Below are 115343 nucleotides of genomic sequence, written 5' to 3'. Positions count from 1 at the left end.
TTTTGTTTCGGCCGCACGGGACATAACGGAACGGATCGAGCGCATACGTGCGGTTTTACAAAACAAAGCGTATATAAACGAACTTGAACGTAAAATCGAAAACTATAAAACCGAAAAGCAGCGCCTCGAAATTCTGTGCGGCGAAAAAAAAGCTTTGCTTTCCGGCAGCCTCGAAGAAATGCAGGCGGCACGGGAGCGGCTTTCGCTACAAAAAAACGAAACGGAAAAAGACCTCGGCGAAAGCGAAAACGCCCTTGCCGACATTCGAACAAAACTTTCGGACGCAAAGGCAAAGGCTGGCGAATATGAACACTTGGAAAAGCGCCGCAAAGAACTTTTTGCCGAGCTTGCCGATTACGAAAAAATCTACAATGCCGTCTCGGGTAAAAATCCGAAAAAAATTCAGCTTGAATCGTGGATACTGCAAATGTATCTCGAAGAAGTTTGCCTGTATGCGGCCAAACGGCTGGAGCGCATTTCCGACGGCCGGTACACGATGTACGTAAAAGATGCCGACGGCGGCCGCGGATACCGCGGGCTGGATTTGGAAATCTACGACAGCTATACGGGAAAAAGGAGAGCCTGCTCCACCCTTTCCGGCGGCGAAACGTTTATGGCGTCCATAAGTTTGGCGCTCGCGGTAAGCGATACCGTTCAAGCGAAAAACGGCGGCGTGCAGCTCGATTCGCTTTTTATCGACGAAGGATTCGGCTCGCTTGACGATACGGCTTTGGAAAAAGCCTTGAGCGTTCTCGACGAAATTCGCGGCAGCCGCTGCATCGGTCTTGTGTCGCACGTTGCAAGTTTAAAAACGCGTATAGGCGCGCGGCTCGAAATAGAAAAAGGCTTAACCGGCAGCCGCATAAAAACCGTACAGGGTTAAACACGATGAAAAATCAAACGACGATTCAAGAACGGCTTTTTTCGTTCAAAGATGAAGCGTATAAGGATTTTAACAAAAAACTTATCCCCACCGTCGACGAAGATACGATGATCGGCATACGCATGCCGGTTCTAAAAAAATTCGCAAAAGATTTTTTTAAAACCGAAAACGCCCAAGCCGCCGACTTTATGAAAAATCTTCCGCACCGCTATTTTGAAGAAAACAACCTTCACGCTTTTTTTATCGAAAACATAAAAGATATCGATGCCGCTCTTGCGGAAACTGAAAAGTTTTTGCCGTTTATCGATAACTGGGCAACCTGCGATTCATTCGCCCTGCCGATTTTTAAAAAACATCCGGATGCCGTGTATAAAAAAATCCTTGAATGGATCCGCTCAAAGCACGCGTACACCGTCCGCTATGCGATTGGCCTTTTGCTTTCGAACTATCTTGACGAATTGTTCAAGCCGGAAATGCTTAAAATCGTTTCAAGCGTGGAGTCGCAAGAATATTACGTCAACATGATGATCGCCTGGTACTTCAGTTTTGCATTGATTAAACAGTACGACGCGGCCGTCCCGTACATCGAAAAAAGGACCATGGCACCGTTTACGCACAATAAAAGCATTCAAAAAGCGCTGGAAAGCAGAAGGATTCCCGACGACACCAAAGCCTATCTTCGAACGCTGAAAATAAAGATGTAAGCCAAGGCGCGCTCCGGCACAAAGGCAAAAAATACCGGCCGCTTATCGTCTTCGATACGGCGATGCGACGGGTCGCTTGTCGTCGCGGACTGTCCAGTCCGTTTCGGCGTCGGGATTGACGACGGGCATAAACCGTTTGACCTTCACTTCTTCCATCGTTTTGCCGACGGTGATCGCGTCGTACCACCAATCGTAAATATGCATATTGGTTTTTATCGTAAAAAACTCATAGGTATCGTCGAGGGAAACAAAACCGACCGGATCGTATTCGTAAAATTTCAGCCCGGCGTCTTTTGTGTTCGGCGCGGTTTCATATGCCTGCCAGCTCAGCGGAATATAATTATTGCCGATGACTTTTTTAAAGTCGGTCGGCATGCCGTATGAGTACAGCAGCTTGGTATGCGTATCGAGCGCGTACAGATAATTGTCAAGGCGGTTTTCAAAAAGGCCGCCCTTATCGGCGTAAGCCGTAAATTTAAAGAATATAAAGCGCTCGAGCATTTGCGCGCCCTCGCCTTCTTCATACATCGGCAGCGCGCACGGATGGACGCCCTCGCATTTGTAATAATACACGTCGTTGATTTTATTCGTAATCGAAAAAATTATAGGCGTGCCGGGGACAACCTCTTCATAATAACGAAGCGTTTTGCCTTCTCTGCCCCAGCCGTTTGAACTCTCGGCCTGTTCCCACACAAACGGCGCATAAAAAAGCATTTCTATTGCGGGTGCCGAACCTTTAAATGGGGACGTAATTTTTTTCATATGAATGATGCAATCGCCGAGCAACGCTTTATCGTATATGCAATCCGGATTTTCCGCATCGGCGGCAGCGGGAAAATCTTCGGCATTGTCCCGATCGGTTGCCTGCGCAGGGGAAAAGCATAAAACAAAAAAACACAAAACGGCACACAGCGAATACTTTTTCATGTCGGTTTCTATTTTAAATTATTTTTAATTTTTAGGCAAGAGCCGTTCTTTTTGTACAATTTTATACAAAAAAGCTTGATTAAAACGGAAAAAAAATAGATACTGTGCCCATGTCATATTCAACATATTGCGCTGCCGAAATCGTTATGCTTGTTTTGGGATTGATGTGCTTTTTTGCCTTGTATTTTATTCCCGCAGGATACGGCAAACTTATCGATAAAAAATGGGGATTCAGCTTTAACAATAAAACCGCATGGACTCTTATGGAGTGTCCGACGCTCATCGTTATGTTTTATTTGCTGTGCACGCTCGACTATGAACACAAGCCGGTGCGCGTACTGCTCGCATCTTTTTTTATCCTTCACTATATACAGCGCACGCTTATTTTTCCGGCGCTGCTTAAAGGCAAAAGTAAAATGCCGATTACAATCGTGCTTATGGGAATGCTGTTCAACAGCATAAACTCGTTTTTAATCGGCTTGTGGATTTTTTACTTTTCGCCCGCTGAAATGTACGATCGCGGCTGGCTTTCCGATCCGCGTTTTATTGCCGGCGCGGTTTTATTTTTCGTCGGTATGATTATCAACATAAGCTCAGATTCCTATATCCGCTCGCTGAGAAAAAACGGGAGCAGCAAGCATTACTATCCGTCCCGCGGAATGTACCGCTATATTACGAGCGCAAACTATTTCGGAGAATTGGTCGAATGGCTCGGCTTTGCCGTTTTAACGTGGTCGTCGGCGGGCTTTTTATTTGTGTTTTGGACTGCATGCAATTTGGTACCGCGCTCCGACGCGATTTACAAAAAATACGCCGAAACCTTCCCCGACGAAGTAGCCCGATATAAACCGAAGCGCATCATCCCGTTCCTCTATTGATACTATGCATAAACTCGCATATTTAAAGCTTTTCCGACATCCATGTCGACATAATCCCGGCACGGATGCCGGAAAACTTTATGTAACCGAGTTTGGCGAAGACAAACTCGAGGTAAAAAACGTACAGGGATGTACGTTTTTTACACCTTGACATATCCCCTCTTTTCGTCCATATTTATGTTATGGCGAAAAGACAAATCTCGAAAAAACCGGGACTTATAGAGCGTTTGCTCAATTTATTTTCACCTTCCGACGAAGAATCGCAAAAAGCGCGTTTTCTGAAAGGTGTCAATAAAGAACTTTCAAAAACGAAAGTCAAATTTTATAAATACGGCTCGGGAGAAGCGCTTCCGCAGCTGGCAAAGTTCTTTTTCGACGTATACAAAACAGTCGGTCCCGCTCAGCCGGTTTTCAAAAACACGCCGAACCCCAACGCCTTTAAATACATGGTTATCGACTATCATCTGTCCGATGTTCAAAAAGAGCTTGCCGAATCGCTCGAAGAAGAATCGATCCTTGAGCACGCAAAAAACATGCCGATTAAGGATTTGGCGGTTCAAGTTAAAAGCGAGCTTGCCGCATATATGAACGGCTTCGACGTGGATAAAATCACCAAAATCGATATGGTGTACACAAAAATGTCTTTACTTATCGCCTTTTGCACCTTCGATTATTACTTTTTGCTGAAAAAATTCGATTCGGGAATGCAGGAACAGAATTTTTCGTATGTGCCGCATTTTGAATCGATCCGTGCCGAATATATTTTGGAAGACTTAAAAGATTTCACGGCGGTCGCATGGGCGCTGCCTTTGGATGAAGACTGGTCGGAAGTGTTTAAGATTTTAAAAGAATACCGCAACGTACAGCCCATTGTGCCGAACACATGGAATAAATTGCTCAACGTATTGCGAAAATACCGCGACAAAGCGGTATTCGAAATGATTATTCAGCTTATTTCAAAAGATCCGGGTTATCAAACCGTTATAGAAGTGCATCAGGAACATATCATAGACGATCAGTTCGATAAAATGCGCAAAACGGTCGACACGACGCTTCAACGTATACAGACGGAACGCAAAAACTCGAAAATCGACGAAATCCTGCACAGCATTTTCGGCTCGGATACGGTTTCCAAGCTGAAAAACTATTCGGAAGAAGGCAATAAAAGTTTTGAAAAGCGCAATTTAAGCGGATACGTATACTGCGCGCCGTTGGGTTATTTAAAGTCGTTTTTGCTCGATTACGTAAAACGCTATATCCGCGAATTTTGCGATTTGGTGCTTGTGCGCGGTCAGTGGGTTTCGGCAGCCCTGTCGACCCCGATGTCCGACGCGTACCACGAGTTGCTCGCCGTTTCGAATCGGATAACCGAATTCGACACCGCCCTATCCGACGACAGTGAATTAGGGGCAAAAATAAAGGTGTACCTCGTACGCGCCGAACGGGATATCGAGGCAAAAAATATTCTCAAGTCGGTTACCAAAGACATTAACGAAAAAGCATACAACATGCTCAGTTCGGCAACGCGGAATTTAATCGTTTTAGGCAAAAATACGAAAAATCTTCTTGAAGATATTGACAAAAAAGAACCCGAACTGATTATCAACTGGCCGGAACTCATACACTTTGCCGATCAGTCGATAAAAGAAATGGGCATCAATATTTATAAAAAAATCTATCTTTTTGTAAACCTCATGAAGTGCTTTTTAACGAACGAAGAGTAATCGCGCTTTAACGTGCTGCGCGCGATGCTTCAACGGCAAGGCGGTCGCACAATTCATTGTACGTACTGCCCGCATGGCCTTTAACCCAGCGCCAGTCTATATCCAGCTGCGAAACGCACGCATCGAGCCTTTCCCATAAATCCTTGTTTTTTACCGGTTTTTTATCGGAGGTTTTCCATCCGTTTGCCTTCCATTTGAGTATCCAGCTTGAAATGCCGTTTTTTACGTATTGACTGTCGATAAAAAAGGTTATTTTCTTTGACCGCAGCTGCGGATCGGCGAGAATTCCGGATAAGGCGCCGATTGCGCCGCACAGCTCCATGCGATTGTTTGTCGTGAGCGCTTCGCCGCCGCTGAGCCTGCGCTCGGCACCGCCGTATAAAATGACGGCGCCCCAGCCGCCCGGTCCGGGATTCCCGGAACAAGCTCCGTCGCTGTACACGGTAACGCCGTCAGTAACATTTATCATACAATCCCCTTGCCGTTTTAGTTAAAAATCAGTATCTTAACAGTATAACACAAATTTATTGATATGCCAAATAGATAAGGAGATGACAAAAATGGCTAAACAACTGCTGTTTAATGACGACGCCCGGAAAAAAATGCTTTCCGGTGTGGAACAGATTTCCCGCGCCGTCAAAGTAACGCTCGGTCCGAAAGGCCGCCTGGTAATGCTGGATAAAAAATTCGGCGCACCGACGATCACAAAGGACGGCGTTTCGGTCGCAAAAGAAATCGAACTTGAAGACCCCTACGAAAATATGGGCGCCCAGCTGGTAAAAGAAGTTGCGTCAAAAACAAACGATGTTGCCGGAGACGGAACGACGACCGCAACCGTACTCGCCTACTCTATGGTTCGCGAAGGCCTTAAAGCCGTTGCGGCGGGCATTACCCCCATCGAAATAAAGCGCGGTATCGACAAGGCGGTAAACCTTGCCGTTGAAGAAATCAAAAAAGCTTCAAAAGAAATTAAAGGTTCCGAAGAAGTCGAACACGTGGCAACGGTTTCGGCAAACAACGATAACGAAATCGGTAAAATTCTTGCCGACGCGATTCAAAAAGTCGGAAAAGACGGCGTTATCACCGTTGAAGAATCCAAAACGATGGATACGACGACCGATTTTGTCGAAGGTATGCAGTTCGACCGCGGCTATATTTCTTCGTATTTTGTAACCGACCGCGACCGCATGGAAACGGTCTTTACCGATCCGTACATCCTTATTCACGATAAAAAGATTTCCAGCATGAAGGACTTATTGCCCCTGCTCGAAAAAATCGCGCAAACGGGCAAGCCGCTGGTCATTATCGCCGAAGACATGGACGGCGAAGCACTGGCAACCTTGGTTGTAAACAGTCTGCGCGGCACTTTAAAAACCTGCGCGGTAAAGGCGCCCGGTTTCGGCGACCGTCGCAAAGCCATGCTTGAAGACATTGCCGTTCTTACCGGCGGTCAGGTTATCAGCGAAGAGTTGGGCTTAAAACTTGAAACGACCGAACTCAACATGCTCGGAACTGCAAAAACCGTTAAAATCGATAAGGACAACACGATTATCGTAGACGGCGCCGGCAGCGGCAAAGCGATTAAAGAACGCGTTTCTCAAATCAAAACGCAAATCGACGCTTCCACATCCGATTACGACAAAGAAAAGCTTAAAGAGCGCTTGGCAAAACTTTCCGGCGGCGTTGCCGTTATCAATATCGGCGCGGTAACCGAAACCGAAATGAAAGAAAAAAAGCACCGCGTAGAGGATACCCTTGCGGCTACCCGCGCGGCTCTTGAAGAAGGAATCGTTCCCGGCGGCGGCTTGGTTTTGATTGAATCGGCCATCGCGCTGGAAAAGACGGACATGAGCAAATTGACCGACGACGAAAAAGTCGGCTTTAAAATCGTTAAGCGTGCCCTTGAAGAACCCATGCGCCAAATTGCCGAAAACGCGGGCGTTGACGGTGCGGTTATTGCCGACCGTGCAAAGCACGAGAAAAAAGGTATCGGCTTTGATGCCGCAAAGATGGAATGGAAGGACATGATGTCGGCTGGAATTATCGACCCGGCAAAGGTTACCCGCTCGGCGCTGCAAAACGCGGCGTCCATCGCAGGTCTTTTGCTGACAACCGAAGCGGCCATTACCGAACTTCCCGAAAAGACCCCGCCGGCTCCGATGCCCGGTGCAGGCGGAATGGGCGGTATGGACGGCATGTATTAAAAAACGCTTGATGTAGACATAAAGGGTTGTCCCGGAAGTTATTCAAAACTTCACGAAGGACAGCCCTTTTTTTATTTTAAATCACGAATAAGCGCGCACAAAAATACCTTGACACAAAGGGCGGCCTTTCATACACTCGAATTATGCACAACAAAACGCTTGATGTTGCCGCCCTGGGCGAACTGCTGATTGATTTTACGCAAAACGGTTTAAGTGCCGAAGGGAACTGGATTATGGAAGCAAATCCCGGCGGCGCTCCCTCGAACGTCCTTGCAATGCTCAAAAAACTCGGACACCCGGTTTCGTTTATCGGCAAGGTCGGCGACGACATTTTCGGCCGGCATTTAAAAAGCGTTCTCGACGATTTGGGAATCGGAACCGGAAACCTTATCGTAAGCAACGAATTCAATACAACGCTTGCTTTTGTGCATACAAAGCACGGCGGCGACCGCGACTTTTCGTTTTATCGAAAAACGGGAGCCGACACGCAGCTTACCGAACAGGAAGTCGACATACGGATTGTGCAAAATGCGAAAATCTTTCATTTCGGTTCCGTTTCCATGACAAGCGAACCGGCAGCTTCGGCAACCGAGTATGCGCTTTTGCACGCAAAAAAAAGCGGCGCCCTGTGTTCTTTCGACCCGAACCTGCGCGTGCCGCTGTGGGACAATCTGCAAAACGCAAAAGAGCGCATAAAATACGGCTTGTCGCAGTGCGATATTTTAAAAATCGCCGAAGAAGAATTGGAATTCGTAACCGGCTGTACCGACATCGAAAAAGGCGTGCGCGCGCTGCGCTCGAATTACCGCATTCCGCTTATCGGCGTAACCTGCGGCAAAAAAGGCGCCGGTCTGTTTTATGCGGACGAGCACTGCACCGACGGTTTGGGCATAAGCGCAAAAGAACCTACGTTCGAAAAAGTAAAAACCGTCGACACGACGGGAGCCGGCGACACCTTCGGCGCATGCATTTTGCACGACGTTCTGGTACACGGTTTTACGAATTTTACACCGGAACGCCTGCACTCCATGCTCCTTTTTGCAAATGCGGCGGCCTCTCTCGTTACGACAAAACGCGGCGCACTTAAGGTTATGCCCTCCGAAGCCGAAATCCGCGAACTGATACAAAAGGGATTTTAAATAAAAATTAATAAAGACTGTCGATAACTTTGAAAATGTCGAGCGGTAAAATAGTAGACAAGGCTGCAAAGTTTTGCTAGAATGCGACAAAATTGAATGCAAGCGGAGAGAAACTATGAGAAAACAAAGTAAGTTTTTTATCTTTTTTTTATTGCTGGGAGTGTTTCCATTACAAGTCAATGCCGATACTCCCGCCAAGGTAGACGCTAAAGCCGGAGCGACAACGAAAGTCGATGTTGTATCGACTCCGACAGTGAGTCAGGTTGATAAATGGAAAACGCTTATCAACTTGGAAGACTATGTATGTAATAATAAAAAACGGGAAAAAATAAATTACACTCCGAATTATTATAAATACATTGATAAAAACTCAAACGAAATCGTCATAAACGGCAGAGTGTATGATTATGACGCATCGAGCGGAGCATCCAGAACCGTTGCCGATATGGTAAATCATTCTCAAACATTAAAATACGACGGTAAAAACGGAGCCTCCAAAGAATTGGAAGCCGACCCTAAAGTTAAAGAAGCTATGGAACTGGCAAAGAAGAAAACAAAAAAAGGTCAGGAAAAAATTAATGCCATGTACTGGTCGGTTCAACCTCCCAAGGGAATCATCGTAGGCGATTATTATTCCGGCAAAAAAGTGTTTGACGGCGGCTATGAAGCATATGCGGAGGTTGTGGTTAATAATAACGAGATCGTACACATAGAGCTGAATGAAAGACCGCCCGTTACGTACTATGCTTCCGAATGGGCGGGAGAAACGAAGCGCCGCTCCGGTTACGGCTTTTTTCAGGCGAAAAGTCCGAGAACCGACTATACTCTGGCTACGCTTATAAACGGAATGAGCTATTTGGAATGGCAGGTTCTAAAGAATCAAAAATTGGATTTTGATTATAAAACACTGTTCGGTTCATCCAACAGTGCGAGAAACGGGTTTGTTCCTTTACTCAAAGAAATGGCGAAGGAAGTTAAAGAAAAAGCGACCGATAAAAGGTATGTGGGAATAACGCAGCCCTATGATTGCGGTATAAGCACGAGGCTCGAAGTAATATATGAAAAAGGGAAAATTGTCGATTTGAAATACGATGAGATTTTTGCCGACGACAAAGAAGATATAAAAAATCCTACATTGAAGGAATTTTATCGTCAAAGCAAACTCGAATCGGTAGAATATAACCGTATTACGAATAAAAGCTTCAGAACATTTGTAAACACGCTTCGCAGAGAAGTTTTGCGTTCACAATCGCTTACCGAATTTCCGACCGACGCTATTAAATTGGATATGCCTCATATAAAAGAAGCGTATGAAGATTACTTATTCTTGGCGGGAAAAATAAAAAATATAAAATAGTACACTATTCTATCAAACACTTGCAAGCGGCGTACAAAAACGGTTTTATCTGTATTGCCGGTACGCCCGATGCAAGTCTTGAAAATTCGTTTTGCGGCGTTAGTCGCAGCAACGCAGTGCTAGCCGCAAGGCGTAATGCGAATCTATTCCGTTTTTGTGCGGTACTTTTGTGCAAGGCGCCGCGCTTTTTCGGCGGCAATCCCGCGATAGCGTTCAGGATGCGCAAAAAACGATGAAGGTTCGCTTACGCCGAGTTTTTCCAGCTGTCCGCTTATGCGCTTAAAAACTTCGGCGTGTTTTTGCAAAACTTCAAAAAAAGCGGCGCCGCTTTTTTCGGCTTCCAGCGTAATTAAGCGGATAATCTCGTGCGCGTTCGATTCGCCGCTTTCGGCAAGCAAAAGGTAGGCCGGCTCCGCAAAAATGCCGCCCTTCACTTTTCCGCCCGCTGCAGCCAAATTGCGCATCATGCCTTCCGTATCGGGGCGCAGCGCCGATACGACCGACCTCATGCGTTCAGCGGCAAAGGCAAAACCGGCTATATACTCGGCGATAAAACGCTGGCTTGCCGAATTGGTTAAATCCCGCTGATGGTCGGAAATCTGGTCCATAAAAAAAGTGATAACGCGCGGCGCAAAAGCCTTCCATAACGATTTTACGTGTTCGCTGTTCCACGGGTTGCGCTTATGCGGCATCGTCGAAGAGCCGACTTGTTTCTCCCCGAAATATTCGAACACTTCGCCGATTTCGCTGCGCTGCAAATTGCGCAAATCGTCGGCGAGGTTTGCAATAATACCGAAAGCGACGTTGTATTCCAAAAGCAGGCGCAAAAGATATTCGGGTTCGGCAAGCTGCGTCGAATACTCGGAAGGCTTGAGTCCCGCGTAATCGAGGTAGCGCCGTTCGAGTTCTTCGGGATCGCCCACCAAAAGCGATGTCCCGTTGTATGCGCCGACGGGGCCCGAAAGTTTGCCGCGCAAATCGCGCGAAAGCCGGTCGATTTCGATAATCGATTTACCCAAGCGGCTTACGTATTCGGCAATCGCAAAGCCGAAGGTTATCGGAACCGCGTGCTGGCCGTGCGTGCGCCCTATTTGCGCCGTTTCGCTGTCGCGTTCGGCAATCGCGCACAATTCGTTTTCGAGCGCGTGCAAAACGGGTAAAACCGCCTGCTGCGTACAGTCGCGCATACGCATCGCAAGGGCCGTGTCCAAGATGTCAACGCTGGTTGCGCCCAAATGCACAAACGGCGCGATATTTTCGCCGACCGTTTTTTTAAACACGTTCACGAGCGCGCGTATATTGTGTTTTGTTTTTTCTTCTTCGGCGTATACAAGTTCCGGATCAATGTTGTGCGCCGCTTCATCGAGTGCGCGCTCCGTGTTTTCGTCAAGAAGACCACGCAAAGAAAGGTGAGCCTTAACCAAAGCGGCTTCGGCCTTCGCGCACGAAACAACCGATGCTTCTTCGGAAATAAACGAAGACAGCGTATCGAAAAGCTTTTCTTCCGACAGCGAATATCGGTGATCCAGCGGAGAAATATTCAAAAATATATCGCGCGTTCTCATGACAAAAGTATAACAGATAAAAAACGTTTTGCAAAGAATGCTATTGATAAAGCATAAAAAAGAAGCCGTTCAGGCAATTCGCTCCGCTCACAAGCCGTTCACGGTTTCTTTTTTATGCTCTCCACTCATGCAAAATACCTTTTCTTTAAAAAGAGTACGAATTGCCGAAATTTGTGAAATGACCGGCCTCACTAAAAAAGAAGTGGAAAGCGTTTGACAATCGGACAGTGAAAAGACTGTTTTTCCCGAGGCCGGGCTGTCTAAAAACTTTGATTTTCGGACACTTTTTCCGGTGTGCTTACTTTACAAATTTCTGTTTTCTTACTTGAAAATATGGCAATAACGTGCTATAAATACAATCAAGGTTATTAAAAACGAGGATCCCATGCCCTATTGTGAACCGACAAATCTGGCCGTTATCGCCTGCCCCGGCGGTCAGGCATTCGCCGAAGCGGTAGTTGCGCACTTGCGTCATATTTGCAAACACCGTTTCAATTTAAAGCGCGAAGCGGTTTCAAAACTGTATAAAACCGACAAAGACGCTCTTATCAAAGACATCAATTATTACAATGATTTAATGACGGCCGATATACACGCGCGCGGCGATGCGGAAAAGTACCGGGCGCCGAATTTCGTAACCGAAGCCGAATTCACTTATTTTATGAACGGCGAATTCAAAACCGAAATAAAAAGTTGCATCCGCGGAAAAGACGTGTACATCTTTCAGGACGTGGAAAATCATCAGGTTTTAAAATTAAACGGCGGCAAAAACGAATGCTCGCTTTCGGTAAACGACCACGTTATGTCGCTTTTGGTTACGGTCGACGCGGTACGGCAGGCCGGAGCCGCAAAAATCACGCTCGTGCTTCCGGTGTATCCGTACAGTCGCCAGCATAAAAAGAAGGGGCGCGAAGGCCTTACGGCAAGTCTTCTCGGCCACATTTACGAAAACATGGGCGTAAATCGCATTATTACGCTCGACATTCATTCGCGCGAAATCGAAAACGCGTTTTCGCGCATTAATTTGGAAAACCTGCACGCAAGCTATCAGATTATCCGCGAGCTTACAAAGCTTGTAGACCTTACCGGCGGTACGGAAGATATCGTCATTGTCGCCCCCGATACGGGCGCCGTTGACCGCAATAAGTTTTATTCGAACGGTTTGAAAAAGCCGCTTGCAATGATTTACAAAGAACGCGATTATTCGGTTGTTACGCAAAACGCAAAAGACACGAATATAAAATCGATAAACCTGCTCGGCGACGTGCGCGGAAAGGTTGCCTTTTTGGCCGACGACATGCTCGGAACCGGCGGCACCCTGCTTAAAGCGATGGAATTTTTAAAAGAGCAGGGCGCGACAAAAGTTATTGCGGCGATCAGCTTGCCCTTTTTTACGGGCAACGCAATCGATTTGTTCGACGAAGCCTATGCGAAGGGTCAGTTTTACCGCATAATCGGAACGAACGCGGTGTACCACGAAAAACTTTTGCAGTGCGAATGGTATATCAATACCGACGTCAGCGGCCTTTTTGCGAACATAATCGCGCGGCTTCATCACAATCAATCTTTAAGCAATCTTTTGGACAACCGTAATATTATCGAAAAATTGGTAAAAACCGATTCCGATTAGCGAAGACTAAGGAACGTCGACAATCGGCGATTTTTACGCGCTGCACTTGCGCGCCAACAAGGAGGATGCACGTGACCGTTTACGGAATACCGGAAAAGCCGGCGGCAATCATCTTTGATATTGACGGCACATTGTACACAAACGAAGAGTACATACAAAATCAAATAGACAGTCAAATACGGCGGTTTGCCGAAACGCGCGGCTTGGAAGGATTAAAAGCGCGCAATATGATATTTTCCTACCGCGACGAATGGGCGAAGCTGAACGGAGGCAAACGGCCTTCGCTCGGAAACGTGTTAAAAGATTTGGGTGTGCCGATAAGCGAAACGATCGAGTGGCGCAAAGAATTGATTCATCCGGAACGCTATTTAAGCGCCGATAAAAAATTGGCCGAAACGCTTGCCGTGCTGGCGGCGTCGTATAAGCTTGTGTGCCTTACAAACAATCCCGTTTCGGTCGGCCGCAAAACGCTTGAAGTTTTGGGCGCCGACCCCTTTATCAGCGGCATTATCGGGCTCGATACCTGCGGCATTTCAAAGCCGGATCAGAAAAGCTTCGAACTTGCGGCAAAACGCGCGGAGGCCTCGGTGGACCGGTGTATCAGCGTCGGCGACCGTTACGACATCGATTTGGCCGTTCCCGTTGAAACGGGGATGGGAGCGATTTTGGTAAACGGCGTGCATGACGTGTACGAGCTGCCCGCAATTTTAAAAAAATAAATTTTTTCAAAATTGCGCTAGTGAAAAAAAAAGCATATTGTGATATAATAAACGGTATGAAAATAAAACCGCTCGGCAAAACGGTGCGCTTTGAAAACGACGGAGAACTCGAATTCTTTTTTGTCGGAACGGGCAGCGCCTTTTCAAAAAGATTTTTTCAAACAAACGTACTCATCATCAAGGGAAAGGATCACTTGCTGGTAGACTGCGGAACAATGTGCCCTTACGCGTTTCATACATATAATTCGAGCGTTGAACACGTGCGCAATTTTTTAATTACCCATTCGCACGCCGATCATATGGGCGGTTTGGAAGAAGTCGGCTTGTTGAACAGGTACGGTGCGAACCGCGATAAGTATGCAAAGCCTTCCTTTATTATAACCGATTTTTATAAAAAAATTTTATGGGAACAATCGCTGCGCGGCGGCATGGCTTACGGCGAATTTACAAACGGCCGCCATTTAACCTTTGAAGATTATTTTACGCAGATCAAGCCGGAGCACATTTCCTCTTCTCCCCGCCCCCTGTACAAAAGCCGCTGCGGAAGCATAGACTTAAAAATTTACCGCACAAAGCACATTCCCGACAATACGGGAAGCTGGCGCACGGCCTTTTATTCGTGCGGGATTTTAGTCGACGAGCGCATTTTGTTCCCCGGCGACACGCTTTTCGATATTGAACTGCTCAACATGATGCTGAAGCGTTACCCGTCGATCGAATGGATATTCCACGATTGTCAGTTTTTTCCCGGCGGAATCCACGCGTATTACGGCGAATTAAAAACGCTGCCGGAAGACATAAAAAAGAACATGTTCCTGTGCCATTACGGCGACAATATGGAACAATTCAACGCCGAGGCGGACGGTTTTGCGGGCTTTACGCACCGGGGCTGTTACTATAATTTCGGCTGAAAACAATCGCCCGGGAAAACCGGTCAGTTCCATTCGTCCTCTTCGTCTTCTTCATCGAATTCGTTGTTGAATTTTTCGACTCCTTCAAAATACGCTTCTTTAAAAACTTCCACAACGTCGGGGTCGGCATCTTCGGGATAATTGAAATTTTCAACCGTACTTTCGGAATCTATGCCTTCGGAAGCTTCTTTGTAGCCGAGCTTAAAGCCGTATTTATGGGCCGACTCTTCGTAATAAAAGGCTTCGTCGGGAATATCGGCGTAAAAATCTTCTTCGAAAGAATCTTCGTCATCGTCAAAATCGTCGTCAAACATAACTTTAAAGTAACGCACAAACAACGAATCTGTCAAGCAATTTATGGCCCATACACGAGTCGAACGTGCGACCTGCTGCTTAGGAGGCAGCCGCTCTATCCTGCTGAGCTAATGGACCGAAAAACCGGCTGCCGCAAAAGCCGATCGTTTTTACGACAGCCCGCCGATTTTAAAATTACGGAAAACGCCTCAGCGTTTCCACACGGTAAACAGGGCGCCCAACACAAGCAAGTGCGCCGAAAGGCTTTTCAGGAACGTTAAAAAGGCGCCGACGGAAGCCAAAGCCCCGTGCAAAAGACCGCCGCGTCCCATTACGTCTACAAGGGCGATAACCAAAAGCCACATAACGATGATGATAAATACAAAGGTATTCGTGATTCTTCCGGTATCGACAAAAAAGTTCGCAAGCAAAAATATACCCGCAATCAGTTCGCAGATTCCCAAGGCGATTATGACAATAGTCGCAGGATCTCCCTTTAAAAATCCGTATACGGCCGAAGCAAGTTCGTTACCGTTAACGCCGGCTTGTATTTTGCCGAAAAATCCTCCGTCGAGCTGGAGGGTTACGATTCCGGATACGATTAAAAAAAGCGAAAGCGCAAGCTGCAGTACGATTCCGCCCAATGTTCTTTTTGATACAGCCATACATACTCCCATAAAAAAATATACAAGTTTGCGACGCAAACTCGGCATTGAAGCGTGCAATTAAAACGGTCTGCCCGCTTCAATCAAACTCCGCAGCATGAGTATAGCCGAGAATAAAAGACATTACAATATGCACCGCGGATATTTTTTTTACAATATTTTCGGTTAAATTTTACCGTATTACTTGAAATAGAAACAAATGTAGGGTAAAATAACGGCACTGTTTTTTTCAGGAGGATACTTATGAAGAAAAGTGTTTACACCGCTATTGCGCTGTTGTGCACGCTTATGCTGACTTTGGCATCGGCAAGCTGTGCAGGCGGCGGCGGTGCCAAGGGTGCCGAATTTATTTTTAATAACGGTACCGAACCCCAGTCTTTGGATCCGTCCAAAATCGAAGGCGTTCCCGAACATCGTCTGTACATGGCGCTGTTTGAAGGTCTGGTATGCTACGACCCCAAAACAAGCCGCCCCGTTCCCGGTGTGGCGGAAAGCTGGAGCCGCAATGACACGCAAGACGTTGTTACCTTTAAACTCCGCGACTGCACGTGGAGCGACGGTACCAAAATTACCGCTCAAACCTTTGTGGATTCATGGCTTTACTATTTATCTCCCGAAACCGCGGCGACCTATGCATATATGCCCGCAATGGTTATCAAGGGTGCCGCCGAATACAATGCCGGAACCGCCGGTAAAGAAGCGGTCGGAATCCGTGCCGTTGATGAAAAAACTTTTGAAGTAACCTTGGTGGGTCCGGTTCCCTATGCGGTTGACATGATGGCTCACTATTCGTTCTCTCCGCTTCCCATGCACGCCATTCAAAAAAACGGCGCCGATTGGATTAAACCCGGTAAATTCGTAGGCAACGGTCCTTTCGTGCTTGAAAAATGGATTCCGCAGGATAAGATTACCCTCGTTCCGAATAAAAAATACTGGAATAAAGATAACGTACATATTTCGCGCATTACGGCACTGCCGATTGAAAACGACACTACCGCTTATCAAAAATTCAAAAGCGGTGAAATCGATTGGGCAACCAATATTTCCATCGAAATGCTCGATGAAATCAAATTGCGTGACGACTATCATCCGGCACCCATGACCACGACCTATTACTACTATTTGAACATCAACAATAAGGTGTTGAGTGATGTGCGCGTACGCAAAGCTTTAAGCATGTCTTTTGACCGAAAAGAATTGGTTGAAAAAGTAACCCGCGCAGGGCAGATTCCCACAACGGCTCTTGTACCTCCGATGGAAGGTTACACGGTTGCAAAAGGGAACGATTTTAATGTTGCCGAAGCTAAAAAATTGCTTGCACAGGCCGGCTATCCCAACGGAAAAGGCTTCCCGAAGATGACCGTTATTTACAATACGAACGAAGGCCACAAGAAGATCGCCGAATTTATGCAACAGCAGTGGAAAACCAACTTGGGTATCAATATTGAGCTTGCAAACCTGGAATGGGCAACTTTTATCGATAAGCGGCAGGCAAACGATTTTGAAATCGGCCGCGCAGGTTGGAGTGCCGACTATCAGGATCCGTCGAACTTTTTGGAACTGTTTTTATCGACCGGAGGAAACAACGATGGCCGCTACAATAACAAAGAATACGATGCTTTACTCGACAAGGCTTCCAAAATGCCCGCAGGTTCCGATCGCATGGCGGTTTTAAATGAGGCCGAAGAAATGGTAATTACCCGCGATCAAGCCGTTATTCCTTTCTATTACTATGTTTCGCCGAATATGATCGACCTTACTAAGTGGGACGGCTGGTATGTAAATACCATGGATATCCACCCCTGGGTCGGGTTGAAGAAAAAATAAGTTGTGTTCGGGCTGTCTGAAACAATTGATTTCGGACAGCTTTGAGCCGTAAATGCGGGCGGGGTCGGGTTGAAACTTCGGTTTCGAGCTGCAAGCTGTGCGTACAACATCGCACTTAAAATAAGGGAGCAGGCAGCACTGCCCCGCCCGCTCTTTTTTAACACAATGTGTTTTTGCAAGATCGGCTCCGGTTTGAATAAACCGCTTCCGCAAGAGGAGGCTTATTCGAACTGAAAACACAACAAATGAGGAAAAAATGGGAAAATTCATATTCCGCCGGATTTTAGGTTTGATTCCGACGATGTTTTTAATTGTAACGCTCAGTTTCTTTTTAATACGGTTGGCTCCGGGAGGTCCTTTTTCGCGCGAAAAAAAGGTTCCGCCCGAAGTAATGCAAAACCTCCTAAAAAAATACCACATGGACGAACCGCTCTTTAAACAGTATTTGCGCTATATGGGCGATGTTTTACGCGGAGATTTGGGACCGTCTTTTAAAAACAAGGATTACACCGTTAACGAACTCATTTTTACCAGTTTGCCGAATTCTCTGATTCTCGGTATTGTTTCGCTTTGTGTCGCTCTGATTTTAGGGGTAACCGTAGGAATTATATCGGCTTTAAATCGGAATACGCGGATTGATTATGCCGCAATGTCTGCGGCCGTTATCGGTATATCGATACCGCTGTTCGTCGTGGGACCGGTACTTATGCTCGTTTTTGCGATGATTTTAAAATGGCTGCCTACTTCCGGGTGGATAACCGGCCGCGCGGGGTTAAAAACCCTGATAATGCCCGCAATTACGCTGTCTTTTCCGTATTTTGCCTACATAGCCCGCTTAAGCCGCGCAAGCATTTTGGAAGTACTGCGCTCGGACTACATCCGCACGGCGCGGGCAAAGGGCTTAAAACAATCGGTCGTCATATGCAAACACGTATTAAAGGGAGCGATGCTTCCGATTGTCAGCTATTTGGGACCGGCTTTTGCCGGCATCGTTACCGGTTCGGTAGTCGTGGAACAAATCTTTCTCGTCCCCGGCTTGGGTAATTTTTTCGTAAAGTCGGCTTTAAACCGCGACTACACCCTTATTATGGGAACGGTTATCGTATATTCACTCATTTTGGTCGTGATGAATTTAGTCGTTGATATTATATACGGATTGCTCGATCCGCGTATTTCATATAAATAGCAGGAGGTTTACGGTGTTATTTAAAGCACGCAAAAAAAATGCGGAACAGGCCGTAAATGAATTTAATCAGGTTATGAAACCCGTTTCTCTGTGGGACGACGCATGGAAACGGCTGCGAAAAAATAAAATGGCACTGATCGGATTGTATACAGTCGGCTTTTATATTTTGATGGCGCTTTTTGCGCCGCTTTTACCCGTCTACCCGTATGAAGAACAATACCTTGCGCATATTTATCTGCCGCCGTCTTTTAAACCCGCAGGAGAAGTGCTGCTTTCGCAAAAGCGCGCATATACGGCAAAACTTATGGCAAAAGAAAAACGTTCGGAATATACCGAACAGGAACGCGCGGAATTCGAAGCACTCGAACGCGACATACAGACCAACCCTATGCACAAAAGGCATTACCTGCTCGGAACCGACAGCCTTGGACGCGACGTACTTTCGCGCACTATTTACGGAGGACGCATTTCGATCGCGATAGGACTTTTGGGAACGGTAACCGCCCTGTTTATCGGCGTTACACTCGGAGCGGTCGCGGGCTATGCCGGCGGTTGGATAGACAGCGCGCTGATGCGCTTTGTAGACATTATGTACGGCTTGCCGTACATGCTTATCGTCATCATCATGATGGCGATTTTGGGGCGCAATATTTTTATTTTGTTTATCGCCATAGCGCTTATTTCGTGGTTGACGATCGCGCGTGTTGTTCGCGGACAAATTATCAGTTTAAAAAATTCGGAATTCGTCGAAGCTGCCCGCTCGATGGGAGCAAGTTCGGGCCGGATTATTTTTAAACACTTGCTGCCGAACACGCTGGGCATCATCATCGTCTATTCGACGCTTTCCATGCCCTCGTTTATTATGAGCGAAAGCTTTTTGTCTTTTTTGGGCTTGGGAGTTTCGGCGCCGCTTGCGTCGTGGGGATCTTTGGTATCGGACGGCGTAAAGGGAATGGAATTGTACCCGTGGCTGCTTTTGGTTCCGGCAATCGCGATGACCGTCTTTTTATTCGCGATGAATTTTTTAGGCGACGGCTTACGCGACTCTTTCGATCCGCAAAGCAAAAACAAGGTTTGAGGCAGTGTGAATGGAAAAGACACAGATAAAAGGCGAAGTTATTTTACAGGTAAAAGACCTGAAAACCTATTTTAATACGGACGAAGGAATCGTAAAAGCCGTAGACGGCATTACTTTCGATTTGCATAAGGGCGAAACGATGGGAATCGTCGGCGAATCGGGATCGGGAAAAAGCGTTACAAACCTTTCGATTATGAACCTGATCCCCGACCCGCCCGGAAAAATTGTCGGCGGCGAAGTGTTCTTCCACGGCGAAGACTTGCTCAAGTTGAACGAAAAGCAAATTCAAAAAATTCGCGGGAACAAAATATCGATGATCTTCCAAGACCCGATGACCAGCTTGAATCCGTTTTTGCGCATTTCCACACAAATGACGGAAACCATTGTTTTGCATCAAGGTTTGAATAAAAAAGAAGCAAAATTGAAGGCGATAGAAATGCTCAAACTGGCCGGTATTCCCGCCCCCGAAAAGCGCATAGACAATTACCCGCACCAGTTTTCAGGCGGCATGAGGCAGCGCGTTATGATTGCGATGGGACTTTCGTGTAATCCTGAAATCCTTATCGCCGACGAACCGACTTCCGCGCTCGACGTAACGATTCAAGCGCAGATTCTCGAACTTATGCAGGATCTTTCGAAGCGTTTGGGAACGGCCGTCATTATGATAACCCACTCGCTGGGCGTCGTCGCCGGCATGTGCAATACCATCTGCGTTATGTATGCGGGGCGCATTGTGGAGCGCGGCAACACCGAAGACATTTTCAAAAACCCCAAGCATCCGTACACGTGCGGTCTTATTCAATCCGTTCCCCGCCTCGACAAAGAGAATACCGAACGATTGTATTCGATACCGGGACAGCCGCCGAACGTTATAGACCTTCCGCCGTGCTGCCCCTTCTTTCCGCGCTGCAGCAAGGCGATGGACATATGCAAAAAAAAGTACCCGCCGCTTAAAGATTTCGGCGGCGGACATTGCGCGTCTTGCTGGCTGTATGCCGATAAAAAAGCCGAATAAGGCCGCGACAATAGCGACAGTAGAGGAGAACAGCGATGCAAAACCTGCTTGAAGTAAAAAATCTTAAAATGCATTTTCCGGCCGGAAGCGAAGGTTTATTCGGCAGAAAAAAGAATTATATATATGCGGTTGACGGAATAGACTTTAACTTAAAAAAAGGCGAAACGCTCGGCTTGGTCGGAGAGTCCGGCTGCGGAAAATCGACCGTTGCGCGCGCAGTTGCCCAACTGTATAAACCGACCGCGGGTTCCGTGCTTTTTAACGGCAAAGATCTTACAACGATGAACAAAAAAGAATTGCTGGAAGCGCGCAAAGATATACAGATGGTTTTTCAGGATCCGTACGCCTCTTTAAATCCGCGCATGACCACGGCTTCGATTATCGCCGAACCGTTGCGCATCTACAAACAGCGCGGCATTATCGACATTTCCGAAAACGAAATCGACCGGCGCGTCGAAACCCTTATGGAAATGGTCGGCCTTTCGAAGTTCTTTAAAAACCGTTATCCGCATGAGTTTTCCGGCGGACAAAGACAGCGCATCGGCATTGCCCGCTCTTTGGCTTTGCGTCCGAGCCTTATTTTAGCCGATGAGCCGGTTTCGGCTTTGGACGTATCGATTCAAGCGCAGATTTTGAACCTTTTTAAAGATGTGCAAAAAGAAATGGGCTTAACCTATTTGTTTATTGCCCACGACCTGGCTGTCATTCAGTATATTTCGGACCGGATTGCGGTTATGTATTTGGGAAAGATTGTAGAAATAAGCGACTACAAGGATTTGTACGCAAATCCGCTGCACCCGTACACAAAGGCTCTGCTTTCGGCCGCTCCCATTCCCGACCCCGAAATCGAGGCGAAACGCCACCGCATTATTTTAACCGGAGACGTCCCCGCCCCGGACAAACAGCGCCCCGGCTGCTATTTTTACGACCGCTGCCCCGCGCGCATGGAATGCTGCAAAAACGCTCAGCCGGCTTTAACGCAAAAAGGAGAGGCGGGAACCGACCATCAAGTCGCGTGTTTTTTGTACAAGTAGCTTGAGCGGCGGAGTTTTACAAACGCACACTAAAAGCGTTTTCGGATCAGTGCAAGGACAAAGGCAATCACGTAGCATAGCTGCGGGACGACGGCAAAAAACAGGGTAATAAGGTTTATGCCCGCGATTTCAAGCGAAGCGTTTTGAAACGCGGCAATGCCGAATACGCGCAGTACGTCGTACAAAATGCCGGCATAAGAGGTAACGGTGCCCGCTATAAGCGCCATCCACGCGCTCTCGCGCGTTTTCGACCACAGCATTATAGCTAAAAAAGCCGCTATTCCGCCCAGCACCAGTTTTATACACTGTAAAATCATTTCGGACTGCATACCTTCTCCTATAAAGAGTTTTTAAGGAAGCGTAAACTTCCGAAAAAACTTTTCAGCTCAATATTCAAATACCGCGCGTTTTAACTGCGAAAAATCGCCGAGCGATGCTCCGACAGGCACAATCGCCGGAAGCGCGCACAGGGGCGGCAGCAAAAGCGCGCAATCGAGGCAGTGCAAAAAAAACTCCCGATACCGGTTTTCGCCGACCTTCGGAACAAGATAGGCGCCGCGCCGCGTAAAATAACGAGCGAGTACCGAATCGAAGAGCGCAAAATCCTCTTCGCCGCGGAGCGGAAGTTCGTGCGCCAAATCGTACAAAGCGCGGGAAGCGGCATTGAGCAGCGCGGGAGAACACTCGTCGGAAGACGGCGGAAGCGTCCCGTTTTTATCTGTAAACAACACAGCATAGCCGCTGCCGCACAAAGCAAAGGGTATGCATACGGCAACGGCATCCGCTTCAATCAGCTCATCATCGCGGCCGCTCCAGGGTCGCCACACCGCGGCGGCAGCCCACGGACTTTCAAGTACGGCGCGAAAAAGCGATTCTTCGGAAGCAAACCAGCGCGCATGAGCAAAGCCCTTTAAAAGCGAAAGGGCGGCTTTTTCAAAGCGCGTTTCGTACATGTTCGGAAACGAACCCGTTTGGCCGCGATCGATTGTGTTTTTAAAAACTTTAAACGCCTTTGAGGCGGAACAACTGCGGCCCAAAATCGCCCGGCCGCCGTCCAAATACAAGTCGGTAATGCGCACGCCCTTTTGCGTATACAGATAGCAGCCGCGCGCGCGGCTTACCGTACCGTAACGTTTTACGAACTCTTCTTTATACCGATCGTACGCATCGTTTTGCATTAAAGTTTTTCCAATTCGGCTTTTAACAAAGCGGCCGCAGCTGCGGGAGTCGCCTTTCCGCCGGATTTTTTGATAATTTGCCCCATAAGCCAGCCGAACACGTTCGTTTTTCCGCCCTTGTAGTCGGCGACCGCTTGAGCGTTTTCTTTTATAACGTTGGCAACAAAGGCCGAAAGTTCGGCGCTGTCGGAAACGACTTCCATTCCCTTTTCTTTGATTATGTCGTCGGGCATTTTGCCGCTTTCAATCATGCACGAAAAAACTTCTTTCGCCTGCTTTCCCGTGATTTTTTTATCGGCAACCGCATTTACGAGCGAGGCGATATGCTTCGGCGTAATATTGATGTCGTCGATGCCGATTTCTTTTTCGTTCAGCACCGCAAGCAATTCGGCCAAAATCCAGTTTGCCGTTTTTTTTACGTCTTTGGAAAGCTGTGCCGCCTGTTCGAACCACAGCGCAAGGCTCCTTGTCGACGTGAGCGTTTCGGCGTCGAACGAAGAAAGTCCGTACTCTTTTTTAAACCGGGTACGCTTTGCTTCGGGAAGTTCGCCGACTTGACCCGCGGCTTGCGCGATAAATTCTTCCGACAGGCTGAACGGCTTTATGTCCGGCTCGACGACAAAGCGGTAATCCACAAAGGAATTTTTTGTGCGCTGAATGACCGTTTCGCCTTTAACGTCGTCCCAGCCCATTGTGTTTTTATAGCCGGCGTTAAATTCCTTCCGGTTCGTTTTAAATTCTTCAAGCTGTCGGCGCACTTCGTATGCGCAGGCGTCTTTTACCGAACGGAACGAATTGAGGTTTTTAATTTCGGAAATAGGCGTGTGGTATTCTTTGCCGTCTTCAAAAACGGTCAAATTGATATTCGCATCGCAGCGCATATTTCCTTCTTCCAAATTGCCGTTCGTAACACGCACATAGCGCAGGATTTCCTGAACCGTCTGCATAAACAGCGCCGCTTCTTCCGGAGAATTCATATCGGGCTTCGTAACGATTTCGATGAGCGGGGTGCCGGAGCGGTTGTAATCGATGTAGCTGTGCGCGCCTTCCAAGTGAAGACTTTTGCCGACGTCTTCTTCCAAGTGAATGCGTTCGATGCGCACGCGTTTATACGCGCCGTCTATATCGTTGTTTTCTCCCGAAAAAGTTTTGCCGTAGTAATCCTTGCCGCCCGGACGCGCATCTTCGCTCAAATGACGGTAGGGAATGTCGACGTAGCCGTTTGTACACAGGGGCATATCGTATTGGGTTATCTGATAGCCCTTGGTTAAGTCGGGATAAAAATAATGCTTGCGGTCGAATTTCGTAAAGTGTGCAATCGAGCAGTTGAGCGCGGTTCCCGCAATAACGCCCATTTGCACATAGCCCTTGCTCACGCGCGGCATGGCGCCGGGAAGTCCCAGACACACCGGGCACACGCGCGTATCGGGCATGCTGCCGTAACGGTTTTCGCACGCGCAAAAGGCCTTTGTTTTTGTTGTAAGCTGACAGTGTATTTCGCAGCCGATAACGACGCGGTAATCCAAGCTCATTTTGTACCTCCGTTGCCGCGTTCGTACCAGGCTTGAGCCATGGAAAGAAGACGTTTTTCACTGAACATGGGACCGGCAAACTGAACGCCGACGGGAAGCCCTTCGCTTGTAAAGCCCGCAGGCACATTTATCGATGCGGTGCGGCTCAAATTGACAAATACGGTAAACATATCGGACAAATACATTTCCATGGGATCTTCCGTTTTTTGCCCGAGCTTAAACGCGGCGGTCGGACAGGTCGGGCACAAAATACAGTCGTACGATTCGTACAGTTTTGCAATATCGCGCTGAATGCGGGCGCGAACGCTCATCGCCTTTTTGTAACAGGAGCCGGAAAACTGCTCGGAAAGCACGTAATTGCCGATGATAATGCGCCGCTTTACTTCGGCGCCGAAGCCTTCGCTCCGCGTTTGAATGTACAGTTCGTCGTAGCCTTCGCCGCTGTCTTTGCGGTTACCGTAGCGGATGCCGTCGAAGCGGCTTAAATTGCTCGCCGCTTCGCTGAGGGCGATAACGTAATATGAAGCAATCGATGCGTCCAAAACGGGAAGGTCCGCAAGCTCTATTGAAGCGCCGCGCTCGGTAAACCACGCCTTTGTTTTTTCGAATACCGACGCGACTTGCGGATCCAAGCCCTTCGCTTGGGCAAATTGACACGGAACGGCGATTTTAAGCGAAGCGATGCGCTCGTCGGTTAAGGCGCTGCACGACGGCGAGAGTTCGCTGCCGGAAGGAAGATCGCAGGACGTATCGTCGTACGGATCTTTACCCGCCATAACGGAAAGCGGAAGCGCAATGTCGGCGGGGCTCGTGCCGAACACGCCGACCTGATCGAGGGAACTGCCGAAGGCGACGACGCCCCAGCGGCTCAACAGGCCGTAAGACGGCTTTAAGCCGTATACGCCGCAATAAGACGCGGGAAGGCGCACCGAACCGCCCGTTTCGGTACCTAAAGCAAAGGGCACCAAACCTGCGGCCACCGCTGCGGCCGAACCGCCGGAAGAGCCGCCTGCAACATAGTCGCGGTTTATCGGGTTGCGCGTGGGCCCGTAGACCGAATATTCGGTCGAAGAGCCCATCGCAAACTCATCCTGATTGCAGCGCCCCAAAGGAATTGCGCCGGCGTCGGTTAAGCGTTTAATAACCGTCGCGCTGTACGGTGCGGTGTACCCCTGCAAAATGCGGCTTGCGCAGGTAAGCGGCTTGCCTTTTACCGAAATATTGTCTTTTACGCCGAACGGCACGCCCAAAAGCGGTTTTTTTGCCGAAAGAGCGTCCAGCGTTCCCGAAGAAACGGCGTTTTTGCGCTCGTCGTCGTATTTCTGCGCGATTTGCGCCGCATCAGGATATATGTCCAAAAAAGCGTTTAACGGAGAAGCGCTTTTTGCGTCTTCTTCAAAAGCGGCGGCGGCTTTTTCCGTTAAAGCGCGGCAGCTGATCGTATTGTTTTTAAAATCGCGCAGCGCCGATTCAATCGTGTACGGTTTCATAAGTCCTACGCTCCTTCGCCCAATACTTTGGGAACGCGGAAATAGCCGTCCATAAATTCGGTCGTCATCTTTTTTATGTCGGGGATGTCTATGCCGGGTACGGGAACATCTTCGCGCAGCGCATCGGCGCAGGTCGAAGGATACGCATCGTAGGGATTTTCGCTATCGTCGAATTCAGACAGAACGTCAAAATATTCGACAATGCGGTCTACTTGATTTTTTAAAGTTTTTAAATCAATAGACGAACCGGCCAAGCGCGACAGGTACAACAGGGCCTCCAGCACGCTTTCGTCGATAATCTTTTTTTCATCGTTTGCCATACCGCATAATACTCCATTACGCGCTTTTATTCAATGATTTTTCATATTTCCTATTGACAATACCCCGTATTTTTTGCATTGTACAAGTTGCTCCAAGCATAATGAAACGGGGGGAACAGGAAAAACATTGAAAGGTAGCACGGTATCCATCAACGGCGTGTCGAAACATTTCGGCAGCTTTCATGCTTTGAACAATGTGGATGTATCCATAAAAAAGGGCGAATTTTTTTCCCTGCTGGGACCTTCCGGCTGCGGTAAAACGACCCTGCTCAGAATTATCGCGGGTTTCGAATTTCCCGACGAAGGCTCGGTTTTATTTAACGATAAAAACGTCACGACCACGCCGCCGAACAAGCGCGGCTCGAACACCGTTTTTCAAAATTATGCGCTGTTTCCGCATTTGTCGGTGTACGACAACGTCGCCTTTCCGCTCAAATTAAAAAAGCTGAATAAATCGGTTATAGACGAACGCGTGTGCGAATACTTACGCATGGTGCAGCTCGACACGCACATGAACAAAAAACCGAACCAGCTTTCAGGCGGCCAGCGTCAGCGTGTCGCCATTGCCCGCGCGCTTATCAACGAGCCGGACATTTTGCTTTTGGACGAACCGCTGTCGGCGCTTGATGCAAAACTGCGCTCGAACCTTTTGATCGAACTCGACAAATTGCACGATAAAATCGGCATCACCTTCATCTATGTAACGCACGACCAATCCGAAGCGCTTTCCGTTTCGGACCGGATCGCCGTTATGAATCAGGGAAAGGTGCTGCAAGTGGGAACGCCGTTCGAAATCTACGAAAGCCCCGCAACCGAATTTACGGCACAGTTTATCGGCGAAACGAACATCTTTGCCGCACGCGTCGAAGAATGCAGGGACTGGCCGGTCGAACAGGGAAAAGATCCCGAATTTATGTGCACGCTCGACATTCCCGAATTGTCGTCGAATATTAAAGTAACCGACTACGAGCGCACCGAAGAAGGACAGCGCGTGTGCTTTACCGTGCGCCCCGAAAAAATCCGCATTTCGCTCGATCCCCCGCCGGAAAAACCGAACATCAACGTGTTTACCGGCATCGTCGAAGAACCGGTGTATTCGGGCTTTCAATCGAAATTCTACGTGCGGCTCGAAAACGGCACCATCATAAAAGTATTCAAACAGCATACCAATTATTTGGACGACGGGCCCGAAATCGAATGGAAAGATACCGTGTATATTTCGTGGAGCGCGAACGACGGCTATATCGTAGAGGACATTGAACAATGAACGGCCTTACGAACGCCAAAGGCGAAAAGCCCCTGCCGGCTCAAGCGCAAAACGATTTGCTCCTGCAAAAACGGAACAAGCTGGGTTTGCTGTACGCGTGGCCCATGGGCATATGGTTCACCGTTTTTTTTGTAGCGCCGCTTGTCATCATCACTCTGTACAGTTTTTTAAAAAAAGGCTTATACGGCGGCATCGTACACGAATTTTCGCTCGATGCGTACCGGCAGCTTTTAAACCCCGCATACGCGATCGTACTGATGCGGACGCTGTGGATATCGCTTCTTTCCACAGTCATAACCATCGCCGTCGCCCTGCCCTGCGGGTATGCAATGGCAAAAAGCCGCAGGCAAAACCTGCTTTTGCTGTTGGTTATCGTACCGTTTTGGACAAACTCGCTCATCCGCATTTTCGCGTGGATGTCCATTTTGGGCAGCGACGGACTTTTAAATACCATGCTTATGCAGCTTCATCTTACCGAAGATTCCGTGCAGTTTTTATACAACAAAAGCGCCGTCATCATCGTATCGGTATACATGTATTTGCCGTACGCGATTTTGCCCGTTTTTACTTCGATAGACAGGTTCGACTTTTCGCTTTTGGAAGCCGCCCGCGACTTGGGCGCAACGAAGGTCGGTTCGATGATCAGAATACTTTTGCCGAATATAAAAAGCGGTATTACGACGGCGGTTATCTTCACCTTTATCCCGATATTCGGTGCGTACACCGTTCCGCTTTTGGTCGGCGGCAAGGATTCGTATATGATAGGAAACCTCATCGTCGATCAGGTAAACAAAACGCGCAATTGGCCGCTTGCCGCCGCCTTTTCGATGATTATAACCGTTTTAAGCACCGCCGCCGTATTGTGGATGCTTGCATCGGTACGCAAGGATGCCGCGCTTAAAAACGGCGCAAAGACCGAAACCGCAGCAAAAAGAGGCGGCATATGATTGTGAATCCATTTAGAGCCTTGGTGAGCCGCTTAAATAAATCACGTCCTCGCTCGGAACCGGCGCGGCATGCACGGCGTGCGTTCCAAAAACGGAGCCGTTTTTCGTTTTCGCTTACCGTACTCGTGCTTACGCTCGTATTTTTGTTTTTACCGCTTTTTGTCATCGTCGTCTATTCATTCAATGCAAACAAAGGAAGCGATTTTACCGGCGTCTCTTTAGTGTGGTACAAAGCGCTGCTGTTCGATTCGAAAAACCTGTGGCGCTCGCTTTTCAACAGCCTGCTCATCGCCTTTTCGTCGGCAGCCGTTTCGACCGTGTTGGGCACACTTGCCGCCCTCGGTATCAGCTGGTACAAATTCAAAGGGAAAACATATATTCAAACCATCAGCTTTTTGCCTATGGTTTTGCCGGAAGTTATCATCGGCGTATCGACCGTGATTTTCTTTTCGGGCATAAAGCTGCCGCTCGGTTTATTTTCGATTTTTGCCGCGCACACAACCTTTTGCCTTCCCTTCGTTTTTTTGATGATTCTTGCGCGCATAGACGAGTTCGACTTTTCGATTGTGGAAGCGGCGTACGATTTGGGCGCAAACGAGCGGCAGGCGATGTTTAAAGTTATCGTTCCGGCCATCTTACCCGGAATTTCGTCGGGATTTTTAATGGCGGTAACCATGTCGCTGGAAGACTTCGTCATCACCTTTTTCGTGTCGGGACCGGGTTCCACCACGCTGCCGCTGTACGTTTATTCGATGATCCGCTTCGGCGTGTCTCCGGTTATCAATGCGCTTTCTTTCGTTATGATTTTGGGAACCGTACTGATTGCGTTTTTGATGCGGAAGTTTTTAAAGAATTTTGCGGCGGCAAAATAAATGGCACGAGGAGAAATCACATGAAAAAGCACGTCCCGTTTTTTGCAAGCGCGATTGCAATCGCCTGCACCTTTGCATCGCTCTTTTTTTCATCGTGCACCGCAAAGCGCGGCGGCAAAACGCTCTACCTTTTCGGCTGGACGTATTACATTCCCGATGCCGTCGTCAAACAATTTGAAGAAGAATTCGACGCGAACGTATGGATAGACAGCTACGCTTCCAACGAAGAAATGTTTGCAAAATTGCTCGCGGGCGCCGCATCCTATGATATCGTCTTTCCCTCGCAGGATTACGCATCGATTATGATAAAGCTCGGCATGCTCAAAAAAATCGATTTGACAAAGGTCCCGAACGCACAAAACATAAGTCCCGCGGTTTTGGAAAAAGCAGTCTACGATCCTGCGATGGAGTACTGCGTGCCCTATTACATGGGAGCGGCAGGCGTCGCGGTGAACAAAACAAAAGTCGAGCGCTACGAAAAAAGCTGGAACATCTTTGCCCGCACGGATTTAAAAGACCGCATGTGCATGATGGACGACATGAGAGAAGTTATCGGAGATGCGCTCGCCTTTGACGGAAAATCGGTCAACAGCTTAAACGACGCCGACCTCGCGCAGGCGGAACGCCTCATCATCGACAAATGGAAGCCGAACCTCGTCAAATTCGACGCGGAAGGCTTCGGAAAATCCTTTGCTTCAAACGACTTTTGGGTTGTACAAGGTTATGCCGAAGCCGTTTTCGGCGAAGTGCCGGAAGACAAGTGGCACACCGTCGACTTTTTTATTCCCGAAGAGGGCGGGCCCATGTACATAGATTCCATGTGCGTGTTAAAAGGCGCGCACAATTACGATTTGGCTTTGGAATTTATAAACTTTATTCACCGCCCCGAAATCTACGCGCAGTTTTTGGACTCCTTCCATTTTCCCGCCTCCGTAAACCCGAAGGCCGCGCAATTTACGACCACGACACCCTTTTACTCCGCCGATGAACTTACAAACTGCCAAATAAAAGAAGACTTGGCCGAAGGCTTGGCAAAATACAACGCCGTGTGGCAGCGCATCCGCTTTATAGAATAAAAGATAATTATTATGCTCTTTTATTCATGCAGGATGTGAACCGCTAGTGTGTTTAGCGTACTTCCCGCCGCGGATACCGGTTGCTTAGTCCCGGCAAGGATGCCGGAAACGCTTCAATTATGCGATGTTTAAAATTAAGTCATTACAGATAAAGACTTAATTTTAAACTCGGGGGCTGGCAAAAAAGTAACAGACTTTTGAGACAGCCCCGGTTTTCATAACTGTTGACAAAAATCCGATATCACTCTAAAGTAAGAACCTATGTTTAATTTTGCGCGTATATGCGGCACCGTTACGGCGGACGCTTTGAATAAGTTGGCGGAAAGCAAAAATCTTTCCGTATCGAAAATCGATGTTTCGTCTTTGCTTTTGGAAACACCGCCCGATCCTAAAATGGGCGATGTGGGTATTCCGCTTTTCGGTTTTGCCAAAACTTTTAAACAAGCGCCGGCGCAAATCGCAGCCGATGTTTTAAAAATCATCAATACGGACTTTGTAAAAGAAGCCGCGCAAGCCGGAACCTTTTCGGCGGTCGGGCCGTACATAAACGTACGCTTAAACAAAGCAGCCGTCGCCGCTTCCGTTTTGCGCACCGTACTTGAACAGGGTACATCCTACGGCGCTTTGAACGAAGACGGAAAACCGCAGCGTAAAGGCGAGCGCATCATGATCGAATTTTCGAGTCCGAACACGAATAAGCCGCTCCACTTGGGGCATTTGCGCAACGACGCAATCGGCGAAAGCGTAAGCCGCACCATGCGGTTTTTGGGCGCCGACGTTTTTAAAACCACGATCATCAACGACCGCGGCGTTCACATTTGCAAGTCCATGCTCGCCTACCAAAAGCTGCACAGTGCCGAAGCCCACGCACTTGCGGGGCACCCGGAACTTCCCGCCGACACGCCCGAAAGCGCAGGCGTAAAAAGCGACCGCTTTGTCGGCGACTGCTACGTCGAATACAACGATTATGCAAAATCACATCCGGAAGCCGAAAAAGAAGCGCAGGACATGCTCGTGCGCTGGGAAAACAACGATAAGAGCGTGCGCGAATTATGGAAGCTTATGAACGATTGGGCGATTGCCGGCATCAAGCAAACGTACGACCGCACCGGGATTTCGTTCGACAAAATGTTTTTTGAAAGCGATACCTATTTAAAAGGGCGCGAAGAAATTTTGCGCGGATTGGAAAAAGGGATTTTTTATAAAGACGCCGACGGCGCCGTGTGGGTAGACCTTGCCGAAATCAATTTGGACAAAAAAGTGCTACTGCGAAAAGACGGCACCACCGTCTATATAACGCAGGATATCGGGCTCGCGATAAACCGCCATGCAGAATGGCCCTTCGACAAACTCATTTATGTTGTCGCGACCGAACAGATTTATCATTTTAAAGTCCTGTTTTATATAATGAAAAAACTCGGCTACGATTGGCACTCAAAGCTGTACCATTTGGCTTACGGTATGGTCAATTTGCCCGAAGGCAAAATGAAAAGTCGCGAAGGGACGGTTGTGGACGCCGACGATCTTTTGAACAACCTGCGCGATGAGGCCTTACAGGAAATTACGGCGAAGGGGCGCGAAGAAGCGGTCGGCAATCCGCAAGATGTTGCCGAAAAAGTTGCGCTTGCCGCCGTCCACTATTTTTTGCTGCAAGTGTCCCCTTTTAAAGATATGATTTTTAACCCGAAAGAATCGCTGTCGTTTAACGGCAACACCGGCCCCTATTTGCAGTACATGGGCGCGCGCATGTGTTCCGTTTTGGCAAAGGCCGAAAAAGAAGGACTTACCGGCGCGCACCTGCGGTCGCAAGCCGAATTTGAAAAAGCATGCACGCTTTTACAAAGCGACGCCGAATGGGATTTAATAAAGCTTATCGGTTCTTTTCCGCGCGTTTTGCAAAAAGCGTCCGAGGCGCTCGATTCGGCATCGATCGCAGGCTATGCGTACGATACGGCAAAAGCTTTCGGAAAATTCTACCACGATTGTCCGATCGTAAATGCCGACAACGCCGACTGCGCCGCTGCGCGCTTAACGCTGACCTGTGCCGTTTTAACCGTGCTTAAAAACGCGCTTAATTTGATTTTGGTTCCCTTTCTTGAAGTTATGTAAAAACTCAAAAGTCGAGCGCCAAAGCGATATTTTTTGAGCGCGCATAGCTTTTAAGCCAGCGCTTAACCGGAACGGTCCAATCGTTTTCGTTTGCGCCTTCCAAAAGCAGGCGTTCAAACATAAAATGGAGGTGCGCACTCAGCTTTTTTTGGTCCCGGGCGGAAAGCGTTTCATCATCGGTAAACAGACTGTTGATAATATCGACTCCCGCGCTTATCGTAAATCGGTCTTTAAGGACATACAGCATCATATACATCGCCGCGGGAATGCAGTTTACACTGTGCTGTTTTACATACAGCACGCTTTCGATAATGCGCTGCGCGCCTTCGCGCAGTTCCTCCGTATAGGCTTGACGCTCCGCTTCGGTAAAGTCGTCTTTTTTAAAAACTTCCGCATAATACACGGATGCAAGAATAACGATGGAAACGTGCAGGCTCGGAACACACAGCAAATGCGGATCGAGGGCATGAATCATTCTGAACGCTTTATCCTCTTTATAATCGGGGCGCTCCGTCGTCGTCATACAAAAACGGTACACCCGTGCGGCATCCGAATACGCCTTTTCGATAAGGGAAAGATATTCGGTACAGTACGGCAGCGCTTTTTTTACGCCGAGCCGGCGGAACAAAAAAGTCATCGGCCGGATCCAAAAATTGGTAAAATTCAAATAGATTTGCACTTTGCCCGGCGTAAAGGGAATCAAATCGTCCAAAGGATGCGACACGTCCAAAACGGGAATGCTCCTGAAGCGCCACTTTACCGAAAACTGCAGCCAAAAAAAATCGCGCACAACGGTACGCAAAAAACGGAAAAGCACTTGTGCGCTTTTAAACCGGAACGGAATAATCACATACGGAAGAAACACGCCGTAAGAACCGATCGGCCGTATAGCCGGCTCTTTTTTCCGGGCAGAACTTTTTGTCATAACGGTTATTCTAACGGAAAGGGCAAGTCTGCACAAGTACGCTACCCGCACACCGGGAACGCACATGCAGACTTCCACAAAAACGCTTTATAATTTATACTTCGGTTTATGTTATCGGATATCGAAATCGCGCAGGCAAACATTCCGGCGCCCGTTGCCGAAATTGCCGCAAAAATCGGCTTAAGCGCTCAAGACTGCGAATTCTACGGGAACTATAAGGCGAAAATCGGCTTAGAGACGATGTACCGGCTTTTGTCCCGCCCGAAAGAAAAGCGCGGAAAACTGATTTTGGTGACGGCCATTACGCCGACAAGTGCGGGAGAAGGAAAATCAACCGTTTCGATCGGCCTTGCCGACGCGCTGCGTTTAATCGGAAAAAACGCCGTACTCGCGCTCAGAGAACCTTCTTTAGGCCCGTGCTTCGGCATAAAAGGCGGAGCGTGCGGCGGCGGACGGGCGCAAATCGTCCCGATGGAAGACATAAACCTTCACTTTACGGGCGACATACACGCCGTGTCTGCCGCAAACAATTTGATCGCCGCCCTCATCGATAATCACATTCAGCAGGGAAACGCTTTGCGTATCGAGCCGCGCAGTATATCATGGCGGCGGTGCCTCGATTTGAACGACCGCATGCTGCGCAGCGCCGTTATCGGTTTGGGCGGTACGGCAAACGGCGTTCCGCGTGAAGAACATTTCGATATTGCCGTCGCAAGCGAAATTATGGCGATTCTCTGCCTTTCAAAATCGATAGATGAATTAAAACAAAAAATCGGCGCCGTTTTTGTCGGTAAAACGGATACGGGCGAAGCGGTCTATTTGAAATCGCTCGGAATAAGCGGAGCGGCCGCCGCCCTTTTAAAAGATGCGATACGGCCGAATCTCGTTCAAACGCTCGAAAAAACGCCCGCCTTTGTTCACGGCGGCCCCTTTGCCAACATTGCGCACGGCTGCAACAGCATAAACGCGACGCTGTGCGCCCTCGCTTTAAGCGAATACACCGTAACCGAAGCCGGCTTTGCCGCCGATTTGGGCGCCGAAAAATTCATGGACATAAAATGCACGGCGGCAGACATCGCCCCCGACGCGGCGGTCGTCGTTGCAACGGTACGGGCGCTTAAAATGCACGGCGGGGTTCCCAAAGCAAAACTCGGCGAAAACAACATTCCCGCTCTTTTGCGCGGTTTTGAAAATCTGAAAGTACACGTCGAAAATGTACGCAAATTCGGCGTACCGGTCATCGTTGCGGTAAACCGTTTTGCCTCCGACACGCAGGAAGAACTCGACGCGCTTTGCGGCGCCTGCCGCAATCTTTCAGGAAACGGGGAATATAAAGTTGAAGCGGTCGTATGCGAAAGCTGGGAAAAGGGAGGACGCGGCAGCGAAAAACTTGCCGAAGCGGTTGTCGCTTTGTGCAAAACGGAAAAAAGCCGCTTTAAACCGCTTTACAAGCCGGAAGATTCGTTTATCGAAAAACTTGAAAATCTTGCGTTAAACATTTATCGCGCCGACAAGCTCGACATTGCGCCTGCGGCGCTGAAAAAAATGCGCGAATATACCGACATGGGCTTCGGAAACCTTCCGGTCTGCGTCGCCAAAACGCAAAACTCCATAAGCCACGACAAAAATCTCATCGGCGCGCCGGCGCACTACACCTTTCCGATTCGGGACGTGCAGCTTAAAAGCGGGGCGGGCTTTTTGGTTGCCTATGCCGGCGACATTATGAGCATGCCCGGCCTTCCCAAAATTCCGGCAGCCTGTTCGATAGACGTGGACAACGGCGGACATATATCGGGCCTTTTCTAGGAGCGCCCACGCGGGCGGCGGCCTGCCTTTTTTGAGCGCGGCGAAGCACACTGCGGCTCACCGCGGCACTTGCAACGAGAAAGCGCGTGTTTTCAATTTTCCGTTTCCAAAACCCGGGTGATTTCGTTCAGCAAATCGCCGTATTCGGTAAAAGCGGGAATAGCCGGATTTTCGGATACAATATGTTCGGGAGCGCGGAATAAAAAGCCTTTTTGACTTTGCTTTATCATCGCAAGGTCGTTAAAAGAATCGCCCGCAGCGATCGTATTAAAACCGATGGACTGCAAAGCGCATACCGCGTGATATTTTCCGTTTTGTTGGCGGAGCTTGTAACCGCTTATCATACCGTCCGGTCCGACAATCAGTTCGTTGCAAAAAATCGCGGGCATGCCGAGTTTTTTCATAAGCGGCAGCGAAAACTGCGTAAACGTGTCGGACAAAATAATCACTTGACAGCGTTCGCGCAGCGCATCGAGAAAATCTTTTGCGCCGGGCATCGGATCGATTTGAGCGATGACATCCTGAATCGCTTTTAAGCCGAGAGAATGTTCTTTTAAAATCCCCAACCGCTTTTTCATAAGCACGTCATAGTCGCTTATATCGCGCGTCGTAAGGCGGAGTTCACTTATGCCCGTTTTTTCGGCGAAGGCGATCCATATTTCGGGAACGAGTACCCCTTCCAAATCAAGACAGGTTACATACATACCGGCACTGTAGCACAAAAAACAGACGTTGTCAAAACGGTTTTATCCCCATTTTCTACACTTTAAACTTGTTTACTTCATGGGTTAAGTTGTCTATACTCATCTTGTTCTTTTGTGTAATCTCGTTTACTTCCTGCACGGCATTGTTGATTTGTACGGCGCCCGACGCCATCTCGTTCATGCTGTCGGTAATAAGCCGGGTAAGTTCATCCAGCTTGCGCATTTCTTCGGCAACCCCTTCACCGCCTTTGAGCATTTCTCCCGATCCGGACTGTACCTCCATCGTTACCGTATTGATGCTTTTAATTGCCGCAAGCACTTCTTTACCGCCGCTTTCCTGCTCGCGCATCGCTTCGGTGAGGCGGTCGCTCATCGATTTAACCTGCTCGGCCAAATTGAAAATAACGTTGAATTTTTCCTCCGCGGTTTTTGAAGAACCCGACAGCTCTTCAATTTCGCCGGACAGCGTTTTAAGCGTGTTTGTTATTTTTTTGCCCTGTTCCGCCGAATCTTCGGCAAGTTTTCGAATCTCGTCGGCAACAACGGCAAACCCCTTACCCGCCTCTCCTGCGTGAGCCGCTTCGATTGCGGCGTTCATCGCAAGCAAATTGGTTTGACTTGCGATATGCTGAATCACATTCGAGGCTTCCAAAAGGCTGCCCGCTTTTTCGGCAACCTTTTGCGTGACGGCATTGGCACCGACAACCGTACTTTTTCCGCCGGCGGTTGCGTCCGCAAGTGCTTTGATTGCCTCGTCGGTTTTTTCGAGTGTCTGTCCGATTGAACCGATGTTTGCAACCATCTGTTCGATAGCGGCCGAAGACTGCGTGACGCTTGTTGCCTGCGTTTCGATACTGCGGTTAAGCTGATTGATTGTGCGCACAATCTCTTCGACCGTTGCCGCCGTTTCGGTAACGCTTGCCGCCTGCGTCAATGCCTGCTTTTTTACCCCGTCGATATTCGCGCTTATTTCGTGCACGGCACTGGCCGTTTCGGTCATGTTACTGGCAAGCTCCGAGCCGATGTTGGTCATTTCGGCACTGCTTTCTCCTACACTTTTAATCGACGTACCGATCTTTTCGATTGTTTTATTGAAGTATTTTGACAGGTCGGTTATTTCGTCGTTACCGCGTACGGGCAAACGGACGGTCAAGTCGCCTTCGCCCTGAGCGATGTTTTTAAGGGCAAGAACGGTCGAGTCCAGTGCTTTTGTCATATACAATACAAATGTAAAAGCGATAATTAAAAAGATTATCAATAGTGTGAAGCCGATGATCAATATATATCGTAATATCCGATAGAATTCCGAAAAAACCTCATCTTCTTGCATCAGTGCTATCAGCTTCCAGTTTAAACTATCAATGGTATATAGTTCAGCAAACCATTTTTTATTATCCATTTTTACACTCATGCTTCCCGAGTTTGCCGTTGCAAATTCTGTAAAAGCGGGAACGTTTAGATCTTCCATTTTTTTGAAATTAAAAGAATCGTTTTTCGGATCGGCAAGTATGGTCCCGTCTCCCTGCACCAGCATAATATAACCCGTTTTACCTATTGCCAGCGATTTTAACATGTCGGTCAGCGTTCCCAACGACACCTCTATACTGACATTGCCGATATGTTCATTTTGAAAAGAAAAAACCCCCTGTGAAAGGCAGATGACCGTATCGCCCGCCGTAGATTGATAGGCTTCCGTAACAACCGGCTTTTTAGGAGTTCGGGAGGCAGCCTCATACCATGGTCGTTTTCTCGGATCATAACCGCCCGGAAGCGCCATATCACACGTTGACGTGTAGCCGCCCCACTTTGTTCCCATAAAAACACACATATAATACGGATAGCTTTTATGAATATTTTTGAATAAATTAAACACGGCTGCTTCCGTTGCGCTTTTTTCTATGGTATCGATATTGGATATTCCGGTCTTTGATATATATTCATTAAGAGAAGTATCAACGTTCCGTACGGCTGTATGGTTGGATAGCATACGCAACATATATTTTGTATTGTCGAAAAACGAATTGATATCATATTCTATTAATGAGATATCTTGCTGCATATTTTTATGAAATCGCTCCCGATCGGTTTTTCGAATTTGAAAACCGATAATGGTAATAATACAAAAAACAAGCGTTATAATGGAAACAACAAAAATTGAAATGAGTTTATAACGGATTGAAAACCTGTTCTTCATTGTGGTACTCCTATTGAATGCTTGTGAACGTTCGAACTTTTTTTCGGGGAGGAGATATCAAAGAATCTTTTGCAAACATATTGATGTTTCCTTCTACTACAGTTTATTGTACTTGTGCTATAAATAGCATACTTCTCTTAGCATACTTCTATATGGAAAATATTGCAAGTAAAATTCTCATCGTTTTTCCTTTATTCTTTTTTGTTCTTGTGGTATACTGGCGTGCGAGGAGGAATCCGATTGTGCCGCATGCGGCCCGATCGGCACTTCCCGAAGTTAATTTTACAGGAGTCTGTATGAAAAAGAAAGTGTTTGTATGCTGTGCCGTGCTTGCTTTGTTGGGCATGGTCTTTGCCGAAGACGCCGAGCCGAAAAGCCCGTGGGATTTTTCGGTTACGACCGATTTCGCCTATTATCCGAAAAGCGATGCCATCCCCTCGGCCGGGGGCGTGCATTTTGCGCCGTTAACCGGCGTATACAGCGGAGTGGAACTTCGCGCAACCGGAACTGCCGGTTACACAATTCCCGTTCCTTTCGGCGACAACCCGCTCGTAAGCGGAAACAAACTCAGATTGTACGGCCAGTTTGAATTAAGCCCGGTATCGATTGCGCCCGCCGTGGGAGTCAGTTTTTCGCCCATAGCTTTTTTAAGTTTTTCCGCCGGCAGTTCGATCGGTGCCGGATGGACGATTAAAGCCGGTCCGCTTAATCTGCAGGGTCTTGCAACATGGAATTCCGCAACAAAAACATACGACGACCTTGTCTTTAAGAGCGCGCGCTGGGAAGCTTGGTTTCAGGGCGCCTTTATGTTCGACCTTGCCGCAGTCAAGCCCGGCGATTGGAACCACGTTGTCACCTATGCATCCTATAAATTAACGTATCAGGGCATCACCTCCGGCGGCGAAAACGGCAACCCGTGGCTGTGGCAGCTCGGCGGCGAAAAAATAAACGGCTGGCAGTATTCGGCTAATTTTATTGTCGCCTATCAAATGCCGATGGTACTGCAAACGGTCGGCGTACAAACCGAACTGAGCGGCCAGCTGAACGGCAAAAAAGATTTTGCACCTCAATATCATTTAATGAACCCGGATTTTATGGGCATATCCGTAAGTCCGCTTATGGTATTTGAATTTTCAAAAAAAGACGCTTTGACCGTGCAATTTAAATTCGGAAGCCGCCGCAGCTATACCGAAAAAGCCTCCGCTTCAAAAGGCGTGTTGACCGGCTTGAAGCAAAGCGGCCGCGAATGGTATTTTAACCGCGTTGCCCTCAGTTATAAACACAGCTTTTAATTTTCCTTTTTAATGACCGAACAAATCAGTCATCACTGGCGCTCCGTAACGGAGCGCCTTACAGCCGCACAAGGGGTTTGGGCACGGCACGCTTTGAGCGCGCTGACAAAACAGCTTGCAGCATCACCCGATGAACAGACGGTGTTGCCGTATGAAAACGCCGACCCTTTGGGCGCCTCCTTATATATGCCCGCCGCTTCCGGCGGCAAAAACGCCGGCACAAGCAACGAACGCCTCATTCACCAATACAAAAACCGCTGCCTTTTTTTGTCAACGGGAAAATGCTTTTGCCGCTGCCGCTACTGCTTCCGAAGAGAAAGTTCCGTTTTGGACTATTCTTTCGCATCCGCACAGGACATCGGCTTTTTGTGCGATTATATTGGCGCGCATGACGAAGTTCGGGAACTGCTTGTTTCCGGCGGCGACCCGCTTACGGGAACGGACAGGCAGCTTGAAACGCTGTTTTCGGCGGTGCGCTCCGCACGAAAAGATGTTCTGATACGCGTATGTACCCGCGCGCCCGTTTTTGCACCCGAACGCTTTACGCCGCATTTAAAAGCGCTGCTTAAAAGTTTTAAACCGCTGTGGATTATTCCGCATATCAATCACAGCGCGGAATTTTCGCCGCGTTTTTCCCCCGAATCGTACCGCGTGCTCAACGACCTTATAGACTGCGGCCTTCCGATGCAAAGCCAAACCGTTTTGCTTCGCGGCGTAAACGACAACATCGAAGCGCTTGTATCGCTGTTCCAAGGTTTGGCCGAAATCGGCATAAAACCGGGCTATCTTTTTCAAGGCGATTTGGCGCCGGGCACTTCGCATTTCCGCGTTCCGATCGACGAAGGCATCAAACTGTACGAAAGACTGCGCTGCGAATTATCCGGTTTGTCGCTTCCCGTGTATGCCGTCGATATTCCCGGCGGAGGCGGAAAATTCAACTTGCTCAATCTTGATCCGGCTGCAGCCGGCGTACGCGCCGAAAAAACCGAAGACGCGTATGTTTTTACAACCGAACGGGGCGCTTCATACGCCTATCCGAGAGAAACGTAAAAGCGTATACAAAAATAGACAGTTATACCGTATACTTTTATATACACCTGCGTCAAACTTCACAAGCCCTGTTCCGTAATTCAATATATTATAATAAATAAAACCTCGTTATTTTTTTAACTGCGTTTGGCACGATTCCTGCATATAATATCTCGGAGATAAAACGGAGAGGTTGTATGGATCGGTATGTCTATGAATCATACATAAAACGGATACGCAAATTCCCGCTGCTTTCGGCCGAGCGGGAAAAAGAATTGGCGCACAACATAAAAAACGGCGACTTGCGCTCGCGGCAAGAATTGATCAATGCCAATTTGCGGTTGGTTGTTTCGATCGCGTTTAAGTACGCCGTGCCGACGATCCCCGCAATGGACATTATACAGGAAGGCAACTTGGGGCTCATGGCTGCCGCCGAAAAATTCGATCCGGCTTTTAATACGCGTTTTTCAACCTATGCATACATATGGATAGTGCAATATATAAACAGATATATCCGTTTAAAAGACACGGCGATTCCGCTTCCCGCGATGAAAGAAGAACTGGTACGCGCGGTTACGAGCGCATCGGAGGAATTGCGCCGCCATTTCCGCAGAGAACCGACGGTACGGGAGCTTGCCGTTTTTTTAAATATCAAAGAATCCGACGTGCAAAAAGCCCTGCGTTATAAATACGCGTTTGTAAGCTTGGAGGAAAAAGTCAATTCGTCGAGCGACACAACCTTTTCCGATTTTCTGACCGATTCGGCCGCATCGCCCGAAATGACGGTTTTGGACGGAATTGCCCGGCAGGAATGCGAAAACTTAATTCGGCAACTGCCCGAACGCGAATGTTTTGTATTGCTGAATAAATACAGAGCCAACATGAATCGGGAAAAAGTTACCTTACACCAATTGGGCCGCAAACTCGGCCTTTCGACCGAAGCCGTGCGGCAAATTGAACTGCGCGGTCGCGCAAAAATGCGCCTCGTTTTGAGTGACTGCGAAGTCCTTCAAAACGCATAGGGCCGATTGACAGCGGTTTTATAAAAGGTTAGTATAAAGCGCTGTATGAAAAAAAAATCTCCGCAGGTAAAAGTTCCCCTTAAAAAAATCGTATTTTTTTCGCTTATCGTTGCACTGGCAGGATTCGCCCTGCTTTTTTTCAGCATTGCCTTCGGCGGAAAAACGCCGAAGACGCCGGCTCCTCCCGCTCCGGCCGAAAAACCTTCGGAAAGTATTCCGCCGGACAGCGTTCCCCAAAAGCCGCAGCCTTCAAAGCCGGCTCCTGCCGAACCCGCGCCCGCAGAGCCGGGCCCCCAAAAACCTCAGCCTTCCGAGCCTGCGCCGGTAAAACCTTCACCCGGCGAACAAAAGCCCGCGGCGCCTTCGAAGCCGGCACCCGAGCGACCGAAACCGCATCCCGCACAACCGCAGCCTTCCGAACCCGCCCCGCAAAAGCCGGTTCCCGCCGCTCCTCAAGTGCCCTCGCCTGCTAAAAAAAGCGGCAAATTGATATTTATTTTCGATGATGCGGGAAACAGCTTAAAGCAAATCAATCCCTTTATAAGCCTCCCCTTCCCTATAACGATTGCCGTTCTGCCCGGCCTTGCCGATTCGAAAGCGACTGCGGACAGCATTCGGAAAGCCGGCAAAGAGGTTTTTTTACATCAGCCGATGCAGGCGGTCAATCGAGCCATAAATCCCGGCCCCGGTTCGATCCAGCCGGAGATGAGTACGGGAGAAGCGGCACGCATTGTGCATGCAAATATTGCCCAAATCGGCCCCATTGCGGGAATGAACAATCACGAAGGCTCGCTGATTACCGCCGACCGCAATTTGATCGGCGCCGTGCTCGACGTATGCTTGGACGAAAAAATTATTTTTTTGGATTCCCGCACCAGTTCTCAAACGCAGGCACCGCTTGCCGCCATGGAAAGGGGCATGCACATATGGGAACGCGATATTTTTTTGGACAACAATCCCGACCCGAACGAAATGCGGACTATGATCAACAAAGGCTTGGCGATTGCGGATAAAAAAGGCTATGCGATTATGATCGGGCACGTGCAAACGCCCGCCCTTGCAAAACTGCTGCGCGAAATGTATGCCGATTTGAAAACGCAAGGCTATGTATTTACGACGCTGAGCCGCATGGAAAAACGGTAAAACGGCTTCTTAATAAAACGGAGTTCATATGAAAGTTTTGGGAATAGAATCTTCATGCGACGAAACCGCGGCTGCGGTTGTGGAAGACGGCCGCACGATTTTAAGCAATGTCGTTGCAACGCAAATTCCCTTCCACGAAATGTACAGCGGCGTCGTACCGGAAATCGCGAGCCGTAAACATGCCGAATGGATTTTGCCGGTAGTACGCCGCGCGTTGGACGAAGCGGGCATGAGCGTAAACGATGTGGACGCCGTTGCCGCAACGAACCGCCCCGGTCTTATGGGCTCGCTGCTTGTCGGACTGACCTTCGCCAAAACCTTTGCATGGTCGCTCGGTAAACCCTTTATCGCCGTCAATCACATGCTCGGCCATTTATACGCCGCCCACCTTGAACAGGACATAGACTATCCCTACCTCGGCTTACTCGTTTCCGGCGGGCACAGCATTATATGCAAGGTGTCCGACTTCGACGATATAGAAGTTTTGGGAACGACCATAGACGATGCCGCCGGAGAAGCGTTCGACAAGGTTGCCAAATTTTACGGCTTCGGGTATCCGGGCGGCGTGATTATAGATAAGCTGGCAAAAAACGGGAATCCCGACGCGGCGCACTTTCCCATGCCGCGGCTCGACAAAGGCGAACACCGCTACGACGTATCGTATTCAGGCTTAAAAACGGCCGTTATAAATCAAATAGATTCGTTTTGGAATACCGCTTGCGAAAAAACGCCCGAAAACATAGCCGCTTCTTTTCAGGAAACGGCCGTAAAGATTTTGCTGAGCCGTCTTTTTAAAGCGGTTGAAGATACGGGCTTAAAAACGGTAGTCGCCGGCGGCGGTGTTGCCGCCAATTCGCGCCTGCGCGGCATGCTTGCCGAACGAAGCGACATACGCTGTATTTTCCCTTCGCTAAAATTGTGTACCGACAACGGCGCGATGATTGCCGGCGTCGGTTATAGGTATTTACAGCGCGGCGACACAAGCCCGTGGAACACGACAGCCGGCGCCCGTGTAAGCGGTTTTAAAAGAAGCGGCCTTGCGAGATAGGCGGTTTATTCTCTTCCGGCAAAAATCGGAGCAAAAAATGCGCGGGCTTTTTTTACATCGTCGAGCCAATCGGGGCTTCCCAAATGCCAAAATTCGGTAACGTAGCGGCGCACGCCCATCGACCATGCCGTATCGACCGCCTTTGCAAAATCGACGCGCCCCGTCCCGAACATCATGTTGCGGTATTTTCCCGGTTCCGTTTCCTTTAAGTGCAGGGCGGAAATATGCCCCGCGCACTTTTTCAAATCCTCAAACACATCGTGTCCGTATAAAAGAGCGGCGTTGTTCAAATTACCGATATCGGGATACACATTCAAATAGCAGGAGCCGATTTTGCGCACATAGTGCATGGCTTTTTCGGCGGTATCCATAAACGGATTTTCCATCGTTTCGAAACCCAGAATGACTCCCGCCTTTTCCGCCATATGAACGCTTTTTACGAGATTTTCAAAAAAGCGCCGGCGTGTCGCCTCGGTGCTTTCTTCGTAGTACACGTCGTAACCTGCAAGCTGAATTTGGCGGATTCCCAGCTCGCACGAAAAGTCTATGGCCTTTTGCATAATATCCAAACTTTTTCGTTCGGTCGTAGAATCCGCACTGCCCAAGGGATATTTGCGGTGAGCCGACAGACACAGAGAACGAATCGGTGTACCCGTTACGGCGGCCGCGTTATTCAAATAATTCAATTCGGCGCGGCTTGCATTAAGACGCGCAAGTTTTTCATCCGTTTCATCTATGCTGATTTGCATAAAATCGAAACCGCACTCGCCGGCGGTTCTAAGTTTTTGTTCCATCGTAAGAAAAGCCGGCAAAGCTTTTTCGTACAAACCCAATTCGTATGCTTTCATAATAAAAATTATAAACCATAATAAAAATTAGTCAATCGAGGGCACGGGCTTTACAAATTTTTTGTGCCGCCGAGCGGGGAAAGTCTTGACAAAGATCTTTGTTTTTCGCTACAGTAAATGCATGAAACACGATTTTTGTGCATGCGGAGCCTTGTCCGCCTCATACTATTATTACTATTATTTTCCTCTGCATGCGGAAGAGTCCCGCCGGCGTAAAAGCCTGCGTACGTGTTTTACTGAAAGCAAGTAAACAGAGGGAACTCTTCGGAGTTCCCTTTTTTATTTTAAAGTTTTTATAGGAGTATGAGATAAAAAGCGCCGTCTGAAATATTGCCGTCGCTTTTTATCTCGAGTTTGCGTTGCAAACTCGATTATTTATTGCGCTTTCTCAACTAACGTTTGCGAAAGCGCGGCTAAAAACTTTTTCGGAAGTTGCAACTTCCTGCAAAAGTTTTTATAGGAGTGTGTGATGATCGTTATTTTGAAAAAAGGTACGACGGATGCCGAGATGCAGGATTTTATCCGGCAATGGGAACAAAGGGGTTACGGCGTGCATATTTCGCGCGGTGAAGAAACGACGATCTTGGGGCTTGTCGGCGATACGACAAAGCTCAATATGGAAAGCTTCATTGCGAATCCGATCGTCGAAGACGTAAAGCGCGTTACGGCTCCGTACAAAATGGCGGGGCGTGCCTTCCATCCGGACAATACGGTAATCGCCGTCGGCACGGGAGGAGATGCGGTAAGTTTCGGCGGCGATACGGTTCCGGTGATCGCAGGTCCCTGCTCCGTCGAAAGCGAAGAGCAGGTTGTCGCGATTGCAAAAGAAGTCAAAAAGGCGGGTGCAAAATTGCTGAGAGGCGGAGCCTTCAAACCGCGAACCTCGCCCTATGCGTTTCAAGGACTCGGCGCGCAAGGGCTTGAATTTCTAAAATCGGCAAAAAAAGAAACGGGGCTGCCGATTGTAACCGAATTGATGGACGTGCGCCAGCTGCAGTATTTTGCCGATGTCGACATCATTCAAATCGGTGCGCGCAATATGCAAAACTTCGATTTATTAAAAGAGATGGGCAAGGCAGGAAAACCGATTTTATTAAAACGCGGCATGGCGGCGACGGTCAAAGAATTGCTCATGTCCGCCGAATACATTATGGCAAGCGGCAACGAAAACGTCATACTGTGCGAGCGCGGCGTACGCACTTTCGATTCCTATACGCGCAACTGTCTTGACGTGAGCGTCGTTCCGTATTTACACAAAGTGAGCCATCTTCCCGTGATCATCGATCCGAGCCATGCGTGCGGCATGAGCTGGATGGTACCGACGCTTGCAAAGGCGGCGGTCGCAGCGGGTGCGGACGGTCTTATCATCGAAGTGCATAACGATCCGAGCCGCGCGCTCTGCGACGGAGAGCAAAGTTTGCATCCGGACGAATTCGCTTCGCTGATGGAAACGCTCAAAAAATATGCGCAGGCGGAAGGACGCACAATATGAAAACCTTCGGATTTATCGGGCTGGGGCTTATGGGAGGCTCTTTGGCAAAGGCCGTACGCCGTTTTTCCCGTACCGCCGCAGACAACAAAGCGGCCTCTTGCGAGGCACCGCTTTGCGAAACGGTTCCGACGGCCGTCCGCGCAAATCGGATTTTTGCCTGCGACGCCAACGAAGATGTGCTTAATAAAGCGCTCGCGGAAAAAGTTATCGACAAAGCTTTTACGCCGCCCGGCGCCGACGAAATGCTTTCGGCCTGCGACATCGTTTTTATATGCCTGTATCCGGTCGCCGCGGCGGATTTTTTAATCCGGCATGAAAACGCATTTAAAAGCGGCGCCGTCGTTACCGACATCAGCGGCGTTAAAAAAGAGGCGGCAAAACGTTTTTTCGGCTTTACGCGTAAAGACATTTTTTTCGTTTCGGGCCACCCGATGGCCGGAAGCGAAAAAGAAGGCTACGAGCATTCTTCCGCCGATATTTGCCTCGGGCGCAATTACATACTCATAGAAAACGCCGCGACGGACGCATCAAGCATCGCTTTGCTTTCGGACATTATAAGGGCGATGGGCTTTAAACGCATAATCCGCACCGATGAGGAAACTCACGATCGAAAAATCGCATTCACTTCGCAGCTGTGCCACGTTATCGCCTCGGCCTTGGTCGACAGCGCCGAGGATTCGGCCATAACGGCCTTCGGCGGCGGAAGCTACGAAGATTTAACGCGGATTGCGATGATAAACGCTCCCTTGTGGACGCAGCTTTTTTTCGAAAACCGTGAAAATCTTTTGGCGCACATCGGCCGCTTCGAGCGGTCTTTGGAAAACATACGTGCGCTTCTCGAAGGCGGTAAAACCGAGGAACTGTGTGCCGTCTTGGAAACCGTGCGGGAAAAGCGTATTGCAATGAATGCATTAAAATAGTATGATATGTGTATGGATGTAACGATTCTCGACCGTGCATTGCGGCGTATACCCGATTTTCCGAAAAAAGGTATACTCTTTTACGATATTACCGGCATTTTGGTAAATCCGCAGGCTTTTCAGTTTTGCATAAACGCCATGACGGACATATACCGCGACAAAAAAATCGACGCCGTCGCAGGTGTGGAATCGCGGGGTTTTATATTCGCCGCCCCCTTTGCCGACCGCATGGGCGTTCCGCTGATTTTAGTCCGCAAAAAAGGCAAGCTGCCCGGCGAAAAATGGTCGTGTGCATATCAACTCGAATACGGAACGGCCGAAATCGAAATTCACAAAAGCGATATAAAGGCGGGACAGAATATTTTGGTTATCGACGATTTAATTGCAACGGGCGGCACTTTAAAAGCGGTAAAAACGATTGTCGAACAGGCCGGCGCTTCGGTGAGCGAATTTTTCGGCATCGTCGGCTTGCCCTTTTTAAAACATCGGGAAGTTTTGGCGCCGACGCCCGTACGCACCCTCATCGACTTCGATTCCGAATAGCTTCCGCCGCAACATCCCCACTGTGATATCGTCACTTTTATTTTACCCGCTCCTGTGTTATACTTATAGACGGAGGTTCAAATATGGACGATATACGTTTTTTTATCTGCAAACATTGCGGCAACATTATTACCATGGTGCATAACGCGGGAGTTCCCGTCGTGTGCTGCGGCGAAAAGATGAGTGAACTTGTTCCCGGCAGTACGGATGCGGCTACCGAAAAGCACGTTCCGGTTGTTGAAGTAAACGGAAACGAAGTGAAGGTAAAAGTAGGTTCGGTTGCGCACCCGATGGAAGAAAAGCATTTTATTCAATGGGTCTATTTGCAAACCAAAGAGGGCGTTCAAAGCAAGCACTTAAAACCGCACGAAAACCCCGAAGCCGTTTTTGCGCTTACAGCCGGCGACAAAGCGGTTGCCGCATACGAATACTGCAATCTTCACGGTTTGTGGAAAAAAGAACTGTAATAAAATAAAAAAGGCTGCCGAAAACATCCGGCAGCCCGGTTCCTTTTTGCGGCTTTTATTGCACGCAAACTTCGGGATTTTGTTCTCCGAATTTTTTTACCAATTCGTCAACGATTTCCTTACGGTTTGTGCCGCGCTTTTCCGCCGACTTTATAAACTTATACGCTTGGAACAGCGGCGACGGTCCTATTTCCGAACTGAAAAAGCCGATTCCCTGATTCCATGCCAAAAGCTCGAACACATCGTCGAGCGCCGCCGTTTCCACCCCGTGCGAATAGGCTTTAACCAATTCCCGCGCGGCTTGACGCATTCTTCCCGCACCGACCGCATTTGCAAGCGACAGCAAAAGCCGCGTATCGTACGGCAACGTCCGTTTGTTGCCGCTCCACGTTAAGTTCCAAAAATCGAGGGCGATTTTTCCCAGATCTTCATCGATGAGCGGATAATTCAGCAACGCGACGGGTTTAAGAGGGGCGGAACCTTCGTCTTCGATTACTTCGCTGCGGTAAAAAAACACGTGAAATTCGTGTTCGCCCGCTTGCTCGGTATGATGTTCAAAACCGAGTTCGGCAAGTGCCTCATACAGCGGAAAGGGTTCAAAACTTTGAACGATTTCCAAACCTTCGCCCGCTTTGAGCGAGGCGGCCTTTTTTCTGAGACCGGGGAAAAAATTCCCCTGCAGTTGCCGCACATCGATTTTTTCGAACTGTGCGGTTTTATTTTTCCAATTTTCATAACTCATAAAAACCTCCTGTAATTTTTATTATCTTACTCGTGCGTTCAGTTCTTCAAGAAGTTCGGCGATATCGAAGCCGTGCACTTCGCTTGCCTGTCCGAGCGTTTCCATTTGCGATGCGGGACAGCCGAAGCAATGCATGCCGTATTCCATGAGCACGCCGGCCGCGTCGGGATGCAGCTGCAAAAGCTCGCCCAGCTGCATATCCGCCGTAATGGCGCCTTCGCCGTCGTTTTGAGATTCTTCGTCTTTGTCGCCGAAGAACAACTTCATGTCCTCTTCCACGGTGCCGATTGTCGCCAAACCGAATTGTTCGACCAAAACCTTCGCCACGTTCGGACTCAAAAAAGCCGGCAGCGTGGGGCCCGCGTGAATGTTTTTTACGCCCAAATACAGCAGCGCCAAAAGAACGATAATCGCTTTTTGTTCGTACCAGGCAATGTTGTACACAATGGGCAAATCGTTAATGCTGTCTACGCCGAAAATATCTTTCAGCTTTAATGCGATAAGCGCAAGCGAATACGAATCGTTGCACTGCCCGGCATCGAGCACGCGCGGAATACCGTTGATGTCGCCCAAATTCAATTTATTGTATTTGAACTTTGCGCAGCCGGACGTTAAGATAACCGCGTCTTTCGGAAGGTTTTGCGCAAATTCGGTATAGTAATTTCTCGATTTTGCCCGTCCGTCGCAGCCGCTCATTACGACGAATTTTTTAATCGCGCCGGACTTTACCGCGTCGACTATTTTGTCGGCCAAAGCGAACACTTGGTTGTGCGCAAAGCCGCCGATAATTTCGCCCGTTTCTATTTCCCGAGGCGGGGCGCAGCGCTTCGCGTGTTCGATAATGCGCGAAAAATCCTTTTCTTCGCCGATATCGCCTTCAATATGAACACAGCCCGGAAAGCCCGTCATACCCGTCGTATACAGGCGGTCCTTATAACTTTCTTTGGGCGGAACGATACAGTTTGTGGTCATCAAAATCGGACCGTTAAAACTTTCAAATTCTTCTTTTTGCTTCCACCACGCGTTGCCGTAGTTTCCGACAAAGTGCTTGTATTTTTTAAAAGCCGGATAATAGTGCGCCGGAAGCATTTCGGAATGAGTGTAAACGTCGACGCCCGTTCCTTCCGTTTGCTTTAAAAGCATTTCCATATCGCGCAAATCGTGCCCCGAAATAAGGATTCCCGGATTTTTACCGACGCCGATATTAACCTTGGTTATCTCCGGATTGCCGTACGCACCCGTATTCGCCCTGTCCAAAAGCGCCATGCCGGCAACTCCGGCTTTACCGGTTTCCAGCGTTAAAGCGACCAAATCGTTTACAGTTAAACTTTCGTCCGATAATTTTGTAAGCGTACTTTGAATGAATGCGTCGGTTTCTTCGTCGTCCTGCAGTAAAGCGTTCGCGTGTTTCGAATACGCCGCCAATCCTTTTAAGCCGTAGGTAATCAGTTCGCGCAAACTGCGGATGTCTTCGTCGCGGGTTGCGAGCACGCCGACTTCGGGCGCTTTGGCGTCGAACTGCGCCTCATCTCCGTTCCACAACGCCGCTTCGGGCAAGTCCTCCGTTCGGCTCACTTGCGAAAGCAAACGCTGCTTGGCTTCAAGCGTCATCGACACGCGCTTTGCAATATCGTCCCTGTCAAAGTTTGCGTTCGTAATCGTCGTAAAAAGATTTTGCGTAACCAAATGGTTGATTTCCTTATTCACCGGTTTTCCTTCGGCACGCAGCCTCGTCGCTACGGCAGAAATTCCCTTGGTTGCGTAAATAAGCAAATCCTGAATTCCGGCGGTTTTCGGATCTTTTCCGCACACGCCCGATTGCGTGCAGCCTTTATTGCCTGCCGTTTCCTGACACTGCCAGCAAAACATTTTATTTTCCATAATTCGTCCTCCGTACTATAATCGAGTTTTTATGCTTGATGTTTCGTCCGTAATGTACTATGATTTATGCATCCGAGTATGTTGTTGCGACAACACAAAGCGAAATAAATCGAAAAAAGGAAAAACCGTGAATTTTTTGCTGCTTTCAAAAACAATGCTGTTCCGCGGCATAAAAGCCGAAGAAATCCCGGCCGTACTCGATTCTCTGGGTTTTGAACAAAAAAAGTTTGCAAGGGGCGAAATTATTTTCCGCGCGGGCGACATTCCCGCATCGTTCGGCATCGTATTGTCCGGAAGCGTCATAATCGAAAACACCGACTTTTGGGGGAACACGAGCGTTTTGGACAAAATCAAAGCGGGACAAACCTTCGGCGCAACCTATGCCTTTGCCGAAGGAGAAGCGCTCATGGTGAACGTCGTTGCAACCGAAGAAGCCGAAGTGCTTTTTTTGCACGTTAAACGCCTCCTCGGCGCTCAGGTGCAGCCGTGCCTGCATTACAGTACGCTTATGAAAAACCTGCTGTCGGTTTTCGCGCAAAAAAATCTGCATCTTTCGCGCAGAATTTTCCACACTTCGTCAAAGTCGATTCGCGGTCGGCTGATGTCGTATCTGTCGCACCAAGCCGCTTCCTGCGGAAACTGGAGTTTTTCGATTCCCTTCGACCGCCAGCAGCTCGCCGATTACCTCAGCGTCGATCGCAGTTCCCTGTCGCACGAACTCGGCAAGATGCAAAAAGAAGGCTTGCTTAAAACCGAAAAGAATCATTTTGAGCTGAACGCGAAAAAATCCGCCGCTTTTTTGGAATAGCATTTTTATGCAAAGTGTTTTTTCAAAAAAGGCAAATCCAATTCGGGATACAGCGTAAAGCGTTCGAGCAGTTTTGCAACATGCTTTTGTACCTCGCGCTTTTTTTCGCCGTCGACTTCAACCTTGCCCTTGGAAACTTTTCCGTCCTTCGTCAGAGCCGGCTTTGCGGCCTTCAGCGCCGTATCGAGTATATCGGCGATTTCGTCCATTTCGGCTTTTCCCATGCCCAGCGTCGTTACGGCAGGCGTTCCCGCGCGGATACCGCTCGTCCACCACGGTCCTTGGGGATCGAAGGGCAGCGTATTTCTGTTAAGCGTAATGCCGCATTCAAACAGCGCGTTTTCCGCCTGCCTTCCGGTAAGGCCGTACGGCGTCACGTCTATGAGCATAAGGTGATTATCCGTGCCGCCGGTTTGCAGCTTCATGCCGCGATCGATACAGGCCTTTGCAAGAAACCGCGCGTTGTCGCGTACATTGCGCGCATATGTTTTAAAGTCTTCGCTTGCGGCTTCTTTTAAAGCGATCGCTTTCGCCGCCATAATGTGCGGAAGCGGCCCGCCGAGCACAAGCGGGCAGCCCTTATTTACCGCATCGGCAAATTCGGCTTTGCATAAAATCAGCGCGCCGCGCGGACCGCGCAGGGTTTTGTGGGTTGTCGTCGTTACGATATCCGCCCACGCGACCGGATTTTCATCGCCGGTAAAAACCTTTCCGGCAACGAGGCCCGCAAAATGCGCCATGTCGACCATAAGCACGGCGCCGCATTTATCGGCAATTTCTCTAAAGCGGCGGAAGTTTATCGAACGCGGATAGGCCGAATAACCGGCAAGCAAAATAAGCGGCTTTATTTTCATCGCCTGTTTTTCGATTTCGTCGTAATCCAAAAGGCCGCTTTCTTTATGTACCGTATACGAAAAACTTTCAAACATGCGCGCCGAAATATTTTGCCGGTAGCCGTGGGTCAAGTGCCCGCCCGAATAGTAGTCGAGCCCTAAAAGCCGCTGATTGCCGAGCTTTTTGCGCAAGGCAGCCCACTGTTCATCGTTCAAATGCGCAAGATTCGTTTCGCCCAAGGCGGCAAGTTCGGGCATTTCTATTTTACAATTCAGTATTGCCCAATACGCAACCAAATTCGCATCGGCGCCCGAATGAGGCTGCACGTAGGCGTAGTCGGCACCGAACAGATTTTCCGCTTCCCGCGCGGCAATGCTTTCCACCGCATCCACATTATCGCAGCCGCCGTAATAGCGGTGTTCCGGATAACCTTCGGCATATTTATCGGTAAGCAAATTTCCCATTGCCGCCTGCGTATTCAGCGAGCAGTAGTTTTCGCTTGCAATAAGTTTTAAATGCGAACGCTGAGCTTCCAGCTCTTTAACCGTCGCGGCGGCTACCGCCGGATTCACCGCGGCAACAAGCTGCAACTGCGCGACATAGGCAGTCATAGCCGCATTTTGCTTTTCGCGGGGTACGGTTGTAAGATATGATTGTAAAGGGTCTTGCATACTTTATACTAGCCCATTCGGCCGATAAGTTCAAGCGCGAAAAAATATATTATGCGTTATAAACAGCGCTTCTGTGTCCCAATTTGATTACTGTTATTACAAGAGCCTTGTCGTTTATCCTGCACAGAATTCTGTAATCGCCTACACGATACCGCCAAAAACCGTGCAATTTCCCGACAAGCATCTTGCCTCTGCTTTCAGGATTCTTAAGTTGCGCAACTTCGTCCATATAATCAAGAATACGGCGGCGAATTGAATTATCCAATCTTTTGAGTTGCTTTCTCGCAGATTCCAGATAGACGACGGTCACAACCCGAATTCCTTACGGAGATCGTCGCTCGTGTATGTTTTTCCGCCTTTTTTTTCAAATTCCTTCCATGCTTCGGCAGCGGTTTCATAATCCGCCTTATCTTCCAAACATTCGGCCAAATAAGCTTCCAAGGCTTTAGATATAAGCCAACTGCGCGAACAGCCTCGTTCGGAACAATACGCAGTCAATTTATCCAACATATCACAATTGATACTGAAACTCATACTTTGCACAGTCCTTCCGGATTTTACACCGGTAATTGCCATAGCGCCCCCTTTTTTTAACAACTTTAATATGTTTAATAAACAATGTCAAGATTATAACAAAACGGCAGAACACCGGAAAATATAAGGTGTAAAAATATGTAACAGTATAAAAAGCCGAAACGCCTTTCAATTCAGTTAAAACATAGTGAATTTCGGTACAAAAAATCGAATTTGTGCTATACTGAACATAGCGGAGGCTGCCTATGTCTTATGAACAGTATGCTCAAGTAGAAGCACTGGTTTTGGAAATGCCCTATGAACAAAAAATTCAACTCCTCTATATAATTGCGGATAATTTAAAAAATATAAAAATAACCGAGACTGTCGGTTCGCAGGTTAAAAAGTCGAAACGCAGATTCGGGATTTTAAAGGGTAAAATACAGATGGCACCCGATTTTGACGAAACCCCGCCCGGTTTTGAGGAGTATATGTAATGTATATCTTGGATACGCATACTCTTTTATGGTTTTTTGACGGGGATGAAAGACTTTCTTCCCAGGCTAAAGATATTATTCAAACGGAAGATAATGTGTATGTAAGTATTGTAAGCTTTTGGGAAATTGCCATAAAGCAAAGCATAAAAAAGTTAGAATTGGAAAATAGTCCATCCGAATTGATAACATTAGCTGAACAACAGGCTATAAATATTTTGCAAATTTCTCCTAAACATCTTGATATGATTAAAACATTGAAAAAAATACACAACGACCCGTTTGACCGTCTTATTGTTGCACAGGCTCAATGTGAAGATATGACTATTATTACAAAGGATCTAACTATTCCGAAATACAAAGTAAAAATCTTATGGTAAGCAAACCAAAGAGGCTGTCCGAAAACCGAAATTTTGGACAGCCCCCGCTTTTTGTCAGCCGTTTTAACTATGGATTAATACAACGGCAAAGAATCCCCGCGGAATTTTAATTCATAAGACTCAAATGTTCCGCTGTCTATTTTTATGTCCGCATTCATAGTAAGACCGTCGGAAGAAACGCTTATGTTCTTTATTTCAATATTGAGTTGATTGGACGGATTACCGTCCTCCACCAGCGTTGCCGTTATCGGTGAGTTCGGAGGAGTAAAGGGGACGTCATTGTTTCTGTTGTCGCATTGCGGTGCCTTACCGCTTCCGTCCGCTTTATGAACAGCTATATATGCGGAATATGTATTCGCGCCGCTTTTATTAACCCTGAAATAAATAAACATAATTGTACCGGCAGGAGCAGGATGCGATGCGTTGTTTTGTACGCTGCTTTGAAAATCATAGCCGCCCTCTTGTTCATACCAGGGTTTGCCGCTGTCGTAAGGAAGGCTTGTATTAAAGCGAAGATTCCTGCCGGATCCGTTAAAACTGTATATATAACGGCGGGAAGGGAACCGGCCGTTTACTATCGCAGTTAGACTTTCATTAAAAATTGTTTCCGCATACGGAATACCGTTTTTAAGTATTGTGCTTTTCGTCCCATCCGGTAAAGGAGCAAATTGTTCATAAGTTTCGGAAATATTGAGAAGATATTGAACAAAGCCGAAAAGCTGCTCTTCCGTAGCGGCTTGCGGATCCGCAGTAATAATTGAATACAATGTTTCAAAATCTCTAAGCTTAAGGGTGTTCAGACCTTTAAGCCTGTTCAGTTCGGCTAATCCTTGCATTACGAGAGCTTTTTGTTCTTGCAAATATTCCTGTCTTGTTACCCATTTTTCTTCATTTTTATCATAGTCTGCCGTTTTAGAAAACACGGCGGTTTTTGTACCATTGGAAGCGGTTTGTACATCGGTATATATATATTTTGCCCCACGCTGCAGTACATTATCATCTTTTTTTGTTTCGGTAATCACAAGTTCCGTACCCGTAAACTCATATTCTCTAACGTACTTAGAGTTTTCCCGTTTTATTTTATTTGCAAAATGTTCTACGGTCACATTAAACTCTTTTATTCCGGTTCCGCTATTGTAGTGTACCGTTGCCGTAAGCTTAACCGTGCGGTCGATAAGGTCGTAGCCGACAATGCCTTTTACATCGCTTCCGCTTTCAATTTTAATGATTTTATCATCGGCGCTTTCCCATGCTATGGTGGCGGTAGGATAACCATCTACGTTCTTTTGCAAAATAAAATCCTGCGAAACCGAAGACGGGCACGCCAATGAAGAAGCAAGCGCTTGAGCATCGGGATCGACTGTTGCAGGGTGAACAGTGATTGTAAAGTCTTTTGTTTTTGTTTCGCCGTCCTTTGTTGCCGTTACGGTTAAGGTAACATCGGCCGGAGATTCGGACCCGACAGGCCGTTTTTTTTATCTTGCCCCATTCAGTACCCGATTCAAGATTAATGTAACCTTCGGGAGACGCCGTCCATGTAATCGTTACCCCCGCAATGCTTGTCGTTATCGGAAGGTCAACTTTGTCCGTTCCGTTATAAACCTGTACCGGACTGACCGTCAATTCGCCAAGGGCTTTTTCAACCGGAGTTTTGGGCACAGGCGTTACGGTACCGTTATTGCCGCCGCCCGGTCCCGCAGGCTGCGGGCATGAAATAAACACAGTCAACAATGCGGCTATGCTTAAACCGAAAACCGTTTTGATAAGATATTTCATCTTACGCTCCTTTTGGGGCTCCGAAAAAACATCCATTTTTTTCGGAGTGTCCGATTTTTTGAGTTTAAAAATAAAAAAGCCGCAATGCACGATTCCAAAACCATGCAAAGCGGCTTTAAAAAACAGATGAGAAAAATATGTATGCGTTTAAAAATCAGGTATTGGGGGGGGTATAATAACGGTGCACACCGGTTTTGTCAAGCGACATTTTTCGCCGAGTCTGCCATGCGCATAAAATTCACTGTTTAGAGATTTCAGCAACATAGACTAATTGTACACCGAGAACGATTTTTGTCAAGACTCGCCCCGTACAGACACGCAGGGCTTCAGCATGAAAAGATTGGCATAGCGTAAGACAAAAAGATGAAACATCTTGAGTCTAAACCGTGCGGATTTTGAATGATTCAAGAAGAGCACAGCTCAGGAATTCTTCCTTCGTTATTTAAGCGGGCAGAGCTTTGGCGGACTAAAGAGCCTAAAAGAAAACACGCTTATGAGAAATACGTGAAAAAACGGAATGATAAAAAGCAGCTTCCAAAATAATGCCTGTGCTTTTTATCCCGAGTTTGCACCGCAAACTCGCTAGCGAGGCGAAGCTGAGCGACATGAGCGAAGCGAATTGCCTGAGCGCCCTCTTTTTTCATGCATCTTTTCGGGAGTAGGTAGTTTCTTTTATTGATTTTAGTTCATGCTGAAGCCCTGTACAGCCAAAAATGAAACAAATATTCAATTTTTGATGCAAAATGAAATAAAATTTGACAAATCAAAAAACTGCAAGTAAGATATTTTACAGGAGGATGGTTATGCTTAAAAAATTATTTTGTGTACTGGCAATGTGCCTGTTGTCTTTTTCGCTTTTTTCGAAAGGATCAAATGAAAGTGCTGCTGCGGAACGGCAAAAAGCCGTAACCGTTATTCCTTCCGAAGAAAATTGGGACGCCGTATATGAAGCGGCTAAAAAAGAAGGAAAGGTTGTTATCTATTCTCTTTCCTCGCGCATATTCGACGCCGTAAAAGAGTTCGCCTCGCTGTACCCGGAAGTTACCGTCGAAGCGATCGACATTCCCACCAATCAGCAAATCGAAAAACTGACTAAAGAGCAGGGTGCCGGATTGTACAATGCGGACGTTTTGCTGCTTGCCGACGAAACGACCATATTATACGAGTTGGTTCACAAGGGACTTGCAAACACTTACGTGCCTTCGGTTTTAATCGACGGCGTAAAAACGGTCGACGTTATTCCGGAACAGTACCGCACGCCGCTTCTTCTCCATTCGATCGAAGCAAAGGTTATTTTTTACAACAGCGACAGCTACAAAAAGGCTCCGATCGACAACCTTTGGGATTTTACGCGCCCGGAATGGAAGGGTAAATTCCAAATGAAGGATCCCATGCAGGCAAACGAAAACATGAATTTTTTGCAAATGGTCGTAAAGAATTCCGATGCGATGGCTGCGGCATACGAAAAAGAATTCGGCAAAAAGCTGACTTTGTCGCGCGGCATTGAAAACGCCGGCTATGAATGGATCGAACAAATTTTGAAAAACAACGTCGTTTTGACGAGTTCCGACGGCAGTGTGTCCGCGGCGGTAGGTGCTGCCGGGCAAACGAACGCTCCGCTCGGTCTTTGCATTGCCTCGTCGAAAATCCGCGACAACAAAAAGGGACAAAAACTTGCAATCGCTTGGGACGTGGAACCCAAATTCGGCGTATACAAGGGCAATTATCTACTGCTCGCAAACAAAGCGCCCCACCCCAATGCGGCAAAACTGCTTATCCGCTATATGCTCGGAGATTCCCGCGGCGGCAAGGGGCTTAAATCTTTTTACGTACCCGGACAGTGGGTTGCCCGCTCGGACGTAAAATCTTTGAGCGACCTTTCGCTTGAAGAAGTTGCAAAGCGCGGCTGGGGATTGGATACCGAATACATTTATTATCAAGGTCTCGAAGTCAGAGATTTTTGGCTCGCACGCTGACAAAGAGAGGTTGTCATGTTCTCAACGCACAGATTACCGCTTTCGATACACGCAAAACCGGAAAAAGTATGGGGATGGATCATTGCCTTTTTGCTGTTTTTTCTCGTTTTCATCCCCGTTCTTTTTATGATCGGCAAATCGTTTACCTACGATGCAAACGCCGCGCGGATGGTAAGGGGCGCTCAGGAAGGTGAGTTCACCGTTTTTAACTGGGCGCGGGTAACTGCGGGAAAATTATCCAAATCGCTTTTGTATAAACCGGCGGTAAACAGTTTGTTCATTGCGCTGGGCATGACGGCGATTGCCCTCTTTGCGGGGAGTTTTTTCGCATGGCTTGTCATCCGCAGCGACATTCCGTGCAAGCGCTTTTTTTCGGCCGTGCTTATCATTCCGTATATCGTTCCCTCGTGGACACTCGCCATGGCTTGGATTACCGTGTTTAAAAGCGAAAAATACGGGGGAACGCCGGGCTTTCTTAACGCGGTGTTCGGAGTGAATCCGCCCGAATGGCTCATTTACGGCTACCTTCCCATCGTCATTTCGCTGGGCGTCCACTACATTCCGTACTTTTTTATCATGATGCGGGGAGCCTTGTCCAATATCGATTCGAGGCTGGAAGAAAGCGCCGAATTGCTTCGGGCATCGAACGGAGAAATTCTTTTAAAGATAACGCTGCCGATGGTACTGCCTGCCATCGGCGCGGGATTTATTTTAACGTTCAGCAAGGGGCTCGGCGAATTCGGCGTGCAGGCTTTTTTGGGATTGCCCATACGCTATTATACGCTTTCGACGCGGATTTATTCGGCGCTCAACAATCAACTGTACGGCGAAGGCTATGTGCTCGCCCTCATTCTTATTATCGCGACAACCTTTGTCGTTATTTTGAACCAAATGGTTATCGGCACGCGCAAACGCTACGTTACAATAAGCGGCAAAGGTTCGGTTAAAAAGCAAATAAAACTGGGCAAATGGCGCATACCCGTAACCGTTTTGCTGTTTGCATTCGTATTTTTGTTTATTTTCGGGCCGCTTTTTCTTTTGGTAACACAAACGTTTATGAAAGAAGAAGGCGTATATTCGCTTTCGAATTTTACGCTGCACTATTGGATCGGCGACGGAGATACCAAGCTTGCAATGGGGCAGCCCGGTATTTTTAAAAACGCGGCCATCCTCAACGCGACGGCCAATTCGTTAAAATTAAGTATTTTAGTCGCAATTGTAAGCGGCATTATAGGCATTTTAATCGGCTACACGGTCGTTAAAGACAAAAAAACGCTTTTGGCAAAAATCATAGAAAACCTTACCTTCGCTCCGTATCTGATTCCCGGCGTTGCCTTCGGCGGCATCTATCTGACTTTGTTTGCAAGCAAAATAGGACCGCTTCCCGGCTTGTACGGAACATTCGCCCTCTTGGTGCTCGTGTGCGCGGTAAAGCACTTGCCCTTTTCGTCGTCGGCGGGAATAACGGCGATGCACCAAATCGATCCTTCGCTCGAAGAAGTCGCCATCGTGCACCGCATAGGCTGGGCAAAACGCTTCGCAAAAATCATTTTCCCGCTCGCAAAAAGCGGCGTCCTTTCGGCGATGCTTTTAAACTTTATTACGACGATGCGTACGCTGGATCTTGTTATTTTGCTTGTTACGCCGAAAACGACTTTGATGACATCCGTCATCTTCAGATACGCCGAACAGGGCTTTGTACAGCATTCCTACGGCCTTATGGTTATTATCATTTTTATCGTAATAACGGGCCACCTTTTGCTGTCAAAAATCGGCGGGAAAATTGAACTATAAAGAGGTTAGCTATGAGTTACATACGGTTTTTACAACTTGAAAAAAAATTCGAAAACGTTCATGCGGTAGCCGGCATAAGCTTTGACATTCAAAAAGGCGATTTCGTTACCTTTTTGGGCCCGTCCGGCTGCGGCAAAACGACGACGCTCAGATGCCTGTCCGGGCTCGAAACTCCCGAAGGAGGCGAAATCCGCATCGGCGAGAAAATCATCTTTTCAAAAGATAAAAAAATAAACGTTCCCGCGGGAGACCGCGGACTCGGCCTTGTGTTCCAAAACTACGCATTGTGGCCGCACATGACGGTTGAACAAAACATCGCGTTCGGCTTGCGCAAGATGAAAATCGATGCCGCTCAAAAAGAAGCGAAAATAAAAAAAGTGCTGGACGCAATGGATATTGAAGAATACCGCAGCCGCTATCCGCACGAACTTTCCGGCGGCCAGCAGCAGCGCGTCGCGGTTGCACGCATGATTGTAAACGAACCGGACATTTTGCTTTTCGATGAACCCTTGTCGAATTTGGACGCAAAGCTGCGCATGAAGCTGCGCTCGGAATTAAAAAAGCTGCACAGCTCTTTGGGTGCGACGAGTATTTACGTTACCCACGACCAAACCGAAGCGCTCGCGCTTTCCGACAAAATCGTCGTTATGAAAAAAGGAACGATCCAGCAAATCGGCACGCCGTCGGAAGTGTACCACAAACCGGCAAATACCTTTGTCGCCGATTTTATGGGAAATCCGGAAACGAATCTTTTGGAAGGAACTTTGGTGCGCAAAGACAAAAAAGTATTGTTTTATCCTTCGGCCACCGAAAAAAGCATTATAGAATTGCCGGCAAATATTCCCGACGTGCAAACCGATAAGGTGCTTTTAAATGCCCGCCCCGAAGACATCAGTATAAAAAGCGATTTTGAAGATGCCGGCGTGTGTTTTGCCGTGTATACAACGCAGCTTATGGGATCCGAAATTTTAATCCATTTGAAGTCGCAAAACAAAAAGCTCGACCTTATCGCAAAGTGTCCCGAAGACGAAGCGGCGCATTTAAAGCCCGAACAGGATGTGGCGCTGCGCGTAAAACGGGGAAACTTTTTCGACGTAGCGACGGGGAATTTGCTGGGCACCTTTTAGAGATACGCAATGGGCAAAGACTGCTTTCAAAGGATTTTAGACATATACGATACGCTGCCCAAACAGCAAAAGAAAATCGCCGATTTTGTGCTGACCGGGTTTTCGGAAGTAATTTACTTTTCCGTCGGACGCATGGCGGAGGCCATAGGCGTAAGCGCGGCTTCGATTGTCCGTTTTGCCCGGACGCTCGGCTTTACCGGCTTTTTGGATTTTCAGGAAGCGTTTTTTGAATATCACAAAAAGATTCATTCGCCGGGCGGACGGGTGCAGCATCTTATGGAAGACCTGCAAGCCGCCGAAATAAACTACCGTACCATTACGGAAAAAGAAATTCGGTACTTGCAGAGCTCCGTAAACCGTATCTCGGACGATACATATCAAAAGGCTGTGGACTTAATCTGCAAAGCGCATACGGTGCATATTTTGGGTGTGGGGCCGAACGAAATGCTCGGCAGCCACCTTGCGTTCAGGCTGCGCCGCTTTTCGGTCAACTGTTTTCACCACACGCACGGCGACTCGCTGTTGGCCGAAGAGCTGCTTTCACTGCAAAGCGGCGATGCGGCGCTCGCCTACGATTTTTCACGCGTGTCAAACGAGCTTAAAATCTTTATCGATATAATGAAAAAAAAGCGTGTGCCGGTCATTTTGATTACGGACATACCGAATCCGGCGATAACAAAGGACTGCGAGCTTGTATTTTGCGCCGAGCGCGGACCGCAAGGTTCCTTTCACTCGCCGCTTGTACCGCTTGCCGTTACGAACGCTTTGCTGGTCGGCGTCGCGTACAAAAAAGACAAAAAAGCGCTGCAAACCCTTGAACTTCTTGAACAATATCGACAACAATATTATTACAATAAAACCGGAGAAAAACATGAAACTTAAAATGATTTTTTTTGATTTCGGCGGAACGCTCGACGTCTATCCGAGCGACAAAGCGCAAAAGGCGCGCGCATCTGCAAAAGTCAAACGCATGCTTGAAGAAGCGGGTGCACATCCTCTGAAAGACGTAAGCGAGAGCGAATTCGAAAAGACGCTTTTTGACGGCTTGAGCGCGTACTATTCGTGGCGCAAAGAGGACTGCATCGAACTTCCGCCGGAAGAAATTTTTGAGCGCTTTATTTTAAACAAATACGGCATCGAAAAACGCATAAGCGACGAATTCGGCGAAAAAGCCGCGTTCATTATCGAAACCGACGGCTATCACCGAAGCGCGCGGCCCGAAGCAAAAGAAGCGATGGAAATGCTGCGCGCCAAAAATATTCCCTTGGGAATTATAAGCAATATCATATCGCGTGGTCAGGTTCCCTACTCGCTTGAAAGTTACGGCTTAACCGAATACTTCAATCCGGTAATACTTTCCGCAACCTACGGCAAACGCAAACCGCACCCGGGAATTTTCCGCCATGCGTGCGAAAAAGCCGGAGTCGACATACGCGATGCAATGTATGTGGGAAACAGTCCGTCAAAAGACATAGACGGAGCAAAAAACGCGGGAATGGGCAAAACCGTTTTAATAGAATATTTCGATAACGACCCGCACGATACGGGTGCACAGGCCGACTTTACGATTAAAGATTTGCGGGAACTTATACCGATAGCGGAGGAATTGCTGTGAAAAAATACGATATTGTTTCGATCGGGCATATAACAAACGATGTGCGCAACATGATGGGCAACAAAACGCCTTTTACCGGCGGAGCCGCTTACTTTTCGCCCTTTGCGGCAAAACGGACGGGCGCATCGGTGCTCGTCATCACCAAAATGGCGGCAAAAGACAAGCCGCTTTTATCCGAATTGACAAAAGAAGGCATCGACGTCCTCTGCCTCGATTCCGCGCACACCACGTCGATAGAAAACGCCTTTTCCGGTCCCGATATGGACAAACGTACGCTCAACCTTATTTCGCTTGCCGATCCGTTCAGCGCTTCCGATATTCCGGCCGACATCGCCGCCGGCGTTTTTCACATTGCGGGTCTTTTTTACGGTGAAGTCGGCGAAGACATGATTCCCTTCCTTGCCGAAAAGGGAAAAACGGCGCTCGATGTGCAAGCCGTGCTGCGGCACATCGATAACGGCACAATCGTTTGTAAAGATTGGGAACAAAAAAAACGGTACATTCCCTATGTGCATTATTTAAAAGCCGACACAGCCGAGGCGCGCGTTATTACGGGCACCGACGATAAAGAAAAAGCGGCCGAAATGCTTTTCGATTGGGGAGCAAAAGAGATTGTCATAACCGAACAAAAAGAAGTGCTCGTCTTCGACGGAAAAACGCACCGACGCGCTCCGTTTAATCCTTCAAATCAGGAGGGAAGAGTCGGCCGCGGCGACACGTGCTTTTTGTCGTACATTGCGCGAAGGCTCACGCACGGAATTGAAGATTCCGCCCGGTACGCCGCCGCGCTCACCAGCATCAAGATGGAAAAGCCGGGGCCCTTTTGCGGAACCGTCGAAGATGTCGTCGAACGCATAAAAACGCAAGCGTACTGATCGGTACGGCCGCCGAACCCGCACGGCTGCTAAAAACGTACGGCCGCTACGCTTTTTCGTTATGAATAAACTCCGCCCATTTGTGATCGGCGTCGGCAATATGGTTAAGGAGCCAGTTCCCCAAAAAGCTGCAGAATTCGGCTCCTTTTTGTTTATTGCCCGTTACCAAAACGGGCAGCCCGCGCTTTACTTGCTTTATAAAATCTTCATGCATTTTACGGTGCGTTTCGTATAAGGGGCAATCGTAGGTTTTCATGAATTTTTCTTCTTCGGAAAAATGATATTCGGTGTAATCCGATAAATCTTTTATTATTCTTCCGATTTGCGCTTTGTAGTCGGCATCGGACAATTCCAAGCTGTCTTTGAATTTATTCAAAATAAGCAGCAGCTTTTTATGATGCAAATCTATTTCGCAAAAGCCCACGCTTAAATCATCGGTCCACTTAAAAAATGCATTTTCACTCATGGGCGAAAGTATAGGGGCATGGAGCGATCGTGTCAACAGATTTTTCAAAAACTTTTATGGCAGTACGGCGTTTTTCGAAAATCGATATTCGAACGACCTGTTCAAAAACCTTTTTTACGCTTAAAAAACGCTTTGGCACCCTTTGCAATGCCGCCGCCGAAGGAATCTTTACGCCCTTCTTTTTCGAAGGAGCCGCCTTCTTTAACGTCGATATGCATGTGCGGAAGATTTTTGTCGCGGCGGGAACGCTCCAAAATATCGCGTCCGGCTTTGTGCGGCAAACTCACGAGCGAAAAGGAGGGACCGACATCGATGCGGTCAACCAAACGCTGCGGAATGTTTAAAAGCGAGCTGAAATAATCGGCAATATCGCGCGCGTTAAAGCCGTCTTTGCGCCCCAAGCCGACATAGAGCCGCATTTGATTCCCGTCGGAAAAATCGCCTCGCCGAAAATCGCCGTGTTGAAAGCCGGCACGCGCTGCGCGCGCGGCTTTCGGTGCCTTGTACGGCGTTATGTTTCCGTAACGCGCGGGATTAAGCTTTTCTCCCAAAAACGAAGACAATACGGCGGCAAGCACCGTGTGCGCGTCCCGGCCGGCACACAGTTTTTCGGCTAAAGCGGCAAAGGGCGCCGCACTTTTCGCCACTTTTTCCACCGCTGCGGCAGCCGGCGAATTCTCGTCGGGCGCGGAGGTGCCGAGGTTTTGAATGTTTTGTTCAAGTTCGGCAAAAAGGCGCTCGCGTTTGGCGTTCAACACTTCTTCGACGGAAGGAATCGGCTGCGCGCGCATTTCGCCCTTTATTGCCTTACGCACAAACTGTTTTAAAAATTCAAGTTTGCGCCGCTCTTCGGGTCTCACCAAGGTAAAGGCCAATCCTTTTGCGCCTGCCCTGCCCGTCCGTCCGATGCGGTGAACGTAGGTGGGGCCGTCAAAAGGCAGCGCGTAATTTACCACGTGAGTAAGCCCTTCTATATCGATTCCCCGTGCGGCAACGTCGGTTGCGACAAGGATTCTCGTTTTTTTTGACCGGAAACGCGCGAGGATTTTTTCCCGCTGGCTTTGCGGAATATCTCCGTGCAGCGCCGCAGCTTCGTAGCCGCGCTCATCCAAAAGACGCGAAACGGCATCCGCGTCGGCCTTGGTTTGCGTAAATACCAAACCGTAAAAATCGGGCGAAATATCTATCATGCGCACCAAGGCTTCAATCTTTTCGCTTTCGCGCACAAACCAATAGATTTGCTCGGTTAAAATCGGTTCTTCCGGCCGCTCTTCTTCTTCAACGATTTCGTAATCGCCCATAAACGCGGCGGCGATTTTTAAAATCGGCGGCGGCATGGTCGCCGAAAAAAGCAGTATCCTGCTGTCGGGATTCGCCTTTCCGAAAATCGCTTCGATATCTTCGATAAAGCCCATGTCGAGCATTTCGTCGGCTTCATCGAGGATAAAATAATCGATGTGTTCAAGTTTGAGCGAACCGCGCTCAATGTGGTCTTTGATCCGGCCGGGCGTTCCCACAACGATTTCGGCTCCTCTGCGCAGGGCGCGCGTTTGTTCGCCCATAAACTGACCGCCGTATACTGCCGCAAGACGGGGGAATTTTCCGTCGGTAAACGATTGGATTTCTTTGCACACTTGCAACGCAAGTTCGCGCGTCGGCGTTAAAATCAAAGCCTGCACGCGGCCCTTGTCTTCGCGGATTGTCTGTACCAAGGGAAGCGCAAAAGCGGCCGTCTTTCCCGTTCCCGTGCGCGCTTTTGCGATAATGTTCGCATCCCCGTTTAAAAGGCGCGGAACGGCTAAAATCTGAATCGGTGTGGGGTTTTCAAAGCCCTTCGCTTCGACGGCGGCAAGGGTTTGTTCATCGAGGCCCAAGTCCTCGAACGAGATTGTGTCCATATTCTTTTCTCCGCAAGTCTTTCCGGCCGCGTACAAAGAAAACGCCGATCGGTGCGCTCACCGCGTTTTATCGGCGTCTTCAAACCTCTCCGCCGCTTTCCGGCGGGAACCGTAAGAAACAGGCGCTTAAAAGCGGCGCACTGCATCTTTCAAAACTCTGCTTTTCAGGAAAATTCCGAATACGGCACTCAAGACGTGTATGCGCTATAAAATATCGAAAAAAGGGAAAAAAGTCAACGGTGGATCTAAAATTACGGAAACCGTCCGGTTTAGAATAATTCGCTGTGTGTGCCTATTCGCAAAGCCGTCAAAACCAAAATATCATTATCTTTTTTATAAATTAACACTAAATCGGGACGAATATGACAATCACGACAGCCTTTATAGTTTCCGACTAATGCATGGTCCCTATATTTTTTTTCAAGGGGTTTACCGGTTAAAAGTTTTTCGATAACGATATCAACTTCATTAAGAACGCATTGGTTCATAAGTTTACGATAGTCTTTTTTGAATTGGGTTGTATAATCAAATTTATATTTCATTGCGTCAAGCTTTTTTTTGCTTCTTCCCAAGAAACAAACGGCTTCCTACGCCCGCTTTTTATTTCATCAGTTATAAAATCAGCTTCTTTTATCGCCCGTACGGTTTCGTTGTTAAAATTATCCAGCCGTACATCAAAGGGGAAGCCTCCGGCCTGGATAGATTTTCTAAGGAACACATTGATTGCCGTAGTCAAATTCAAACCGAGTGCATTATACAAAGATTCACTTTGTTTTTTTATATCGGAATCCATTCTTATACTGAAACTCGACATCATCGCCATAATCTTACATCTCCTGCAATTCTTTATATATGTATTGTATATCTATTGTATTACATTTTCAAGTCGTACGCGGCTTTATCCGCACTTTTATTCTTTCCTCATTTCGGCGAAACACATACGCCGCGTAGCCGAAAACAAAGGCTTAAAGTATAATACGTACATGAATCGGAATTCGTTGGTGCCCGAACTTACCGTCAGTAATTTCGGCAAAAATATGATTGAACCGAGCTCCGCGCGCAGGCCAAATTACCTGAAGCGCTCGCGCTTTTTTGCCGCTGCCGCAGCGTATGCCGCATTCGCCGCATCTATTTGCGTCCTGTGCGCGCAAACGGTATTCGATGTAACCGTACAGCCCTTTGCGGACACGCGGTTTTTTGTCGACGGCGTACAGACGACGCCGCGGGTTTTGGAAACCGACAACACTCTTGCAATCCTGCGCTTTACGTTCGCCGACGAACCGCAGCGGCTCGAAATACGCCACGAAGGATTCCGCCCTGTCGTTTTAACGCACGAAGAACTGTGCCGAAAACGGGGCGTTGCATTCTTGTCGCCTGAAGATTCGGATTACGATGTCGTATCGGTTTTTCAAACGGGCGCCAAGCCGAAAAGCGTGCGTTTTATAAACGATACGCAGGCCGCCGTTACCTTGCTGGAAGCAAACGGCGCCGATATAATCGATACGCAAAGCGGAACGGTCAGGCGTATAAGGCCGCCCGCCGATTATGCGCGCAAAGAAGGTTTTGTCGAAAGTTTGGTACTGCCCGAACGGAACGAACTGTGGCTTTCGCAAATGAGCGCATCGTGCGTGCACGTATTCGACTTGAACACGTTGGACTACAAGCGCTCCGTAAAGCTCACCGGAGAATGGTGCAAGGTTATGGCGTACAATTCCGTTTCCGGCCGCGTTTACGTAAGCAATTGGATAAGCCGCGACATCAGCGTTATAAATCCGGCCGCATACGAAGAAGAAAGAAAAATCCCCGTTGCAGCCGTTCCGCGCGGCATGGCTTTTTCGCGCGACGGTTCGTATTTATACTGCGCCCAATTTGAAGACTCCTCCGGCCGGTCGCGCTGTAAGCTCATCAAAAAAGAACTTTCAACATTTAAAACCGTAAGCGAAAGCGGCACGCCCGGCGCCAAGCGCCACATCGTAACCGATTTTCGCGCGGACAGGCTGTACGTTTCCGATATGCTCAATTCGTGCGTAGAAGTATATTCGCTCAAAGACGACAGCCTTATCGCTTCGATAAAAGTATTCAACAATCCGAACACCGTCGTTTTGTCGCCCGACCGCTCGCTTTTGTACGTGTCCTGCCGCGGCCCGAACAATCCGGAAAAAGGTTATTTGTACAAGGGCTTCAAAATGGGCAGGCTCGACATTATCGACACGCGCACCTTGGAAGTAACCGAAAGCATCGAGGCCGGCAACCAGCCCACCGGTTTGGACGTTTCGCCCGACGGCCGCACCGTCATTCTATCCGACTTTTTGGACAACCGCGTGCGCGTTTTCCGCCGCAGGGGGCAATAACGAAAAAGCATTGTTGCGCATTCCCGCCGAATGCACTATGATTGCTCTATGAAAAAGAAACGCATCTTTATCGTGATTGCCGCCGTTGTGTGCCTGCTGGCCGCCGCCTTTGCGGGAATCCGTTTTTTCCTGTCAAAGCTTGTAAATACGAAACTTGAAAACGCGCTCGCCGATATGTCGGATATCGCCGAAATCGATTTTTCAAAAGCCGGCATAGACGTCTTTTCGGCAAGCGTGTATATAAACGATGTTCAAATCGCGCTCGACGATGCGGGAAAAGAAAAAATCATAATCGACAAGGTTAACATTTACCGTATGGACACCGAATCGGAATTCCCGCTGTTTATGAAAATCAATCTCAAGGGAGCGCGGCTTGCTTTGACGGAAGGCGATGAGCCGGCGCTTCCGGACTTTATCGATTCGCTTTTAAACACGCCTCTCGATATCTATGCGGACTATCGGTTCACGCCGGCAAAAGCGAACCTTTCATACAATGCAAAACCTCAAAACACAAAACCGAAAAACCTGTTGACTGCCGCAAGCACGGTAACCGATTCCGTCTACGATTTGAGCCTGAACGATTTACGCATTACCATTCCGGGCGCGGCTTCGTTCAATTTTTCGTTTGATGCACAAAACATCGATATAACCGACGGCACGCTTTCGTCCGCCGCGCTGCTGAGGGCGCAGCTGAAATACACCGATGCCTCGCTTTTTCCTTCAGCCGTAACGGCCATAGCCGAAAGCGAATCGATAACCGAAGAAGACGTAAAGGGAGTTCTCAAAGACTTGCTGGACGACTTTGCAAACGAATCAAACAGCGCCGAAATAAAAAACGCGTGCGATGCCGTTAAGGACTTTATCGAAAAGCCCGAATCAATTTCGATTACAATCGAACCGCAAACGCCCGTTTTATTTTCCGATTTGTTTTCCCGCTTCGATATCGATGTGCTGCGTTCCCTGAACGTGCAGGTTGGCCTTCCGTAATTTCCGCCGCATAATCATGCCGTACTTCGGCGCAAACATCATCGTCAAAACGAAAAACAACGCTTCGGTTAAAATAATACACGCGCCGGTCGCTCCGTTCAAAAAATAGCTTGCGTAAGTGCCGATGAGCGAACTGAGCACGGCCGACAGCGCTGAAATACAAAGCATGCGGTTAAGTCTGTCCGTTAAAAGATAGGCGATGCAGCCCGGTATAATCAGCATTGCAACCGTAAGCAAAATCCCGACCGCTTGCAGCGAAGCGACGATCGTCAGCGCCGTAAGCGCAAGAAAAAGATAATGTATAAACGCTACGTTGAGCCCGATCGCTTTCGCGTGATTTTGATCGAACAAATACAACAGAATGTCCTTGCGCTTGGCGACGACCAGCACAAGCGTTATCAGCGCACAGACAACCGCCTGTATCATATCGCGCTTTTCAATTCCCAAAAGGCTCCCGAACAAAATGTGCATAAAATGGATGTTCGAACTCACCTTTGTAACGAGAATCAAACCCAGCGCCATCATGCCGGTAAAGACCGCGCCCATAACCGAATCTTCACGGATGCGGCTCCGCTCTTTTATCCAGCCCGTGGCGGCCGCGTTGAGCAAGCCCGCCGCAAAGGCGCCGACTCCCAGCGGAATGTGAACGAGGTAGGCAACGACGATTCCCGGCAGTACGGCGTGCGAAATCGCATCTCCCATGAGCGACCATCCCTTTAAAATAAGGTAGCCCGAAACGACTGCGCACACGCAGCCGACCAAAGCCGCAATCACGAGCGCCTTTACCATAAAGCCGTACATAAACGGTTCGATAAGTTTTGTCCACAACATACCTTTCTCCCAACTGACTTCCGCTTATTACTTTTTTTCAGGCGGCTCGGTTTTCGCGACTGCGAAAACCGCCGGGTTTTCCGGGGTTCCGCTGACGCTTCATCGTCCTCGTCGCTGCGCTCCTGCGGTCGACGGCTCCGCCGCCCCTCCAACCCCTGCCGCAAAAAGTACCTTCAGTCAAAAAACGCTTTCAGCCTTCGGCCGCTCTTTTTGCAAAAAAAGCCCTTACAGCCTTTGCCGCATTCATCTTTGCCGCAAGTATTCCGTGACGCGGCGCAAAAAAGAGGACGGCTAAAAAAAACAAAAACTGCAGCGTAACGATGCAGCCGCCTGCCGACCCGTTCAAAAAATAACTGATATACGCGCCGGCGGAAGACGTCAGCACGCCGATAATCGACGCGAGGCGCATCATCGACGAAAATTTATCAGTAAGCAAATAGGCGGCTGCTCCCGGCGTTACAAGCATCGCGACGACCAAAATACTGCCGACCGTCTGCAGCGCGGCGATCGCCGTAACGGCAAGCAACGTAAGCAGCAAGAGGTACAAGACATTCGTGTTGAGTCCTATCGCGCGCGCCTGTGCCGGGTCGAACGAAAAAAGGCGCAAGTCTTTCCACTTAAGCAAAATAATCGCCAAGCTGCTTCCGGCGATGATCAGCGTTTGAACGATGTCGCGGTCGGCAATGCCGAGAATGTTTCCCATAACGATCGTCGAAAGCGTTATGTTGCTCGGAAACAACGAAATAAGCAAAACGCCCAAGGCAAAAAACGTCGTATACACGATGCCGATAACGGCGTCTTCTCGGATCCTCGTGCGCTTTTTTATAAAGCCCATCGCAAGGGCGGCGAGCATACCGCTTATAAACGCGCCGACTGAAAACGGTATGCCGATTATGTACGCAACGGCAACACCCGGAACCACCGCATGCGATAAGGCATCGCCGAGCAGCGACCAGCCTTTGAGTACGACAAAACACGAAAGCAGCGCGCACACACCGCCGATAAAACCGCTGACGAGGATCGCCTTTATCATGTATTCATAGTGAAACGGAATCAATAAATTCGAAAGCATTCATATTCCTCCGCAAATCCTTTGCGACGTATTATTTGGGCACGACGGCTTCGGTATTTCTGACGCCGCGCCGATAGGGCTTCCCTTCCCGCTTCGTGACCAAAGCGCCTTCGTCGTCGGTAAACACTCTAAACTCGTGCGCGCTTTCTTCGGGATTGTCGGTATGATCGATTTTAATGCTGCGCAGCGCGCCGCCGAACGCTTTTATAAGATTGTCGGCCGTAAAGGTCGTTTCCGTCGGGCCTGCGGCAAGAACGGTTCTGTTGATAATCACCACGTGATCGCAGAATTCGGGAACCGACCCCAAATCGTGTGTCGACACGAAAATCAAGTGGCCGTCGTTTTTAAGCTCACGCAAAAGATCGATTATCGCCGTTTCCGTTTTAACGTCGACACCGGTAAAGGGCTCGTCGAGCAGGATGATTTTTCCCCGCTGCGCCAAAGCGCGCGCGAGGAAGACCCTCTTTTTTTGCCCGCCGGAAAGTTCTCCGATTTGCCGGTCTTTAAAGTCAAGCATTTGGACGCGCTCAAGGCTGCGCTCGGCAATTTCTTTGTCTTCCTTATTCGGCACGCGCAAAAAATTCATATAGCCGTAGCGTCCCATCATAACGACGTCCCACACACTCACGGGAAACGACCAGTCCACTTCTTCGGACTGCGGCACGTAGGCAAGCAAGTGATGTTTTTGCGCCACCCTCACCGGCTCGCCGCAAATCGTTACGGAACCGCTCATCGGTTTAATAAAACCCATGATCGTTTTAAACAGCGTGGACTTGCCGCTGCCGTTTACGCCGACGAGTGCCGTAATCGTTCCTTTTTGCAAACGGAACGACGCATCGTACAGCGCAACGTGGCCGTTATTGTACGCGACGCTTACGTTTTGTACCGCAAGTTCAACGGGAACTTCCGCATCGGTATTCATAGTGTGCCTCGCATTATTTTGACAAACTGTCTTGAAATCCCTTTACAATCGTATCCGCATTGTATTCGAGCATTTTCAAATACGTCGGCGCGTCCCCGTCTTCGTAGGTTAAAGAATCGACATACAAAACGCCGCCGTAACGCGCGCCGGTTTCTTTGCATACTTGCAGCTGCGGCTTATTACTGATCGTGCTTTCGGAAAACGCGACGGGAATGTGATTTTTCCGTATCGTGTCCACAACCTTTTGAATTTGCTGCGGTGTGCCTTCTTCATCGGCGTTTACGGGCCACAAGTACAATTCCTTCATATTGCAGTCGCGGATAAGATACGAAAAAGCGCCTTCGCAGGTTACAAGCCAGCGCTGCTCTTCGGGGATTTCGGAAAGCTTGTCCGCCAAAAAGGCGTCGATTTTTTTAATGCTTTCGCTGTAGGACGCCGCGTTTGCGTTAAACGTTTCGGCATTGGCAGGATCCAAAGCGACAAAGGCTTTTCGGATATTTTCGACATAGACGAGGGCGTTTTTCGGCGACATCCACGAGTGCGGATTGGGCATGCCGTTGTACGGGCCTTCGCCGATACCCAGCGGTTCTATGCCGTCGCTCAGCGTTGCGCTCGGCACGTTTTTAACGCTTCCCATAAATTTTTCGAACCAGCGCTCAAGGCCGAACCCGTTACGCAAAACCAAATCCGCAGACTGCGCCTTTACGACGTCGAGCGGCGTCGGCTCGTATTCGTGGATTTCCGCACCGGGCTTTGTAATCGACTCGACGAGAATCTTATCGCCCGCAATATTTTGCGCCATATCCTGCAAAATCGTAAAGGTCGTTACGACGCGCTTGGGGCGTGCCGAATCCTGCGCATCTGCTGACGCCGCACTTTTTTTTGCGCATCCGGTAATACAGACGGCGCACAACACTGCCGCCGCGGCAATCGAAGCGGCGGTAAACCCTATGTTTTTTTTCATAATAACTCCTATAACAAGCGCTATTTCAAACGCCGTTTTTTATCATAACTCCCGGCAATATATGTAGTTTACACTACATAACGAGACCGGACTTATCCTCTGCCGGCACTCATAGCAGTCGAGATATCCCGAACAGGTAGTATGTACTACATATTGGCCAAAATAAATGTAGTACATACTACCTTACTTTGTCAAGAGGTAAGTATAAAAAATGATAGAAAAAAAAATGATGCGGGAATTTAATGCTCGGCTATAAAGTTTTTCATGCACTCGAGCGTTTCGGCGCTGATGTGATGTTCCAAGCCCTCGGAGTCAATCATCGCGGTTTTTTCGCTCACGCCGATTTTCAATAAAAAGCTGCGGACGATCTTGTGCCGATTGGCACACGTGCGCGCAAGCGCAGAGCCTTTTTCGGTAAGAACGATCGGCTTTCGGGCTTCGCCTTCTATAAAGCCGTTGGCCGTTAAGCGCTGCAAAACCTGAATGACCGATACGTGGCTCACGCCGAAATGCCGCGCAAGATCCATAACGCGGCACTCGCCGTTTTCTTTAATTATTTTTACGATAACTTCGGCGTAGTCTTCCAGAATTTCCATCGCGTGGTCGGCGCGTGTGCGGGAAAAAGCGACCGACGCTTCCGTTTTTTTTTCCGGCATTATCGGCTCTCCCTCTTACGGATTCATGTGCGAAATAAGGAATTTTCTTCCTTTGGCCGTACCGATGACCAGCGGCTTCGGAAAGCGTTTGCGTTTTATAAGCAAGTCGTCGTCGTAAACGAATTGTTCGCCCGTATAATATTGATAGTCGAATCCCGCTTTTTTTATAATTGCATGGGCGGCGGCGATATCCCACACGTAGCACGTGGGATCCACGCACGCGTCGATTCCGCAAAAAACCAAAGCCGACACAATGTGAATGAGCGAAGAGCCGAAAGACTTGAACTTAAAGCTGCACGAGGCTTTTGCCAATTTCGGCAGCACAATCGACATATCGATTTGCGTAAGGATTTCCGAACCGGTTGTAATTTGCGTAGGCTTATCTTTGAACTTTAAAAGTTCCGGCTCGACGGCAAATTTCTCTCCGTTCAAATATACCGCATCGCTGTCCGGCGCCGTCCACATAAAAAGTTCTTCGGAACATTTTCCGAAAACGGGCGCATACACGATACCGCCGACGCATTGACGCGCTTTATCGAGAATTCCCACACCGATGCACCACGACGGCATTCCCTGACTGTACGCATCCGTTCCGTCGATCGGATCGAAGATAAACGTATACGGCGCATCCTTGCTGAACGGCAAGCCCTTTATTTCTTCGTTTATAATATTGCAGTCCGGAAAAAGCGTCCGGATTTTCGCAATCAGCCTTTCGGCAACCGCAATATCGGCTTCCGTTACGACGGATTTATCCGATTTATAACTTCGCTTTACATGCAGCTGTTGTTTTTTCGCAAACGCACCGCACTCCTTCACTTCTTTTCTTAACGCTTCAAATAATTTTTTATCCATACCGTCCGCCGCATAATTTAAAGTGTAATTTCAATTTGATCTTTTTCGTCGTATTTAAAAACGGTGCAATCGTTCAAATAAGTCCGCTCGGGTAAAACAATCAGTACGCTCCCCTTTTCTTTTTCAATCGAAAACGGTGCATAGTGGTAAACGCCGACATTAAAGCGCACCAGCGTTCCCTTGGGAACAATGAACGCTTCCGTTTTTTCCGGAATCAGCGTTTTACTCGGCGGCGCAACGTGAATTACGATATCGGTATCGAGCGGCATTAAAATCTCGCCGGTGTAATTGTGATATTCGACCGTATCGATAACCATCGCGTTTTTTTTATGAACCGTCAAAGACGAAAACGCAAGCGGCAAAGCGGTCTTTGCCGGCTCGAGCAGCCTGTCCGCATAAAAATTGCCGAGACTGTATCCGCTCGGATTCAGAATGTCGGAAAACGTTCCGTAGGGTTTGAAGTTTTCCGCCGTGATTTTTTGCGCTTTAATTTTCCGCATACGCCCTCCTATAAAAACTTTCGCAGGGAATGTCAATTCCCGAAAAAGTTTTTAGCCGCGCTTTCGCAAACGTCAGTTGAGAAAGCGCAGTAAATAAAACGATGTTTGCCGAAAGGCAAACTCGGCATAAAAAGCGCCGGCGCCATTTCAGACGACGCTTTTTATCGCCCCTCCTATAAAAACTTTTGCAGGGAATGTCAATTCCCGAAAAAGTTTTTAGCCGCGCTTTCGCAAACGTCAGTTGAGAAAGCGCAGTAAATAAAACGATGTTTGCCGAAAGGCAAACTCGGCATAAAAAGCGGCGACGCCATTTCAGTCGACGCTTTTTATCGCTCCTCCTATAAAAACTTTTGCAGGAAGCGTCAGCTTCCGAAAAAGTTTTTAGCCGCGCTTTCGCAAACGTCAGTTGAGAAAGCGCAGCAAATAAAACGATGTTTGCCGAAAGGCAAACTCGGCATAAAAAGCGGCGACGCCATTTCAGTCGACGCTTTTTATCGCTCCTCCTATAAAAACTTTTGCAGGAAGCGTCAGCTTCCGAAAAAGTTTTTAGCCGCGCTTTCGCAAACGTCAGTTGAGAAAGCGCAGCAAATAAAACGATGTTTGCCGAAAGGCAAACTCGGCATAAAAAGCGGCGACGCCATTTCAGTCGACGCTTTTTATCGCCCCTCCTATAAAAACTTTTGCAGGAAGCGTAGAGCCTTGCGGCTCTGTTCTGCAAAGAATCGATTTACGCGCCCGCTTACGCAGGCTGCGAATCAATTCCCGAAAAAGCTTTTGACCATGTAATCCCATTGTATAGTTTTTTGTACCGATCTTTCAAGTACGGAAATGACAATGCAATAGCAATTCTTTAAAACAGTAGAATGATTTAAAATATCAAAAAACTAAAAAACCACTTGTCAAATTCGATAAAATGATATATAGTTCTTTTATTATGATAATACAAAAACGTAAAGAACGGCGGTTTGCCGAATTGGGGAAGGTTTTTATTCCCGGCCTGTGTCCGCTTCCCGGCTTTTTGCTTGACATAAGTGCCGGCGGCTGCCGCATCCGCTTTCCTTCATCGATCGAAATCGACAACGCTTCCGATTATAAAGCTTCTTTTGCGCTTGGAAACAAAATCGCAAATGTTCCCTTTATACTTGTGCTGCAGCCCCGCTGGGAAAGCAAGCAAAGTACGGGAACGGAAATAGGCTTTGAAGTGCTGCATGTTCCGGAAACAAAACGCCTTGCTTCGTATATTGAATATCGCTGCAGAAGAATCGTAAGCACCGGCACAGAACCCGTCGCAGCCGCCATTTGATTTTTATAGACATTCGGTTCGCCTTTTGATATAATCGCGGAATACAAGGAAAATACCGTAATGTCTTTTACTCCGCAGGAAATCATTCAGCTCGCAAAAAAGCAAAATATCCGCTTTGTGCGTTTGCAGTTTACCGACATCCTCGGCTCGCTTAAAAACGTGGCGATCACCGTCAGTCAACTGGAAAAAGCGTTGAACAACCAATGCATGTTCGACGGCTCTTCAATTGAAGGCTTTGTCCGCATCGAAGAATCGGACATGTACTTGCGCCCGGACGTAACAAGCTACGTGCATTTTCCGTGGCGCCCCCAACCGGACGGCGTTGCCCGGCTTATCTGCGACGTATACAACACGGACGGCACTCCCTTTGAAGGCTGCCCGCGCCGCGTGTTGCGCAACGTGCTCGACGAAGCGTCTGCAATGGGCTACACTTTCAACGTCGGGCCCGAATGCGAATTCTTTTTATTCCGCACAAACAAAAAAGGAAAACCGACTTTAAAAACCTTCGACGACGCGGGCTACTTCGACATCGGCCCCATAGATCCGGGCGAAGACGTCAGGCGCGATATCGTATTGAATTTGGAAGAGATGGGGTTTGAAATAGAAGCCTCGCACCACGAATGCGCACCCGGTCAGCATGAGATTGACTTTAAATACGGCGGCGCTTTGGAAACGGCCGACCGCGTTATGACATTCAAACTGGCCGTAAAAACAATCGCGCACAAGCACGGCTTGCACGCGACTTTTATGCCCAAACCGATTTTCGGCATCGCCGGAAGCGGCATGCACGTAAACCTTTCGCTCGCAAAAAACGGTAAGAACGTCTTTTACAATGCCGCGGACACAAACGGATTAAGCGCGCAGGCCTACAGTTTTATCGCGGGCATAATGGCGCATATAAAGGGCATGACGGCCGTATTGAATCCGCTGGTCAATTCGTATAAGCGTTTGATTCCCGGGCAGGAAGCCCCCGTCCACATAGCATGGTCGGCTCAAAACCGCAGCCCGCTTATCAGAATTCCCTCTTCGCGCGGCGATTCCACACGCATAGAACTCCGTTCGCCCGATCCTTCAACAAATCCCTATCTTGCGCTTGCCGTTATTTTGGCAGCAGGTTTGGACGGCGTAAAAAACAATTTGACGCCTCCCGATGCGGTTAACGGCAATATTTATAAAATGAGCGCCGAAGACCGCAGCCGGCAAAAAGTGGAAAGTCTTCCTTCGTGTTTGGAAGATGCGGTAAAAGAACTCGAAAAGGATTCCTTTATTTTGAACGTGCTCGGACCGCACATAAGCGAAAAATACATTAAAGCAAAAAAGCTCGAATGCCGCGAATACAACACCCGCGTCAGCCAATGGGAAATCGACCGGTACTTAAAAAAATATTAAATGATTTGAACGCCGAGTTTTATTTCGTCATAAATAAAATATAGTCAGCAAAGGCCTTTGTCTGTACTCGCCGCGGTTGCGCTTTTAGAATAAAATAACTTTTGAAAACCGTAAGTACGGGAAAAAAAATAGATCCTGACATTGGAAGAAAATACAACATAATTTCAAATGAAATAAATATTGTTTTTTTTACAGATAAGATTTATGATTTTTTATTGGGGTACAGCCTTTTGTATAGCGGAAATGTTTATTCCCCTGAGCTGAATTTAAGCATTCTAACGGAAGATGAATTACACTCTGTCGGTTATAAACATGTAGAAAAAACAAAACATGAACATTGGTATAGGATAACGTACTGAGTTTACAAAATGATAGATTTTCAAACACTTTCGACTTCCTGTTTGCTGAGGCCGGTTATTCTTTGAATTAAGTATAAAAACATATTTCAGTCTTAAAAAATATTTTGTATTTCACCGTTTTTTCATCGGCGGCGACTATAATAAGAGCATGAAGATATTACTTTTTTATAAGCCGCCGCGCGCCGGTGTTTTGCGTGCGGCCGCAACCGCAGTTGTCTGCGCGAGCACGGTTCTTTGTTTTGTGTCGTGCGCAAACGGAACGTCCGCTTTTTTCGGCGGGAAGGAAGCCGTGTCGATTGCATGTCCGCGTCGGTTTTACGAAGACGGAGCGCAAGGCGGTTCGGATGCGGGATATGCGTTGTACATCGATTCGAGCATGCGTGTTCAAAAAATTACGCTTGCGCCGAACGCGCTTCTTTCCGGCGGGGCAAATCGGCAAACGCTGAAAGTTGTTTTGGCAAAAAACCGCGTAACGCCCTTTTTGTTTTATTGCGGCGAAACGGATACAAAACCGCAGGGCTGCGTGTACCCGTACGATACACATGCGAGCGTAAGCGGCGGCTTTACGGCCTTTGTGTTGTACAAGCTTTTGCTTTCCGACGCCGCAAACGCGGAAAACATGTACGAGCGCGCACGTCTTTTTAATTGGCAAAAACTGCATGCGCTTATAAGTGCGTACGAGAATCCGTGGATTCTCAACGATGAGCTGATGACGCAAAAAATCGCCGAAGGAAAATTCGGCATGCGGCACATAAAGAAAAAGTAAAACGTCCTTTATCCTCGCCGCAAACTGTTCGCACGGCTGCCGGCCACTCGCAGCGCCGGATCTCTTCTTCAGCGGTTTTTCAAATAATTTTGAATGACGCGCTTCGAATACGCGTACATAAGATTCGGGAACAGCCGGTTAATATGGTAGATAAACTTCGACATAAAACCGGGAATAATCAAAAAGCGCTTTTTTGCAAGGCCCTTCATAATGCATTTGGCGGATTTTTCGGCAGACATCGGTTTAATCGTCCCGGAAATGCGTTTGGTAATTTCGGGCTTTGTAGCGTTTTCGGCGACAAACTGCGGGGTTTGCGTGTCGGCGGGAAGCACAAGCGAAACGGCAATCCCGTGCGGAATAAGTTCCGCCCGTAAAACTTCCGCAAAGCCGACGACTGCGTATTTTGCGGGACTGTACGCGCTGTAGCCGTACACGCCCATAACGCCCGCCATCGAAGAAACCGCAACGATATGCCCCTTCCCGCTTTTTTGTAGAAGGGGCAAAGAATACTTTACCATTAAAGCCGTACCCGCATAATCGATCGCGGCGACTTCCGTAAATTCGGCCGAAGACGTGCGCTCGAATTCCTTGCAGACGGCGATTCCGGCGCAATTAAACAGCAAATCGATTTTACCGTATTTTTGATTGCAAAAATCGGCAAAACGGATTATCGATTTTTCATCCGATACATCAAGCACGCAGGAGCTTACGGCGCCGCTGTCGCCGGCATACGTCGACAATTCGGCTTCGCACCGCTTCAGCACATCTTTTCTTCGCGCACCGATAACGACATTGTACCCTTTTTGCAAACACTCTTTAGCAAGAGCCTTTCCTATACCGCTTGAACCGCCGGTAATCACGGCAACGGTTGAATCAATTGAATTCATCGGAATTATAAAATAGCCGATAATGACAAACAGTGCAATCGGTCGGTGCCATCACAAAATACTTGTCGAACGGGGATATTGCTGCGCTCATCTTTTTTTATGTTTACTCATTGTACACGCAGCCTGAGCAGGACTTTCCAGTTTTGTGCGGTATTTTCGAAAGGTTCCCATCGCACCGAAATACCCGTTTCGACGGGCATGGTCGCGTAGGCGCCCGTATTGAACAAAGATACGCTGAATAAACTGAAGTTTACGGCAAAGTCGGTTTTTCCGTTGCGGTACCGAATCGTTTCCGTTCCGCCTTCAAGGCAGAGTCTGCGCGAAAAAATCGGCACAAAGGGGCTGCCCTTTTGAATATCATGGGCAAACAAAATAAGGGTGTTTTGAATTTCCCATTGCTCGGCGGCGTTCACAAAGAAAAATGTCGCGCACGATGCGGGAAAGTTCAGCGTAAAACCGCGCGGATTTTTAAACGGCAGCAAACAAGGCAGCGTAAAACGGCCTTCAAATACGGGAGAAAAAAGCCACGTCGGAGGCGTAAAGCCGGGAATATCCAAACCGCGCCGCGCATAAAGCGAAGCGCCTGCGGTAAAACCGATGCGCTCGTAGGGTCCCGGACCCGTTGATCGCGAGCGGGACACAAAAAGCCGCAAGCGGTTCACAAACCACATCCCCTTGCGTATGTACGGCACACCGTTCGCGCTGTATAAAAAGTAGGCCGTGTTTTCGGCGCCGATCCGGCTGAAATCATCGGCAAGCGGGCGTTCAAAGCCGGCTTTTACAAAGGCCGCCGCATTTTGCATTCCGCTTTGTACGGCACTTTCGGTATAAAATCCGGCGGCGATTTGTATCGGCGGAGCGCTGAATGAGGCGGATGCGTTTGCATTAACAAGGCGCGCTTCGATATCGTATCCGGCGCCGGCAGTCAGCAAAAAGCGCTCCGCAGGGTCGGCAGTAGCCGCGCTCAAACCGAGCGGAGCCGAAGACGAGGCATACGGGCCGAATGAGGCGGCGGTTAAAAAGCCCGCAAAGGGAATTATCAAGGGCTTTTTCATATATTGAAGCGGGCGGTACGGCTTCAAAGCAAACGCGCCGCGTCCGCCCTTATCGGCTTTCTCGCCGCTTTTCGCTTTTTCGGCGCTTTCGTTGCGCTCATTGCCTGCGGCATCTTTGAACCGCGCAAAAAAGCGTTCACAGGGGACGGCTTTCAGCGCAAAGCGGCGGCAATCGCCCGAAAAATCGGTATACGAAAGCGTCCGATGTTCGTAAAAGCGCGACACAAAGGCAAGACCGCCGTCAAAGGCCGCAGGATAAAACACGCCGCCTGAATACTGGGCGCTGCGAACGCAAAGGAACGGCGCACCGGCCGCCGAACTTTCGGCAGTAGAATTCGCATCGGAGGTATTTTCGTCGGCAAAATCTGCTGCCTCAAACTCGTTCAAATCGAGGAAGGCAAGCGTCGGCTGCGAAAAAGAATCCTGCGCGCAGGACAAGTACAAGGTATCGCCGTATGCCGAAAGGTAACGCAGCGACGGATTGAAAAAAGCGCTTTCTTCGCCTAAAGATTCATCGGCAAACTCGTACACGAGCGCTTTATCGGTTTTCATATCGTACGAAAAAAGCGAACAGGAAAGCCGCTTCGGCTCGCCCGAAAAAGACGCGTGCTTTAAAATACACATTATGCGCCCGTTTCCCGCATCGACGGCATCAAAGGGGAACACGCCGTGCGGAAATCGAATCCGCTTAAAAGGGGCGCATGAATGAGAAGACGGCGATTTTGAAGGGGCCGAAGAGCCGGCGCCCGTCAATTCGTCAAAGTCATATAAAACAAGAGAATACGAAAGGCCTTCGCGCTCTATGCCCGCAACAATTCTTGTTGCAACAATTCTTGTTGCAGCAATTCTTGTTGCGGGAATTCCTGCACTGTCAGATCTTTCCGCCGTAAAAACGCCGGATAATCCGTTCAGTTCGAGTACAAAGCGCTTTTTTTTCATATCGTACACGCGTGCTTTCCGCTTTGCCTTTTCCCCGCCCGACACGCCCGAAAGCGTCAAAAAATCGCCGGAGCGCGAAAAGGTTAAACGCTCCGATAAGTCGCTCGTACACAAAACAACCGGTTTTTCGGCAAACAAAGGCGCTCCGTCCGCTTCCGTCGCAGCGGATTCCCGCCTTGATTCGGAACGCCCGATCGGCAAAAACATCACCGACGAAGACGCGGCATCGTACCATGCCAAGCCCCCAGGAGAGGATGTCAGGTTTGCATACAAATGTTCGCCCCGCAATCCCGCCCTGTATTCGGAACTCGAAGGCGAACATAAAGCGGGCGGAAGGTTTTCTTCGCAGTGCGGAACGGGGTACGAATTTTTAAAGTCGTTCCACGCTTGGGTAAGCGAAAGTCCGTATACCTTTTTAAAGATGCCGGCCGAAAGCTTAAAAAAATGCACCTTGCCGCTTTCTTCCCAAAATTCGGCGTATTTATCCATGCTGAACCTTTGCTGAATGTAGGAGGAAAAAGATGCACCGAACATGTACGGCAGGGAGCCGTCGGTGTACGCGCCGTAGGCGCCGGTTACGTCCGGCCAATCGGGGAACTTGTTTTCAAGTTTTGCCTGACGCACAACGTGCAGGCTGAATGCGTCGTTCAAACGTCCCTGACCGTCGGCGCTTTCAAAAGAAACGGCAGCCCCTTCCGTAAACGACGAAGGCAAATTCAGCATAAAAGAAGGTGTAAATACGTCGCCGAATACCGCGGCCATTCCCTTCCAAAAAGGCGAGCGGATGTTTAAAGTGAGCGCATGAACCAATTCGTGGTAAAAAACCGAAGCGAGGTTGTCGGAAAAAACGGCAAAGGATGAAGGGGGCGCCGAATCGTACAAAACGATGCGGTTGTACGGAAGTGTCGTAAAATACGCGTTGAACACGGCCGTTTCGCGCGTCAAAAGCACGGGAAAACGTCGCTTTTCGCGGATATGCAGCAAGCCGGCGGCTTTGCGGTACAGATCGTCGGCGCACAGAGCAAGGTGCCGCGCCGAAGCGGCCGATTCTTCGGCAAAAATAAAGTCGAAATATTCGGTTTTGATCACCGAAAGCTTTTTAAAAACCGACACGTGACCGCCCGGGTTTATCTGCGCACTTACGACAGCCGCCTGAATGCACGCAAGCAGAATAAGGGCGGACGCACGCCTACGCCGAAACCGCCGCAAGAGCCGTTCCCAAAACGACGGCATTATCGAGCGTAACGATTTCGCAGTACAAATGCCGTTTTTGAATCAATTCGGTATTTAAATACCCCATAATTCTCGCCCGCAAATTGTGCGTTTTATAAAAAGTCGTGCCTTCGCACAAAACGCTTACGGGCATTGAAGGATTTTTCCCCTTGCCGGATTTTATAACGGCGGCGGCTATAATCGAGGAAGCAAGGCGCGCGCAGCGATCGACAAACATATCGAGTAAAAGGTAAAGCATGTCGTAATCGTCGGCCTCCGCTCCGGCCAAAGCCGCTCCCAAAAGGGTGTCGGTGCGGTAGGGCGTATGCAAAAAGCGGTCCATATCGTACAAGCCGAATTCGCCTACAGCCGAAAGCGCTTTGCATGTTTTTTCGCTGAACAAACCTTCTGTGCATGCGGTCTTTACGGCACACGAAGCGACTCCGCCCAAATAAGCGCCAGAACACATTTTTTCCAAAACATACATTCCCGGCGTATTGGTCGTTTTGTCGTATTCGGTATCGAAAAACGAGCGGGCAACCTTATCGAACATACCGGCTTCGCAGACGACGATTTGGCTTTCGGGTAAAGTCCGCGCGGAATGCTGTGCTTTTTTTATCGGGCCGTATTCGATATAGGCGGTGTTTAAGCCGGTGCCGAGGATGAGCCCCGCGTACGAACCGAATCGTTTGCCCTCAATGTTTTGCGAAGCGCCCGCAAGCAGGGCGGCGGCGGTATCGTTAAGCATGACAACCTTTTCGGGTTTTTCCCATCCGCGGCTGCACAGGGCTTCGGAAAGAGAAGCGCCGACAAAGGAACCGATCACTTCTTTCGCCTTTATTTCTTTGGAAAAGTTGATAACCTGCCCGTCGTTTTCGGGCGTAATTTTCATCGCATACGAAAAACAAAAGCCGATTTTTGCCGACTTGCCTTTAAGGTGCTCCAAATACGAAGCGATCGTATCGAAAAATTCTTTTTTGGAATATTCGCGTTCTATGCCGGGCATCGAGCGCCTTTCCAAATTTTCGATTGAAGGCCGGCCTTCGTTATCGAATTGTACCGAACACGAGCGGAAATTGGTTCCTCCGGCATCGATAACGATAACGGTTTCGTTTTTCGGCACGCGATCGGGCGGATTCGTCCATGTGGGAATCATCTGCTGCGAAGCATGCGGAAATCCGTCCTGCGGGCAATCCAAGCCCAGCTGCATATCGTACAGCAGCGCATCGATGACGCCGCTTATATCGGGTCCGTTTACGCTTATACCGTATCGGGCGGCAAAAGCGGCAAGTCGTTCATAGTTGTTCATTCCGGCTCTCCTGAATCGATTCAGTGTATCATAAAACCTTCGTATATGCTATACTGTGCCCATGCATGCAAAGTCCGTTTTGCGGTTGCTAGCCGCTCTCTGTTTGTTTTTTGCCGCGCACAGTGCGACGGCTCAAAGCGATTTTTTGCCCGAAAATTTTTATTCGTATAAACTGGAAAACGGTCTTGAACTCTATGTACAGGAAGACTTTACGGTTCCCGCGCTCAAAGTCGAATACGTTACGAAAGCCGGAACCGCGCGCCAGCAAAAAGATACGGCGGGCTTTTTCCGCTTATATTCCGCACTTTTTTGGCAAAACGCCGTGCCCGGCATACGGGCCTACGAACGCGAAGGCGCCAACGGTTTCAGCGCCGAATGCGCCTCTTCACAATCGCGCTACGGCTTTACCGTTCCGGTACAAAGCTTTGAAAAAGTTTTAGCCCTTTTTGCATCGGCTTTAAAACAGCCGAAATTCTCCGACAGCGCAATACGGAATGAATTCGAATCGCTCAAAAGCGAAAGCGCCTCATACGCGTCGAGTGCGGGCGGTTTTATAAATGCGGCGGTGGACGCGCAGGTTCTTTCGCGTTCGCCGTGGAAAAAAGATTCGTTTTTGCAAAGCGCCCTTTTTGCAAAAATGAATACCGAAGCCGCCCGGCAAAAGCTGTCGCGCATTGCACGCATTTGGTATGTTCCCAATCAAAGCGCGCTGTTTGTAAGCGGGCCGCTGAATGCGCAAACGGTGCTTGATACGGTAAAAAAGGAATTGGCCGATTGGGAATACGCCGTTTATTCACCGCCGGATACCGACCGGATTGACGCGCCGCAAACACCCGATGCGCCGAAAACATCGAACGCGCAAGGCGGGCGGTTCGTACTCGTATCCGACGATTTTTCCAAAGACTTTAACCAAGCGCTCATTCAATACACTGCACCCGCTTTCGGTGCCGACAACCTGCATTCGGCCGCCGCTTGGGCCGCAGCGGAAATTTTGCGGCAAAAGCAAAGCCTGCTCGATCCGGCGCAAGGAGAAACGGACGTTTCGTTCAGCGCAGACGGCGTCGACAGCCGCATAAGCGTTCAAGCGCTTTTTCCCGCAAGCCTGCACGCGCAAAAAGACAATCCCGCCGACAATATCGAAGCGCTTTTGAACGCGGTAAACAAAGCCGTTCGAAGCGTGTCCGAGGGCGACCTTACCGAAGCTCAAACGCGCGCGCGCTTTTTGCAAACGCAAGCACTCAAAGGCCCCGAAAGTTTTATCCGAGCCCTCAGCGCAAACTGGGCGTACGGCGGCGCCAAGTATTTTTTTGAATGGCCTAAAAGCGTGCAAAGTCTTACATTACAGCAAGTTAAGGACGCTTTTACACCGCCGTGGATTTTTTTGTTTGTGCATACGAGTCAGTACAATCTGTACGAAAAGCGTTTTGCAAAAGACGGCTGGACGGTTATAAAACAGGGCAAAAAATCAGCCGGAGCATCTTCGACGCAAACGGCAAAAAACCGGACTGAAAATCGGTCTAAAAATCAAGGCGAAGCGGACGGCGCGAAATCCGAGCGGACGAAGGCCGTCGAAAGCTATGCTTCATACACCGAAAGCCTTGCCGAGCGCTTTACGCTTTCGTCGGGCATAAGGGTAAGCGTCCAACGGCTTCCGAACACGGCGTGGGTATGCTTTATTTTAAACATACGCGGCGGCGAATTAAAATACGGTTTTGAAAAAAAAGGACTCGAAAGTCTTGCCGTGCAAAACCTTGCCCAAACGCTCAGACAAAAAATTGCGGAAAGCGCCGCAGACAAAGCAATCCGGAATATTCCCGAAATCGAAACGAATACCGAACTTTTTTCGGCACGGCTTTCCTTTACCTGTCCGACCGAAAATCTTCCGCTTTTAACGGACTTTCTTTCGGCCTCTTTGCAAAAAAACGACGTAAGCCTTGCGCAAGCCGACGAGTTGTATTTTACCGAAGCGTTCAACCGGCGATCGCAGGACATATCGCCGGACAATCAATTGCAAAAAGCCGCGATGGAAACCTTTTTCGGCGCGGGAGTGTCGGCTCCGCTTTTCGCCTCCGCCGACAAACTGCTTCCTTCCGTTACCTATGACGAAATACGGAACGCCTGCCTTTCCCTGTACGATCCCGAAAATATCGATATAATTTTGTGCGGTGATGTTCCGCAGCGCATAAAGGAAACGCTCGAAAGCCGCTTCGGGAAAGAGGCCGTAAAGCCCCTTTCCGAACAGCATAAAATCGCGTATACGAAAACATCGTTTGAACCGGCTTTTACCGAAGGCGAACAAACCGTACGGCTGCGCCACGTATTTTTAAGCGACATTCCGGCCGACCAAGCGGGAGAACGGCCAGCAAAGCTCATCCCGACAACGGATTTTTCGGATCCCGCCCTTCTCTATCTTAAGAGTCCCGAATTCGGCACAAAAGAAGCGGTCATTTTTGCGGCGCTTATGCATGAAATTGCCGAACGGCTTACGCAAAAATTCCAAAGCGCGCAAAACGCGCCGGCTCTTTCCGTCAGGGCGCACACCGACGCCGAGCCTTTTTTTCTTTCTTCGCTGTATTTTTCAAAAGTAAAAAGCAAAAGCCGGCTGCAAAAAGCGTATAAAGACTGTCTGCGCGAATTTTCGTCCGAGCTGAAAGAACTGCAAAAGCCGAAACCGAAAATCTCGGCGCAGAATTTTTGCGGCGGAATTGCCGCCCGCTACGCAGGTGCCGTTTCGCATTCGTTTATGACGCTCGAATCGCGTGCCGATCTTATGCGGCAGGGAGCCGAATACGCGGATAATCCTTCCTTTTATATAGAACAAATGCGCATGATCGGCAATGCGGGCGTGAAGGATTTTGAGTCCGTGTTTTCAAAATACATCGAACAGGCAAACCTCTTTTGGCTTTTTTCGGCCGACACGAAAAGATAAGGAAGGCTCATATGTCGAGTCGGGAAATTCCGAATATGACTGTGCGGGAACAAAAAGCGGCGTTGCGCCGATCCGTCATCGAACTTTTGCATCAAACACAAGCCGAAGAATTTCCCAGCTCTTTTTTTCGGTCTTTGCGCGATTTTGCCCCGTACCGGAATGCGAAAAGCGTTCTTTTATATGCATCGCTCCCGTATGAAGCGCCTACGAGAGGCCTTATAGATTTTTGCCTGAAAGACGGTAAAACGACGGCTTTGCCCAAAACGCAAAAAAGAAAACATGCGGACGAAGGCGGCATTATGGACTTTTACATCCTTTCGCCCGACCGTCCTTTTCGCGAACAAACGCAGATCGGCCCCTTCGGCATAGCCGAGCCGGATTCATCCTGCCCGCTCTTTGTTCCGGACGAAAATCGTTTTCCGCTTTTGGTATGCGTTCCTGGCATTGCCTTTTCCGAAACGGGAATCAGGCTCGGGCGCGGCGCAGGCTATTACGACCGCTATTGCGAACGGCTCACAGCCGCCGCGCTCCAAACGCCCTTAATCGTGTATGCCGGTTTATGCCGCGATTTTCAAATCCTTGAAAAAGTTCCGTACGAAAAGCACGACCTTCGCGTACAATTTCTTATAAGCGAAGGCGGCATATGGCCGGTTAAAGCCCTATAAGCAAAGCGCCGCAAAAGCGCGTCTTTTCTTTTAAAGACCTTCGAGCTGATTGACCGCGCTTACCAAAGCGTAAAGACCGGCATGCCCGATGTGCGAACTTTTGCCGCAGCCCCAGCAATTTGTGCCGTCGCCGAAATTCAATTCGACAAAGGCAATGGCCTCGGTACCGGAACCGGTTCCGATCGCGTGTTCATGGAAGGATTTTACGCTGAAATGCGGCACGGGAGTTTGCGCCAAAGCCGATGCGAACGCATCGAGCGGTCCGTTTCCCCTTCCTTCCGCCGTCACAAGTTCGCCCTTCCAACGGATTTTTGCCGAACAAGCCACCGCAGCGCTTTGGTCGTCCGCCTTTTTTTCGATAAAATCGACCAACTCGAGCGGATACGTTTTTTGCAGCCAGCGTTTTTCGAATAAAGCGAATATTTCGGCGCTCGACAATTCTCTTTGCAGTTTGTCCGCTTCGCCGGTGATGAACGCGCCCAGCACGCTTTGCATCGCTTTCGGGACCGATATGCCGTAGTGCTGTTCCAATATCCACGAAGAACCGCCCTTTCCGCTTTGGCTGTTCACTCTGATAATTTCTTCATATTCCCTTCCTATATCATGCGGATCGATCGGCAGGTAGGGAATGTCCCACAAAACGTCGGTATTTTTTTCGCACTCTTTTTTGCGCGCGTTCAAGCCCTTTCTGATCGCATCCTGATGCGACCCGCTGAATGCCGTAAAAACGAGTTCTCCCGCATACGGGTGCCGCGGATGAACGCTCATGCCTGTCAGGCGCCGGTACGCATCCATTAGCGCGTTGATGTCCCACAGTTTCAGCTGCGGGTCGATCCCTTGTACGTACATATTTAAAGCGAGCGTGATAATATCCAAATTACCCGTCCGTTCCCCGTTGCCGAAAAGCGTTCCTTCAACCCGTTCGGCGCCGGCCATTAACGCAAGTTCGGCGGAAGCTACGGCGGTTCCCCGGTCGTTATGGTTGTGAACGCTTACGATAACCGACGAGCGCTCGCTTATATGCGTGCAAAAATATTCCACTTGGTCGGCGTACACATTCGGCGTCGCGCATTCGACGGTCGTCGGCAAATTAAAAATAATCTTTCCGCCGCAGGTTTTGCGCCATTCTTTTTTTACGGCTTCGCAGATTTCAAGCGAAAAATCGATTTCGGTATTCGAAAAACTTTCCGGCGAATATTCGAGCATTATGTCGCTTTCGGGAACGAGCGGAAGATATTTTTGTACGCAGCGCACACCCTCGCAGGCGATGCGGACAATTTCGTTTTTTTCCATATTGAACGTATATTTGCGCTGGGCCGGCGAGGTCGAATTGTATATATGGAAGATTGCTTTTTTTACGCCACGCAAACATTCAAAAGTTTTTTGTATAAGATGTTCGCGCGCTTGGCAAAGCACTTGTATCCGTACATCGTCCGGAATGAGGTTTTCTTCAATAAGACGGCGCAAAAAAAGATATTCGGTTTCCGATGCGCTCGGAAAACCCACTTCGATTTCCTTAAAACCGATTTTAACCAGCAGTTTAAAGAATTCCAATTTTTGCTCGATGTTCATCGGAACGGGTAAGGCCTGGTTCCCGTCGCGTAAATCGACCGACACCCAAACGGGAGCTTCGGTAATAACCGCATCGGGCCACCTGCGGTTTTGAATCGGAATTGTTCCGAACGGAGCATACTTTGCCATACAACCTCCTATAAAAACTTTTGCAGGAAGCTTAAGCTTCCGAAAAAGTTTTTAGCAGCGCTTTCGCAAACCACCGGTTGAGAAAGCGCAATAAATAAACGAGTTTGCAACGCAAACTCGGAATAAAAAGCGGCGGCGCTATATCAGACGGCGCTTTTTATCAAACCTCCTATAAAAATACCTGCACGGGTATAAAAAAAGCCCGCCGCCGAAAGGCAGCAGGCTTATAATACCGTTTTCAATAATTACACAGTACCCGCTTTTTTCCGGCAGTTTGAGAAAATTCGGAATAGAAGCAACTGTGCAAACATAGTCATGCACGCAGACTAACAAAAAAATAAAAAGCTGTCAAGCGCAGTGTGAAAGTCGTACATCCCTGTACGATTTTCACCTCGAGTTTGTCTTCGCCAAACTCGGTTACATAAGGCTTTCCCGGCATCCGTGCCGAAATTATGTCGACACAGTTACATATTTTTATACCTTCCGTTTTTTTATGCGGATGACCTTATTTGTTTAACCTTTTTACAGGAGCGGTGTTTTAAATATTCGGGCTGTTTTTCGGGAGCAAATACCCGAAAATATCTGTATATATTAGAGATTGTATGCCGTATGCAATCGGAGTTTTTTTGAATTTTACGGAGGAGATTGGTTTATGCGGATTGATATAGTGATGCGGATAATGGTATAATGGTATGTCGGAACTTTGAGCACTTATTTTTAAGTTGCAACAAAATTTTTTAGGAGATGCACGTATGAGTAAAGAAATGAAACGGAATCGTATTGCGATTCTTTTGTTTTCTGTTTTTTTTGTTCTGACCAATTGGTCGGTTTTTGCAAAAGATACCGTCCCTGAACTGGTAAAACAGGAAGAAGGTTATTACTACGGTTACGGCAAAGGCGCTACCGTAGCGGAGGCCCAGCTCGCGGCAAAACGCGACCTTATAGAAAACGCCTTGGCCGCCGAGCTGAAGGCTGCAAACGTAAAGTCGTACAAACTCGAGCTGAGCGACGATGCGATTAAGGCGCGTCTGACCGATCTTAAGCCGTACACTCAGTCGAAAAAGAAAGAGCCGCCGGCGGTTACCTACCGGATAAAGTTTGCCGATTGGGAAAAGAAGGAAAAAGCCTACACCGACAATCTGCGCACAGATCTGGCTTCCCGCCTCAACACCAGCAAAAACAAAAAGAATCCGGCCGATAAGATAGCAGGTGCGGTTGATGTTCTTGCAAGACTGATTAAAGAAGGACAGACGGAACTGCTTTCCGCCCAGCCTGAAGGAACCGAACTGCTTTCGCGCAGAGCCGAAGCGCTTTGTTCCGACGTAAGCAAAAGCCTCGTTTTTACGCTTTCGGTAAAAGACGGCTTCGTCGGCCCCAAGACCAAGTTTGCGGTTAAAGTTACCGATTCGTCGGGTACCGCCGCATCCGGTCTTTCGCTTGCCGTTTCGTGGGAAGCCCCCGATCTTCCGGCGGATTCGGATGCAACCGAAGTTTTGGAAGTCAGCTCGGTTATCAAAACAGATTCGCTCGGCAACGCGTCCATCGATTATCCGGTTGCCGAAGAATACCGCGACAGAGCGGTTATGCTCACCGTACAGAGCGCCATAGCGCGTTTGCTTCCGTCGTCCGCCCTGCTTAAAAAGCTGGACGCGCAAAGCGCCGTCGAAGGCCGCTATGTGTATTTCAGCGATTTAAAGGCGGCGTTCCCGTCGGTTGCCGTTCCCGAAGGCGAATTTAATGCCGGAGCGGTTGCGCAGGATACGCGCGCACAAAAGAAAGAAGCGGCACACGTTGCTTCTACGGGCGCATACGCCATCGACCTTACGCCGGTAACGAATGCGCGCTATGCGGCCTACCTTTATCTGACGCAAAACGACAAAGCACCCGATTACTTCGATAACTCCGATTATAATCAGGGCAAGCAGCCGGTAGTCGGCATCAGCCTTAAAGAGGCCGAAGATTATGCGGCATGGCTTTCCGAACAGCTGGGCGTTACCTATCGGCTTCCGACCGAAGAAGAATGGGAAAAAGCGGCCCGCGCCGGAGCGGAAGTAATCTATCCGTGGGGCGATCAAAGTCCGACCGACGGCAAAAGGGCAAATTACAGGGGCAACGGCAAATTCTCAAAAACGTCGCCCGTAGGAGCTTTTGAAAACGGCAATAATGCATGGGGCATGGTCGATGTGGCCGGCAACGTAGCGGAGTGGACGTCGTCCGCTCACGGCATCGAGGGCGAAACGAATCTTCGCACCGTTAAAGGCGGTTCGTGGATGGACGGCCCGACCGAATTACGTATTTCAAATTTCCGCAATATAGACAGTAAAAACGGATACGCCGACGTCGGCTTCCGTTTGGTACAAGTACAGGAGGTTTCTGAATGAAAAAATGTATCGGTATTGTTTCGGCGATTTTAGCCGTTATATTGGTATCCTGCGCGAGCGCACCCGACCAGGGAACCGCAGATCAAAAAGCGATCATGGAAGGTGTGAAAGCGTGGAACAGCCGCGAACCGCAGGCGGCCGCAACTTATTGGAATATGATTCGTGATGAAAAACTGCAAAAGCAATATCTGAATTATATTGATTTGTATAAAGCCGGTGCGGAAGCTCTCGACAGCACCGATTCGATTAAAGCTTCAAACGAAGCGAAACTGCTTGCAGCCTGCAATAAGGCGCTCGATAACTTCACCGCGCTCGACTCCGCATTGAGTCTTCCGCAGGACGTTTGCGACAAGGGAGCTTCGCTTTCCGCAAAGCGCATCGACGGTTTGGTAGCCTCCGGCAAAACCGGTGCGGCCAAAAAGATGTACGATTCGGCCGTAAAAGTATACGGAACAAGCGATGAACTTGAAAGCGCAAAAAAAGAAATCGACGTGGTAAGCATCGTCAATGCAAGACAGGCGTCGCTTCAAGATTTAACGGAAAAGGCACGCTCCGAAACTTCTTTCGATGCAAAAATTGCCGTCTACGATTCCGCGCTCGAAACCTATGCGAAGGCTGAAAAAGAAATCGATTCGGCCGTCGCTTCTTCCGGCGTCGGAAAAACCGCGGGCGTTTCCGTAAACGTGCGTAATTTCAAAAAAGCGCGCCAGGATATTTCGATCGAACGCGCTTCCACGATCCGCGAACGCGCCTATGCGTATAAAACCCAAATCGATGAAGAGTTTGCACGCACGCCTGATACAAAGGGTGAAAACGGAAAAGTATCGCTTGAAGAAATTCTTGCCCACTACCAGTCGGTTCAAAAAAACATCGAAGCGACGTACCAGGATTTGCTCGGTTTTGCCGCTAAATACCCGAACGACATCGGACAGGACATTCTCGACGATATAAACGCACAGAAAAAAGAACTTGAAGCGAAAATCGCTCAGGTTAATGCGGAAATCCGCACCGCTCAGGAAATTGCAAGCCGCGGCAAAGTGGTTTTCCCGCTTATGATCGGTCTTTTCAACCCCGATCCGCGTTCGACGGCGGAAAGCAAAAAGAGCCGCCCGGCAAAATTCAGCGCGAAAAACGTAAAGGGTGACGAATACTGGTGGGGCATGGTTTCCATTCCCAGGGGAACGCTGAACGACCTCGTTATTACGCTGAAAGATAACCGCACGGTCCGCGTCTTTGCCGAAAACACAAAGAGCGGCAAGCTCATCGAAAAAAACAACATGAAAGATCTCGTCAACCGCAGCGCAAAGGTCGGCAATTCATGGCCGGTTCTCAATGCGGGCAGCCAGCTGACGACCAACAAATACTTTTTTGAAATCCAAAAGGGTAAAACCAACGATTACGAAGGCGAAGTTGTCGTCTACAGTTCATTTATTGTGAGGATGCGTTAATGAAGCTCAGTAAAAAAGGCATTATTGCCATTGTTATCATCGCCCTTGTCGTGTTGGGCTCGGCGATCGGATTTTTAATTTGGAAAGCCCAGCCGAAAGGCGCTACCGTTGCGGTTTCGATACTGCCGGACTCTTTGAACCCCGTATTGGAACAAAACACGTCGGGCTTGAACGCCGACGAACTTTTGTTCGACGGTCTTGTCAATTTTGAAGTCGATAAAGCGAGCGGTTCGCTTTATTCCGAACTCGCCCTTGCCGAAAGCATTGTGCAGAACCCCGTAGACAAAAAAACGTATACGGTTATGCTGCGCGACGTTATGTGGCACGACGGTACGCCGGTTACTTCGGACGATATCGTCTATTCGTTTGCCGCTTATACGCTCGAAGCGAACAACTCGCCCAAACGCGACTATCTTATGTCGTTTATTAAGGAAGTTACCGCCCTCGACGAAAAAACGGTAAAGATTGAATTCATCAATCCTATTCCCGAATTCCGCGCGTATCCGGTACTTACGTTCAAAATCGTTCCGTCGCGCTACAACGGGCAGGAAATGCAGGTTAACATGCGCGCAGGCGAAAACGAACGCAAATTCGCAACCGCTCCGGTCGGAACCGGTCCGTTTAAGCTTGCAACATGGGAAATCGGAAAATGGCTGACTTTCGATGCAAACGGTACGTACTTTAAAAATACGCCGCAGACAACCAGCCTTGTTATGAAGCGCGTTATCGACCCGATTATCCGTATGAACGAAATGCGCCAAGGCCGCGTTAACTTGATTCTCGAAACGAATCCGCTTGACCGGACGGAAGTCGCAAAAATCCCGAATGTCGAGATCAATTCGTACATTCCGTATGCGTTCTACGAAGTGGCCATCAACACCAAGCTGTTCCCGAACGCGGAAGGCCGCCAGGCAATGGCGATGGCGTTGGACAGACCCTCGCTCATTCCGTCGATCACCGACCGGGATTCCGGCGTTATTTTGAATTACGGCCCCTTCCCGTCGAACCTGTTTTCGGCGAATATTCCCGAATACGTAAATCAGCCGATGCCGAACAACCTTCCCTACAATGTTCAAAAGGCCAAAATTCTTGCCGCTTCCGGCGGGATTTCCGGCCAAAACGCGATTCTTTTGTACCCCGACTCGATGGGCGAATTCGGCGAAAAAATGGCGAACGGCATTGCAAAACAGCTTGCCGCCATCGGCTTGAATGTCGAAGCGCGCCGCACCGGCGACCGTGTTTTCGACCGCATGGTCAACACAGAAAAATCGTACGAGCTTGCGCTCATGTACTGCGAAGGTTTCGATAACCTGTATTCGAGCATAGGCGACTGGTACCGCTCCAACGGTGAGAAGAATGTTACCGGCGTAGCGGACGGCAAACTCAATTCGCTTTTCGACGCATGGGAAAAAGAAATCGTTACCGCAAACTGGATCAACCTTACGCTCCAGATAGACAAACGCATTTGCGAGCTTTCGCCCGCACTGTTTTTGTGCTCTCTGGAAAAAGACGTATACTCCCGCGGTTTGGAAAACGTTGCAATCGCAACCGACAACCCCTTCCTTTCAGTAGAATACTGGAAGCTTAAATAGGAAAAAGTATGCGTTTTCTGCGCTTTTTAGTACGTGAATTCATCGTCCACGGCATTATCTTTGCCGTGGCGGGAACCTTACTGCTTTCGGCGTTTTATTTGCTTTCAATCGGTGCGCCGGCTGAAAGCTACGCCGAAGCGGCGCGTTCCTTTTTGCTGCTTATTTCCGGCTCGGAAGATTTTTCCATTGCGCACCCCGGCTTCAGTTCCGGTCAGATTATCGCATCGGGAGCGGCCGTCACCTTACCGTTGACGCTGTTTTCGCTGTGTATTTTGGCCGTTATTGCGCTTGCCGGGTCGGCATACGCCGTAACCGGACAGTATATGGCCGAACATCATGAATATTTCGGAGCCGAACGCTTCGGCAAATTTATGAATTTGGTCATATCGGTCCTTGCGGCGGTGCCGCTGTTTATCGGTTTTTGGGTGTTGGCCAACATCTTCGGAAGCAATGCTCCGCTCATCATCATCGCCTTTATCACCGTCGTGCTCGGCGGGCTTTCGTGGGATGCGACCAACTTTCTTAAAACCGACATGCTCAGGCAAGTCAATTCGACACACGCGATTGTATTCTCGACGCTCGGCCACGGTTTGGGACGCTTTTTCCCGATGCCGAATACCTATTCCGGCTACCTCTTTTCTTCGAGTTTGCCCCGCTTTATCCCGTATCTTGCGGGTAAAGTGCCGGCGATCATCGGCGGGGTAACCATCGCGGAAATCGTATTCTCGTTTCCGGGGCTGGGCAGCACGCTGCTCGACGCGCTGCTCGCAACCAACACCGACTTACTTGTAGCTTCCGTGTTTATTCTTTTGTGCGTAAACGCGGTTGTCGCGTTTTTGGTAAAAACCGTTCTATTCCTGATTTATCCGAGGTGGTATGAAAAAGCTATTTAATATTCTTAAAATTGTCTGCGTGATCCTCTTGGTATCACCCTTGGCGCTTTCATGGCTCCCGTCGGAATATTTTGCAAAAATCGTGCCGGAAAGAATCGTTGAATCCGGATTTTTCGCTTCGTTTTTTTCATCATTCCGGGAACTTTCGATTTCATTGACGGCAACCTTGCTGTTTGCGATGCTGTTAAGTTTTATACTCGGCTATATAAGCGTATTGAATATGCGCGTCGGCCGGGGCTTTGCAAACATTCTCAACGCGGTGGAATCGATTCCGGCAATCCTCGTAGCGCTTTTTTGCTATGCGCCGGTATCCGGCTACCTTGCCCGCCATACCAGTGCCGCGTCGACGATTATGTCGCTTACGGTATTCGTACTTGCGGCGACGGTAACCACGCTGCCGGAAGCCGTACGAAGCATCGCGATTCCGCTTATCGACTTGTACAACAGAAAGTACAGTTTGTCGTTCCGTTCGTACGGATTTCCCAAAATGCGCATTCTCGCGATCCTTATGGGCACCGACTTGATGCGCAGTACTTTTCGCCGTGTCGCCGCGGGCATTTTGCTAAAAACGCTCGTACTCGACTGTTCGTTCGGTTTTATTATTCAACTCGGCTTCGGAAGTTACGGAACCCCCGCTCACTTGAGTCCGGGCGCCTTAATTGCCGCACACCGCAACGCTTTGTTTGAAGGCGGGGATCCGATTTTGTTTTGGCTCCCGTCGATCATGCTTATAGCGATCAGCGTTGCGTTCCTGATTGTATTGAACGAAGACAGAGGAGGCAATGAATGACACCCGTTTCGCTTAATAATTTTTCAATTCACCTCGGTAAACGCGTACTTCTTAAAAATTGTAGCCTTTCGATTGAACCGAATTCTTCCTCCGTTATCATGGGGCCGACCGGTACCGGTAAATCGGTATTTTTAAAGTCCATTGCCGGCATTCTTTCAACAAAGGTTTTTACGTTCGAAGGAAGCATGAAGGTAAACGGCATCGACGCGTACAACGGCCACAAGCTGAATTTTAACGCGTGGACGCAAATCGCGCATTCGGGACTTATGTTCATTCCGGCGGAAACCGCACAGGTGATGAACCCCGCTTTAACGCTCGATCAAAACCTTGCGCTGCTTGCACCGGGGCAAAGAGCGGTTATCGTAGAACGGCTTAAAAAATATTTTTCGCTCGATTTTGAAGCTTTTGCCCGCCTCTATCCGGATGAAATTTCCGGCGGCGAAATGCAGCGCATCACGCTTATGATCTTGCTGTCGCGCAAAGGAAACCTCGTCCTGTTGGACGAGCCGACCGTCAACCTTGACCGCAACCTCAGAAAACATTTCGTAACGTTTTTAAACGACGAAATACTCGCACCGAAAGACAAAACCTTCCTCATGGTAAGTCACGATCTTGACTTTATAAAGCGACTCACGCTCGATAAAGCGTTTATGCTCAAAGACAGCGTAATCGAACAAATGGATCGGTTGCCCGAAATGGAAGGCTACGAAAAACCCGAAGCGAAAAAAGGCGCGTCGGGAACCGCGATCGAACTGAAAAACGTGTCTCAAACCTACTTTAAGCGCGGTATTTTCGGCGAACGTACCTTTGCCGCATTTAAGGGACTCAACCTCAAGTTTGAGCGGTCGACCGTGTACGGCCTTACCGGCCCTTCCGGCTGCGGAAAGTCCACCACCATTAAAGCGATTCTCCGTCTGCTCGACAGCACCAAGGGGCAAATCCTTATGGAAGGCTCCGATTTGGTAGCCTTAAAGCCGAGGGAAACGGGAAGAGATCCGAAAGCGTTTAAGCCGTTCCGCCGCCGCATGACGGTTGTACAACAGGACTCGCGCTTTTCGTTTTTTCCCGATTTGAGCATCCGCGATTCGTTTAAGCAGATTTCTGCGGCGAGCCATGGCGGTACGGTTGAAGAGCTGGAAAAAAACCTTGCCAAGGTCGGCCTTACGAGCACCAACCTCGACGAACACCCGCGCGAACTGTCATCCGGCGAAATGAAACGCATGGATATAGCGCGCGCACTTACGGCCAAGCCCGACATCCTGCTTCTCGACGAACCGTTTGCGCACATCGACTTTGAAACCCGCCTGAAAGTAATGCAGGCGATTTCCGAATATCTTGCCGAACATGCGACGATTTTGGTAATCGTTACGCACGAAGATTTCGACCTTCGCTACTTTGTAGAAAAGAGTTTCGACTTCCCCGAATTGGTCGGTCAGTTTACCGGAAATTAAACGGCGTGCGCGCGCTTGCATAAAAAGAGAAGCGCGTATCGCTATTGTAAAACGTCCCGCCTCCCGCGGGACGTTTTTTTTTGAAGCTGTTCAAAAACTTCGCCGATTATAAGGGGCCGCCGCCGGCTTCCTTTCGCTCGCCTCCCCTCGCGGCTTCCCGCATATAGCGCAAAGCCTGATACACTTGATACAGTTTCATATTGAGTACTTTCGCGATTTCGACATTCGTCGGGCGTAAGCGTCCCGCCTGAGCATACAATCTGAGTCGGTTTTTCCAACTTTGCGTATAAAACGTATAGTTTTTTGCAATCCGCTTAAAAAGTGCGGAATCGGGCGGCAAAGTCATGAGCTGCAAAAAACAGCGGTTTTTGAGCATGTAGCTGCTGTTTAAGCGCTGCTTGAGCTCTTCGTATTGCTCCAAACGTTTTTGCATGGATTTTTCCAAGCGGTATTTATATCCGGCGATGTCCGACTCGCTGTGCCCGGTCAGTTGAGCGATGCGGCGTATTTGCTTTTCGTCCAAGTAACGGCACGCTTTGAGCGCCAAAATAAGTATATGCTTCGGTTTAAGTTTTTTGCAGCCGCCTTCCGATTCGTTCTCCGCGCCGAAAGCGGCATAGGTGCCGGAACTTTCCCAACCGGTGCCGCTGTCGGCAAGGACAGCCGGCGAAAAAGCGCCCGTTTCGTTCAAATAATACATGATTGAAGATTCGTGCGCCCTTTGGCGAAACCGTTCCCGATAGCCCGTTTTCAATAAATTCGAAATGACGGTAATTAGATAAGTCGAAAAAACCGACTTCGAATCGGAATAGTTCGCAATATATTTGGGCATCCGTTCGAGAAGTTTGAGGATTATATCGCTTTTAAAATCGGAGTCTATATACGACAAACCGAACAGCGCGGGATTATTGTAAATCCATGCGACAATCTTGCGTGCGCCATCGTCCAGCGGGATTTCGTTTCGGGAAATTCGGGCATAAATTTCATTAATGTTTTCCATCCTCTCCTCCTATAAAAACTTTTGCAAAGTTTTTAGCAGCGCTTTCGTAAACACCGGTTGAGAAAGCGCAATAAATAAAGTATCTCCCGCCCGAACTCTTATCAGCACATAGCGTGCCAAGAAAGGGAAGATATGAGAAAATCTATCATCTTTTTATGAATTAACGAATTGCATCGCCTTAAACGTGCAAGAAAAATGCATGCTCAAGGCCGTTTTTTGTAAGCGAATTTATAGGGAAAACGGCAAAATACCGCAAAGACAGTCAGCCGTTAAAGGTTTTTTCGAATTCCGCGATTACTTTTTGCATGACGGTTTTTAAAGAGCCTTCGGTACTCAACCCCGAAGCGTTTTTATGGCCGCCGCCGCCGAATCGGGACGCAATGGCGCTCACATCGATATCGCCGTTCGAACGCAGCCCGACCGTACATTTTTTATCGCGCTCCTCGCGGAACACGGTAACGGCACACACCTTTTCGGTTGCCATAAGTATTTGATACAACATATCGGTATCGCGGCCGTCGCGCCCGTATTTTTTCGTATCTTCGAGCGTCTCGTAGGTTGCCAAAAGTTTACCGCCGCAGTGTACGCTCACCCTGTCCAAAGAAAGCGCCAAAAGTTTGCGCGTCAAAAACGGTTTATTGTTGTTCATATCGGCATAGGCGCGCCGCGGATCGACGCCCGCTTTTACAAGCCTGCCCGCGAAGTAAAACGCTTCGGCACTTTTATTATCCAAAAAGCGGAAAAATCCCGTATCGGTACTGAGGCCGAAAAATAAAAGTTCGGCCATATCTTTTTTGGGATCGCCTAAAAAGTGTTCATACAGCTGCTGGATAAGGCATACCGTCGCCGGAGAACTCGGATCGATGATGCTGCGGCCTTTTTTGACAACCGACGTCTTGTGATGGTCGATAACGAAGGTATCCAAAGCGCACACTTGCTTTTCGATAACGTCGCCCAGTCGGGAGTATTCGGAACAGTCGACGATAAACAAGGCCGTTTTTTTATATTTGCGCAGCGGCTTGTATTCCGTCAAAAAAAAGCTTTCGTATTTTATCGTTTCGGGACGTTTAAACGGTCCGGCGCACAGGCATCGGCAATGTTTTCCCATCTTTTTTAAGATATGCGCCAACACAAGCGTGCTGGAAATAGAATCGCCGTCGGGTTCTTTATGACCGATAACGACAAAATCATCATAGGCGCATACAAAATCACTGAATATTTTAAATTCGCGTTCACTAAGTTTGAGCATTGCAGTTCCAAGAGTATAAGGGGCTGCAAGAACGCCGTCGCGGACGCTCTTTGCAACACCCCGTTCTAAACTTTTTCAAAATCGGTGCCGATCACGGCACTTTTTTATTATTCCAGTTTTAAAGTATCTTTTTGTTTTGCGGCACCGATATCGGCGGTTTGATTCAACTGTTCCCACACCAACGTATTCGCCGCCGCGGGCATGTTTAAAACAACCTTCGAAAAGGTACCTTCTTTATATTGCAAGGTCATGTACGGGGTAAAATCGCGCTTGAAAGTATTTAAAATCCCCTTGCCGTTTCCCGACTTAAACCATGCTTTCGGCAGCGTTACCTGTCCCAAATCTATGCCGTCGGTATAATACATAACGACATATGCTTCGGGGTGATCGTACACCTTATACACCTTTAGGTTCCGGTATTTAACGGAATCGTCGATCCCGTCCGCCGCAAAAAGGACGGCGGCGCATACCGTAAAAAACACAGCCAGTAAAGTTGCTTTTTTCATGAAATCCTCCGTGAATATAATACAAAGCATCGGCTTTTTTTACAAGGGTGTTAAAGGAAAATTCGCCTATTTTCTTGCTTGCGGTTTTTGTACTGTTCATGATATGATATTGGAACGAGGGACATATGAATATTGCATGGATCGGAACGGGCGTCATGGGTTCTTTCATGGCGCGCCGTTTGGCTGAGGCGGGACACGCGGTATGCGTATATAACCGCAATCCGCAAAAAGCCGAAGCTTTACGCAGCTATGGAATCAAAACCGCGCAAAGCATAAAAACATGCGTACTGGGCGCGCAGGCGGTTTTTACGATCGTAGGCTATCCGGCCGATGTGGAACAGGTATATTTAAACCCCGAAGGAATTTTTTACCACGCGGAAAAGGGCGCTTTTTTAGTCGATATGACGACGTCTTCTCCCCTTTTGGCAAAACGCCTCTACGATACGGCGCACACGCCGGAGTTTTCCGAAAAGAACTTCCGCGTCGTCGATGCACCGGTTTCAGGCGGCGATACGGGCGCTCAAAACGGAACGCTTTCGATTATGGCCGGCGCCGACGAAGAGGATTACCGCTCGCTTTTGCCGCTTTTTCAAATTATGGGTAAAACGATTACGCGCATAGGAGGAGCCGGAAGCGGCCAGCACTGCAAGGCGTGCAATCAAATCGCGATCGCCGGAACTTTGGCCGGCTGTGCCGAAGCGGTAGCCTATGCGCTGGAAAACGGCTTGCAGACGGACGTCGTTTTAGGCGCGATTTCCAAGGGTGCCGCTTCGAGCTGGCAGATGGACAACAATGCGCCGAAAATGCTGAAAAACGATTACGCGCCCGGCTTTTTTGTCAAACACTTTATAAAAGATATGAAAATCGCACAAAGCGTTATGGCCGAGCGCGGTAAAAAGCTGCCCGTACTCGATACGGTGCTTGCCGAATTCGAAGAGCTTGAAAAGCGCGGGTTTGCCGAAAAGGGTACCCAAAGCATTATAGCGCGGTACAAATCATGACGCTCTATCTTGCAAGCGGCAACCTGCATAAAAAGCATGAAATGCAGGAGATTTGCCGCCCTCACACGATTCTTATTCCCGCAGACAAGGGGATCGCCTTTAACCCCGAAGAAACGGGAAAAACTTTTTTTGAAAACAGTTTGATAAAAGCGCGCGCCTTGTGGGACATCGTGCATGAACCCGTCCTTGCCGACGATTCGGGTATTTGCGTCGACATACTCGGCGGCAGACCGGGCATATATTCGGCGCGCTATGCCGGAAGCGAATTTCCGCAGGGAAAACCCGACGGCATAGGACTCCCGCAGGAACAAAAAAACAAACTGCTGCTCGACGAGGTAAAAAAAGCCGAACAAAGCGCCTCGCTTTCCGGCGCGTCGGAAGAAAAAGGCGGCACGCAAAATGCCGGCGGTACGCGAAGCTGCCGCTACGTATGCGCAATGGTGCTTTACTTCGGCAAAGACCGTTTTTACTGCGTTCAGGAGACGATGGAAGGCACTCTTATAGAAGATATTTCCGAGGAGCGGGGAAAAGGCGGCTTCGGGTACGATCCGATCGTCTTTTTGCGCGAATACGGAAAAACCGTTGCCGAATTATCCGACGAAGAAAAGAATGCCGTTTCTCACCGCGGAAAGGCGGCGCGGAAAATACTGCAATTATTGTAAATCCCGCACGGTTCGAACCCCGCGGCCTTTGCGCAAAGCGTAAGCGCTTTTTGCGTATAAAAGCTCACGTGAGTCGGATCTTCTTTATACCACCAACTCTTAAATTCCCGTTCCGTTTCGGGCGCAAAAAGCGTACGGACGGCAAGAATGCCTCCCCTTTTGCACGCGCGCGAAAGCCCGGCAAAGCCTTCGGCGGGGTTTTCAAAATGCTCGGCAACTTCAAGACACAAGACAAGATCCGCGCCGCCGGCAAAAAATTCCGCCTCGGGCGCAAAAAGCGGATCCCAGCCGCGTATTTCGGTATCGGCCGGCAAAAGAAAATCTTCTTTATCCGTCTGCAAAAGTTCGATTAAAGCGCCGTTTCCGCAGCCGTAATCGAAGATTGTCGCCGGCGGAGCGCCGAGCAGGGCGCGGCTTTGATTCAATGCGGTATCGGCAAAGTCTTTTAAAAACGAACGGTAGCCGGTGTTTGCAAGGCTGTTGTCGTGCAAAAGATAGCGCTCTTTTTGCTTTTGCACGGACAAAAAACACTCGCGCGAAACGAAAAAGCCTCCGCAGCCGGAACTTCCCGCACAGCGGAAAAAACGCCGTTCACAGCCGCCGGCTCTTTTTTTAGGGGCGCACGCACATTCGGATAAGTGCGTTCCGCCGCAAAACGGGCAGCGTAAAAGTCCGGCCGCATAACCTTTCTCCGCAGCATAACCTTTCTCCACGGCAAACCTCCCGCCTCATTGTGCACTAAAAAACCGAGCGCGGCAAGAGCGTTTATTTTTTCAAAAAAACGCTAAAGTTCTTTTTTGCCTATGCCGATATTTGATATAAGAGTGCCATAACTGTATCCTTCGTCGAAGTAAAACAGTTAGGAAACTCTTAGCTGTGTAAGAAGCATGACTGTAGCCTTGTAAATTACGTCTCGCATTCTTATACAAAAAAAGACGGCAAGGATGCCGTCTTTCGAATTTCCATGGAGGAATCACATGATTATCAACCACAACATGTCAGCAATGTACTCGAACCGTGTCTTGGGTGTAACGAACCTGGCACAGGCTAAAGACATGGAAAAATTGTCTTCCGGTATGAAAATTAACCGTGCCGGCGACGATGCTTCCGGTTTGGCCGTGTCGGAAAAAATGCGTTCACAGATCCGCGGTTTGAACCAGGCTTCGCGCAACGCGCAGAACGGCATCAGTTTCATACAGGTAAGCGAAGGCTATCTGCAGGAAACCACCGACATCATGCACCGTATCCGCGAACTTGCAGTACAGTCGTCCAACGGTATCTACAGCGATGAAGACCGCATGCAGATTCAAGTTGAAGTTTCTCAGCTTGTAGCCGAAGTCGACCGCATTGCAAGCCATGCTCAGTTCAACGGTATGAACATGCTGACAGGACGTTTTGCCCGCGCAACCGGCGAAAACACCGTTACCGGATCCATGTGGCTGCACATCGGTGCGAATATGGACCAGCGCATGCAGGTTTTCATCGGTACTATGACCGCTATGGCCGTAGGCGTCCGCGAAATCGGTTCCGAGAAAGTCATGTCCATTGCAGCTCCCGATGACGCAAACCGCGCTATCGGTACTATTGACGAAGGCTTGAAGAAAATCAACAAGCAGCGTGCCGACCTCGGTGCATACCAAAACAGGCTCGAAATGACAGTTAAAGGACTTGACGTCGCCGCGGAAAACACGCAGGCCGCCGAATCCACCATCCGCGATACCGATATGGCGAAACAGATGGTTGACTTCACGAAGAACCGGATTTTGGCACAAGCCGGTACTGCGATGCTGGCCCAAGCCAATGTTACGACGCAAAACGTCTTGACATTGCTCCAATAGTATAGTATAAGGGCTTGCGGGAACACGGAAGGTGTGCTACTATAAGTACAAAGGCTTCCGTGCCCGCAGCTTGAGCGGTTTTTTACCTCCTTGTTTTTCATACAAATTCCCCAAGCTTTTATACCGGTGCTTTTTAGAGGCATGTTTTATGTGTGTGCGTAATGCAGGCGCATAAAACGCGAGATCTTTGACAACACCCTCCGGTGATTACGTAGCGGCAGAGGCGGTTACAGCTGTAAATTACGGATTTTCCGTATAAACAGCCGTAACGGTTCCTGTCGTACGGGTCTAAAACGGAACGAAGAAGGCGCAAAATCTTCATTCCGTCCGGAACGTAAAACAGGCCTTAGAGCATGATGCTTTAAAGGTTTATCACATGGAGGGTAACACATGATTATTAATCACAACATGAGTTCGATGTATGCGAACCGCATGCTCGGCATCAACAACGATCAAGTGCAGGGCAACATCGAAAAACTCAGTTCCGGTCAGCGGATAAACAGAGCCGGTGACGATGCTTCGGGGCTTGCCGTATCCGAAAAGATGCGCATGCAGATCCGCGGTCTTAACCAAGCTCAAAAGAATATCCAAAACGGCGTTTCCTTTATTCAGGCAACCGAAGGTTATCTGCAGGAAACAACCGATATTCTCGGCCGTATCCGCGAACTTTCAATCCAATCGGCAAACGGTATTTACAGCGATGAAGACCGTATGCAGATTCAGGTTGAAGTTTCCCAGCTCATCGATGAAGTGGACCGCATTGCAAGTTCCGCCCAGTTTAACGGCATGAACATGCTGACGGGCGCTTTTGCAGCCAATTCCGTTTCAGGACGGATTATGCAGTTCCATATCGGAGCAAACGTAGACCAGAACGCACGTGTGTACATCGGTACGATGACCGCACAGTCATTGGGATTGGTAGGTACGCAAGGCGATGCATTCGCAAAGCTTTCCATTGCAAGTCCGGAATCGGCAAACATGGCTATCGCAACGCTGGATTCCGCCCTTACTTCAGTAAACAAGCAGCGCGCTGATCTCGGTGCGTATCAAAACCGTTTCGAAATGGCCGCCAAAGGTATCGGTATTGCCTCGGAAAACCTGCAGGCCGCCGAATCGATCATCCGCGACACCGACATGGCGTCCGAGATTGTCGATTACACGAAAAACCAGATACTTACGCAGTCAAGCGTGGCGATGCTGGCTCAGGCAAATACGCAAGCACAAAACGTATTGCCCTTATTGAGCTGAAGTACACAAGTTCATTAAAGAGAAAACCGGATGTCGTCTTTTTAATGAGCGATTAAGAAGTACGAAAGAGGTGCGCCCCTCTTTCGTACTTTTCTTTAAAATCAGATTGCGCCCAGCGCTTACAGCAAGCGCCGTTTCAAGGAGGAAACGCCATGAGTATAGCTACAAGTGGAATTGGGAATAATCCGGCTACGGAAAGCCGCATAGCATATGATTATGCAACCGCAGCAAGAAGCGTAAAGGCTGCCGTAACCGACACGGGAACAGGAACCAAAACGTCCGCAAAAAAAACGGAAACGAAAAGCGTTCAAAGTTATTCGGCAAAAGAGCTTCGTTATAATATGAATGAACAGTTGGATCAAGTTGTCGTTACCGTTGTGGACCCGTCTACCAACAGGATAATTAAGGAGATTCCGTCCGCAGAAGTACAGGAAATGAAAATTCGTGTAAAGAATGCAATAGGCAGTTTTATCGACGAAACGCGATGACGGCGGACGACTTCACAGTTCATGGCCGATATAAGCATACCCGGGGTAACCGATAAATACAAAACAAACGATCTCATAAAAAACCTTATGGAAGCCGAGCGGGTTCCTTTGACAAGGGAACAAAAACAGCTTGAAACCTATAAGACGCAGCAGGAAACGTGGCGGAACGTAAATACGCAGATGACTACGCTGCGCGAAAGCGTGCGTTCGCTTTATTCATTCGATAATCCTTTCAGTTCCAAATTAGCCTCCTCTACCGACGAATACGCGGTAAGTGCGACGCCCAAACGAGATGCGGCTTTGGAATCGTTTAAAGTGGAAGTTTTACAAACCGCCACAGCCGACCGCTTTTTGTCGGCGGAACTCGACGCCAAAATGCAGGTTCCCGCCGGAAATTACGAATACGCCGTAAACGATAAAAAAGTTTCTTTTAACTGGAAGGGCGGCAAACTGTCGGATTTTGTCGCGGCGCTGAACAGGCGTTCGGCAAATACGATAAAAGCGTCGATAATCGGAATCAGTAAAGACAAGCAGGCCCTGCTTATAGAATCTTTAATAACGGGAAGCGAAAACAGACTGACCTTTTCCGGAGCCGCACGGGATTTTGCCCTGCAAACGGGCATGATAGGAAAGGCTCCCGCGGCCGCACAGGATTCGTTTACGATAAAACGCGACACGATACGGAACGCCGATAATTTGAACTCGAAAACGGTCGAGTTTTCTCAAGACGCTTTGACCGTCCCTCCCCGTTCGGGCTTTGAAAGTCCCATCCCGCAAAAAATCGCGGCCGAAAAAACGAAAACGATACGCTTCAACGTGCGGGCGATCGATATTCCCGCAGAAGAGGTTCTTCCCGACAAGCCGGAACTGCCTTCCGCCGGAACGGTCAGTTTTAAAGACGTTACGCTTTCGAACGAAGAATTCGACACCAAACTGCCGCTTTCTGAGGAGACCGAAAAGGTACCGGCCGAACCGGTTGAAGATTATGCGGCCGTGTTCGTAAAAACGGCGGACGGAACGGAAATTCCGCTCGGCCCTTTAAAACCGAACGGCGAAAATACTTCTTATTCAATCGCCGCATCCGATTATCCGGGTATGAGCGCCCTCGTTATAAAAAACAACAATACGCATAAAAAAATCGTTATGACGAAACCCGAAACAATCGATATGGCGGCTTCTTCCGGATATATTCCTTTGAACCCGGCCGAAACGGCAGCCGATGCGAAGATAAAGTATCAGGGCATAACGATTACGCGGCCGTCGAATACGATAGACGATGTCGTTCCGAACGTTACGCTGAACATTCAGGCAAAAACCGAAAAGCCGGCGACCATCTCGATAGAACCCGATAAAAAAGCGGCAAAGGAAGCGCTTATAACCTTTGTCGGAAAATACAACCGCCTTATGGCCGAATTGAATATTTTGACGCAGACAAAGCCGGAGATAATTACCGAACTCGAATATTTTACGGAAGACGAAGCAAAGGCGGCCGAAAAGCGGCTGGGCATGTTTCAAACCGAGTTTTCTTTGGCGAACGGAAAAAGAGCCCTGCAAACGATAACGTCCGGCCGCTACCCGACGGCGGACGATGCGCAAATTACGATGCTGTCGCAAATCGGTATTTCGACGAGCGCGTCTACGAGCGGTTTCACGGGCGTCAGTGCAAGCAGACTGCGCGGTTATTTGGAAATAGACGAAAAAAAACTGGATGCCGCGCTGCAAAGCAATATGCAGGACATAAAAAATCTGTTCGGGTACGACAGCGACGGCGACTTGGTCATCGATTCGGGCATTGCGTTCGCAATCGATAAAAATTTGCAATCGTTTACGCAAATCGGCGGCATTATCGCTTCAAAAACGTCGACGCTGAATACGCGCATAAGTTCTTCGCAAAAAAACATCGAAACGCTTGAAAGCAAATTAAAAAGAAAAGAACAGGATCTTAAAACAAAATACGGGCAAATGGAAGCCTCGCTGAACAGTTTGGAAAAACAATCAGACTCGATAACGAATTTTTCCGATAATCAAAGAAGCGGCCGATAATAACGCGATAAAGGATAAAACATGAATTTGTACATCAATTCGGTAAAAGCCGATTTTACTTTGGAAGACGAAAAAACGCTCGGCGACGTTTTAAAAGCGTTCGAAATCGAATGCGAAAAAAATGATGCGACCGTCGTGTCCTTAAGCGTGGACGGAAAAAATATAAAAGCCGAAGATATGGACGCCGTTTTTGCGCAGACCATCGACGGTACGGCCGAACTAAAAATCGAAACGGTCGCTCAAAACGACATTATCCGGTCTTTGCGCGATACGGCGCAAAAGGCCGAAACTTTAAGCGGCGATTTGGAGCAAATCCCGCTTTTGCTTCAAAGCGGCAAGGACGCAAAGGCGGCTTCGGTATTAACCGGTTTTGCCGATCTCTTCGATGTTTTGTGCCGCATAATCAGCCTGTGCGCGCTTTTTCCGCAGCGCTTTGCGGACTTTGCCGTAGACGGAAAAAATCCGGCCGATTTTCTTAAAGACTTTTCTCCGGTTCTATCCGATTTTGAAAAATCGCTTGCCGACGGCGATACGGTTCTTACGGGCGATTTGGCCGAATACGAAATCGCGCCGCGGCTGCGCGCATTTGCCGAAGCCGTAAAAAATATTAAGGGACCGATATGCTGATTTTGCAGGCGGGCAGCGCCATAGCGATGCGGCAAAACACCAAACTGATTCCCATTGCCCTGCTCGTGCTGGCTCTTCTTGCCCTGCTCATCGTTTTGCGCTACGCACTGGCGGCACTCGTTTCTTTTTACAAAGAGACGGCACGAAAAAAACCGGGCAGAGTGCTCGACGTCGGACTTTTAAAAAACAACGGCAAAAAGCTCGGTTTAACCGGAGAAGAAATCGCGTTTTTAATCGATCTGTGCAAAACCTATAAAATAAAGGATCTTCCGCTGCTTGCCGAAACGGAACAGTGTATCGCCGGTCCTTTAAAAACGTTGTACAAAAATATCTGCGCGCAGGAAAATTCCGCGGAAGAGGCTCACACCGAAGAAAAAAAACTGCGGCTTTTTATCATAATCCACAAAATAGAAAACGGCAAACGCAATTTAACGATGGTTACGAATAGCACGGCTTTTCCCGCAGGTCTTCCGGCAACATACACCGATGAAAGCGGCGGAAACTATCATGTCGTAATTATCGAAAACACCGACGCCGAAATGATCATTTCGATACCGCAAAAAAAAGACGGCAGCAAGGTAAAACCGCATCCCTTATCCAAAATCTCGCTTACGATTCAACTGAAAAACGGCATCGCGTACCGAATTTTTCCGCGCATTGTGCGCTACCAACAGCGAAAAGACTTTGAAGAAATGGTTGTTACGCACACGAAAAATATTAAACCGATGCTTCAGCGCCGGTTTAAGCGGGTGCCGGTAACGCTGCGCTGTTCATTTTGCGCGGCAAAAGAGATTGAAGACGGCGGTACAAAGCGGTATACGGTTTCGGAAAATTCGTACCCGGGCATAATCAGCGATATTTCGGCAGGCGGCTGCAAACTGCGCACGGCGATACCGATTCGCGAAGGACGTTACATTCAAATAAGCACGGACATTGCCGGCAAACGGATAGACAGCATAATAGGTGTTGTGGTAAAATCGAAAAAAGATGTCGACGGGAAAACGACCGTTTTACACATGCGTTTTGTCCGAATGGCAAAAAAGGCGCGGAATATAATCTTCGCGTCGGTATATAACTACGACGACAGTAAATAACTACGCCGGATTTTTATCGATCGGAGAACCGTATGGAAGTGTTGGAAATAAAAATTTTGCACCACGAATCGGGCTATATCTATTACCGCATCTCCTACAAAGCGGCGGCAGTCATCGCTTTTTTAAACACGACAAAAGAACTTCCCATAGATTTTACGATCGAAACGCACGCGAGCGGCACAAAGGCCGTCGATTTAAAATTGGAGGGAAGTATAGACTACCCTCTTTTGCCGATAACGCGGGCGATAAAAGAAAAGATACTCAAAATGGATAAAGAAGGATTACTACCCTGTTAACCTTATATACAAACTCGACCGAACAGACAATCGGTTTGGGCGAAAAAATCGGCTCGTTTTTGCACAAGGGCGACGTTATCGCCCTGCAGGGAACGCTGGCCGCCGGCAAAACGACCATCACCAAGGGCATCGCCCGTTCGCTCGGCATAACCGAAGAAATTACAAGCCCGACTTTTACGCTTATCAGCGTCTACGAGGGTAAAGTTCCACTGTATCACATGGACGTGTACCGCCTCGAAGGCGGCGAAGATTTTTCCGATTTGGGGCCGGAAGAAATGCTGTACGGCGACGGCGTATGCGTTATAGAATGGAGCGAAAAAGTTATGAGCGAACTGCCGAAAAAAACGATCATCATAAAACTTGCGGCCGAAGGCGAAAAGCGTACCGTTACCGTTGAAAACTGGCCGTACGGAGATTTGTACATATGAAAGCTCTTGCCGTGGACAGCAGCGTTCCCGCGATAAGTTTTGCCGCATGCTGCGCCGATAAAACCGCTCTTTTAACGCTCGATATAGGCATGCACCAGTCCGAAAAGATTTTGGAAGGTATACAATGCGTTTTAAGCCAATGCGGTTTACACGGCGACGAATTGGATTTTACGGCATTGTGCTCGGGTCCGGGAACCTTCACCGGGCTGAGGCTTGCCTTTTCCGCTTTAAAAGCGCTCAGCCTTGCGCACGGCATTCCGGTTTACGCCGTACCCACATTGGAAGTAATCGCATACCCGTACCGCCAATGGCCGGGAGCCCTTATACCCGCCGTCGATGCGAAAAAGCAAAGCTTTTACGCGGCGGTATACCGCCAAGGCGTTTTGAACGCCGGCCCCTTCGACGCCGATGTTGCAGCGATTCTTGATTCGGTAGACCCGGAAGAAAAACTGCTTATAGCCGGAAACGACGCCGATTGTTTTGCAGACCTTGTCCGCTCGGCGCGGCCGCAGCAAAGCGTGTGTACGTTTTCTCCGATAACGGACGAAAGCGGCATAGCCGGCGCAAATTCGGGCGGTTTTACCGCGCTTACGCTGCTTGAACTTGCCGGAAAAAAATTCCGCGCAAAAGAAAAACCGCTTGAAGACTACGACGGCCCCGTGTACATCCGCAAAAGCGAAGCGGAACTGTCACTTGCCCAAAAGACCGGACAAAACGCTTAAATCGTCGTGAGCGGAAAGTGCGCTTGCGGCCGCGGCTTTGTTTTCTTCCTGTATGGCTTGGAACACTTCTTCCCGAAAAACTTTTACGTGCTTGGGCGCTTCGACGCCGATCTTTACCTGATCGCCGCGTACTTCAATAATCGTCAGTGTAATGTCGTTGCCGATTTTTATTTTTTCGTTTATTTTCCGCGACAGTATCAGCATGTGCGGCTCCGCGAATCGTTTTTTTGCAGTAAATCGTGCTTGGTAGACCACCGCGGATCCGGCAAAACGATTTGCATTCCTTTTTTATTGTTTTTATTGATTATAAGCGGTCCCTGCAAATTTGCCGTAATATGCGTATAATTGTCTTTTGACGACAAGGTTACAATCGAAATAACCAATACGTCCGAAGCGTCTTTTACGCCGATATCCTTTATGCTTTCGTCGTCCACATCGAGTTCGTAATCGGGAAAAAATAAAAAAGGATCCACCGTTAAAAACGACAGGGACTTTTCGCTTGCCGATTGCAGCCACATAAAAGGTTTGTATTCCGATTCGGAGAGAATAAAATCGGTGTGGTTTTCAAAACCGTACAAACCGCGCGGAAAATGCAAAACGCTTTTATTTCCGTCGGAAAGGATTTCGTTCGTATTGACTTCGCTGTCCATAGATTATCCTATTTTATATAATTGAGCAGAGTGCTGTTGTACAATTTGCCGGCAGTGCTCAGCGTCGCCTGCTTTACGTAATCGAGCATTTTCATGTCGGTAATTCCCTTTGTAATGTCCAAATCGCCTTCGCGCGCAATCATCGCATTGGTATTCAAATTATTCGTTTGAGAGCGCGAAACGGCAACTTGCGCCCGTTCGTATTGAGCGCCGGTTTCCGCTATGCGCCGGGTTAAGTTTCCCACGCCGCTGTCCAAACCGCCGAGCACTTTTCCGCCTATCGATTCCTGATCGCCGCGCAAAAGCGCATCGCGGAACGCAATAACGGTATCGAACAAAGAACCGCCGGTTATCTGCGCGGCGGGGCTCAAATTGTACGGCGGTCTTTGACTTGCGTCCCGTATCAGACCTAAATCGAACAGCGTGCTGCCTTTTTTATCCTGAAGCCACAATTGGCGCGAATCGGTCGTATGCAGGTTCAAACCGTTGGTTACCGGATCAAGCTGCGCTTTTACGGCGACGCCCGCATTGTTTATTTTTGAAATAATCGAATACACATTGTCGCCGGCTTTCAGTTTTATATCCGTGCCGTCGATGTTGATAACGCTGTCGGCACTCAGTTGATAAGAAGTCGCATCCCGTTCGGCAAAAAGCGTTTGCCGTTCCGCCCAAAAAATGCTGTTGCCCGTGCGGTTCAAATTCATATACGCGCGCTCGTCGACTTCAATATCGTTGTGCTGAACCGAACCGTTGTAGCGTACCTGCGTAATGAGCGCATCGCCGGAACCGGGCACCGGCCCGAATTCGATTTCAAAGGCGGTATTTTTTGTGCGCGTACCGGCAAAGAGCGTGTTCCCGTCGGGACCGACGGCGTTTGCCGATGTTACCAATTCTTTTAAAAGTTCGTCAACTTCGGACGCCATATTTTTAAGATCGTCTTTTGTGTACACGCCGTTTGCGCCGGTAACGGCAAGTTCGCGCACGCGGTGCATAACTTCGAGCGAATGCCGTATATAGCCTTCCGAAACGGAATATTGGTCGGTAAGCGTTTTTGCGTTTTGTTCGAAGCGTTTGACGCGCTCAAGATAGGATTGATAGCGGACGAGGTGGCCTGCCGCCAAAGGGTCGTCGCGCAGTTCCTGAATGCGGCGCTGACTGCCCATTTGGTTGTTCATTTTATTCGCCTTCGATTCCTGAATGCGCAAATTATATTGAACGTCATTGTTCGCTAAAGCCGTACTTACTCTTCTCATCATCTACTCCTATAAAAACTTTTGCAGCAAGTATCAACTTGCGAAAAAGTTTTTAGCCGCGCTTTCGCAAACGTCAGTTGAGAAAGCGCAGTAAATATCGCCGCCAAGGACGGCGGTTAAATCATACAGAAGCGATATTTTGGTTTCACCAAAATTCGCTATAAACAGATGTACACGGAAGTACATCTGTTTATGACGGCGCTTTTTATCACAATTCCTATACACCTAAACGGTTTATCACCGTATCCAAAAGTTCGTCCACAACGCTGACGAATTTTGCAGCCGCATTATAGCCGTGCTGGAATTTAATAATGTCGGCCAATTCTTCGTCGATGTTGACGCCGGAAATCGAATCGCGCAAATCGCGCAAATCGGCCATAATCGCATTTTGGCTGAGCAAATTGGTTTGCGCCTGTTCGCCCTTTAAGCCGACATTCGTAACGCTTTCGGCAAAATAATCGTCGAAGGTACGCGAACGGCCGATCATGACAAAGGTGTTGCGCAGCGCAGCGATTTCCAAAGCCGCCGAGCCGTCGCCGGCTTCAACGACACCGTTGTGCCCCGCTTTACCGGCCGCAACCGAAAGAATGTCGGTTTGAATCGCTTTGTTGATACCCATATAACCGGCAGGATTCAAAACGGGTGCAACGGCATACTGCGCCGTCGCCTCATTCTCGCCGCCTTCGCGGACGGCCGCCGCAAAAAACTGCACGGCATTTGCCTGATTAAAATCGTATGCGTTTTCCGGCCCGCTCCCGGCTAAAATGCCGGCGTAACCGGTTAAAAAAAAGCCCGAATCTTCTATATGGCGAAGCACAAAATCGGGGTTGTCGGGCGAAGATGCCGTCGTGGCTTTGAGTACGAGGCGGTTGTTGCGGTCAAGATACGCTTTTACTTCGCCGTCAGAATCGTTTATGCGGTTCACAATCGTTTCGACCGTATCGGTCGCATAATAGGGAACTTCGACAAAGCCGCTTTTGCCCGAAAAGGTCATAATACCTGCAAGCCCCGTTTGATCTTGCGCATGAAGTTCGTTCGAACCGCTTACGCGGAATATGTATGTGGAATCTTCAAGGCCGTCGCCGTTGCGGTCGTAATTTCCGAGCGCGTTCGCGACAAAGGGTTCTTCGACGAAAAAGTCGAGGCCGGTAACGTTGTTTGCGCCGAGCGAATTGCGGTGAATGTCGTTTACGAGGTCGGCGAAATTGAGCGCAACCGTATTCAGGTTTTGCAGCTCGTTGCGGATATCGACGTCGCGCAATTCAATAAGGGCGCCCAAACTGCCGCCGGCAAAATACGCATCGTTTTGCGTGTCGGCCCATACGACTTTCGTATAACCGTTGCTGTCGGTCAGCGGCACCACTTCGTAGCCGCGCGCTTTTCCGCCCTGCACAAGAATGTGCCCGTCGATGTGAACCATAAATTCGTCCGGGTCGCGCCGGTCGGTCGTTATGTTTATAAGTTTGGATAATTTTTCGACCATCAAATCGCGCCGGTCGTATAAATCGTTCGGGTTGTCGCCCATAGCTTCGGAACGGATAATTTCTTTATTGATTTCGGCAATTTGAAACGCGTAATCGTTTACCTGTTTGACGGTCGCCTCAATGTCGCCGTTCAAAATCGTGCCGACGCCCTGCAAGCCGATAAAGCGCTGCTTTACCGAATTTATCAAACTTTCACCCCGGCTCACAACCGCTTGCCGCGCAGCCTGCGATTCCGGATACACCGATAATTCCTGCCACGATTCCCAAAATTTATCCATCGTCGTGCGGATCGACACGTCGTCAGGTTCGTTGTACAAGCCTTCGAGCATGGTGTAGTATTTGTCGCGGGTTTCCCAATAGGCTTCCCGGTTCGCCTGGGCGGTAATGCGGATGTCGAGCAATTCGTCGCGTATGCGCGTAATGCTGAGGATATCAATACCCTGCCCGACTTGTCCCGGACGTTCTTCGCGCTCCAAATCGGGGCGGTACAAAGGATCGAAGGCACGCAAATTAACCCGCTGGCGCGAATAGCCTTCGTTGTCCGCATTTGAAATATTGTGACCGGCAGTCATAATGGATTGATTGTGCGCCATAAGACTGCGCTTTCCCATTTCGATACCGAAAAAAGTCGATGCCATACCAACTCCTATAAAAAGTTTTAGAGGAAACATCAGTTTCCGATAAAACTTTTTTCAGCGCTTTCGCAAACGTCAGTTGAGAAAGCGCAGTAAATAAA

Annotated in this window: 108 protein-coding genes and 1 tRNA gene (1 of these 109 cut by a window edge); 65 read left to right on the top strand and 44 right to left on the bottom strand. The window is 48.8% G+C overall.

Annotated elements, in window-relative coordinates; all coding sequences use genetic code 11:
* Positions 1 to 883 carry the end of an AAA family ATPase gene (locus HMPREF9194_RS03090; RefSeq protein WP_016524911.1) on the top strand. 2180 nt of this gene lie to the left of the window's left edge, so only the last 883 of its 3063 coding nucleotides appear in the window; its start codon lies beyond the left edge, outside the window; the stop codon is at positions 881 to 883.
* Between the two features lie 5 nt (positions 884 to 888).
* The gene (locus HMPREF9194_RS03085) at positions 889 to 1587 is read left to right on the top strand and encodes a DNA alkylation repair protein (protein ID WP_016524910.1); all 699 of its coding nucleotides are present in this window, start codon (positions 889 to 891) and stop codon (positions 1585 to 1587) included.
* A 42-nt stretch (positions 1588 to 1629) separates the two neighbouring features.
* Here the strand turns inward: HMPREF9194_RS03085 and HMPREF9194_RS03080 are convergent, their stop codons facing one another.
* Positions 1630 to 2514 (bottom strand): hypothetical protein, encoded by an 885-nt coding sequence (locus HMPREF9194_RS03080; protein ID WP_016524909.1) that lies wholly within the window; start codon positions 2512 to 2514, stop codon positions 1630 to 1632.
* A gap of 110 nt (positions 2515 to 2624) precedes the next feature.
* Here HMPREF9194_RS03080 and HMPREF9194_RS03075 point away from each other — a divergent pair, with 110 nt between their 5' ends.
* Together HMPREF9194_RS03075 and HMPREF9194_RS03070 are read left to right on the top strand one after the other, a co-directional pair.
* Positions 2625 to 3392 (top strand): DUF1295 domain-containing protein, encoded by a 768-nt coding sequence (locus HMPREF9194_RS03075; protein WP_016524908.1) that lies wholly within the window; start codon positions 2625 to 2627, stop codon positions 3390 to 3392.
* Between the two features lie 182 nt (positions 3393 to 3574).
* Positions 3575 to 5116, top strand: coding sequence for a DUF5312 family protein (locus tag HMPREF9194_RS03070; RefSeq protein WP_016524907.1), 1542 nt, complete (start codon positions 3575 to 3577; stop codon positions 5114 to 5116).
* A gap of 7 nt (positions 5117 to 5123) precedes the next feature.
* Here the strand turns inward: HMPREF9194_RS03070 and rnhA are convergent, their stop codons facing one another.
* Positions 5124 to 5585 (bottom strand): ribonuclease HI, encoded by a 462-nt coding sequence (gene rnhA / locus HMPREF9194_RS03065; protein ID WP_016524906.1) that lies wholly within the window; start codon positions 5583 to 5585, stop codon positions 5124 to 5126.
* A gap of 91 nt (positions 5586 to 5676) precedes the next feature.
* On the opposite strand from rnhA, the gene groL reads away from it, so the two are divergent.
* The 3 genes from groL (at position 5677) to HMPREF9194_RS03050 (ending at position 9816) form a co-directional block, all read left to right on the top strand.
* On the top strand, positions 5677 to 7320 hold the full coding sequence (groL, locus tag HMPREF9194_RS03060) for a chaperonin GroEL (RefSeq protein ID WP_016524905.1): 1644 nt from the start codon (positions 5677 to 5679) through the stop codon (positions 7318 to 7320).
* Positions 7321 to 7463: 143 nt separating this feature from the next.
* Positions 7464 to 8459 carry a carbohydrate kinase family protein gene (locus HMPREF9194_RS03055; protein ID WP_016524904.1) on the top strand — a complete coding sequence of 332 codons (996 nt, stop codon included), beginning with the start codon at positions 7464 to 7466 and terminating at the stop codon, positions 8457 to 8459.
* Between the two features lie 115 nt (positions 8460 to 8574).
* Positions 8575 to 9816, top strand: a complete 1242-nt coding sequence (locus HMPREF9194_RS03050) for a hypothetical protein (RefSeq protein ID WP_016524903.1) — start codon at positions 8575 to 8577, stop codon at positions 9814 to 9816.
* A 143-nt stretch (positions 9817 to 9959) separates the two neighbouring features.
* Here the strand turns inward: HMPREF9194_RS03050 and HMPREF9194_RS03045 are convergent, their stop codons facing one another.
* Positions 9960 to 11381 carry a lyase family protein gene (locus HMPREF9194_RS03045; RefSeq protein WP_016524902.1) on the bottom strand — a complete coding sequence of 474 codons (1422 nt, stop codon included), beginning with the start codon at positions 11379 to 11381 and terminating at the stop codon, positions 9960 to 9962.
* Between the two features lie 385 nt (positions 11382 to 11766).
* Between HMPREF9194_RS03045 and prs the strand changes: the two genes are divergently transcribed.
* From prs to HMPREF9194_RS03030, 3 genes are all read left to right on the top strand, one after another.
* Positions 11767 to 13011 (top strand): ribose-phosphate diphosphokinase, encoded by a 1245-nt coding sequence (gene prs / locus HMPREF9194_RS03040; RefSeq protein WP_016524901.1) that lies wholly within the window; start codon positions 11767 to 11769, stop codon positions 13009 to 13011.
* 71 nt (positions 13012 to 13082) lie between these two features.
* A complete protein-coding gene (locus tag HMPREF9194_RS03035; RefSeq protein WP_016524900.1) occupies positions 13083 to 13730 on the top strand; it encodes an HAD family hydrolase in 648 nt (215 codons plus the stop codon).
* A gap of 56 nt (positions 13731 to 13786) precedes the next feature.
* Positions 13787 to 14641 (top strand): MBL fold metallo-hydrolase, encoded by an 855-nt coding sequence (locus HMPREF9194_RS03030; RefSeq protein ID WP_016524899.1) that lies wholly within the window; start codon positions 13787 to 13789, stop codon positions 14639 to 14641.
* 23 nt (positions 14642 to 14664) lie between these two features.
* Here HMPREF9194_RS03030 and HMPREF9194_RS03025 read toward each other — a convergent pair whose 3' ends face one another.
* The 3 genes from HMPREF9194_RS03025 to HMPREF9194_RS03015 all read right to left on the bottom strand — a co-directional run bounded on the left by HMPREF9194_RS03025 (position 14665) and on the right by HMPREF9194_RS03015 (position 15600).
* Positions 14665 to 14955, bottom strand: a complete 291-nt coding sequence (locus HMPREF9194_RS03025) for a hypothetical protein (RefSeq protein ID WP_016524898.1) — start codon at positions 14953 to 14955, stop codon at positions 14665 to 14667.
* Between the two features lie 44 nt (positions 14956 to 14999).
* Positions 15000 to 15073 (bottom strand) — tRNA-Arg (locus HMPREF9194_RS03020).
* Between the two features lie 71 nt (positions 15074 to 15144).
* Positions 15145 to 15600: a hypothetical protein gene (locus HMPREF9194_RS03015; RefSeq protein WP_016524897.1), complete on the bottom strand. Its 456-nt coding sequence runs from the start codon at positions 15598 to 15600 to the stop codon at positions 15145 to 15147.
* Positions 15601 to 15843: 243 nt separating this feature from the next.
* On the opposite strand from HMPREF9194_RS03015, the gene HMPREF9194_RS03010 reads away from it, so the two are divergent.
* The 5 genes from HMPREF9194_RS03010 to HMPREF9194_RS02990 all read left to right on the top strand — a co-directional run bounded on the left by HMPREF9194_RS03010 (position 15844) and on the right by HMPREF9194_RS02990 (position 21740).
* Positions 15844 to 17427 (top strand): peptide ABC transporter substrate-binding protein, encoded by a 1584-nt coding sequence (locus HMPREF9194_RS03010; protein ID WP_016524896.1) that lies wholly within the window; start codon positions 15844 to 15846, stop codon positions 17425 to 17427.
* A gap of 256 nt (positions 17428 to 17683) precedes the next feature.
* Positions 17684 to 18613, top strand: a complete 930-nt coding sequence (gene oppB, locus HMPREF9194_RS03005; RefSeq protein ID WP_016524895.1) for an oligopeptide ABC transporter permease OppB — start codon at positions 17684 to 17686, stop codon at positions 18611 to 18613.
* A gap of 73 nt (positions 18614 to 18686) precedes the next feature.
* Positions 18687 to 19691, top strand: a complete 1005-nt coding sequence (locus HMPREF9194_RS03000; RefSeq protein WP_084663147.1) for an ABC transporter permease — start codon at positions 18687 to 18689, stop codon at positions 19689 to 19691.
* A gap of 10 nt (positions 19692 to 19701) precedes the next feature.
* Positions 19702 to 20706: an ABC transporter ATP-binding protein gene (locus HMPREF9194_RS02995; RefSeq protein ID WP_016524893.1), complete on the top strand. Its 1005-nt coding sequence runs from the start codon at positions 19702 to 19704 to the stop codon at positions 20704 to 20706.
* 35 nt (positions 20707 to 20741) lie between these two features.
* Entirely contained in the window at positions 20742 to 21740 is a 999-nt protein-coding gene (locus HMPREF9194_RS02990) for an ABC transporter ATP-binding protein (protein ID WP_016524892.1), read from the top strand.
* A 29-nt stretch (positions 21741 to 21769) separates the two neighbouring features.
* On the opposite strand, the gene HMPREF9194_RS02985 is transcribed toward HMPREF9194_RS02990, so the two are convergent.
* From HMPREF9194_RS02985 to HMPREF9194_RS02965, 5 genes are read right to left on the bottom strand one after another with little or no spacing between them, the layout of a single operon-like run.
* Positions 21770 to 22069, bottom strand: coding sequence for a hypothetical protein (locus tag HMPREF9194_RS02985; RefSeq protein WP_016524891.1), 300 nt, complete (start codon positions 22067 to 22069; stop codon positions 21770 to 21772).
* A 57-nt stretch (positions 22070 to 22126) separates the two neighbouring features.
* Positions 22127 to 22918 (bottom strand): hypothetical protein, encoded by a 792-nt coding sequence (locus HMPREF9194_RS02980; RefSeq protein WP_016524890.1) that lies wholly within the window; start codon positions 22916 to 22918, stop codon positions 22127 to 22129.
* Positions 22918 to 24450, bottom strand: coding sequence for an Asp-tRNA(Asn)/Glu-tRNA(Gln) amidotransferase subunit GatB (gatB, locus tag HMPREF9194_RS02975; RefSeq protein ID WP_016524889.1), 1533 nt, complete (start codon positions 24448 to 24450; stop codon positions 22918 to 22920). The genes HMPREF9194_RS02980 and gatB overlap by 1 nt, the downstream gene beginning before the upstream one ends.
* A complete protein-coding gene (gene gatA, locus HMPREF9194_RS02970; protein WP_016524888.1) occupies positions 24447 to 25940 on the bottom strand; it encodes an Asp-tRNA(Asn)/Glu-tRNA(Gln) amidotransferase subunit GatA in 1494 nt (497 codons plus the stop codon). Before gatA ends, gatB begins: the two co-directional genes overlap by 4 nt.
* A gap of 5 nt (positions 25941 to 25945) precedes the next feature.
* Complete coding sequence (locus tag HMPREF9194_RS02965; protein WP_016524887.1) at positions 25946 to 26260, bottom strand: Asp-tRNA(Asn)/Glu-tRNA(Gln) amidotransferase subunit GatC; 315 nt, start codon at positions 26258 to 26260, stop codon at positions 25946 to 25948.
* A gap of 127 nt (positions 26261 to 26387) precedes the next feature.
* Between HMPREF9194_RS02965 and HMPREF9194_RS02960 the strand changes: the two genes are divergently transcribed.
* From HMPREF9194_RS02960 to argS, 5 genes are all read left to right on the top strand, one after another.
* Positions 26388 to 27527 (top strand): ABC transporter ATP-binding protein, encoded by a 1140-nt coding sequence (locus HMPREF9194_RS02960; protein WP_016524886.1) that lies wholly within the window; start codon positions 26388 to 26390, stop codon positions 27525 to 27527.
* A complete protein-coding gene (locus HMPREF9194_RS02955; protein ID WP_016524885.1) occupies positions 27524 to 28474 on the top strand; it encodes an ABC transporter permease in 951 nt (316 codons plus the stop codon). The genes HMPREF9194_RS02960 and HMPREF9194_RS02955 overlap by 4 nt, the downstream gene beginning before the upstream one ends.
* Positions 28471 to 29346 (top strand): ABC transporter permease, encoded by an 876-nt coding sequence (locus tag HMPREF9194_RS02950; protein ID WP_016524884.1) that lies wholly within the window; start codon positions 28471 to 28473, stop codon positions 29344 to 29346. Before HMPREF9194_RS02955 ends, HMPREF9194_RS02950 begins: the two co-directional genes overlap by 4 nt.
* 20 nt (positions 29347 to 29366) lie before the next feature.
* Positions 29367 to 30422, top strand: coding sequence for an extracellular solute-binding protein (locus tag HMPREF9194_RS02945; protein WP_016524883.1), 1056 nt, complete (start codon positions 29367 to 29369; stop codon positions 30420 to 30422).
* 261 nt (positions 30423 to 30683) lie between these two features.
* Entirely contained in the window at positions 30684 to 32531 is a 1848-nt protein-coding gene (gene argS, locus HMPREF9194_RS02940; protein ID WP_016524882.1) for an arginine--tRNA ligase, read from the top strand.
* Between the two features lie 4 nt (positions 32532 to 32535).
* Here the strand turns inward: argS and HMPREF9194_RS02935 are convergent, their stop codons facing one another.
* Positions 32536 to 33456: a hypothetical protein gene (locus HMPREF9194_RS02935; protein WP_040846528.1), complete on the bottom strand. Its 921-nt coding sequence runs from the start codon at positions 33454 to 33456 to the stop codon at positions 32536 to 32538.
* Positions 33457 to 33564: 108 nt separating this feature from the next.
* On the opposite strand from HMPREF9194_RS02935, the gene HMPREF9194_RS02930 reads away from it, so the two are divergent.
* On the top strand, positions 33565 to 35262 hold the full coding sequence (locus tag HMPREF9194_RS02930) for a formate--tetrahydrofolate ligase (protein ID WP_016524880.1): 1698 nt from the start codon (positions 33565 to 33567) through the stop codon (positions 35260 to 35262).
* A gap of 92 nt (positions 35263 to 35354) precedes the next feature.
* Here the strand turns inward: HMPREF9194_RS02930 and thrH are convergent, their stop codons facing one another.
* Together thrH and HMPREF9194_RS02920 are read right to left on the bottom strand one after the other, a co-directional pair.
* On the bottom strand, positions 35355 to 35966 hold the full coding sequence (gene thrH / locus HMPREF9194_RS02925) for a bifunctional phosphoserine phosphatase/homoserine phosphotransferase ThrH (RefSeq protein WP_016524879.1): 612 nt from the start codon (positions 35964 to 35966) through the stop codon (positions 35355 to 35357).
* Positions 35967 to 36021: 55 nt separating this feature from the next.
* Positions 36022 to 38160, bottom strand: coding sequence for a methyl-accepting chemotaxis protein (locus HMPREF9194_RS02920; protein ID WP_016524878.1), 2139 nt, complete (start codon positions 38158 to 38160; stop codon positions 36022 to 36024).
* Positions 38161 to 38456: 296 nt separating this feature from the next.
* Between HMPREF9194_RS02920 and HMPREF9194_RS02915 the strand changes: the two genes are divergently transcribed.
* The 5 genes from HMPREF9194_RS02915 (at position 38457) to tsaD (ending at position 43694) form a co-directional block, all read left to right on the top strand.
* Entirely contained in the window at positions 38457 to 39452 is a 996-nt protein-coding gene (locus tag HMPREF9194_RS02915) for a hypothetical protein (RefSeq protein ID WP_016524877.1), read from the top strand.
* A gap of 12 nt (positions 39453 to 39464) precedes the next feature.
* Positions 39465 to 40502, top strand: coding sequence for a KamA family radical SAM protein (locus HMPREF9194_RS02910; protein WP_016524876.1), 1038 nt, complete (start codon positions 39465 to 39467; stop codon positions 40500 to 40502).
* 176 nt (positions 40503 to 40678) lie between these two features.
* Positions 40679 to 41503 (top strand): sigma-70 family RNA polymerase sigma factor, encoded by an 825-nt coding sequence (locus tag HMPREF9194_RS02905; RefSeq protein ID WP_016524875.1) that lies wholly within the window; start codon positions 40679 to 40681, stop codon positions 41501 to 41503.
* 45 nt (positions 41504 to 41548) lie between these two features.
* On the top strand, positions 41549 to 42646 hold the full coding sequence (locus HMPREF9194_RS02900) for a divergent polysaccharide deacetylase family protein (protein ID WP_016524874.1): 1098 nt from the start codon (positions 41549 to 41551) through the stop codon (positions 42644 to 42646).
* A gap of 28 nt (positions 42647 to 42674) precedes the next feature.
* Complete coding sequence (tsaD, locus tag HMPREF9194_RS02895) at positions 42675 to 43694, top strand: tRNA (adenosine(37)-N6)-threonylcarbamoyltransferase complex transferase subunit TsaD (protein WP_016524873.1); 1020 nt, start codon at positions 42675 to 42677, stop codon at positions 43692 to 43694.
* A 5-nt stretch (positions 43695 to 43699) separates the two neighbouring features.
* Here the strand turns inward: tsaD and HMPREF9194_RS02890 are convergent, their stop codons facing one another.
* Positions 43700 to 44542, bottom strand: a complete 843-nt coding sequence (locus tag HMPREF9194_RS02890; RefSeq protein WP_016524872.1) for an L-ribulose-5-phosphate 3-epimerase — start codon at positions 44540 to 44542, stop codon at positions 43700 to 43702.
* Between the two features lie 469 nt (positions 44543 to 45011).
* Between HMPREF9194_RS02890 and aroF the strand changes: the two genes are divergently transcribed.
* From aroF to HMPREF9194_RS02870, 4 genes are all read left to right on the top strand, one after another.
* Positions 45012 to 46034, top strand: coding sequence for a 3-deoxy-7-phosphoheptulonate synthase (gene aroF, locus HMPREF9194_RS02885; protein ID WP_016524871.1), 1023 nt, complete (start codon positions 45012 to 45014; stop codon positions 46032 to 46034).
* A complete protein-coding gene (locus tag HMPREF9194_RS02880) occupies positions 46031 to 46954 on the top strand; it encodes a prephenate dehydrogenase (protein WP_016524870.1) in 924 nt (307 codons plus the stop codon). Before aroF ends, HMPREF9194_RS02880 begins: the two co-directional genes overlap by 4 nt.
* 12 nt (positions 46955 to 46966) lie before the next feature.
* Positions 46967 to 47497 carry an adenine phosphoribosyltransferase gene (locus HMPREF9194_RS02875; protein WP_016524869.1) on the top strand — a complete coding sequence of 177 codons (531 nt, stop codon included), beginning with the start codon at positions 46967 to 46969 and terminating at the stop codon, positions 47495 to 47497.
* An 83-nt stretch (positions 47498 to 47580) separates the two neighbouring features.
* Positions 47581 to 47964, top strand: a complete 384-nt coding sequence (locus tag HMPREF9194_RS02870) for a desulfoferrodoxin family protein (protein ID WP_016524868.1) — start codon at positions 47581 to 47583, stop codon at positions 47962 to 47964.
* A 55-nt stretch (positions 47965 to 48019) separates the two neighbouring features.
* Here HMPREF9194_RS02870 and HMPREF9194_RS02865 read toward each other — a convergent pair whose 3' ends face one another.
* Entirely contained in the window at positions 48020 to 48706 is a 687-nt protein-coding gene (locus HMPREF9194_RS02865; protein ID WP_016524867.1) for a DUF2249 domain-containing protein, read from the bottom strand.
* 21 nt (positions 48707 to 48727) lie between these two features.
* Positions 48728 to 50587, bottom strand: a complete 1860-nt coding sequence (hcp, locus tag HMPREF9194_RS02860; RefSeq protein WP_016524866.1) for a hydroxylamine reductase — start codon at positions 50585 to 50587, stop codon at positions 48728 to 48730.
* Between the two features lie 127 nt (positions 50588 to 50714).
* On the opposite strand from hcp, the gene HMPREF9194_RS02855 reads away from it, so the two are divergent.
* Entirely contained in the window at positions 50715 to 51395 is a 681-nt protein-coding gene (locus tag HMPREF9194_RS02855) for a Crp/Fnr family transcriptional regulator (protein ID WP_040846522.1), read from the top strand.
* Between the two features lie 5 nt (positions 51396 to 51400).
* Here the strand turns inward: HMPREF9194_RS02855 and HMPREF9194_RS02850 are convergent, their stop codons facing one another.
* From HMPREF9194_RS02850 to HMPREF9194_RS02840, 3 genes are read right to left on the bottom strand one after another with little or no spacing between them, the layout of a single operon-like run.
* Entirely contained in the window at positions 51401 to 52900 is a 1500-nt protein-coding gene (locus tag HMPREF9194_RS02850) for a glycine hydroxymethyltransferase (RefSeq protein WP_016524864.1), read from the bottom strand.
* A 49-nt stretch (positions 52901 to 52949) separates the two neighbouring features.
* Complete coding sequence (locus HMPREF9194_RS02845; RefSeq protein WP_016524863.1) at positions 52950 to 53210, bottom strand: type II toxin-antitoxin system RelE family toxin; 261 nt, start codon at positions 53208 to 53210, stop codon at positions 52950 to 52952.
* Positions 53207 to 53476: a DUF6290 family protein gene (locus tag HMPREF9194_RS02840; RefSeq protein ID WP_016524862.1), complete on the bottom strand. Its 270-nt coding sequence runs from the start codon at positions 53474 to 53476 to the stop codon at positions 53207 to 53209. The genes HMPREF9194_RS02845 and HMPREF9194_RS02840 overlap by 4 nt, the downstream gene beginning before the upstream one ends.
* A gap of 203 nt (positions 53477 to 53679) precedes the next feature.
* Here HMPREF9194_RS02840 and HMPREF9194_RS02835 point away from each other — a divergent pair, with 203 nt between their 5' ends.
* Positions 53680 to 53910, top strand: a complete 231-nt coding sequence (locus tag HMPREF9194_RS02835; protein WP_016524861.1) for a DUF2281 domain-containing protein — start codon at positions 53680 to 53682, stop codon at positions 53908 to 53910.
* Positions 53910 to 54287 carry a type II toxin-antitoxin system VapC family toxin gene (locus HMPREF9194_RS02830; RefSeq protein ID WP_016524860.1) on the top strand — a complete coding sequence of 126 codons (378 nt, stop codon included), beginning with the start codon at positions 53910 to 53912 and terminating at the stop codon, positions 54285 to 54287. Before HMPREF9194_RS02835 ends, HMPREF9194_RS02830 begins: the two co-directional genes overlap by 1 nt.
* A 74-nt stretch (positions 54288 to 54361) precedes the next feature.
* Here HMPREF9194_RS02830 and HMPREF9194_RS02825 read toward each other — a convergent pair whose 3' ends face one another.
* Positions 54362 to 55615, bottom strand: a complete 1254-nt coding sequence (locus HMPREF9194_RS02825) for an immunoglobulin-like domain-containing protein (protein ID WP_040846149.1) — start codon at positions 55613 to 55615, stop codon at positions 54362 to 54364.
* An 847-nt stretch (positions 55616 to 56462) separates the two neighbouring features.
* On the opposite strand from HMPREF9194_RS02825, the gene HMPREF9194_RS12250 reads away from it, so the two are divergent.
* From HMPREF9194_RS12250 to HMPREF9194_RS02790, 7 genes are all read left to right on the top strand, one after another.
* Positions 56463 to 56606 carry a hypothetical protein gene (locus HMPREF9194_RS12250; RefSeq protein WP_156827984.1) on the top strand — a complete coding sequence of 48 codons (144 nt, stop codon included), beginning with the start codon at positions 56463 to 56465 and terminating at the stop codon, positions 56604 to 56606.
* A gap of 260 nt (positions 56607 to 56866) precedes the next feature.
* Positions 56867 to 58039: an ABC transporter substrate-binding protein gene (locus tag HMPREF9194_RS02815; RefSeq protein WP_016524857.1), complete on the top strand. Its 1173-nt coding sequence runs from the start codon at positions 56867 to 56869 to the stop codon at positions 58037 to 58039.
* A 15-nt stretch (positions 58040 to 58054) separates the two neighbouring features.
* Entirely contained in the window at positions 58055 to 59833 is a 1779-nt protein-coding gene (locus HMPREF9194_RS02810) for an ABC transporter permease (protein WP_016524856.1), read from the top strand.
* Positions 59834 to 59844: 11 nt separating this feature from the next.
* The gene (locus HMPREF9194_RS02805) at positions 59845 to 60960 is read left to right on the top strand and encodes an ABC transporter ATP-binding protein (RefSeq protein WP_016524855.1); all 1116 of its coding nucleotides are present in this window, start codon (positions 59845 to 59847) and stop codon (positions 60958 to 60960) included.
* 9 nt (positions 60961 to 60969) lie between these two features.
* Entirely contained in the window at positions 60970 to 61842 is an 873-nt protein-coding gene (locus HMPREF9194_RS02800) for a MurR/RpiR family transcriptional regulator (protein WP_016524854.1), read from the top strand.
* Positions 61832 to 62575 carry an HAD family hydrolase gene (locus HMPREF9194_RS02795; RefSeq protein WP_016524853.1) on the top strand — a complete coding sequence of 248 codons (744 nt, stop codon included), beginning with the start codon at positions 61832 to 61834 and terminating at the stop codon, positions 62573 to 62575. The genes HMPREF9194_RS02800 and HMPREF9194_RS02795 overlap by 11 nt, the downstream gene beginning before the upstream one ends.
* The gene (locus tag HMPREF9194_RS02790) at positions 62572 to 63450 is read left to right on the top strand and encodes a PfkB family carbohydrate kinase (RefSeq protein ID WP_016524852.1); all 879 of its coding nucleotides are present in this window, start codon (positions 62572 to 62574) and stop codon (positions 63448 to 63450) included. The genes HMPREF9194_RS02795 and HMPREF9194_RS02790 overlap by 4 nt, the downstream gene beginning before the upstream one ends.
* 46 nt (positions 63451 to 63496) lie before the next feature.
* Here the strand turns inward: HMPREF9194_RS02790 and HMPREF9194_RS02785 are convergent, their stop codons facing one another.
* From HMPREF9194_RS02785 to HMPREF9194_RS02770, 4 genes are all read right to left on the bottom strand, one after another.
* The gene (locus HMPREF9194_RS02785; RefSeq protein ID WP_016524851.1) at positions 63497 to 63916 is read right to left on the bottom strand and encodes a bacteriohemerythrin; all 420 of its coding nucleotides are present in this window, start codon (positions 63914 to 63916) and stop codon (positions 63497 to 63499) included.
* Positions 63917 to 64017: 101 nt separating this feature from the next.
* Positions 64018 to 65814 carry a DEAD/DEAH box helicase gene (locus HMPREF9194_RS02780; RefSeq protein ID WP_016524850.1) on the bottom strand — a complete coding sequence of 599 codons (1797 nt, stop codon included), beginning with the start codon at positions 65812 to 65814 and terminating at the stop codon, positions 64018 to 64020.
* A 269-nt stretch (positions 65815 to 66083) separates the two neighbouring features.
* Complete coding sequence (locus HMPREF9194_RS02775) at positions 66084 to 66386, bottom strand: type II toxin-antitoxin system YafQ family toxin (RefSeq protein ID WP_342662174.1); 303 nt, start codon at positions 66384 to 66386, stop codon at positions 66084 to 66086.
* Entirely contained in the window at positions 66353 to 66637 is a 285-nt protein-coding gene (locus HMPREF9194_RS02770; RefSeq protein ID WP_016524848.1) for a type II toxin-antitoxin system RelB/DinJ family antitoxin, read from the bottom strand. Before HMPREF9194_RS02770 ends, HMPREF9194_RS02775 begins: the two co-directional genes overlap by 34 nt.
* A gap of 160 nt (positions 66638 to 66797) precedes the next feature.
* On the opposite strand from HMPREF9194_RS02770, the gene HMPREF9194_RS02765 reads away from it, so the two are divergent.
* Positions 66798 to 68165, top strand: coding sequence for a YncE family protein (locus tag HMPREF9194_RS02765; RefSeq protein ID WP_016524847.1), 1368 nt, complete (start codon positions 66798 to 66800; stop codon positions 68163 to 68165).
* 48 nt (positions 68166 to 68213) lie between these two features.
* Entirely contained in the window at positions 68214 to 69152 is a 939-nt protein-coding gene (locus HMPREF9194_RS02760; protein WP_040846146.1) for a hypothetical protein, read from the top strand.
* Here HMPREF9194_RS02760 and HMPREF9194_RS02755 read toward each other — a convergent pair.
* The 7 genes from HMPREF9194_RS02755 to HMPREF9194_RS02725 all read right to left on the bottom strand — a co-directional run bounded on the left by HMPREF9194_RS02755 (position 69078) and on the right by HMPREF9194_RS02725 (position 74949).
* Positions 69078 to 69983, bottom strand: a complete 906-nt coding sequence (locus tag HMPREF9194_RS02755) for a metal ABC transporter permease (protein ID WP_016524845.1) — start codon at positions 69981 to 69983, stop codon at positions 69078 to 69080. The genes HMPREF9194_RS02760 and HMPREF9194_RS02755 overlap by 75 nt on opposite strands.
* A 190-nt stretch (positions 69984 to 70173) precedes the next feature.
* Positions 70174 to 71055: a metal ABC transporter permease gene (locus tag HMPREF9194_RS02750; protein WP_016524844.1), complete on the bottom strand. Its 882-nt coding sequence runs from the start codon at positions 71053 to 71055 to the stop codon at positions 70174 to 70176.
* A 31-nt stretch (positions 71056 to 71086) separates the two neighbouring features.
* Entirely contained in the window at positions 71087 to 71977 is an 891-nt protein-coding gene (locus HMPREF9194_RS02745; RefSeq protein WP_016524843.1) for a metal ABC transporter ATP-binding protein, read from the bottom strand.
* 13 nt (positions 71978 to 71990) lie between these two features.
* Positions 71991 to 72941 (bottom strand): metal ABC transporter substrate-binding protein, encoded by a 951-nt coding sequence (locus HMPREF9194_RS02740; protein ID WP_016524842.1) that lies wholly within the window; start codon positions 72939 to 72941, stop codon positions 71991 to 71993.
* 239 nt (positions 72942 to 73180) lie between these two features.
* Positions 73181 to 73597 carry a manganese-binding transcriptional regulator MntR gene (gene mntR, locus HMPREF9194_RS02735; protein WP_016524841.1) on the bottom strand — a complete coding sequence of 139 codons (417 nt, stop codon included), beginning with the start codon at positions 73595 to 73597 and terminating at the stop codon, positions 73181 to 73183.
* A 15-nt stretch (positions 73598 to 73612) separates the two neighbouring features.
* On the bottom strand, positions 73613 to 74449 hold the full coding sequence (locus HMPREF9194_RS02730; RefSeq protein ID WP_016524840.1) for an inositol monophosphatase family protein: 837 nt from the start codon (positions 74447 to 74449) through the stop codon (positions 73613 to 73615).
* A 17-nt stretch (positions 74450 to 74466) separates the two neighbouring features.
* Complete coding sequence (locus HMPREF9194_RS02725) at positions 74467 to 74949, bottom strand: ureidoglycolate lyase (protein WP_016524839.1); 483 nt, start codon at positions 74947 to 74949, stop codon at positions 74467 to 74469.
* A 270-nt stretch (positions 74950 to 75219) separates the two neighbouring features.
* On the opposite strand from HMPREF9194_RS02725, the gene HMPREF9194_RS02720 reads away from it, so the two are divergent.
* From HMPREF9194_RS02720 to HMPREF9194_RS02705, 4 genes are all read left to right on the top strand, one after another.
* Positions 75220 to 75735, top strand: coding sequence for a hypothetical protein (locus HMPREF9194_RS02720; protein WP_040846144.1), 516 nt, complete (start codon positions 75220 to 75222; stop codon positions 75733 to 75735).
* A 148-nt stretch (positions 75736 to 75883) separates the two neighbouring features.
* A complete protein-coding gene (locus HMPREF9194_RS02715) occupies positions 75884 to 76252 on the top strand; it encodes a PilZ domain-containing protein (RefSeq protein ID WP_016524838.1) in 369 nt (122 codons plus the stop codon).
* Between the two features lie 60 nt (positions 76253 to 76312).
* Positions 76313 to 77641: a type I glutamate--ammonia ligase gene (gene glnA, locus HMPREF9194_RS02710; protein WP_016524837.1), complete on the top strand. Its 1329-nt coding sequence runs from the start codon at positions 76313 to 76315 to the stop codon at positions 77639 to 77641.
* A 507-nt stretch (positions 77642 to 78148) separates the two neighbouring features.
* Complete coding sequence (locus HMPREF9194_RS02705; protein ID WP_016524836.1) at positions 78149 to 78766, top strand: hypothetical protein; 618 nt, start codon at positions 78149 to 78151, stop codon at positions 78764 to 78766.
* 68 nt (positions 78767 to 78834) lie between these two features.
* Here the strand turns inward: HMPREF9194_RS02705 and HMPREF9194_RS02700 are convergent, their stop codons facing one another.
* The 3 genes from HMPREF9194_RS02700 to HMPREF9194_RS02690 form a co-directional block, all read right to left on the bottom strand.
* On the bottom strand, positions 78835 to 79653 hold the full coding sequence (locus tag HMPREF9194_RS02700; RefSeq protein WP_016524835.1) for an SDR family oxidoreductase: 819 nt from the start codon (positions 79651 to 79653) through the stop codon (positions 78835 to 78837).
* A 107-nt stretch (positions 79654 to 79760) separates the two neighbouring features.
* Entirely contained in the window at positions 79761 to 82880 is a 3120-nt protein-coding gene (locus HMPREF9194_RS02695; protein WP_016524834.1) for a hypothetical protein, read from the bottom strand.
* Complete coding sequence (locus tag HMPREF9194_RS02690; RefSeq protein ID WP_016524833.1) at positions 82837 to 84168, bottom strand: hexokinase family protein; 1332 nt, start codon at positions 84166 to 84168, stop codon at positions 82837 to 82839. Before HMPREF9194_RS02690 ends, HMPREF9194_RS02695 begins: the two co-directional genes overlap by 44 nt.
* A gap of 61 nt (positions 84169 to 84229) precedes the next feature.
* On the opposite strand from HMPREF9194_RS02690, the gene HMPREF9194_RS02685 reads away from it, so the two are divergent.
* Both HMPREF9194_RS02685 and HMPREF9194_RS02680 read left to right on the top strand, forming a co-directional pair.
* Positions 84230 to 87097: a M16 family metallopeptidase gene (locus tag HMPREF9194_RS02685; RefSeq protein ID WP_016524832.1), complete on the top strand. Its 2868-nt coding sequence runs from the start codon at positions 84230 to 84232 to the stop codon at positions 87095 to 87097.
* An 11-nt stretch (positions 87098 to 87108) separates the two neighbouring features.
* Complete coding sequence (locus HMPREF9194_RS02680; RefSeq protein WP_016524831.1) at positions 87109 to 87762, top strand: 5-formyltetrahydrofolate cyclo-ligase; 654 nt, start codon at positions 87109 to 87111, stop codon at positions 87760 to 87762.
* Between the two features lie 30 nt (positions 87763 to 87792).
* On the opposite strand, the gene leuA is transcribed toward HMPREF9194_RS02680, so the two are convergent.
* On the bottom strand, positions 87793 to 89463 hold the full coding sequence (gene leuA, locus HMPREF9194_RS02675) for a 2-isopropylmalate synthase (RefSeq protein WP_016524830.1): 1671 nt from the start codon (positions 89461 to 89463) through the stop codon (positions 87793 to 87795).
* A gap of 752 nt (positions 89464 to 90215) precedes the next feature.
* Between leuA and HMPREF9194_RS02670 the strand changes: the two genes are divergently transcribed.
* Genes HMPREF9194_RS02670 through HMPREF9194_RS02645 form a run of 6 tightly spaced genes read left to right on the top strand, consistent with a single transcriptional unit; the run spans position 90216 to position 98018 of the window.
* The gene (locus HMPREF9194_RS02670) at positions 90216 to 91844 is read left to right on the top strand and encodes a formylglycine-generating enzyme family protein (protein ID WP_016524829.1); all 1629 of its coding nucleotides are present in this window, start codon (positions 90216 to 90218) and stop codon (positions 91842 to 91844) included.
* A complete protein-coding gene (locus HMPREF9194_RS02665) occupies positions 91841 to 93292 on the top strand; it encodes a hypothetical protein (protein WP_016524828.1) in 1452 nt (483 codons plus the stop codon). The genes HMPREF9194_RS02670 and HMPREF9194_RS02665 overlap by 4 nt, the downstream gene beginning before the upstream one ends.
* The gene (locus HMPREF9194_RS02660) at positions 93292 to 94884 is read left to right on the top strand and encodes an ABC transporter substrate-binding protein (protein WP_016524827.1); all 1593 of its coding nucleotides are present in this window, start codon (positions 93292 to 93294) and stop codon (positions 94882 to 94884) included. Before HMPREF9194_RS02665 ends, HMPREF9194_RS02660 begins: the two co-directional genes overlap by 1 nt.
* Before the next feature lie 8 nt (positions 94885 to 94892).
* Positions 94893 to 95777 (top strand): ABC transporter permease subunit, encoded by an 885-nt coding sequence (locus HMPREF9194_RS02655; RefSeq protein ID WP_016524826.1) that lies wholly within the window; start codon positions 94893 to 94895, stop codon positions 95775 to 95777.
* Entirely contained in the window at positions 95761 to 96567 is an 807-nt protein-coding gene (locus HMPREF9194_RS02650) for a hypothetical protein (RefSeq protein ID WP_016524825.1), read from the top strand. The genes HMPREF9194_RS02655 and HMPREF9194_RS02650 overlap by 17 nt, the downstream gene beginning before the upstream one ends.
* Positions 96564 to 98018: an ATP-binding cassette domain-containing protein gene (locus HMPREF9194_RS02645; protein ID WP_016524824.1), complete on the top strand. Its 1455-nt coding sequence runs from the start codon at positions 96564 to 96566 to the stop codon at positions 98016 to 98018. The genes HMPREF9194_RS02650 and HMPREF9194_RS02645 overlap by 4 nt, the downstream gene beginning before the upstream one ends.
* Positions 98019 to 98124: 106 nt before the next feature.
* Here the strand turns inward: HMPREF9194_RS02645 and HMPREF9194_RS02640 are convergent, their stop codons facing one another.
* From HMPREF9194_RS02640 to HMPREF9194_RS02630, 3 genes are all read right to left on the bottom strand, one after another.
* Entirely contained in the window at positions 98125 to 99018 is an 894-nt protein-coding gene (locus tag HMPREF9194_RS02640; protein WP_016524823.1) for an RNA polymerase sigma factor, read from the bottom strand.
* A 262-nt stretch (positions 99019 to 99280) separates the two neighbouring features.
* On the bottom strand, positions 99281 to 100267 hold the full coding sequence (locus HMPREF9194_RS02635) for a DHH family phosphoesterase (protein ID WP_016524822.1): 987 nt from the start codon (positions 100265 to 100267) through the stop codon (positions 99281 to 99283).
* A gap of 107 nt (positions 100268 to 100374) precedes the next feature.
* Positions 100375 to 100773 carry a hypothetical protein gene (locus tag HMPREF9194_RS02630; protein ID WP_016524821.1) on the bottom strand — a complete coding sequence of 133 codons (399 nt, stop codon included), beginning with the start codon at positions 100771 to 100773 and terminating at the stop codon, positions 100375 to 100377.
* Positions 100774 to 100898: 125 nt separating this feature from the next.
* On the opposite strand from HMPREF9194_RS02630, the gene HMPREF9194_RS02625 reads away from it, so the two are divergent.
* Positions 100899 to 101774 (top strand): NAD(P)-dependent oxidoreductase, encoded by an 876-nt coding sequence (locus HMPREF9194_RS02625; protein WP_016524820.1) that lies wholly within the window; start codon positions 100899 to 100901, stop codon positions 101772 to 101774.
* Positions 101771 to 102436 carry a non-canonical purine NTP pyrophosphatase gene (locus tag HMPREF9194_RS02620; RefSeq protein ID WP_016524819.1) on the top strand — a complete coding sequence of 222 codons (666 nt, stop codon included), beginning with the start codon at positions 101771 to 101773 and terminating at the stop codon, positions 102434 to 102436. The genes HMPREF9194_RS02625 and HMPREF9194_RS02620 overlap by 4 nt, the downstream gene beginning before the upstream one ends.
* Here HMPREF9194_RS02620 and HMPREF9194_RS02615 read toward each other — a convergent pair.
* Positions 102394 to 103149 carry a class I SAM-dependent methyltransferase gene (locus HMPREF9194_RS02615; protein WP_016524818.1) on the bottom strand — a complete coding sequence of 252 codons (756 nt, stop codon included), beginning with the start codon at positions 103147 to 103149 and terminating at the stop codon, positions 102394 to 102396. The genes HMPREF9194_RS02620 and HMPREF9194_RS02615 overlap by 43 nt on opposite strands.
* Before the next feature lie 264 nt (positions 103150 to 103413).
* Between HMPREF9194_RS02615 and HMPREF9194_RS02610 the strand changes: the two genes are divergently transcribed.
* The 9 genes from HMPREF9194_RS02610 (at position 103414) to tsaB (ending at position 111220) form a co-directional block, all read left to right on the top strand.
* Complete coding sequence (locus HMPREF9194_RS02610; protein WP_016524817.1) at positions 103414 to 104274, top strand: flagellin N-terminal helical domain-containing protein; 861 nt, start codon at positions 103414 to 103416, stop codon at positions 104272 to 104274.
* Between the two features lie 390 nt (positions 104275 to 104664).
* Positions 104665 to 105522 carry a flagellin N-terminal helical domain-containing protein gene (locus tag HMPREF9194_RS02605; RefSeq protein WP_016524816.1) on the top strand — a complete coding sequence of 286 codons (858 nt, stop codon included), beginning with the start codon at positions 104665 to 104667 and terminating at the stop codon, positions 105520 to 105522.
* A gap of 152 nt (positions 105523 to 105674) precedes the next feature.
* Positions 105675 to 106010, top strand: a complete 336-nt coding sequence (locus tag HMPREF9194_RS02600; RefSeq protein ID WP_016524815.1) for a flagellar protein FlaG — start codon at positions 105675 to 105677, stop codon at positions 106008 to 106010.
* Between the two features lie 21 nt (positions 106011 to 106031).
* Positions 106032 to 108053, top strand: coding sequence for a flagellar filament capping protein FliD (gene fliD / locus HMPREF9194_RS02595; RefSeq protein WP_016524814.1), 2022 nt, complete (start codon positions 106032 to 106034; stop codon positions 108051 to 108053).
* Positions 108054 to 108074: 21 nt separating this feature from the next.
* The gene (locus HMPREF9194_RS02590; RefSeq protein ID WP_016524813.1) at positions 108075 to 108680 is read left to right on the top strand and encodes a hypothetical protein; all 606 of its coding nucleotides are present in this window, start codon (positions 108075 to 108077) and stop codon (positions 108678 to 108680) included.
* A complete protein-coding gene (locus tag HMPREF9194_RS02585; RefSeq protein WP_016524812.1) occupies positions 108674 to 109774 on the top strand; it encodes a PilZ domain-containing protein in 1101 nt (366 codons plus the stop codon). Before HMPREF9194_RS02590 ends, HMPREF9194_RS02585 begins: the two co-directional genes overlap by 7 nt.
* Positions 109775 to 109806: 32 nt before the next feature.
* On the top strand, positions 109807 to 110070 hold the full coding sequence (locus HMPREF9194_RS02580; protein WP_016524811.1) for a hypothetical protein: 264 nt from the start codon (positions 109807 to 109809) through the stop codon (positions 110068 to 110070).
* Positions 110064 to 110498, top strand: coding sequence for a tRNA (adenosine(37)-N6)-threonylcarbamoyltransferase complex ATPase subunit type 1 TsaE (gene tsaE, locus HMPREF9194_RS02575; RefSeq protein WP_040846137.1), 435 nt, complete (start codon positions 110064 to 110066; stop codon positions 110496 to 110498). The genes HMPREF9194_RS02580 and tsaE overlap by 7 nt, the downstream gene beginning before the upstream one ends.
* A complete protein-coding gene (gene tsaB, locus HMPREF9194_RS02570) occupies positions 110495 to 111220 on the top strand; it encodes a tRNA (adenosine(37)-N6)-threonylcarbamoyltransferase complex dimerization subunit type 1 TsaB (protein WP_016524809.1) in 726 nt (241 codons plus the stop codon). Before tsaE ends, tsaB begins: the two co-directional genes overlap by 4 nt.
* Here the strand turns inward: tsaB and csrA are convergent.
* From csrA to flgK, 4 genes are all read right to left on the bottom strand, one after another.
* Positions 111188 to 111424, bottom strand: a complete 237-nt coding sequence (csrA, locus tag HMPREF9194_RS02565; protein ID WP_016524808.1) for a carbon storage regulator CsrA — start codon at positions 111422 to 111424, stop codon at positions 111188 to 111190. The genes tsaB and csrA overlap by 33 nt on opposite strands.
* Positions 111418 to 111870 (bottom strand): flagellar assembly protein FliW, encoded by a 453-nt coding sequence (gene fliW / locus HMPREF9194_RS02560; RefSeq protein WP_016524807.1) that lies wholly within the window; start codon positions 111868 to 111870, stop codon positions 111418 to 111420. Before fliW ends, csrA begins: the two co-directional genes overlap by 7 nt.
* Before the next feature lie 8 nt (positions 111871 to 111878).
* Positions 111879 to 113126, bottom strand: coding sequence for a flagellar hook-associated protein 3 (locus HMPREF9194_RS02555; protein ID WP_211209551.1), 1248 nt, complete (start codon positions 113124 to 113126; stop codon positions 111879 to 111881).
* A 214-nt stretch (positions 113127 to 113340) separates the two neighbouring features.
* The gene (gene flgK / locus HMPREF9194_RS02550; protein WP_016524805.1) at positions 113341 to 115245 is read right to left on the bottom strand and encodes a flagellar hook-associated protein FlgK; all 1905 of its coding nucleotides are present in this window, start codon (positions 115243 to 115245) and stop codon (positions 113341 to 113343) included.
* Positions 115246 to 115343: the final 98 nt, after the last annotated feature.

The organism is Treponema maltophilum ATCC 51939 (assembly GCF_000413055.1).
Taxonomy (GTDB): Bacteria; Spirochaetota; Spirochaetia; order Treponematales; family Treponemataceae; genus Treponema_C; species Treponema_C maltophilum.
The sequence above is the reverse complement of the archived record's forward strand: the minus strand, read 5'-3'. Positions and strand labels throughout refer to the sequence as shown.

Bases quoted from the DNA above. Each gene is read 5' to 3' on its own strand.
- HMPREF9194_RS03085 (WP_016524910.1), top strand. From the start codon at position 889: ATGAAAAATCAAACGACGATTCAAGAACGGCTTTTTTCGTTCAAAGAT.
- HMPREF9194_RS03080 (WP_016524909.1), bottom strand. From the start codon at position 2,514: ATGAAAAAGTATTCGCTGTGTGCCGTTTTGTGTTTTTTTGTTTTATGC.
- HMPREF9194_RS03075 (WP_016524908.1), top strand. From the start codon at position 2,625: ATGTCATATTCAACATATTGCGCTGCCGAAATCGTTATGCTTGTTTTG.
- HMPREF9194_RS03070 (WP_016524907.1), top strand. From the start codon at position 3,575: ATGGCGAAAAGACAAATCTCGAAAAAACCGGGACTTATAGAGCGTTTG.
- rnhA (WP_016524906.1), bottom strand. From the start codon at position 5,585: ATGATAAATGTTACTGACGGCGTTACCGTGTACAGCGACGGAGCTTGT.
- groL (WP_016524905.1), top strand. From the start codon at position 5,677: ATGGCTAAACAACTGCTGTTTAATGACGACGCCCGGAAAAAAATGCTT.
- HMPREF9194_RS03055 (WP_016524904.1), top strand. From the start codon at position 7,464: ATGCACAACAAAACGCTTGATGTTGCCGCCCTGGGCGAACTGCTGATT.
- HMPREF9194_RS03050 (WP_016524903.1), top strand. From the start codon at position 8,575: ATGAGAAAACAAAGTAAGTTTTTTATCTTTTTTTTATTGCTGGGAGTG.
- HMPREF9194_RS03045 (WP_016524902.1), bottom strand. From the start codon at position 11,381: ATGAGAACGCGCGATATATTTTTGAATATTTCTCCGCTGGATCACCGA.
- prs (WP_016524901.1), top strand. From the start codon at position 11,767: ATGCCCTATTGTGAACCGACAAATCTGGCCGTTATCGCCTGCCCCGGC.
- HMPREF9194_RS03030 (WP_016524899.1), top strand. From the start codon at position 13,787: ATGAAAATAAAACCGCTCGGCAAAACGGTGCGCTTTGAAAACGACGGA.
- HMPREF9194_RS03025 (WP_016524898.1), bottom strand. From the start codon at position 14,955: ATGTTTGACGACGATTTTGACGATGACGAAGATTCTTTCGAAGAAGAT.
- HMPREF9194_RS03015 (WP_016524897.1), bottom strand. From the start codon at position 15,600: ATGGCTGTATCAAAAAGAACATTGGGCGGAATCGTACTGCAGCTTGCG.
- HMPREF9194_RS03010 (WP_016524896.1), top strand. From the start codon at position 15,844: ATGAAGAAAAGTGTTTACACCGCTATTGCGCTGTTGTGCACGCTTATG.
- oppB (WP_016524895.1), top strand. From the start codon at position 17,684: ATGGGAAAATTCATATTCCGCCGGATTTTAGGTTTGATTCCGACGATG.
- HMPREF9194_RS03000 (WP_084663147.1), top strand. From the start codon at position 18,687: ATGAAACCCGTTTCTCTGTGGGACGACGCATGGAAACGGCTGCGAAAA.
- HMPREF9194_RS02995 (WP_016524893.1), top strand. From the start codon at position 19,702: ATGGAAAAGACACAGATAAAAGGCGAAGTTATTTTACAGGTAAAAGAC.
- HMPREF9194_RS02990 (WP_016524892.1), top strand. From the start codon at position 20,742: ATGCAAAACCTGCTTGAAGTAAAAAATCTTAAAATGCATTTTCCGGCC.
- HMPREF9194_RS02985 (WP_016524891.1), bottom strand. From the start codon at position 22,069: ATGCAGTCCGAAATGATTTTACAGTGTATAAAACTGGTGCTGGGCGGA.
- HMPREF9194_RS02980 (WP_016524890.1), bottom strand. From the start codon at position 22,918: ATGCAAAACGATGCGTACGATCGGTATAAAGAAGAGTTCGTAAAACGT.
- gatB (WP_016524889.1), bottom strand. From the start codon at position 24,450: ATGAGCTTGGATTACCGCGTCGTTATCGGCTGCGAAATACACTGTCAG.
- gatA (WP_016524888.1), bottom strand. From the start codon at position 25,940: ATGAAACCGTACACGATTGAATCGGCGCTGCGCGATTTTAAAAACAAT.
- HMPREF9194_RS02965 (WP_016524887.1), bottom strand. From the start codon at position 26,260: ATGGCAAACGATGAAAAAAAGATTATCGACGAAAGCGTGCTGGAGGCC.
- HMPREF9194_RS02955 (WP_016524885.1), top strand. From the start codon at position 27,524: ATGAACGGCCTTACGAACGCCAAAGGCGAAAAGCCCCTGCCGGCTCAA.
- HMPREF9194_RS02950 (WP_016524884.1), top strand. From the start codon at position 28,471: ATGATTGTGAATCCATTTAGAGCCTTGGTGAGCCGCTTAAATAAATCA.
- HMPREF9194_RS02945 (WP_016524883.1), top strand. From the start codon at position 29,367: ATGAAAAAGCACGTCCCGTTTTTTGCAAGCGCGATTGCAATCGCCTGC.
- argS (WP_016524882.1), top strand. From the start codon at position 30,684: ATGTTTAATTTTGCGCGTATATGCGGCACCGTTACGGCGGACGCTTTG.
- HMPREF9194_RS02935 (WP_040846528.1), bottom strand. From the start codon at position 33,456: ATGACAAAAAGTTCTGCCCGGAAAAAAGAGCCGGCTATACGGCCGATC.
- HMPREF9194_RS02930 (WP_016524880.1), top strand. From the start codon at position 33,565: ATGTTATCGGATATCGAAATCGCGCAGGCAAACATTCCGGCGCCCGTT.
- thrH (WP_016524879.1), bottom strand. From the start codon at position 35,966: ATGTATGTAACCTGTCTTGATTTGGAAGGGGTACTCGTTCCCGAAATA.
- HMPREF9194_RS02920 (WP_016524878.1), bottom strand. From the start codon at position 38,160: ATGAAGAACAGGTTTTCAATCCGTTATAAACTCATTTCAATTTTTGTT.
- HMPREF9194_RS02915 (WP_016524877.1), top strand. From the start codon at position 38,457: ATGAAAAAGAAAGTGTTTGTATGCTGTGCCGTGCTTGCTTTGTTGGGC.
- HMPREF9194_RS02910 (WP_016524876.1), top strand. From the start codon at position 39,465: ATGACCGAACAAATCAGTCATCACTGGCGCTCCGTAACGGAGCGCCTT.
- HMPREF9194_RS02905 (WP_016524875.1), top strand. From the start codon at position 40,679: ATGGATCGGTATGTCTATGAATCATACATAAAACGGATACGCAAATTC.
- HMPREF9194_RS02900 (WP_016524874.1), top strand. From the start codon at position 41,549: ATGAAAAAAAAATCTCCGCAGGTAAAAGTTCCCCTTAAAAAAATCGTA.
- tsaD (WP_016524873.1), top strand. From the start codon at position 42,675: ATGAAAGTTTTGGGAATAGAATCTTCATGCGACGAAACCGCGGCTGCG.
- HMPREF9194_RS02890 (WP_016524872.1), bottom strand. From the start codon at position 44,542: ATGAAAGCATACGAATTGGGTTTGTACGAAAAAGCTTTGCCGGCTTTT.
- aroF (WP_016524871.1), top strand. From the start codon at position 45,012: ATGATCGTTATTTTGAAAAAAGGTACGACGGATGCCGAGATGCAGGAT.
- HMPREF9194_RS02880 (WP_016524870.1), top strand. From the start codon at position 46,031: ATGAAAACCTTCGGATTTATCGGGCTGGGGCTTATGGGAGGCTCTTTG.
- HMPREF9194_RS02875 (WP_016524869.1), top strand. From the start codon at position 46,967: ATGGATGTAACGATTCTCGACCGTGCATTGCGGCGTATACCCGATTTT.
- HMPREF9194_RS02870 (WP_016524868.1), top strand. From the start codon at position 47,581: ATGGACGATATACGTTTTTTTATCTGCAAACATTGCGGCAACATTATT.
- HMPREF9194_RS02865 (WP_016524867.1), bottom strand. From the start codon at position 48,706: ATGAGTTATGAAAATTGGAAAAATAAAACCGCACAGTTCGAAAAAATC.
- hcp (WP_016524866.1), bottom strand. From the start codon at position 50,587: ATGGAAAATAAAATGTTTTGCTGGCAGTGTCAGGAAACGGCAGGCAAT.
- HMPREF9194_RS02850 (WP_016524864.1), bottom strand. From the start codon at position 52,900: ATGCAAGACCCTTTACAATCATATCTTACAACCGTACCCCGCGAAAAG.
- HMPREF9194_RS02840 (WP_016524862.1), bottom strand. From the start codon at position 53,476: ATGGCAATTACCGGTGTAAAATCCGGAAGGACTGTGCAAAGTATGAGT.
- HMPREF9194_RS02835 (WP_016524861.1), top strand. From the start codon at position 53,680: ATGTCTTATGAACAGTATGCTCAAGTAGAAGCACTGGTTTTGGAAATG.
- HMPREF9194_RS02830 (WP_016524860.1), top strand. From the start codon at position 53,910: ATGTATATCTTGGATACGCATACTCTTTTATGGTTTTTTGACGGGGAT.
- HMPREF9194_RS12250 (WP_156827984.1), top strand. From the start codon at position 56,463: ATGATTCAAGAAGAGCACAGCTCAGGAATTCTTCCTTCGTTATTTAAG.
- HMPREF9194_RS02815 (WP_016524857.1), top strand. From the start codon at position 56,867: ATGCTTAAAAAATTATTTTGTGTACTGGCAATGTGCCTGTTGTCTTTT.
- HMPREF9194_RS02810 (WP_016524856.1), top strand. From the start codon at position 58,055: ATGTTCTCAACGCACAGATTACCGCTTTCGATACACGCAAAACCGGAA.
- HMPREF9194_RS02805 (WP_016524855.1), top strand. From the start codon at position 59,845: ATGAGTTACATACGGTTTTTACAACTTGAAAAAAAATTCGAAAACGTT.
- HMPREF9194_RS02800 (WP_016524854.1), top strand. From the start codon at position 60,970: ATGGGCAAAGACTGCTTTCAAAGGATTTTAGACATATACGATACGCTG.
- HMPREF9194_RS02795 (WP_016524853.1), top strand. From the start codon at position 61,832: ATGAAACTTAAAATGATTTTTTTTGATTTCGGCGGAACGCTCGACGTC.
- HMPREF9194_RS02785 (WP_016524851.1), bottom strand. From the start codon at position 63,916: ATGAGTGAAAATGCATTTTTTAAGTGGACCGATGATTTAAGCGTGGGC.
- HMPREF9194_RS02780 (WP_016524850.1), bottom strand. From the start codon at position 65,814: ATGGACACAATCTCGTTCGAGGACTTGGGCCTCGATGAACAAACCCTT.
- HMPREF9194_RS02770 (WP_016524848.1), bottom strand. From the start codon at position 66,637: ATGGCGATGATGTCGAGTTTCAGTATAAGAATGGATTCCGATATAAAA.
- HMPREF9194_RS02765 (WP_016524847.1), top strand. From the start codon at position 66,798: ATGAATCGGAATTCGTTGGTGCCCGAACTTACCGTCAGTAATTTCGGC.
- HMPREF9194_RS02760 (WP_040846146.1), top strand. From the start codon at position 68,214: ATGAAAAAGAAACGCATCTTTATCGTGATTGCCGCCGTTGTGTGCCTG.
- HMPREF9194_RS02755 (WP_016524845.1), bottom strand. From the start codon at position 69,983: ATGTTGTGGACAAAACTTATCGAACCGTTTATGTACGGCTTTATGGTA.
- HMPREF9194_RS02750 (WP_016524844.1), bottom strand. From the start codon at position 71,055: ATGCTTTCGAATTTATTGATTCCGTTTCACTATGAATACATGATAAAG.
- HMPREF9194_RS02745 (WP_016524843.1), bottom strand. From the start codon at position 71,977: ATGAATACCGATGCGGAAGTTCCCGTTGAACTTGCGGTACAAAACGTA.
- HMPREF9194_RS02740 (WP_016524842.1), bottom strand. From the start codon at position 72,941: ATGAAAAAAAACATAGGGTTTACCGCCGCTTCGATTGCCGCGGCGGCA.
- mntR (WP_016524841.1), bottom strand. From the start codon at position 73,597: ATGCCGGAAAAAAAAACGGAAGCGTCGGTCGCTTTTTCCCGCACACGC.
- HMPREF9194_RS02730 (WP_016524840.1), bottom strand. From the start codon at position 74,449: ATGGATAAAAAATTATTTGAAGCGTTAAGAAAAGAAGTGAAGGAGTGC.
- HMPREF9194_RS02725 (WP_016524839.1), bottom strand. From the start codon at position 74,949: ATGCGGAAAATTAAAGCGCAAAAAATCACGGCGGAAAACTTCAAACCC.
- HMPREF9194_RS02715 (WP_016524838.1), top strand. From the start codon at position 75,884: ATGATAATACAAAAACGTAAAGAACGGCGGTTTGCCGAATTGGGGAAG.
- glnA (WP_016524837.1), top strand. From the start codon at position 76,313: ATGTCTTTTACTCCGCAGGAAATCATTCAGCTCGCAAAAAAGCAAAAT.
- HMPREF9194_RS02705 (WP_016524836.1), top strand. From the start codon at position 78,149: ATGAAGATATTACTTTTTTATAAGCCGCCGCGCGCCGGTGTTTTGCGT.
- HMPREF9194_RS02700 (WP_016524835.1), bottom strand. From the start codon at position 79,653: ATGAATTCAATTGATTCAACCGTTGCCGTGATTACCGGCGGTTCAAGC.
- HMPREF9194_RS02695 (WP_016524834.1), bottom strand. From the start codon at position 82,880: ATGCCGTCGTTTTGGGAACGGCTCTTGCGGCGGTTTCGGCGTAGGCGT.
- HMPREF9194_RS02690 (WP_016524833.1), bottom strand. From the start codon at position 84,168: ATGAACAACTATGAACGACTTGCCGCTTTTGCCGCCCGATACGGTATA.
- HMPREF9194_RS02685 (WP_016524832.1), top strand. From the start codon at position 84,230: ATGCATGCAAAGTCCGTTTTGCGGTTGCTAGCCGCTCTCTGTTTGTTT.
- HMPREF9194_RS02680 (WP_016524831.1), top strand. From the start codon at position 87,109: ATGTCGAGTCGGGAAATTCCGAATATGACTGTGCGGGAACAAAAAGCG.
- leuA (WP_016524830.1), bottom strand. From the start codon at position 89,463: ATGGCAAAGTATGCTCCGTTCGGAACAATTCCGATTCAAAACCGCAGG.
- HMPREF9194_RS02670 (WP_016524829.1), top strand. From the start codon at position 90,216: ATGAGTAAAGAAATGAAACGGAATCGTATTGCGATTCTTTTGTTTTCT.
- HMPREF9194_RS02665 (WP_016524828.1), top strand. From the start codon at position 91,841: ATGAAAAAATGTATCGGTATTGTTTCGGCGATTTTAGCCGTTATATTG.
- HMPREF9194_RS02660 (WP_016524827.1), top strand. From the start codon at position 93,292: ATGAAGCTCAGTAAAAAAGGCATTATTGCCATTGTTATCATCGCCCTT.
- HMPREF9194_RS02655 (WP_016524826.1), top strand. From the start codon at position 94,893: ATGCGTTTTCTGCGCTTTTTAGTACGTGAATTCATCGTCCACGGCATT.
- HMPREF9194_RS02650 (WP_016524825.1), top strand. From the start codon at position 95,761: ATGAAAAAGCTATTTAATATTCTTAAAATTGTCTGCGTGATCCTCTTG.
- HMPREF9194_RS02645 (WP_016524824.1), top strand. From the start codon at position 96,564: ATGACACCCGTTTCGCTTAATAATTTTTCAATTCACCTCGGTAAACGC.
- HMPREF9194_RS02640 (WP_016524823.1), bottom strand. From the start codon at position 99,018: ATGGAAAACATTAATGAAATTTATGCCCGAATTTCCCGAAACGAAATC.
- HMPREF9194_RS02635 (WP_016524822.1), bottom strand. From the start codon at position 100,267: ATGCTCAAACTTAGTGAACGCGAATTTAAAATATTCAGTGATTTTGTA.
- HMPREF9194_RS02630 (WP_016524821.1), bottom strand. From the start codon at position 100,773: ATGAAAAAAGCAACTTTACTGGCTGTGTTTTTTACGGTATGCGCCGCC.
- HMPREF9194_RS02625 (WP_016524820.1), top strand. From the start codon at position 100,899: ATGAATATTGCATGGATCGGAACGGGCGTCATGGGTTCTTTCATGGCG.
- HMPREF9194_RS02620 (WP_016524819.1), top strand. From the start codon at position 101,771: ATGACGCTCTATCTTGCAAGCGGCAACCTGCATAAAAAGCATGAAATG.
- HMPREF9194_RS02610 (WP_016524817.1), top strand. From the start codon at position 103,414: ATGATTATCAACCACAACATGTCAGCAATGTACTCGAACCGTGTCTTG.
- HMPREF9194_RS02605 (WP_016524816.1), top strand. From the start codon at position 104,665: ATGATTATTAATCACAACATGAGTTCGATGTATGCGAACCGCATGCTC.
- HMPREF9194_RS02600 (WP_016524815.1), top strand. From the start codon at position 105,675: ATGAGTATAGCTACAAGTGGAATTGGGAATAATCCGGCTACGGAAAGC.
- fliD (WP_016524814.1), top strand. From the start codon at position 106,032: ATGGCCGATATAAGCATACCCGGGGTAACCGATAAATACAAAACAAAC.
- HMPREF9194_RS02590 (WP_016524813.1), top strand. From the start codon at position 108,075: ATGAATTTGTACATCAATTCGGTAAAAGCCGATTTTACTTTGGAAGAC.
- HMPREF9194_RS02585 (WP_016524812.1), top strand. From the start codon at position 108,674: ATGCTGATTTTGCAGGCGGGCAGCGCCATAGCGATGCGGCAAAACACC.
- HMPREF9194_RS02580 (WP_016524811.1), top strand. From the start codon at position 109,807: ATGGAAGTGTTGGAAATAAAAATTTTGCACCACGAATCGGGCTATATC.
- tsaB (WP_016524809.1), top strand. From the start codon at position 110,495: ATGAAAGCTCTTGCCGTGGACAGCAGCGTTCCCGCGATAAGTTTTGCC.
- csrA (WP_016524808.1), bottom strand. From the start codon at position 111,424: ATGCTGATACTGTCGCGGAAAATAAACGAAAAAATAAAAATCGGCAAC.
- fliW (WP_016524807.1), bottom strand. From the start codon at position 111,870: ATGGACAGCGAAGTCAATACGAACGAAATCCTTTCCGACGGAAATAAA.
- HMPREF9194_RS02555 (WP_211209551.1), bottom strand. From the start codon at position 113,126: ATGATGAGAAGAGTAAGTACGGCTTTAGCGAACAATGACGTTCAATAT.
- flgK (WP_016524805.1), bottom strand. From the start codon at position 115,245: ATGGCATCGACTTTTTTCGGTATCGAAATGGGAAAGCGCAGTCTTATG.